The 94,972-nt window shown below is 64.9% G+C and carries 86 protein-coding genes, 1 tRNA gene and 1 pseudogene (1 of these 88 only partly in view); 34 read left to right on the top strand and 54 right to left on the bottom strand.

Translation table 11 applies throughout. The features are described 5' to 3' along the window. The 20 genes and pseudogenes from ACGFZ3_RS05655 to ACGFZ3_RS05560 form a co-directional block, all read right to left on the bottom strand. On the bottom strand, positions 1–676 hold a 676-nt coding region (locus ACGFZ3_RS05655), incomplete at its 3' end, for a TolC family protein (protein WP_392917501.1). Between the two features lie 24 nt (positions 677–700). Further along, positions 701–1,090, bottom strand: a complete 390-nt coding sequence (locus ACGFZ3_RS05650; protein WP_224096875.1) for a hypothetical protein — start codon at positions 1,088–1,090, stop codon at positions 701–703. A gap of 605 nt (positions 1,091–1,695) precedes the next feature. Next, positions 1,696–1,798 (bottom strand) — tRNA-Ile (locus tag ACGFZ3_RS05645). A 92-nt stretch (positions 1,799–1,890) separates the two neighbouring features. Then, positions 1,891–2,442 carry a 3'-5' exoribonuclease gene (locus tag ACGFZ3_RS05640; protein WP_315387657.1) on the bottom strand — a complete coding sequence of 184 codons (552 nt, stop codon included), beginning with the start codon at positions 2,440–2,442 and terminating at the stop codon, positions 1,891–1,893. A 73-nt stretch (positions 2,443–2,515) separates the two neighbouring features. Then, on the bottom strand, positions 2,516–2,863 hold the full coding sequence (locus ACGFZ3_RS05635) for a hypothetical protein (protein WP_315387659.1): 348 nt from the start codon (positions 2,861–2,863) through the stop codon (positions 2,516–2,518). A 21-nt stretch (positions 2,864–2,884) separates the two neighbouring features. Further along, positions 2,885–3,136 (bottom strand): annotated as a pseudogene (locus ACGFZ3_RS05630) (transposase); the annotation flags it as partial. Between the two features lie 184 nt (positions 3,137–3,320). Beyond that, complete coding sequence (locus ACGFZ3_RS05625) at positions 3,321–4,016, bottom strand: hypothetical protein (protein ID WP_392917496.1); 696 nt, start codon at positions 4,014–4,016, stop codon at positions 3,321–3,323. A 20-nt stretch (positions 4,017–4,036) separates the two neighbouring features. Beyond that, positions 4,037–4,774 (bottom strand): response regulator transcription factor, encoded by a 738-nt coding sequence (locus ACGFZ3_RS05620; RefSeq protein ID WP_392917493.1) that lies wholly within the window; start codon positions 4,772–4,774, stop codon positions 4,037–4,039. Position 4,775: 1 nt separating this feature from the next. After that, the gene (locus ACGFZ3_RS05615; protein ID WP_102789636.1) at positions 4,776–7,235 is read right to left on the bottom strand and encodes a heavy metal translocating P-type ATPase; all 2,460 of its coding nucleotides are present in this window, start codon (positions 7,233–7,235) and stop codon (positions 4,776–4,778) included. A 78-nt stretch (positions 7,236–7,313) separates the two neighbouring features. Further along, on the bottom strand, positions 7,314–10,550 hold the full coding sequence (locus tag ACGFZ3_RS05610; protein ID WP_392917490.1) for an efflux RND transporter permease subunit: 3,237 nt from the start codon (positions 10,548–10,550) through the stop codon (positions 7,314–7,316). Between the two features lie 15 nt (positions 10,551–10,565). Beyond that, complete coding sequence (locus tag ACGFZ3_RS05605; RefSeq protein WP_217539111.1) at positions 10,566–11,819, bottom strand: efflux RND transporter periplasmic adaptor subunit; 1,254 nt, start codon at positions 11,817–11,819, stop codon at positions 10,566–10,568. Then, complete coding sequence (locus ACGFZ3_RS05600) at positions 11,816–13,069, bottom strand: TolC family protein (RefSeq protein ID WP_182338194.1); 1,254 nt, start codon at positions 13,067–13,069, stop codon at positions 11,816–11,818. Before ACGFZ3_RS05600 ends, ACGFZ3_RS05605 begins: the two co-directional genes overlap by 4 nt. A 56-nt stretch (positions 13,070–13,125) precedes the next feature. Further along, positions 13,126–13,473 (bottom strand): hypothetical protein, encoded by a 348-nt coding sequence (locus ACGFZ3_RS05595; RefSeq protein ID WP_046272799.1) that lies wholly within the window; start codon positions 13,471–13,473, stop codon positions 13,126–13,128. 108 nt (positions 13,474–13,581) lie between these two features. Next, positions 13,582–13,953 (bottom strand): diacylglycerol kinase, encoded by a 372-nt coding sequence (locus ACGFZ3_RS05590; protein ID WP_101098476.1) that lies wholly within the window; start codon positions 13,951–13,953, stop codon positions 13,582–13,584. A 73-nt stretch (positions 13,954–14,026) separates the two neighbouring features. Next, entirely contained in the window at positions 14,027–15,742 is a 1,716-nt protein-coding gene (locus ACGFZ3_RS05585) for a phosphoethanolamine transferase (protein ID WP_046272797.1), read from the bottom strand. Between the two features lie 163 nt (positions 15,743–15,905). Beyond that, positions 15,906–17,540: an ArnT family glycosyltransferase gene (locus ACGFZ3_RS05580; protein ID WP_392917482.1), complete on the bottom strand. Its 1,635-nt coding sequence runs from the start codon at positions 17,538–17,540 to the stop codon at positions 15,906–15,908. A 614-nt stretch (positions 17,541–18,154) separates the two neighbouring features. Then, positions 18,155–18,406: a zinc-binding dehydrogenase gene (locus ACGFZ3_RS05575; protein WP_350469485.1), complete on the bottom strand. Its 252-nt coding sequence runs from the start codon at positions 18,404–18,406 to the stop codon at positions 18,155–18,157. 12 nt (positions 18,407–18,418) lie between these two features. Next, entirely contained in the window at positions 18,419–18,823 is a 405-nt protein-coding gene (locus ACGFZ3_RS05570; RefSeq protein ID WP_392917622.1) for an alcohol dehydrogenase catalytic domain-containing protein, read from the bottom strand. Positions 18,824–18,965: 142 nt separating this feature from the next. Continuing rightward, entirely contained in the window at positions 18,966–19,643 is a 678-nt protein-coding gene (locus tag ACGFZ3_RS05565) for a DsbA family protein (protein WP_392917478.1), read from the bottom strand. A gap of 1,357 nt (positions 19,644–21,000) precedes the next feature. Continuing rightward, entirely contained in the window at positions 21,001–21,174 is a 174-nt protein-coding gene (locus ACGFZ3_RS05560) for a hypothetical protein (RefSeq protein WP_167390418.1), read from the bottom strand. A 1,052-nt stretch (positions 21,175–22,226) separates the two neighbouring features. Here ACGFZ3_RS05560 and ACGFZ3_RS05555 point away from each other — a divergent pair. Continuing rightward, complete coding sequence (locus ACGFZ3_RS05555; protein ID WP_392917474.1) at positions 22,227–22,982, top strand: hypothetical protein; 756 nt, start codon at positions 22,227–22,229, stop codon at positions 22,980–22,982. A gap of 21 nt (positions 22,983–23,003) precedes the next feature. Here ACGFZ3_RS05555 and ACGFZ3_RS05550 read toward each other — a convergent pair whose 3' ends face one another. From ACGFZ3_RS05550 to fusA, 8 genes are all read right to left on the bottom strand, one after another. Further along, on the bottom strand, positions 23,004–23,792 hold the full coding sequence (locus ACGFZ3_RS05550) for a CHAD domain-containing protein (protein WP_392917471.1): 789 nt from the start codon (positions 23,790–23,792) through the stop codon (positions 23,004–23,006). A 42-nt stretch (positions 23,793–23,834) separates the two neighbouring features. Then, positions 23,835–24,008, bottom strand: coding sequence for a hypothetical protein (locus ACGFZ3_RS05545; RefSeq protein ID WP_392917468.1), 174 nt, complete (start codon positions 24,006–24,008; stop codon positions 23,835–23,837). After that, positions 24,005–24,280 (bottom strand): hypothetical protein, encoded by a 276-nt coding sequence (locus ACGFZ3_RS05540; protein ID WP_392917466.1) that lies wholly within the window; start codon positions 24,278–24,280, stop codon positions 24,005–24,007. The genes ACGFZ3_RS05545 and ACGFZ3_RS05540 overlap by 4 nt, the downstream gene beginning before the upstream one ends. A gap of 60 nt (positions 24,281–24,340) precedes the next feature. After that, positions 24,341–25,009 carry a sulfate/molybdate ABC transporter ATP-binding protein gene (locus ACGFZ3_RS05535; protein ID WP_392917463.1) on the bottom strand — a complete coding sequence of 223 codons (669 nt, stop codon included), beginning with the start codon at positions 25,007–25,009 and terminating at the stop codon, positions 24,341–24,343. Further along, positions 24,999–25,682, bottom strand: a complete 684-nt coding sequence (gene modB / locus ACGFZ3_RS05530; protein WP_392917460.1) for a molybdate ABC transporter permease subunit — start codon at positions 25,680–25,682, stop codon at positions 24,999–25,001. The genes ACGFZ3_RS05535 and modB overlap by 11 nt, the downstream gene beginning before the upstream one ends. Before the next feature lie 3 nt (positions 25,683–25,685). Continuing rightward, the gene (gene modA, locus ACGFZ3_RS05525; RefSeq protein ID WP_392917457.1) at positions 25,686–26,426 is read right to left on the bottom strand and encodes a molybdate ABC transporter substrate-binding protein; all 741 of its coding nucleotides are present in this window, start codon (positions 26,424–26,426) and stop codon (positions 25,686–25,688) included. Between the two features lie 64 nt (positions 26,427–26,490). After that, positions 26,491–27,411, bottom strand: a complete 921-nt coding sequence (locus ACGFZ3_RS05520; RefSeq protein ID WP_392917455.1) for a M14 family metallocarboxypeptidase — start codon at positions 27,409–27,411, stop codon at positions 26,491–26,493. A gap of 169 nt (positions 27,412–27,580) precedes the next feature. Next, a complete protein-coding gene (fusA, locus tag ACGFZ3_RS05515) occupies positions 27,581–29,617 on the bottom strand; it encodes an elongation factor G (protein WP_392917452.1) in 2,037 nt (678 codons plus the stop codon). 519 nt (positions 29,618–30,136) lie between these two features. On the opposite strand from fusA, the gene ACGFZ3_RS05510 reads away from it, so the two are divergent. Continuing rightward, the gene (locus tag ACGFZ3_RS05510) at positions 30,137–32,335 is read left to right on the top strand and encodes a TonB-dependent siderophore receptor (RefSeq protein ID WP_392917449.1); all 2,199 of its coding nucleotides are present in this window, start codon (positions 30,137–30,139) and stop codon (positions 32,333–32,335) included. 78 nt (positions 32,336–32,413) lie between these two features. Here the strand turns inward: ACGFZ3_RS05510 and ACGFZ3_RS05505 are convergent, their stop codons facing one another. The 12 genes from ACGFZ3_RS05505 to ACGFZ3_RS05450 all read right to left on the bottom strand — a co-directional run bounded on the left by ACGFZ3_RS05505 (position 32,414) and on the right by ACGFZ3_RS05450 (position 45,914). Then, entirely contained in the window at positions 32,414–33,190 is a 777-nt protein-coding gene (locus ACGFZ3_RS05505; RefSeq protein WP_392917446.1) for a heme ABC transporter ATP-binding protein, read from the bottom strand. After that, positions 33,187–34,182 carry a FecCD family ABC transporter permease gene (locus tag ACGFZ3_RS05500; protein ID WP_392917443.1) on the bottom strand — a complete coding sequence of 332 codons (996 nt, stop codon included), beginning with the start codon at positions 34,180–34,182 and terminating at the stop codon, positions 33,187–33,189. Before ACGFZ3_RS05500 ends, ACGFZ3_RS05505 begins: the two co-directional genes overlap by 4 nt. Positions 34,183–34,240: 58 nt before the next feature. Next, on the bottom strand, positions 34,241–35,296 hold the full coding sequence (locus ACGFZ3_RS05495; protein ID WP_392917440.1) for a hemin ABC transporter substrate-binding protein: 1,056 nt from the start codon (positions 35,294–35,296) through the stop codon (positions 34,241–34,243). 52 nt (positions 35,297–35,348) lie between these two features. After that, positions 35,349–36,731 (bottom strand): YncE family protein, encoded by a 1,383-nt coding sequence (locus tag ACGFZ3_RS05490; RefSeq protein WP_392917437.1) that lies wholly within the window; start codon positions 36,729–36,731, stop codon positions 35,349–35,351. 107 nt (positions 36,732–36,838) lie between these two features. Continuing rightward, on the bottom strand, positions 36,839–37,729 hold the full coding sequence (locus ACGFZ3_RS05485) for an alpha/beta hydrolase (protein WP_392917616.1): 891 nt from the start codon (positions 37,727–37,729) through the stop codon (positions 36,839–36,841). 297 nt (positions 37,730–38,026) lie between these two features. Continuing rightward, on the bottom strand, positions 38,027–38,182 hold the full coding sequence (locus tag ACGFZ3_RS05480) for a hypothetical protein (protein ID WP_392917434.1): 156 nt from the start codon (positions 38,180–38,182) through the stop codon (positions 38,027–38,029). A gap of 172 nt (positions 38,183–38,354) precedes the next feature. Then, complete coding sequence (locus tag ACGFZ3_RS05475) at positions 38,355–39,560, bottom strand: hypothetical protein (RefSeq protein ID WP_392917430.1); 1,206 nt, start codon at positions 39,558–39,560, stop codon at positions 38,355–38,357. A gap of 23 nt (positions 39,561–39,583) precedes the next feature. Next, positions 39,584–42,130, bottom strand: coding sequence for a TcfC E-set like domain-containing protein (locus tag ACGFZ3_RS05470; protein ID WP_392917427.1), 2,547 nt, complete (start codon positions 42,128–42,130; stop codon positions 39,584–39,586). A gap of 90 nt (positions 42,131–42,220) precedes the next feature. Beyond that, the gene (locus ACGFZ3_RS05465; protein ID WP_392917424.1) at positions 42,221–42,718 is read right to left on the bottom strand and encodes a CS1 type fimbrial major subunit; all 498 of its coding nucleotides are present in this window, start codon (positions 42,716–42,718) and stop codon (positions 42,221–42,223) included. Between the two features lie 71 nt (positions 42,719–42,789). Then, positions 42,790–43,545 carry a CS1 fimbrial subunit B flags: Precursor gene (locus ACGFZ3_RS05460; protein ID WP_392917421.1) on the bottom strand — a complete coding sequence of 252 codons (756 nt, stop codon included), beginning with the start codon at positions 43,543–43,545 and terminating at the stop codon, positions 42,790–42,792. A gap of 211 nt (positions 43,546–43,756) precedes the next feature. Continuing rightward, positions 43,757–45,205, bottom strand: coding sequence for an amidohydrolase family protein (locus tag ACGFZ3_RS05455; protein ID WP_392917418.1), 1,449 nt, complete (start codon positions 45,203–45,205; stop codon positions 43,757–43,759). Positions 45,206–45,308: 103 nt separating this feature from the next. Continuing rightward, positions 45,309–45,914, bottom strand: a complete 606-nt coding sequence (locus ACGFZ3_RS05450) for a glutathione S-transferase family protein (protein WP_392917415.1) — start codon at positions 45,912–45,914, stop codon at positions 45,309–45,311. 121 nt (positions 45,915–46,035) lie between these two features. Here ACGFZ3_RS05450 and ACGFZ3_RS05445 point away from each other — a divergent pair, with 121 nt between their 5' ends. From ACGFZ3_RS05445 to ACGFZ3_RS05430, 4 genes are all read left to right on the top strand, one after another. Further along, the gene (locus ACGFZ3_RS05445; RefSeq protein ID WP_392917412.1) at positions 46,036–47,013 is read left to right on the top strand and encodes a helix-turn-helix transcriptional regulator; all 978 of its coding nucleotides are present in this window, start codon (positions 46,036–46,038) and stop codon (positions 47,011–47,013) included. Positions 47,014–47,079: 66 nt separating this feature from the next. Beyond that, the gene (locus ACGFZ3_RS05440; RefSeq protein WP_392917409.1) at positions 47,080–47,961 is read left to right on the top strand and encodes a LysR substrate-binding domain-containing protein; all 882 of its coding nucleotides are present in this window, start codon (positions 47,080–47,082) and stop codon (positions 47,959–47,961) included. A gap of 130 nt (positions 47,962–48,091) precedes the next feature. Then, entirely contained in the window at positions 48,092–48,742 is a 651-nt protein-coding gene (locus ACGFZ3_RS05435) for a response regulator (RefSeq protein WP_392917406.1), read from the top strand. Then, positions 48,739–51,093, top strand: coding sequence for an ATP-binding protein (locus ACGFZ3_RS05430; protein WP_392917403.1), 2,355 nt, complete (start codon positions 48,739–48,741; stop codon positions 51,091–51,093). Before ACGFZ3_RS05435 ends, ACGFZ3_RS05430 begins: the two co-directional genes overlap by 4 nt. Here the strand turns inward: ACGFZ3_RS05430 and ACGFZ3_RS05425 are convergent. From ACGFZ3_RS05425 to ACGFZ3_RS05400, 6 genes are all read right to left on the bottom strand, one after another. Next, the gene (locus tag ACGFZ3_RS05425; protein ID WP_145477679.1) at positions 51,038–51,310 is read right to left on the bottom strand and encodes a hypothetical protein; all 273 of its coding nucleotides are present in this window, start codon (positions 51,308–51,310) and stop codon (positions 51,038–51,040) included. The genes ACGFZ3_RS05430 and ACGFZ3_RS05425 overlap by 56 nt on opposite strands. A 78-nt stretch (positions 51,311–51,388) precedes the next feature. Further along, positions 51,389–51,793 carry a fluoride efflux transporter CrcB gene (gene crcB / locus ACGFZ3_RS05420; protein WP_392917399.1) on the bottom strand — a complete coding sequence of 135 codons (405 nt, stop codon included), beginning with the start codon at positions 51,791–51,793 and terminating at the stop codon, positions 51,389–51,391. Beyond that, positions 51,793–53,094 carry a replication-associated recombination protein A gene (locus ACGFZ3_RS05415; protein ID WP_392917396.1) on the bottom strand — a complete coding sequence of 434 codons (1,302 nt, stop codon included), beginning with the start codon at positions 53,092–53,094 and terminating at the stop codon, positions 51,793–51,795. The genes crcB and ACGFZ3_RS05415 overlap by 1 nt, the downstream gene beginning before the upstream one ends. A gap of 110 nt (positions 53,095–53,204) precedes the next feature. Then, positions 53,205–53,843 (bottom strand): outer membrane lipoprotein chaperone LolA, encoded by a 639-nt coding sequence (gene lolA, locus ACGFZ3_RS05410; protein ID WP_392917393.1) that lies wholly within the window; start codon positions 53,841–53,843, stop codon positions 53,205–53,207. A 64-nt stretch (positions 53,844–53,907) separates the two neighbouring features. Beyond that, positions 53,908–55,848, bottom strand: coding sequence for a DUF3857 domain-containing protein (locus ACGFZ3_RS05405; protein WP_392917613.1), 1,941 nt, complete (start codon positions 55,846–55,848; stop codon positions 53,908–53,910). Between the two features lie 84 nt (positions 55,849–55,932). Further along, on the bottom strand, positions 55,933–58,299 hold the full coding sequence (locus tag ACGFZ3_RS05400; RefSeq protein WP_392917390.1) for a DNA translocase FtsK: 2,367 nt from the start codon (positions 58,297–58,299) through the stop codon (positions 55,933–55,935). A 197-nt stretch (positions 58,300–58,496) separates the two neighbouring features. Between ACGFZ3_RS05400 and trxB the strand changes: the two genes are divergently transcribed. The 3 genes from trxB to ACGFZ3_RS05385 all read left to right on the top strand — a co-directional run bounded on the left by trxB (position 58,497) and on the right by ACGFZ3_RS05385 (position 60,229). Further along, on the top strand, positions 58,497–59,468 hold the full coding sequence (trxB, locus tag ACGFZ3_RS05395; protein ID WP_068851800.1) for a thioredoxin-disulfide reductase: 972 nt from the start codon (positions 58,497–58,499) through the stop codon (positions 59,466–59,468). Between the two features lie 115 nt (positions 59,469–59,583). Further along, on the top strand, positions 59,584–59,871 hold the full coding sequence (locus ACGFZ3_RS05390) for a type II toxin-antitoxin system RelE/ParE family toxin (RefSeq protein WP_282245254.1): 288 nt from the start codon (positions 59,584–59,586) through the stop codon (positions 59,869–59,871). 55 nt (positions 59,872–59,926) lie between these two features. Further along, entirely contained in the window at positions 59,927–60,229 is a 303-nt protein-coding gene (locus tag ACGFZ3_RS05385) for an addiction module antidote protein (RefSeq protein ID WP_282245163.1), read from the top strand. Between the two features lie 78 nt (positions 60,230–60,307). Here ACGFZ3_RS05385 and ACGFZ3_RS05380 read toward each other — a convergent pair whose 3' ends face one another. After that, positions 60,308–61,831 carry an N-acetylmuramoyl-L-alanine amidase gene (locus tag ACGFZ3_RS05380; protein ID WP_392917385.1) on the bottom strand — a complete coding sequence of 508 codons (1,524 nt, stop codon included), beginning with the start codon at positions 61,829–61,831 and terminating at the stop codon, positions 60,308–60,310. Between the two features lie 193 nt (positions 61,832–62,024). On the opposite strand from ACGFZ3_RS05380, the gene ACGFZ3_RS05375 reads away from it, so the two are divergent. The 4 genes from ACGFZ3_RS05375 to ACGFZ3_RS05360 all read left to right on the top strand — a co-directional run bounded on the left by ACGFZ3_RS05375 (position 62,025) and on the right by ACGFZ3_RS05360 (position 64,790). After that, positions 62,025–63,155: a GNAT family N-acetyltransferase gene (locus ACGFZ3_RS05375; RefSeq protein ID WP_392917382.1), complete on the top strand. Its 1,131-nt coding sequence runs from the start codon at positions 62,025–62,027 to the stop codon at positions 63,153–63,155. After that, positions 63,152–63,886 (top strand): leucyl/phenylalanyl-tRNA--protein transferase, encoded by a 735-nt coding sequence (gene aat, locus ACGFZ3_RS05370; protein WP_392917379.1) that lies wholly within the window; start codon positions 63,152–63,154, stop codon positions 63,884–63,886. Before ACGFZ3_RS05375 ends, aat begins: the two co-directional genes overlap by 4 nt. Positions 63,887–63,985: 99 nt before the next feature. After that, a complete protein-coding gene (gene infA, locus ACGFZ3_RS05365; RefSeq protein WP_005409596.1) occupies positions 63,986–64,204 on the top strand; it encodes a translation initiation factor IF-1 in 219 nt (72 codons plus the stop codon). A 217-nt stretch (positions 64,205–64,421) separates the two neighbouring features. Then, on the top strand, positions 64,422–64,790 hold the full coding sequence (locus tag ACGFZ3_RS05360; protein ID WP_392917377.1) for a hypothetical protein: 369 nt from the start codon (positions 64,422–64,424) through the stop codon (positions 64,788–64,790). A gap of 76 nt (positions 64,791–64,866) precedes the next feature. Here the strand turns inward: ACGFZ3_RS05360 and clpA are convergent, their stop codons facing one another. Together clpA and clpS are read right to left on the bottom strand one after the other, a co-directional pair. Next, on the bottom strand, positions 64,867–67,149 hold the full coding sequence (gene clpA, locus ACGFZ3_RS05355) for an ATP-dependent Clp protease ATP-binding subunit ClpA (protein WP_392917375.1): 2,283 nt from the start codon (positions 67,147–67,149) through the stop codon (positions 64,867–64,869). A gap of 285 nt (positions 67,150–67,434) precedes the next feature. Beyond that, positions 67,435–67,764: an ATP-dependent Clp protease adapter ClpS gene (clpS, locus tag ACGFZ3_RS05350; RefSeq protein WP_068851786.1), complete on the bottom strand. Its 330-nt coding sequence runs from the start codon at positions 67,762–67,764 to the stop codon at positions 67,435–67,437. 94 nt (positions 67,765–67,858) lie between these two features. Between clpS and ACGFZ3_RS05345 the strand changes: the two genes are divergently transcribed. The 6 genes from ACGFZ3_RS05345 (at position 67,859) to ACGFZ3_RS05320 (ending at position 72,242) form a co-directional block, all read left to right on the top strand. After that, positions 67,859–68,323: a hypothetical protein gene (locus ACGFZ3_RS05345; RefSeq protein WP_392917371.1), complete on the top strand. Its 465-nt coding sequence runs from the start codon at positions 67,859–67,861 to the stop codon at positions 68,321–68,323. Position 68,324: 1 nt separating this feature from the next. Beyond that, a complete protein-coding gene (locus ACGFZ3_RS05340; RefSeq protein ID WP_392917369.1) occupies positions 68,325–68,786 on the top strand; it encodes an NUDIX hydrolase in 462 nt (153 codons plus the stop codon). Next, the gene (mnmA, locus tag ACGFZ3_RS05335; protein WP_392917366.1) at positions 68,783–69,922 is read left to right on the top strand and encodes a tRNA 2-thiouridine(34) synthase MnmA; all 1,140 of its coding nucleotides are present in this window, start codon (positions 68,783–68,785) and stop codon (positions 69,920–69,922) included. The genes ACGFZ3_RS05340 and mnmA overlap by 4 nt, the downstream gene beginning before the upstream one ends. Next, positions 69,919–70,533: a high frequency lysogenization protein HflD gene (hflD, locus tag ACGFZ3_RS05330; RefSeq protein WP_392917364.1), complete on the top strand. Its 615-nt coding sequence runs from the start codon at positions 69,919–69,921 to the stop codon at positions 70,531–70,533. The genes mnmA and hflD overlap by 4 nt, the downstream gene beginning before the upstream one ends. A gap of 162 nt (positions 70,534–70,695) precedes the next feature. Beyond that, complete coding sequence (locus ACGFZ3_RS05325) at positions 70,696–71,886, top strand: methyl-accepting chemotaxis protein (RefSeq protein WP_392917361.1); 1,191 nt, start codon at positions 70,696–70,698, stop codon at positions 71,884–71,886. 98 nt (positions 71,887–71,984) lie between these two features. After that, positions 71,985–72,242 carry a hypothetical protein gene (locus tag ACGFZ3_RS05320; RefSeq protein ID WP_392917358.1) on the top strand — a complete coding sequence of 86 codons (258 nt, stop codon included), beginning with the start codon at positions 71,985–71,987 and terminating at the stop codon, positions 72,240–72,242. A gap of 118 nt (positions 72,243–72,360) precedes the next feature. On the opposite strand, the gene ACGFZ3_RS05315 is transcribed toward ACGFZ3_RS05320, so the two are convergent. Continuing rightward, on the bottom strand, positions 72,361–75,171 hold the full coding sequence (locus ACGFZ3_RS05315; RefSeq protein ID WP_392917355.1) for an EAL domain-containing protein: 2,811 nt from the start codon (positions 75,169–75,171) through the stop codon (positions 72,361–72,363). A 143-nt stretch (positions 75,172–75,314) separates the two neighbouring features. Here ACGFZ3_RS05315 and ACGFZ3_RS05310 point away from each other — a divergent pair, with 143 nt between their 5' ends. Both ACGFZ3_RS05310 and ACGFZ3_RS05305 read left to right on the top strand, forming a co-directional pair. After that, positions 75,315–77,417, top strand: coding sequence for a PAS domain S-box protein (locus tag ACGFZ3_RS05310; protein ID WP_392917352.1), 2,103 nt, complete (start codon positions 75,315–75,317; stop codon positions 77,415–77,417). A 3-nt stretch (positions 77,418–77,420) separates the two neighbouring features. Continuing rightward, positions 77,421–79,178 carry an EAL domain-containing protein gene (locus tag ACGFZ3_RS05305; protein WP_392917349.1) on the top strand — a complete coding sequence of 586 codons (1,758 nt, stop codon included), beginning with the start codon at positions 77,421–77,423 and terminating at the stop codon, positions 79,176–79,178. Between the two features lie 119 nt (positions 79,179–79,297). Here ACGFZ3_RS05305 and ACGFZ3_RS05300 read toward each other — a convergent pair whose 3' ends face one another. The 4 genes from ACGFZ3_RS05300 to flgA form a co-directional block, all read right to left on the bottom strand. After that, the gene (locus ACGFZ3_RS05300) at positions 79,298–80,527 is read right to left on the bottom strand and encodes an ATP-binding protein (protein ID WP_392917610.1); all 1,230 of its coding nucleotides are present in this window, start codon (positions 80,525–80,527) and stop codon (positions 79,298–79,300) included. A 61-nt stretch (positions 80,528–80,588) separates the two neighbouring features. Next, a complete protein-coding gene (locus ACGFZ3_RS05295; protein ID WP_093532818.1) occupies positions 80,589–80,927 on the bottom strand; it encodes a flagellar protein FlgN in 339 nt (112 codons plus the stop codon). Further along, a complete protein-coding gene (flgM, locus tag ACGFZ3_RS05290) occupies positions 80,924–81,226 on the bottom strand; it encodes a flagellar biosynthesis anti-sigma factor FlgM (RefSeq protein WP_217537463.1) in 303 nt (100 codons plus the stop codon). Before flgM ends, ACGFZ3_RS05295 begins: the two co-directional genes overlap by 4 nt. A gap of 81 nt (positions 81,227–81,307) precedes the next feature. Continuing rightward, positions 81,308–81,970 (bottom strand): flagellar basal body P-ring formation chaperone FlgA, encoded by a 663-nt coding sequence (gene flgA, locus ACGFZ3_RS05285; RefSeq protein ID WP_392917345.1) that lies wholly within the window; start codon positions 81,968–81,970, stop codon positions 81,308–81,310. Positions 81,971–82,076: 106 nt separating this feature from the next. Between flgA and ACGFZ3_RS05280 the strand changes: the two genes are divergently transcribed. The 13 genes from ACGFZ3_RS05280 to ACGFZ3_RS05220 form a co-directional block, all read left to right on the top strand. Then, positions 82,077–83,021, top strand: coding sequence for a chemotaxis protein (locus tag ACGFZ3_RS05280; protein ID WP_282245200.1), 945 nt, complete (start codon positions 82,077–82,079; stop codon positions 83,019–83,021). A gap of 439 nt (positions 83,022–83,460) precedes the next feature. Further along, positions 83,461–83,856: a flagellar basal body rod protein FlgB gene (flgB, locus tag ACGFZ3_RS05275; protein WP_392917341.1), complete on the top strand. Its 396-nt coding sequence runs from the start codon at positions 83,461–83,463 to the stop codon at positions 83,854–83,856. 3 nt (positions 83,857–83,859) lie between these two features. Beyond that, positions 83,860–84,267 (top strand): flagellar basal body rod protein FlgC, encoded by a 408-nt coding sequence (gene flgC / locus ACGFZ3_RS05270; protein ID WP_068851745.1) that lies wholly within the window; start codon positions 83,860–83,862, stop codon positions 84,265–84,267. A 26-nt stretch (positions 84,268–84,293) separates the two neighbouring features. Continuing rightward, entirely contained in the window at positions 84,294–84,974 is a 681-nt protein-coding gene (locus ACGFZ3_RS05265; RefSeq protein WP_392917337.1) for a flagellar hook capping FlgD N-terminal domain-containing protein, read from the top strand. A 31-nt stretch (positions 84,975–85,005) separates the two neighbouring features. Next, on the top strand, positions 85,006–86,229 hold the full coding sequence (gene flgE, locus ACGFZ3_RS05260) for a flagellar hook protein FlgE (protein ID WP_392917334.1): 1,224 nt from the start codon (positions 85,006–85,008) through the stop codon (positions 86,227–86,229). 35 nt (positions 86,230–86,264) lie between these two features. After that, on the top strand, positions 86,265–87,017 hold the full coding sequence (locus tag ACGFZ3_RS05255; protein WP_068851737.1) for a flagellar basal body rod protein FlgF: 753 nt from the start codon (positions 86,265–86,267) through the stop codon (positions 87,015–87,017). A 105-nt stretch (positions 87,018–87,122) separates the two neighbouring features. Beyond that, entirely contained in the window at positions 87,123–87,908 is a 786-nt protein-coding gene (gene flgG / locus ACGFZ3_RS05250) for a flagellar basal-body rod protein FlgG (protein ID WP_068851734.1), read from the top strand. Between the two features lie 22 nt (positions 87,909–87,930). Continuing rightward, positions 87,931–88,623, top strand: a complete 693-nt coding sequence (gene flgH / locus ACGFZ3_RS05245; RefSeq protein ID WP_392917331.1) for a flagellar basal body L-ring protein FlgH — start codon at positions 87,931–87,933, stop codon at positions 88,621–88,623. 85 nt (positions 88,624–88,708) lie between these two features. Beyond that, entirely contained in the window at positions 88,709–89,767 is a 1,059-nt protein-coding gene (locus ACGFZ3_RS05240; protein WP_392917328.1) for a flagellar basal body P-ring protein FlgI, read from the top strand. After that, entirely contained in the window at positions 89,767–90,990 is a 1,224-nt protein-coding gene (gene flgJ / locus ACGFZ3_RS05235; protein ID WP_392917324.1) for a flagellar assembly peptidoglycan hydrolase FlgJ, read from the top strand. The genes ACGFZ3_RS05240 and flgJ overlap by 1 nt, the downstream gene beginning before the upstream one ends. Positions 90,991–90,998: 8 nt before the next feature. Continuing rightward, positions 90,999–92,876, top strand: coding sequence for a flagellar hook-associated protein FlgK (flgK, locus tag ACGFZ3_RS05230; protein ID WP_392917321.1), 1,878 nt, complete (start codon positions 90,999–91,001; stop codon positions 92,874–92,876). Continuing rightward, entirely contained in the window at positions 92,873–94,078 is a 1,206-nt protein-coding gene (gene flgL / locus ACGFZ3_RS05225) for a flagellar hook-associated protein FlgL (RefSeq protein ID WP_392917318.1), read from the top strand. Before flgK ends, flgL begins: the two co-directional genes overlap by 4 nt. A gap of 246 nt (positions 94,079–94,324) precedes the next feature. Continuing rightward, positions 94,325–94,972, top strand: the 5' portion of a protein-coding gene (locus ACGFZ3_RS05220) for a flagellin (RefSeq protein ID WP_392917315.1). 525 nt of this gene lie beyond the right edge of the window; 648 of the gene's 1,173 nt are visible here — the first part of the coding sequence; the start codon lies at positions 94,325–94,327; the stop codon falls past the right edge of the window.

The following is a 94,972-nucleotide window of genomic DNA, read 5'->3' as shown; positions in this document are numbered from 1 at the left end:
GTACCTGCTCCAGGCGATTGTCCAACTGCAGTAGGACGGCCTGGGCGGCAAGCACGTCACTGGCCCCGGCCGTGCCACCTGCCAAGCGAGCACGCGCCGCACGCTCGGCTATGCGCGCCGGCTCGCGCAAACCTTCCAACGCATCTACGGCTTGCTGCGTACTCCACAGCTCGATCCAGGCCTGCGCGGCCGCTTGGACCACCATCTGCTGTTCGACCATCGACAGTGAGCGCGCTTGTGCCAGCGTCGCTTGAGCCAGCGCTTGCTCGGCACGTCGTTTCGCACGGGCAGGAAACTCCTGCATCAGCCCGACTTGCTGGGTGGTCATCTCGTCTGCCCGCAGACTGAAGGCATCGGGTCCGCTGACGGGCCAGTTCGCCAGCCCCACGATCAGACGTGGATCGGGCAACGCGCCGGCACGCGCGGCTTCTTCGGTACTTGCATCGATCTGGGATCGGCGCACCTGCAGGGTAGGGGCGTTAGCAAGCGCTTGTTGTAGTGCTTCGGGATAGCTGATCGGGATAGCGGGCGGTGCCGCCACCACAGGACCACTGAGCGCCAGGGCAAACAACACCCCGCACGCCATCCTGCGTCTTGCACGCAGAAAGAAGGACATCTCCATAAGACCTCCGGACAAACGACAACGAGCGTGCTGCAACACAAGCAGCACGAGCACGGGTCAATCCAGGAGGGGCTTAAATCAGCAGGCTACAGAAGCGCTGCAGGGGGGGCGGATCGGACACGCACACCGGAACATCCCGATAGAACGTGCGTGTACCGGTGGCAACAGAGCCTGCACGAGCGCGGAGGCGGCCAGCGCGGGCTGGTAAGGCACTTGAGGGGCCTTCGCATCGGCCGTGGCGATGTGATCGCGCTGGCAATGCTGGTCGCACAACGCCGGAGCATCGGGATCCGGCGCGGACATCTCTTCGCAACCGACCATCAGGGTCGCTTGTCCAGCATCCACCGATTCCAGCGGACAGGCGTAGGCCACCAGCGCCAGTTGTTGCAGCAGCAGCGCCCACAGTCCCAGCCATGCCAGTCGGGCACGAGGACGGGGTCGCCGCCATCGCCTCAGCAGCTTCACCATGACAGCTCCCGCACGCCCGAAGCAGCGCCTGCGGACGCTGGGCAGATCAGGGCAGGGGACGTGCGAGCTCTCATAATTGCCAGTCTAGCCCTCTTGGGGCCGACTGGCATTGATCACGATCAAGCCATCGCGCGGACTCAGCGGTGGCATCCGCCGCAGCAGGGGGATGCGGCCGGGGCGGCTGGCGTGTCGGCCTCAGAAGGGAGCACGGCGGCGATCACATACCGGAATTGACCGAGGAGGAGAAGGATCGGCAGACCCGCGAGGGTTTGGCCGACGTCGACGCTGGACGGACGATCCCGCACTAGGAACTACTGCAATGGGTCAGGCGACTGTCGGAGCCTTCTTGTTGAGGGTTTCCGTTGGGTCAGGAGCGTGGAAACTCTTGAATCCAATATTCAAGAAGGGCACGCGTGCCTGAGCAGTACTTCCGCAATGCCTCTGTCACGCGACTTCTGGTTCGATCAAGCCTAGCTCTGTAATCCACGAACTGTTGACGTCGAGGGGTGTTTCCTCGTTGAATCATGGCGATAGAGCCGATTCGGCTGTTTTTCTCACGAATCCCTGCCGACCCTCAAGTAGAAGCATTTTTCCGTCGTTGACGGTGGTGCCCCTGGTCGGAATCGAACCGACGTGTACGCGCTTATCTGGCGCGTGCTCTCACCGGGGTATAAGGCCGGCGCTCTGACCATCATGAGCAACAGGGGCGTGATCGATCGATGCGATCACGCCGGTATTCGAGGGTCGAGCTGGCTCAGGCGGTTCATGGGGCAAGCATACCGGGGATGGACGCTATGCCGCTATCCCCGGGCGCGGCGGTAGGAGTGGGCCCACGCCGGAGCAGAGATCCGGCCGGTCGCCACCAGCCAGGCCATCCGCAAGGCCTGCGCGTCCACCAACGCATGGTGGCGCCTGGCCCTATGTTCCGGATGGGCTGCGAACCAGTCCTCGACCAGCAACCCAGGAAGGCCTTCCTTCGACATGCATGTCATGACCGGGGCCGGCCGGGGTCCGCATGCAGCAACCTGATCATCGGGAAGCTCAAACCCATCCAGGGCATACCGCAGCAACTGAAGATCGTTCGGGAAATCTGCCATTACCGCCGGCGCGTCGGCCTCGCTGAGGAAGGCGCGCAGCTCGGTAGTCAGGGCGGCATCCGGCAGGGCTGCGTCGCCGCGGTCTAGCAGCGGGTAGACGCTTTGACGAACGAAATCGGTAGGGCTTTCGGGCAGATCGGCTCGCTCGGCGTAGAAAAGGCGGTCTCCACCTTCGTTCACCAGCGCCAGACTCACGAGCTCGCTGCCCGTTATATCGGCCCACTCGGTGTCCAAGAAGTAGTACGTGGTGGCCATGATTGAATGGTGCCACAGCTTCCCGGGGAGGGCCGAGCCTGGAAGTGCGCCGAGGGTAGAATTCACCGATCCATCAATCGGTTAGCGAAGATCTGGCCGTGTTCGTAACGATTCCCTGCCAACCCTCGGTATGTGTCACAAGCACCGCATCCACTCCCTTGAGCACCTGACCGGTGTCGAAGGGAAGTTCGACGGTCGGGTTGCGCAATTCATTGCGATACGTTTCCGGGAAGCCTGGATAGGCGCCTTTAGAGGCCAGCATAGGGTCCACCAGCAATACGGTTTCGCCATACGTAATCTTAGCCGTGGCATTGCGTATCTGCTGGAACGACGTCGTCGCGCCCGAGACGCCTGCAGCATCTGCGTTGCTCTGGAGGCCTAGCGCCGAAAGCGTGCCAAGTGTAAGGGACAGCATTTTCATATGTCTTCTCTAATTGGAGTGATCGCGCTCCTCAGTCAGACGTTTCACCTCGGCCTTCAACCGACGCACCTCGGCTAAGTCCTTGGGCGTGGGCAACATCGACCCCTCTGGTGTGCCCGCCAAGGCCTCGCTCTTGGCCTTGCGGAGCCATTGGTAAAGGCTGTGGGATGAGACCCCCAGCCGCTTCGCAACCTAGGCTACAGCAAAGCCCCTTTGGGTAACCTGCTTGACCGCTTCGGCATTGAACTCATCCGTGTACTGCTTGCTCGCCATAGACACCTCTCTGGCTTCCATTGCTTATGGCTCTGAGATGTCTACGAAATCTTGGCCGGTCCAATGAGAACCTTTGTGCCCATGATAATTGTTCGCAGTTGATGAAAGCAGAAAAAAGGCTCAGGCGGCTAAACGGCCCTCACGAGAGCCATCCGTTACGCCGTCAGATGAGACGTACGTCTGGCTACTTTTTGCGTTTTATGGTTCTGCATCGGCCTTTCGCTGCCTTCTGCTTCCTACCCCCTTTCACCACATGCCTTGTAATCCACTGGGCAGCAGACGGTTCCGCGCTGAAGGTCCTAATGATCCTTTCAACTACAGTTGAATACCCCACCGTCGCACCTCTGAGCAGGTTGGTCCAGAACCGAGCAATGAGAAAAGACAGCACGCCACTCATAAGGACGGAGCCAAAGAACCAGAAATGACTAATGGGCGAGGTAACCTTCAGCCCCTTGGTAAACATATACGTCGCAAACATGCCTGCACCGGAATGCGCCAGCATTATCAACGACGTCGGCGAAGTGCGAACCCTGAAGACAACCGAGGTGGAAAGCGTTTCTACAGCCGACAGAAGAATCAGTAAAAGGCTTGCCGTTAATGCGGGGCACAGAAGCTGGCAACCAGACTGCTGCGTGTAAAGAAGGAATGGAGCCGCCAACAAGACCAGTGCCTCAAGGCACACGCTGGGATATCTCCTCAGGAACTGCCCCCAACTTCTTCGGGCTAATGCAAACATGTCCTGAATAAGGCTAGCCACCGTCATTGCGGCCATGCTGGATAGCGTGATACAGGCTGGGATCCAGAGCATCCTCTCCTCCGGTCCCGGCGCGAAAGGCTCCATAGCCACCACGCCCCAGGTGGCCATCGCAAGGAACGACACGATAGGCCATACAGCTTGGCTTACTTTTCGCATAGAGCTGCTACATCCGACGTGCAGGCTCTTCTTGGCGAGCCCGAAACGATCATCTCGGCCCCCAATCGATAGCCAAAGCGTGGCAGCGTATGTATCAACCTCTCGTCGAACCCCCCATCAACGCTTCGTCTGAGGGCGTACATATGAGATCGGAGCAGGTCCCGATCTGGCGGATCGTCCCCCCATAAAGCGTGCTCCAGCTCTTGGCGACTCACAGCCGAAGGGCTCGCCCGCATCAGAACTTGTAGCAACTTTCGGGATCCAGGGTAGAGCCGCAGCTGCCTTCCTTCCCTGGTCGCTATCAACGTTGCCAGATCGAGAGTAAGGCCACCGACTGTCAGCCGTCTGGTGGCCGGACGCCCTTGGGCGCGGTTTACTATCGCCTGAAGCCGGACTTCCAATTCCGGGATGTCAAATGGCTTGGTTACATAGTCATCCGCCCCAGAACGGAAGGCACGAATTTTATCGGACAGCTCCCGCCTCTCAGTAAGCATCAGAACTGGTACCGATACACCATGCTCAGACCGCAGCTTGCTGATCAGATCAGGGCCTTCGATACGCGGCAACGTCCAATCCAAGACGACTGCGTCATAGGTATTAGACACTGCAAGGTGCAGCCCTGTGACGCCGTCTCCCGCAGCATCGAGCTGATGCCCCCTGCACTCGAAATACTCGAAAATCGCCTTGGCAACCCGGAGATCACGGTCAATGACAAGAAGGCGCATGTCAGGACTGACGGTAGCCGAGAAGCCGAAGGGCATTGAACACCACCAGCAACGTCGAGCCCTCGTGCACGGCTACGGCGGGACCAATGCCAAGACCCATGATTGTGGCTGGAACGAGCAGTGCGACAACGCCAAGGCTGACATAGACGTTCTGACGGATCACCCCTCGGGTGCGACGACTGAGCTCCACAGCGAAGGCAACCTGTTTCAGGTCCTCGGACATGAGGGCAACATCAGCAGTCTCCAGCGCGACATCGGAAGAGGCCGCTCCCATCGCAATACCCACACTTGCACTGGCCATTGCAGGTGCGTCATTTACGCCGTCGCCCACCATCGCCACCCGCTCCGTCTCTTTTAATTGACGGATCGCCTTTACCTTATCGTCGGGCATGAGATTGCCCCATGCCTCGTCCAAACCGACGTCCCTTGCTACAGCTTGGGCAACAGTCTGATGGTCACCGGAGATCATGATCATCCGCTGGATGCCCAAGCTCCGTAACTTTTCCAATGCCTCACGTGCCTCTGGGCGCGGCGTGTCCATCAGCCCGATGATGCCCAGGTCCCGGTCGCCCAGGCGAACCGCCATGGTCGTTCTCCCAGCTTCGCGCAGTACATCGATAGCAGACTGCGCGTCAGTGGTGAGAGCTCCAATGCTACCGTTACCGAACATCTCTGCTTTTCCGATCCAGGCGCTGATGCCGTTCACTTTTGCCTGAACGCCGCTCCCCGCAAAGTTCGTAAGATCCGTCGCGCCCGTCACCTGGATGTCGCCCAGTCGAGCGCTCCCGTCGCGAACGATGGCTGCAGCTAACGGGTGGTCACTGAGGGCCTCTACGGCCACCGCAATTTGGAGCAACTCTTTCTCCGTTGCCCCCTGCATGACCTTGATATCGGTGATGCGCGGCTTGCCTTGGGTGAGCGTTCCGGTCTTGTCAAACGCGATGGCGCGGATCATTCCTAACTCTTCGAGCGGCGCTCCACCTTTGATGAGTACACCACCACGTGCGGCTCTTGCGATCCCCGCCAGAACAGCACTTGGCGTGGCTATGGCCAGTGCGCAGGGGCTCGCTGCTACCAAAACTGCCATAGCACGATAGAAGCTGTCACGGAATGGCTCATCAACCACAACCCAGGAGAAGAGAAGGAGTGCAGCCAGAATCAATACCGCAGGAACGAACACTCTCTCGAACTTGTCCGTAAAGCGCTGCGTGGGCGACTTCCTCGTCTCAGCCTCACTTACCATCTTGACGACGCGAGCGAGGGCGGATTCCCCTGATCTACGCGTGACTTCAACCTCCAAGGCGCCAGAGCCATTGATAGTGCCGGCGAAAACACGTGACTCCATTGCCACCGAATCAGACCGAACCCGTGCCAGGGCAGGGTCACTGACTGCCAGCTTATCGACCGGGATGCTTTCCCCGGTGACAGGGGCTTGGTCAACGCTGCTAGCCCCTTTGATAACGAATCCGTCCGCCGGCATCCGGTCATTGGGACGTACGACCACGACGTCTCCAGGTATCAAGGCTTCAACCCGGACTTCAACCACCCGTCCATCCCTCAGTACCTTGGCGGTCTCGGGGGCAAGCTTGGCGAGAGCTTCGATCGCACGCTTCGCCCGGCCCATCGCGTAATGTTCAAGGGCGTGACCGAGACTGAAGAGGAACAGAAGCAAAGCGCCTTCGGCCCATGCGCCGAGCGCGGCTGCGCCTGCCGCTGCAACCAGCATCAGCGTATCGATCTCAAAGCGCTTTAGCTTGATATTCCCGATCGCCTCGCCAAGCGTGAACCAGCCGCCAAAGACGTAGGCTGCTACGTAAAACGCTGTGGGAATCCAGGGCGTTTGGGTCAACCCAAGCTTTTCAATCGCAAATCCCACGATCAGGAGCAGGCCGCAAGCAAGTGAGAAGATCAGCTCACTATTGCCACCCAGGAGGCCCCCGTGGGAATGACCGGGGTCCTGTCCGTCCTTGTGATCGTGTCCTTCGCGCTGATCCTTCAAATCTCCCCTCGGACTCGGTGGCTCTTGCGCTACACCCAGCGCGTCAAGCTTCGCTCTCAGCTCCGCCTCGCCTGTCTTGGCTCTCTCGTACTCGATACTTATGCCGCCAGCTGGGCTGGTGGTGGCTTCAATGACGCCTGGTACGGCCTGCACTTGCGCCGCAATTGTCCTTGCCTTTCGTGCGTGAACGGCCGAACCAAGCTCCAAGAAAAGGTGGCCATACCGATCACCCAACTCAACGCCCATGGATGCCGCCACCTCTCGCACTCGCTGAAGCGAGACGATCTCGGGGTTGTAATGAATGCAGAGCATTCCGAGAGCTCCCTCGCCACCCTCGCACGCGTGCACGCGCGATACTCCGTTCATTTCCTCAAGGCCATCGACCAGCCTCTGCACGCAGCTGTCGTCGCGAGCGACGCCTGGGAGTAGAAGCGGCAGTTCGATTTCTGTGGTCAGGTTCATGTGTTCCCTCCAACGTCATAAGAATGGATCGGGAAGTCCGGCAGGCAGATGCGCTGCCGGACCCAAACATTCCATCAATCAGTGGGCAGTTTCCGGTTGCCCTTTGGGATCTGGCTTGGACAAACGGCCCGCAAATGTCGGCAGCACAAGCAGTGTGAGCACTGTGGCGGTCAACAGGCCGCCAATGACCACCGTCGCGAGAGGCTTCTGCACCTCAGCGCCAGACCCACTGGCAATGGCCATAGGAATGAAGCCGACGATCGCCACCAGCGCGGTGGTCACGACAGCGCGAATTCGGCTGCCGGCGCCGTTCATTGCCGCAATCAGTGGACTGTCACCAGCATCAAGCCTCTCTCTGATGGCTTGCATGAGCACCAATCCGTTCAGCGTCGCAACACCCGATACAGCGATGAATCCGACAGCGGCCGATACCGAGAACGGCATACCACGCACCAGCAATGCGAGAATTCCGCCAACTAGGGCAAGCGGGACGCAGCTGAACACCAAACCCGCCTCCTTTGCACTGCCCAATGCCATGAACAGGAGGCTGCCGATCAGCAGGAAGACAATCGGAACAACTGTCATGAGTCGCTTTTCAGCCCGCTGCAAGTTCTCGAACTGACCGCCCCACGTCATGTGCGCGCCCGGTGGAAGCTGTACGTCCTTCACCGCCGCCTGGGCCTCTCCCACAAACCCGCCCAAGTCACGACCGCGAACATTTGCCTGCACCACGACACGGCGGCTTCCGTTGTTTCGACTGATCTGGTTCGGCCCCTCGCTGATCTCGATGCGTGCGACAGAGGAGAGCGGGACGATGCCCCCAGTAGGCGTTGCAATCGGCAGCGATGCGAGCTGATCGGGGTCATTGCGTGCGTCGTCGCTGAGGCGAACAACAACATCGAACCGGCGGTCACCCTCGAAGATCTTGCCTGCCGCGGCGCCGCCAATACCGGTTGAAAGCGCGTCGCTTACGTCCGCCGCCGTGAGGCCATACTGCGCTGCTGCAAGATGATCGATCGCCACATTGAGGGTGGGTAGGCCGGAAATCTGCTCAACACGGACATCTGCCGAGCCCTGAACGTTTCTTAGCTTCAGCGCGATCTGGTCGGCAACAGCTTGCAGTTGTTCGAAGTTGTCGCCGTAGATCATGACGGCCAAGTCCGTACGTACACCTGAGATCAGCTCATTGAAGCGCAGCTCGATGGGCTGGCTGAATTCAAAGCTGTTGCCTATCTGCGAGGCGGCGATCTTTTCAAACCTCGCAATCAGATCCTCCTTGCTCAGGGAAGAGTCTGGCCACTCCTTTCTTGGCTTAAGTACGATCACACTGTCGGAGATGTTGGTCGGCATGGGGTCGATAGCTGCTTCTGCGGTACCGGTCCGCGAGAAGACCGTCACGACCTCTGGTTCAGCAGCAATAGCCTTCTCCAGCGCCAACTGCATAGCCAACGATTGCTCAAGCGACGTCGATGGCACACGCAATGCCTGCATGGCGAGGTTTCCCTCATCAAGGGTTGGCATGAACTCTCGACCCAGCATCGTAAAGCCGACCACGCCCATCCCGAGCATCAAAAGGGCGCTAGCGAACACTGCCTTGGGCCTACGAATCGCCGCTTGGATCGCCGGTTCAATACGGCCGCGCAGGACGCGGATGATTGCTGTCTCATGTTCTTCGTCCTGGTCGCCCTCGTGTCCCTCCTTCTTCGCATGGAGCTTGGGTTCCCTGACCAGCAGGGCAGCCATCGCCGGTACGAAGGTAAAGGAGAAGATGAACGCGCCAACGAGGGCGAGCATGAAGGTGGCGGCCATCGGGTGGAAGGTCTTGCCTTCCACACCTTCCAACGTAAGGATCGGTGCGAAGACCAACAGGATGATCACCTGGCCGAACGCTGCAGGACGCGCCATCTTCCTCGCCGAGTCGGCGGCCACACGCAGTCGCTCCATTGCATTGAGGGGTCGGCCAAGTTCGGCACGCCGCTTCCCAAGCATCAGCAGGGTGGACTCGATCACAATTACCGCGCCATCTACAAGGATGCCGAAGTCCAGCGCTCCCAAGCTCATCAGGTTGCCGCTGATACCGAACTTGTTCATGCCGATAACAGCGAACAGGAACGACAGCGGAATAACCAAGGCGGTGATGGCTGCCGCACGCAGGTTGCCTAGCAGCAGGAACAGCACAACGACGACCAGCAGGGCACCTTCGGTTAGGTTCTTGGCGACAGTCTTGACAGTGGAGTTAACCAGCACACTACGGTCCAGCACTGGCTCTGCGAAGATCTCGGCGGGTAGGGATTCATTGACCTGTGCCAGACGCTCAGCAGCAGCTTGAGCGACGGTGCGGCTGTTGCCGCCAGCGATCATGAGTGCCGTGCCCAGTACTGCCTCATGACCGTTTCGGCTAGCTGCACCAAGCCGTGGGGCGCGCCCCATCCCGACCTCGGCAACATCGGCCACCCGGATCACCACGCCGTCCTTGGTGGCAACCGGCGACTGAGCCAGGTCGTCGGTCGTCAGGGCAAGGCCGTCGGCCCGAACGACCAGTCCTTCGCCCGCACGCTGGACGAAACCGGCACCAGCCTGGACGTTGGAGCGTTCCAGAGCTTGGACCAAATCGGCCAGACCCAGGTTGTATGCCGCCAGTCGAGCGCTGTCGGGGTAGATGCCGTATTCCTTGACGTAGCCACCTACGGTATCAACACCGGCCAGGCCGGGGCTGGAGCGCATCTGTGGTGCGATGATCCAGTCCTGGACAGTACGCAGGTACGTTGCGCGCTCCTGGGCGGTTCCAAGTCGATCGCCCTCTGGTGTCAGGTAAACCTCACCTTCTTGCCAGCCAGCCTGGCCGGGCTTGGCTAGCTTCTTGGGGTCAAATGGCTTGAAGTCCACCGTCCACATGAGAACCTCGCCCAGCCCGGTTGTAACCGGGGAGAGCATGGGGGACACGCCCTCGGGCAGATCTCCGGCAGCCTCCCGCATCCGCTCTGCCACCTGCTGGCGGGCGAAATAGATGTCGGTCTGATCAGTAAAGATCGCCGTGACCTGAGAGAAGCCATTGCGTGACAGGGAACGAGTGGTGTTCAGACCCGGGATTCCGGCCAAGGCCGTTTCCAGAGGATAGGTAACCTGGCGTTCAATCTGCTCCGGAGTAAGGGCAGGTGCGATGGTATTGATCTGAACTTGGCGGTTGGTGATATCTGGTACAGCATCGACTGGCAGCTTGCTCAGTTGGAACAAGCCAAAGCAGGCAATCAATGCAGCCAGAAACACCACGAGCCAGCGGAACTTGACCGCTGCTTCAATGATGATCTTGAACATGGTGTATGAGTTCCCTTAGTGGCCGTGCTCGGCTTCACCCTTGGCCAGTTCGGCCTTGAGCAGGAAGGCATTGGCGCCTACGAGGCGCTCACTACCCGTCAGGCCGCTAAGGATTTCGATTCGATTACCTGCACGACGGCCAGCGAGTACCGGCGTTGCCTTGAAACCACCCTCGACGGCAACGAAGACAACACTTCTGCCATCAACGCTTTGGACCGCATCTGCCGGCACGCTCATGCCTCCGGCGGCGCCATCGGCGATGATGACGGCCGAAACGGGGGAGCCGGCCGGTGGCAACTTCTCCGAAATTGGTTTGGCGCGAATGGTCGCGGTGCCGCCCTGCTGCATCACATTCGCAGCGGCGGCAATGACCTCAGCTTCGAAGCTTCCGCCCGGGCCAGTCACTTCCAGCTTCATTCCGGGCACCGCGAGAGTGGCCAGTGCTGGCGGCGCAGTGAATACGAGTTCATTCATGTCGGGATTGGAAACCTCCGCAACAAGCGTCCCAGCTGAGACGACGCCACCGGGCGTCACTTGGACGTTGCCAACCAAGCCAGCGACAGGACTCGAGATGGTCACCCGGCCGGAACTGTCCGGAGACCCGCTGGCCGCAACCTGCGCACGTGCAGCACTAGCGGCAGCATCCGCGGCCAAAGATCGCGCACGCGACGCCTCCAGCTCCTGGCGTGCCACTACGCCTTGCTCGACAAGGGATTTATCGCGGCCGTAGGCCAGGCGGATGGCTTCGGCCTCCGCCGCTGCGGCAGTAGCGGCGGCCTTGAACGTCGCGGCTTCTCCACTGACAACGATCACCAGGGGCTGGTTGCTCTTGACGGCCGTACCAGGTGCAACAAGCACGCGTTCAACGCGGCCGGTGACCGTTGATGCGATCGCAGCACGCCCCCCGATGGCCGGCTCGACGCGCCCAGCTAGGCGGGTCGATGCGCCACCGCCGCGCCCGACAGCCACCACGCCGATGCCAGAAGCCTTGATCTGGTCAGGGGTCAGCTTGACTACACCTTCCTCGGCCTCCTCTTCGCCGTGATCGCCATCGCCATCACCCTCACTGTGCGCCTCGGCGGAGCCCGGCTTAGCGTCAGCTGCGTGATCGTCGTGACCGTCATCCTTGCCAGCCGGCTTCTCTGCCTGGGCACCACTGGATTTAGCATCCTCCTGGGCACCGCCACTGCATGCGGTCAGCCCGCCGGTCATCAGCAAGGTAGCCAACAGCGTCGCTCCGATGAGCGTTTTGTTTCCGTACTTGTTCATTTTGCCTCCACAAACGGTGCGCGCCCTTCAAGGCGGGCGAGGTCGATTTCTGCTGCCACCCGGCTAAGACGGGCATCCACAGCACTGCCACGAGCAGCGATCAGGGTTGATCGCGTGCTACGCAGCTCCAATTGCGATATACGACCTGCCTCGAATCCGATGCGGGCCAGCCGATAGGCTTCGTCTGCAGCTTGTACGCTCTCATCTGCGGCCCGTGCGCGGCTGTTGGATGCTTTGAGACTCGCAACTGCCCCCAAGCGGGCTGCTTCACTGTCACTCTTCTGAGCAACCAGAACCGCTTCGGCAGCACGTTGTTCCGCGTAGGCGGCCTGGATCGCACCGCGGTTACGGTCAAATAGGGGGATCGAAAGGCTGATGCCCACGTTGTAGGCCTGGTCGCCTGCTTGGCGGAAGCGCGTCTGAGCCACGGACGCACTCAATTGTGGCAAGGCACGCTTGCGCTCGACATCTATAAGGCGACCGGAGGCCTCCGCTTCAGCCTGTGCAATGCGAACGGCAAGCGGGGGTGCCTCAATAGCGACTGGGTGAGAGGGCACGCGGTCAAGCAGGCTTTCACCGATGTCGGTCAGGGGACTGTCCACCAAGGACACCCCGGCCAGGCGCGCAAGCGCCGCATCCCGGTAGGCCTCGGCCTCATCCAGGCTTGCCTTCGCATTGGCGACCTCGCTCCGTGCCTGCACACCGCGCAGGTTGGGCTCACGGCCCTCGCTGACCATCGCAGCCACGGCCTTAGCGTCCTGTTCAATCAACGCCAATGCTTCGCTGGCCAGTTCATAACGGCGCAACGCAGCCTCTGCTTCGGCATATGTTGCCGCCAAGCGCCCGGCTGCGTCACTGCGCATCAGATCACCCCGTAAGCCTGCCGCGCCTGCCTCCGCACGCGCGGCGCGCACTCGGGCCCCTCGTTGACCCCAGATCTCCAATGGCTGGGAAAGCGTGACAATGCTGTCAGCGTTGGAAAAGCCTTTATAGGGTCCCGTGCCGTATGCATTTTCCGCTTCGATGGAGACCGTTGGATTGGGTAGTGCCCGAGCCTGTTGTACCCGCGCCTCGGCGGCCTCAGCCAGCGCGACGCCCTGGACGGTCGCAGGCATCTGGTCCAAGCGAGAAAGCAACGATTCGTAAGATGGTGCAGTTTGAGCAGCCACATGTCCGGTTGGCACCAACGCCAACAGAATAGCCACAGCCAACCCGGTCGCTGAAAGCGACCGGCCTGTCAAAATCGACATAAAAACTCCCGTAAATTATCTGAGCGAATGACCCGCAAGTGCGGGGCAGAGCCAGATCAGATACGGGGGGGGCGCATGGGACCGTCGAGTCGGAACGCGTAGACGTCCGCGTGCTTGGTACTGTGCAGCGAGATCCGGCCATCGGCGAAGAGATCATCGTGACCGGCAGTTGGCAGGCTTGCCGTTGAATGGTGGCAATGCCCATGGCCACAGGCATCGGCGCCAGACGAATCCTTGCCCTTGCCGGGGTCCTGGTCCGATTCGCCTGAGACGCCGTGCATGTCACCTACGGTGGCTGGAGCCTCCTGCGCGCATGCCAATGCCTCAGCCACGGGCACGACCACGAACACCGCCAGAAGCAGCAGCATCAGGTACATACGGATGGCGGGCAGAGAGCGACGCATGGGGGAAGGCTAGCAACCTCGTCTGGACGGATACAATTACATAGAAATACTACAGTTACGACACCGGACGCGCTGTCGGGTCCTGTTCAGGTTAGGGTGCCTAGAGGGTCAACCCAGCAGAACCAGGGCCCAAATGAGCGCCACGTTGCAAAGAGCCACGAACACAGCGCCCGAACCCATGTCTTTGGCGCGACCGGCCAGCTCATGGATCTCTGGGCCGTAGCGTTCGATAACCGCTTCGATGGCGGAGTTCAGCAGCTCCAAGGCCAGCACAGCCAGCACGCTCCCCATTAGAAGTGCTCGCTCTACCGCTGAGTGGCCCAGCAGAATCGCTGCCGGTAGTGCCACCACGGCCGCGACAACCTCGAGTCGAAACGAGGATTCATGCAGCCAAGCTGATCGTAGTCCTTGGAGGGACCAGCGGAGCGCCTTGAAGACGCGGGCAATGCTCCGCGGACGATGACCGTACATATCTGCCACTGCGTTGCTTCCTTAATTTAGGACCCCAAGAGCCGCTGCTGGGCGCTTCCAGCAGCGTGCTCGTTGTCGCCCGTTATGGGGTGGACCCGGAGTTGATGGAACAACCGGAGAAAAGATTCAGGCTTTCGTCCAACGACTTCGTCCGGACCTGCATGAGGCCGAGTACAGAATGGAAGAGGTTGTCGTGGCTGGCCGGCCGCTTTGATCGGTCCCGGACACATTGAAGGTCCAGGTTGTTGCTGCTCTTCATGCCCTCGGACATCCACATGACCATGGGCACTTTGATCTGAGTGTCGGGAGCAATGGCATAGGGGAGACCGTGGAGATAGACGTTCGCCTCGCCCAGTGACTCACCGTGGTCGGATACGTAGATCAATCCAGTGTCATGGCTTTGATCCTGCTCAAGCATGCGGATGGCCTTTCCTAAGAAGTCATCTGTTGCAAGAACTGCGTTGTCATACGCATTGACGATCTGCTGGCGTGTGCACTTGCCCAGATCTGCATTGCGGCAGTCAGGCGTGAACCTCCTCAGACCCTCGGGATATCGCTTGTAGTAGCTCGGCCCGTGGTTCCCCAGCTGATGCAGAACGACCACAACATCACCCGGATTGTCATCGATCGCGTCATGCAATCCCCGCAACATGATCTCATCGCGGCACGCTTGGTCATCGCACAACCCATCCTTGATAGGCACGCGGAAGGACTCAAACGCCAGGTCCGCGCAAACCCCCTTACAACCTGTCTGGTTGTCCCGCCATAACGTCTTGATGCCAGCTCGCTCAAGCACATGAAGCAGCGACTCTGAGCCCCTGATCTTGTCTCGATCGTAGTCTCGCCTTCCATACACCGAGAACATACAAGGCACGGAAACTTCAGTATTTGACCCGCAGGCAGTCACGTCCGAGAAGTTGACAACGTCCGATGCCGCCAGCTGTGGCGTTGTCTGCCGGCTATATCCATTCAGTCCCCAGTTCTGCGCGCGAACCGTCTCGCCTACGACTATGACCAGAAAGTGTGGCTTCGCACCTGGTGGATGGGGCTTCATTCTGGCGTCCGGACCGACCACCTGAATCGGACCCCGTTCGGCTCGCGTCTGTTCTCGGACAACCTTGGCAATGGAAGCAAGATAGTTTCCGGGTGTTGCCAAGTACCTGACTGGCTTGTGGTTACGCATGAGCGAGGACAGGTTGTCGAACGAGGCGAAGGCCGCGCCAGTTATGACCACGACAGAAACGCCGAGCAGAAGGACTCTAGCAAGTACGGCGCTCGCCAGACTGGAGGGACGCCGGATCCGAACCGTACATGCCACGACGGCTGGAAACACGCCTTTCATCAACACCGCAAGGAAGAATCCCCAGGTCAGCAGCTCGCCAGCCTCTGCGCTGTCAGTCTTCAGCACGTTTCGCACCATGCTTGCATCGAAGTAGACGCTGTAATTGTCTGAGTTGTAGGCGGCAGCAGCGGACACGACAAGAAGCAAGGAAACGACGGGCTTTACCGTCCATCGAGTGCACAACAACCCAAGAAAGAGTACGTTCAAGGAGGTAAGAATCGCTGCCGTTGACAAGAGAAGCAGCGCACGGGCCGCTCCATCAACACCACTCTTGGCGATGACCTCTGCAAAGAAGGCGTTGTTGAGGAACAACGTGAAGTACAACGCCACAACGATGATCAGAGTACTGATCCCCAGCTGAGGTCCCCTGACATGCCTGCCAAGCCGACCGAGTGGATCTGAGACAGCTCGGCCTTGCCGATCACTCCGGCTGAAGCATTTTTTCAAGTAGTCCATTTTTTTTTCCGTTTGATGGACCCGCAGACGCGCTCATGGCGAGTACGCCGGCGCTGTGCAAACCGAAGTCGCTGTGCTCGCGGGTCTACTTAAGGGGCGCTCAGAGGGGCAGTACAGGTGCAAAGGACCTGACGCCCTCGACACTCGGAAGCGGCGGCGAGGTCTAGCGAATTGAGGTTTCGCATGTCGATAGAGCTCCAGCCGGAATGAGCCACCAGGTTCTTCGATTGGCTACTCCAAACTGCAAGGATGGATCCGGCCTTCGATCACCGCAGTTCTCTAGCACCGACCCCTCAATGAGCAGCCAACGCACGTCCTGGCGCTCCTGCTGCCAACTCAATGCCGTGGCAAGCTGCTGCCTAGCAGGCCGATTGAAGCCGAACTCCACCGTGGCTGATTGCGACATGAGCAATTGCTGCTCGCGCCAACCGACCAGTCCCAGTTGCGCCGAAGGTCCGATGCGTGTGCTCACCTGTTCCATGAGCCCCCGGGATGAGCTTGCCTCGTTCAGGACGCTGGGACCCGCAAACCCGTAGACGACCCAAAAACCACTCATCCCCGTGAGCAGCCCCTTCCAGGCGCTGCCTGAAAGTGAGAGAGCCGCACCAACCAGCAAGGGCAACGAGGCGAGGAGGACCAGGATGGCGATCGAGTGCGAGTCCTCACTAGAGCCACGCTCAGTGAGAAGCTTCACTTCGAACCGAGGGTTGGAAGCGAGCATCCATATCCCCAAGGTCGCCGTTGCCGTACCCAGGAGCGAGACAAACGCGGTCGCCAATCTTCGTACTCCGACTCTTCCGACAATGTCTGGAAGAGACGCAGCGAGCGCCAAGCACAGCATCGGCAGGCCGGGGAGGATGTACATGTCTCGCTTTCCTGCAGGAACTGAAAAGAACAGTACGATCAGGGCGAGGCTGCCGACCGGAAGCCATAGACGTTCGTCAAAGCGACAAAGCCCTTTGTAGAGGCTTGGCCCCGCCCAGGGAAGAAGGGCGATCGTTGGCAACCACGACGTAGCTATAACTACGAGGAAGTACCACGGTGCCTGGAAGTGATGCCATGAGTTTCCGTAACGCTGGATCGTCTGGCGGAACAGGATGTTACGCGCGTACTCAAGGTTCTCTTGGGTGGGGTGGATCCATACAGCGATCAGCATCGGAATGAGCCAGATGCCAATCGCGACCAACAAGGCCAGGGGTCCCAGCCACGCGCGTCGATCACCTATCCAAGAAGCACTCATCTTCCTGGAAAACGTCAGCGCCAGGGCTGGAACCAGCATGAAGAGTGCAATCACTCCCACGCCCTTGGTGATCACTCCCAACCCGGCCGCAAACCACGCCACGGTCCACATCCGCCAATCCGGACCGCGAACAATGTGCCGAATGAGGCCGTAGTGGGCCAAGGTGACCCATGCAAGCAGCAGGGGATCGATCTGCGCGCGCTTCATCTGCAGAGTGAACTGCACGGCGAGGAGTAGCGCCCAACCTGCGTAGATCCCGGCCTGCTTGGACCACAAGCGCCGTCCTAGGTCGTAGGTCATCCACACACATGCGATACCTGACAGCACCGAGGGAAGCAGGAAGGCAATCCTGAGATTTCCGGTCAGCTGCAGCAGGGCAGCCTGGATCCACATGAAGAGCGGAGGCTTGTCTGCGTACAGCTCTCCACCGCGGCGTGGGAACAGCCAGTTTCCGCTGTCCACCATTTGGGAGGCAACCAAGGCGAATCTCGGCTCATCGGCAGGCCAAGGGTCGCGCAGGCCCAGGCCCGCACCGAGGACCACCGTAGCGGTTGCCATCAGCAGTGCCGCTTGACCGCGCGGAGTTCGGAGGTAGGTAGATATTGAGAGGGGCATTCAAGCCGCCTTCTTAGAGGCGGCACGGTGCCGTTCGGCGACTGCGCGAGCAGGCACGCGTCGGCCGGACGCACAAAGCGCCCAGAAACAAGATGTGATCATGGAAAGATCCGCTAAGGGTGATCGCAGAAGGACGAACAGGCGCCTAGCGCCTGGGTCGCGATCAAGCCCTGGGAGGTCTAATCAGCCTGTCGGGGGTGTGGGGCGCCACGGGCCGCTCGTAGAACACGTGCCCACCCTCATCCAGTGGGGCCTCGCCCGGCGCAAATCCGTTAGACGCCACGAATGCACTGCTGTGATGGCAATGACCATGACCACAGGCTGGGTGTGCCTTGTCGGAGTGCCTCTCGCCTGGCCCTGCTACTTCCTGATGGGACTGCTCTTCAGAGAAACAGACCGAAGCATCGACGACAGGCACTATTACCAGCACTGCAAGTAGCAGTGCCAAGGCGTAGCGCTTGGCGTGGATGGCAAGGGAAGTCACGTGCTGCTTCGACCCATACGGACGTGGCCGGGAAGATACCTTGCATCATAGTTCTCAGCAAGCTGAGGCTTGTTCATGTTCTGCCCGGGCCCGGGCGGGTGGAGCGGGAGCGGCCGAGCACCTTGCCACCAACTGGATCCAAGGCCAGGTCTGCACCTTTCCCGCCGGTGCCTCTCAGCACGCTTGCACGCAGATCATCTTCGGCCAGATCCACAACAACCTCAGCACCAGACCACTTCGCTCGTTCAACCTCGGCGGCCGAGGAAACGACGGCACTCGGCATGGCTCCCAGCGCTCTGCTCATCTGGATCAGTGCGTGTCCCACGGACCCGGACGCTCAAGAGATCAGCACTGTCTGCCCGTCCTTCACCTGTCCAATGCGGGTCAAAGCCTGGTAGGCGGTGACGTAGTTGATGGGAAAGGCGGCCCCCTGATCCAGGGTGATGGAATCAGGAAGGCGGATGATGCGCTTGTCCTGCACCAATGCCCACTGCTGCTGCAGGCCATCCTCAGTAATGCCGAGTGCGGCACCGCCGTAGATGGCCACGCGTGTTCCTGGCTCAAAAGCGCCGCTGTGTTCAACAATACCGGCACCGTCATTAGTCAGCACCAATGGTGCGCGTGCGTGCTCGACAATACCCGCGAGGACCTGGCTTGAAAGTGGGTTAACGGTAGCAGCGTGCATGCGAACCAACGTGTAGCCCTCACGTGGCGACGGTACTGGCCGTTGTTCAATGTGCATGGTGGGCGCAGGGCCGAATGAACTGGCTACGACTGATTTCATAAGTACTCCTGTTGGCGAATGCCGTGTAGACGGCGCCGCTGTGAGAGAGGGCTGGGCAGTGGAGACAGGGGCACCGAAGTGCTAGATATCAGCTATCGATCTATGCAGGCATTTGCCGCATCACGGCGATGGCTTCGAGAACGGCATCCGCTCCCTGATAGAGGACTTCAGAGCTCACCGGCTGCAGCTGGCCAGCAGTCTGGAGATACAGCTTTAGAACGCCCCGGACCTGTTCACTCTCCATCATGCGCTGAGTTTCATCGATGCGTTCGCAAGCCAAAAGGGCCAGCGCATCGTCAGCGTTGAGCTGCTCGGCAAACACCACTGGGTCAGAAGCGTATCCATGCCGCTCAAGGAAGCCGGACGTGATGGCCGCAGCGACCCTCCCGCTGCTGGTCTCCCGGCCGTCGATGTACCGCTGCCGCTGGAAGTGGTGGAGCAGCGGTAGCTCCAGGCGTCTGTCGAGGCCGCGCGCCAAGGTCAGTGCACGGGTCATCGGACCCGAATCGAAGCTGCCATGCGGACCGAGCAACACCTGCTGACGGTACGCCTCGCTGAATACCTGCCCGGTCAGTGCTTCAATCCTCTGATCGTTAGCCCACGCGTACTCTGCCCATTCCCGATTCTGCGGGCGAGCACCACGGCCTGTGAATAGACCGCTTGGCAATAACATCAGTTCGATAGAGGAGTCGTTAGTCAGCGCGTCGAGCGCCGGAGCGGCGGCGTAGCACAACCCGCACCACGGGTCGAATAGATAAAGCAGCGTTTTTTGCAGCATGAGAGAAAGGGGAGGGGAGGGATCAAGCCCTACCATATTGGATCTAAATCGGAACATATACCCCGCATTAACTACAGACTTTCAACCAGAACGAACATGTTTGCGTGTTTTACGACGTCCAAGGTACTCCCAGTCTCGCCCCCCCTTTGTTTTTGCTTCAGGCCGGCGAAGCGCCTAGACAGGACCGACCCGATGTAATTGGAAGAAGTCAAGGCATGGTGCACCGTGCAGGCATCGCACACCGGTATACGGCGGCCTGATTCTTCGCACGCAGGCAAAATAATCGCGCCATGAGAATCGTCTACGCCACCTCGCGGGATCTGATTGGCTCGCGGGAGCGGACCGGTGCTGTATATGCAGCCGCCACGCTGGCCGTTCCTGGGTGCAGCTGGTGATTGCGCCGGCGCGAATTAACTTGGGCTCGCTGCGGGTTGACCGCAGAAGGCCCAAATCTGGGCGTCATCTTCGGTGGCGGCGCTATCGCCAGAGAGCGGTTGATGGGCACCCGTGCCACCGCAGCCTTGAGGTGCAAACGTGGATCGTTGGGTGGCCAAGTTATGGGCACCGCATAAGCAGAGGTCTGATGGCGGCGGCCGTTAACATAAGCTACGTTATGCGAAGTAACGCATTGAACTTAAAAGCGTTTCCCTGCCTTGGCCGATCCTACTCCAGCAAAGAGACGTCATCAAGGCATCCGCGATGAAAGGTCTTCGCAGCCAGGCCTGAAGAAGCAGGGTTATCCTCGAACCCTCAGCTGCTTTCTCCATATGCATGGGGGAAACGTCGCGATTCCGGGTTAGCTGGCAGTTGAGTTCCCGCGAGCCTACCAGCGTGCGTCATCGCTCCAGGAGGAAAAATCTTGCTTCGCCGCCTCCAGCACGAGCGCTGGATGTAGGGCAAGAGCCTCTGCTGGACTGCCTCCGCACAATCGAGCATGCGGAGCGATCAGCCATTCGATTTCCTCCCAACCTGACGTCGGGCCGCCGGCTGAAACGCCATATGGGCCACGCAGTAGCGACAGTACCTCCGAGAGCACTGGCAAAGGCATCCCAGTAGAGTCCAGCTGCCATGGAGGAAAGAGAAACAGCTTCAGTTCCCCAATCCACACGCCCAGAACGCTCCCAGATTGCAGGCACTGCGTCAGGGTGCGGCCCTGGACGGCACTCGGGCTCAGTATCGCTTCGAACGCCGCCATATCGAGCCAATCCCGCGCGGCGTTCGATCTGGCCTGAGCGAAGGCAGATGTTTCCGAAGGTATATGCCCGCGCATAGAATGCCTGCCTGGTAAATGAACAGCTCCCACAAGGATGCCACACGCTCTACTAAGGCAACCTGTGGGGGAAACGTCGCTTGAACGTCAGGCATCCAGCGGTTTGCCGCAACAAGGGCATTTCCCTCCTGCCAGTTCTCGATCGTATGCTGCGTTTTGGCGGTTGGCCAGCCAGACTGCTGCCACGGTAATGGAAACAACAAGCGCCACCAAGACGCCTGCGACGATGCTCATCTGTTGCAAGGTAGACAGGGAATTCATTGCATTGCCCACTAGGAAGACCAAGACGATGTCGCACTACAATTTTAGCCCCCAAATCGGAAGAACTTGCAGGAAATTTATCCGGAAAGGCACCCGATCTAACGTAGGCTGAGGGCTCTATGGCTGAACTCTGCGGGCGATATGGCTGCATCTGAAAGCTGGCCCACAGCAAGGCAGCTACTTGGAGGTCCTGCGACCAACGAGCTCCAGAAGAATTCGGGGCAAGTAATGCGTAGTTCCGCCAAATTAGGGGCGGCTTGTCCGAAGACTCGCGGAAAGATGGGCGGGTTTCCGGAGCAGAATGGGGCAGTTTCAGCTGTGAAAGGGGCAACTTGTCCGCGTCAGACAGCTGCATTTGAACCCGGCGCACCCAGGCGATCAAAGGGCGGAACTTTGTTCATCCAGACAACTAACACCCAGAAATATCTGCGATGGCTTACGGCGGTCCAACAATGTCTGCCTCGCGAACCAGAATCTCTACCTCAACGGGGCAGAATTGTCTGATGACGAACAGGGGCGTCGCGAAGGTAGATCACACTGGAATCCGCGACGAAGGCCTTGCCTGCCGGAGACTTCGGCACGGGATGCATCCGGGACGCCTCTATCATCAGCCGCCACTCGCGGGGCAATAGGCTCAAACATAGCCAGCAGTAGCCAACAGATTCGGCGGTCCAGATACGCCGTTTCGCATAATGTATATTATGTAAAAGCCAGCCGTACCCACCGCCAACCGCCAAGGAACCAGTTCGCGCCGCCCAGCCAGCTCTGGGACCCTCCCAACGGCACCCTTGGCCTCAGCCCCAGCCAGCTCCATTTCTGACTCTGTCTGGCAGGCCTCCCCAGCCAGATCTGGTCACCGTCGCCGCAGACCCGAGGCTGCTCAACATACCGAAACGCAGCCCGATCAATCCCGTGTGGCCGGATGCAAAGACCCCTGATGCACGGCGGTAACACTGGCGCCGTGACGCGTCACACAAATACGCCGCCGACCACCGGCATCAGCCCCGCCACCCATCGCGTATTCTTTGAAATCTGCCTGCAAGGATGCCCGCATGAGCGACAGAATTCACTCTGACCAACGCACCCAGGACCCGCCTGAGCTGACCTTCGTCATGATGGATGACCTGATGGACGAGTTCTCCGCCAGGACCCGCGGCAAGCAAGCCGGAAAGATTGAGCGCATCGCCACGGCCACTGGCGTCGCTGGCGCATTGGCCGGCATCCTGCTGGGGTCGCTGCTCCAAGAGCCGTTCAATCTATACGCTGCAATCGTCGGACTGGGCGTTGAGTGCCTGGGGTTTGCCATCGGCATGGCCCTGTCGTTCAAACGTGATTGGCGCTGGATACGCCATGCACGCAAGGACACCGCCGAGTCCATGGACACGGACTTCCTCAAGTTCGAGGAGTACATTCACCAACTTCGCCAGTTCCCAGCCCGGGACCGCGCACGCCGACATCGCTACATCCGTGATCGCAGCACCCGCATGATCAGCCGTACGCGGCTCTTCACCGGCGGCATGGAGCGACTAGGCGTATTCCCGCTGTTGCTTGCGCTGTACATCCAGCTCAAAGACTGGAAGTTCGGTGATTGGGCTGCACTGAACAACGTCACCCTGATACAGGGCATGTTGATCTTCGCGCTGATGCTCGCTTACCTCATTTTCCTGCATCTGATGCACATCCATAGTCGTATCGAGGCCATTGAAGTACTTCTCAATGAGTCTGCAGAACGTGATCGTGAAGAAGCGTCTGCAGAGCCATTGCAAGTGCGCGCCGTAAAGACGCACCCAATTCCAATGACAGGTTGAGGGGCGCAACTTCCCTGCCGTTCAGAGCTTGACTGCCGCCAGCTCGGCGTCGATCTGCTCCAGCGCAGTCGCTTTGTGGATGTCCGCCGGCAGATTGCGCACCAGGTTGCGCAGCAACCGAAGATCCTGCATCCAGCCCAGCCTGTCGCTGACCTTGTGCAGTGCCTTCGCCTTGCGGGCAACAGCACCATCGCCATGTACATGCCCATGCAGGGTGCCGAGCACATGGGCGGCATCAAGCTGCATGCGCAGTCGCCGCGCGCGACGCCGCCAGCGATGCACGGCTTCATCGTCGCCGTCATCCGCTGCACGCGCGGCTGCCTTGACTACCCGGCGTTCGCTGCGCGCCAGCGCCGCCCGAACACCCGACCGACGCAGCCGCTCCCACGGCTGCTGCTGCATGTGTGGCATCACCTGTTCGACCACTGCGCGTCGACGGGCGAATTCCGGATCACCGCGCAGTGCACGTTGCAGAATACGTTCGCGGCGCGCCATCAGTGCAGCCAGGATCGCGCGCCATTCGACAGTGCCATCCAACGTCTGCAGCCGGGCCGCCGTTTCGACCACCACGTGGGCATCGCGCATGTACGACAACCCCTTGCCAAGGCGACGCAGCGCCAGGTCGTCGCGCGCGAGGCAGAAATCGTCTTCGTCCAGCAGCGCCAGCAGGGCGCGCATGCGTCGGATCGCTTTCCGCGCCGCGTGGATGGCATCGTGCCGGTCCAAGGTGGCGGCCAGCGCCTCGAGCACTGCCTGTCCATCCCGCCTCAGCAGCTCTCTGGCCGCCTCTCCCGGTGCATCTTTCGACATCGAACACCCCGTGCCAGGTCGATGGGCGGAGTGTATCGGATGTCACCCGCCCTGCTCCGCCTCGCCGTCCAGCAACCGCTCCACAAAGGCCAGGGCGTTGCTCAGGACCTGATCGAAGTCGGCCGCCTCGGCCACTTCGGGCTGGATCCAGTGACGATCCTTCAGTGCCACCACGAAGACAAAGGCCGGCTTTCCTTCCGGCTGCCAGGCAGTCACATGGAAGGTCTCCCGATGCCGAGGAACACGAATGCCGTGACCAGCATGGTCGCGCGGACCTGCTCGAAGATGCCGCCTTCGAGGTCGCCGCCGTAGAAGTTGAACTGGAACACGTGCATCTTCATGGCAAAGGCCATGATCACCAGGAACACCACGATCGGGATCACCTTGGCGATGGCGACGAACCTGTTGATCGCCGCGGCCTGCTGTACCCCGCGCAGGATCATGAAGTGGAACAGCCAGATGCCGGCCGAGGCCACCAGGATCGCCACCACGGTGTTGCCGTCGCCGAAGATCGGGAAGAACGTACCCAGGGGTGTTTTGTGCGGTATTCAGCGATGTTTTGCCTGTCCGTCGATCAGCTCCACCACCTGCTGCCCAAACATCGTCACGTCTACGGGGTCGTGGCTGATCAGCAGCAACGGAATGCCGGTGGCGTCCAGCACACCCTGCAGTTCCAGGCGCAGGTGATCGCGCAACGCATGGTCCAGCGCGGCGAACGGCTCGTCCAGCAACAGCGCCTGCGGGCGGGTCACCAGTGCCCGTGCCAAGGCCGTGCGCTGGCGCTGCCCGCCCGACAGCTGGGCCGGCAGCATCTGTGCCAGGTGCTCGATGCGTAGAGCCGCCATCCAGCGTTCCACCTCGGGGTCGGCCTCTGCGCGCCGGGGATTGAACCAGCCGCGACGCAGGCCGAACGCGATGTTCTGGCGTACGGTCAGGTGCGGGAACAGGGCGTAGTCCTGGAACACATAACCCAACCGGCGCTGCTGGGGTGGCAGGTGAATGCCCTGCGTGGCATCGAACAGCGTCGCACCGCCCAGCCGGACATGGCCATCGTGCGGTCGCAGCAGGCCGGCGATGGCCTTCAGGGTCAGGCTCTTGCCGGCGCCGGAGGGGCCGAACAGCACCACCTGCCGCTGGCTGCACTGCAGCTGCACGTCCAGCGTGAACTGCTGGCCGGGTGCCTGCATCGTGCGGCGGACATCCAGCTCAAGCCACATCGCGCATCTCCCGGCGGCGCCCGCCGACCAGCCGCGCGGCCACCAGCAGGATGAGGATGCACACCACCGAGGTGAGGATCACCAGAGCATTGGCGGTGTCGTCATGCCCGGCCTGCACCGCTTCGTAGATCGCGATGGACAATGTCTGGGTGCGCCCGGGAATGCTGCCGGCTACCATCAAGGTGGCACCGAACTCGCCCATCGACCGCGCGAACGCCAGCAGCAGCCCCGCCAGGATGCCGCGCCAGGCCAGCGGCAGGCTGACCCGCAGGAACAGTGCGAACTCGGAGACACCGAGCGTGCGCGCGGCCTGCTCCAGCTGCCCGTCCACGTCCTCGAACGCTGCGCGTGCCGGCTTGAACACCAGCGGCAGCGAGGCAACGGCAGCGGCGATGACCGCCGCCTGCCAGGTAAACACCAGGTTGATGCCGAAGCTGGACTGCAACCATGCGCCAAGCGGACCGTTGCGCCCGATCACCACCAGCAGGTAATAGCCCAGCACCGTCGGGGGCAGCACCATCGGCAGGGTCAGCAGCGTGTCCAGCAGCTCACGCCCGGGAAACCGGCGCCGCGCCAGCAGTGCCCCCAGCGCTACGCCCAGCACCAGGTTGATCGCCGTGGCCCAGCCGGCCACCTTCAGCGACAACCAGAGCGCGGACCAGTCCAGCGCCATCGATCAGGGCGCGCCGAAACCGTGCCGGCGAAGGATCGCCTGGCCCTGCGGCGACACCACGAACGCCACGAAGCGGCGCGCTTCCACCGAACGGGCACTGCCCTTGATCACCGACACCGGATAGGTGATCGGCGACCTCAACGGCACGTCGAAGGCACGCACTACCCGGCCGGGCATGGCCTGGTAATCACTGGCGTAGACGAAACCGGCATCCACTTCGCCGCGCGCCACGTAATCCAGCGACTGGCGCACGTTCTGGGTGGTGATGGTCCTGGCGGCTATCGCATCCCACATCCCGGCTTCCTGCAGTGCGGTGCGTGCGTAGCGGCCTACCGGCACACTGTCCGGATTGCCGATGGCCACCCGTTGCACGCCCTTCCCCGCCAGCGCCGCCAACGTGCTGGGGGCGTCCTTGCGGCCCGGCGGCACCACCACCACCAGCCGGTTGGTGGCGAAGGTCCGGCGCGAATCGGTTTCCAGCAGCCCGCCCTTCGCGGCCTGACCCATCGTAGCGGTGTCGGCCGTGGCCAGCACATCCACCGGCGCGCCGCGCGAGATCTGCTGCAGCAAAACCCCTGAAGCAGCGAAGTTAAGGTCGACCTTCGTGCCCGGATGCGCCGCTTCGTACGCACTGGCGATGTCACGGAAGCTCTCGGTCAGGCTGGATGCGGCCGACACGGTCAGTTCGGCGGCGGTGGCCGGCAACGCGGCCACCATCAGCAACAGGCAGAACAGTCGTTTCATCGATCAGGTCCCGAAAGGTTGCCTCGATGATAGCCACGGCGGGATGCCCGCCGCGCGAAGACCGTTACGCTGCCTGCAGGGCGAAGTCCAACCCGGCACGCACAGCGGCCACCTGGGCATCGTTGCACTGCGCCGGCGTGGTCCGAGGGCTGTCCGGGTAGACCTCGGTGGTGGTGGCGAAACGCGCGTTGGTGAAGCCAGCGCAGGCGCCGATCGAGCGCGATTCGCCCCAGACCACGCCGGGTGACTGCAGCGGCAGCCCGACCAGGTTGCCGTGTGCATCGGCGGGGGCGATGTGGGTGATCGGGGCGACAGCGGCGATCAGGGCACGCTGGAACGCCGGCTCCGGATTTTCGCTGTTGCCGATCACATAGAAGCCGTCCGGAATGGTTTCCGGGGTCCATGCCTTGCCATCGCGCGAGGCCAGCGCCGGGTCGAACTCATGCGCATCGCTGTCGGTGGTTTCGTGCAGGTCCAGGTGAACCAGCAGGTTGTCATGACGCGCGGCGATCCAGTTCATGAGCGAGGCCGATTCGACGATGCGGCCGCCGTCACGGAAGCTGCGGTTGGGATCGATGGCGTCGCGGTTCCAGCGCTGGATGCGCTCGTAGCCCCAGGGGCACACGCAAGGGGCGACGATCAGGTTGATGCGGCCGGCGTACTCATGCGCGTGGTCGCGCAGGAACTGCAGCGCACCGTGCACGCCACTGGTTTCGTAACCGTGCACGCCGCCGGTGACCAGCGCGGTGGGTAGCGCCGGGTCCCAGTTGCGGGTCTTGGCCAGCAGCAGCGGGTAGGTGTCGGTGATGGCGTCGAGCTGGCCGTACTGCACGACGTCCAGAGTATCGGGCAGCGCGTTCAAGGCGGAGACCACGTCGCCGGCGTAGTGGCGTTGCACGACCTGGCGCGCGCGCCATGCTGCGCGTTCGGTGTCGCCCCAGGGTTGGCCGGGGGTGCCGACGGGGTAGAAATGGGGGGTGGTCATGGGGAGTTCCTGGTAGCAGATGCGGCCATTGTAGATGAGGGCAAATGCACATCTCCGTTCGGGGCCGATGCGCTGAAGAACCCGTCAGCCCTATCGGCGGTCGTTTGGGAACCGACCCTACCGAGCCGCATGGGGCCGGAAATTTCCGGCCCCCTTCTCCTTTCAACGTTCAGGCGGCTTGTACTTCTTCGTAGCCGTTGAAGCGCATGTCGCTGGAGGCGCGGCCCTGGGTGAGCGAGCGCAGCGAGGTGGTGTAGCCGGACAACTGCGCCAGCGGCGCGTAGCCCACCACTTCCGCACGCCCGCCCTGGTCCTCGATGGAGGCGATGCGACCGCTGCGGCGGTTGAGGTCGCCCACCACATCACCGACATTCACCGACGGCACGTGGATGGCCACTTCCATCACCGGCTCCAGCAGCGTGGTTCCGGCCTGCAGCAGCGCAGCCTTCACCGCTTCAGCGCCGGCCCGATGGAACGCCATGTCCGACGAATCCTTGGCATGGGTCTGCCCGTCGACCAGCGCCACCTCGATGCCCACCACCGGGTGGCCACGTGGCCCTTCCGACAGCGCGCCCCGCACGCCCTTTTCCACCGCCGCCACGAAGCCGCGCGGGATCACGCCACCGACGGTGCGGTCAACGAAATGCACCTCGCCGTCCTCGCGCGGGCTCACATCCAGCACCACCCGGGCGTACTGGCCCTGGCCGCCGGTCTGCTTGACCACCTTGCCTTCCACGCCTCGCAGCGCCTGCTTCAGCGTTTCCTGGTAGGCCACGCGCGGCGCACCGGTGCGGACGTTGACATTCCACTCGGTGCGCAGCCGTTCCACCATTACCTCCAGGTGCAGCTCGCCCATGCCCCACACCAGGGTTTCACCGCTGTCCGCCTCGGTTTCGACGCGGAACGACGGGTCTTCCTGTGCCAGGCTGGACAGCCCCTGGGCAATGCGGATCAGGTCGGCCGCCTTTTCCGCGGTCAACCGCCATGCAAGCACCGCGTGCTGCGCCTGGATGGTGTCCAGCAGCAGCGGGCGCGAAGGGGCACTGAGCGTTTCACCACTCACCGCATCCTTCCAGCCCAGCACCGCCACGATGTCACCGGCCACGGCCTGCTTGATGTCGTGGGTCTGGTCAGCCTGCACCCGCACCAGCCGGCTGACCCGGCGTCCCTGCGCATGCTGCGAACTGGCCAACGCATCGCCCACCTTCAGCGTGCCCGAATACACCCGCACGAAGCTCAGCGCACCGTGGTGCTGGTGCGTGATCTTGAACAGCAGCGCCGCCAGCGGACCGTTCGGATCCGGCGGCAGGCTTACCTCACCCGCCTCCTCCGTGGCCACCACCGCCGGCCGGTCTTCCGGCGCGGGCAGGTAATCCACGATGGCATCGAGCAGGGTTTCAATGCCCTTGCTCTTGAACGCCGCACCCGCCAGCACCGGTACACCGGCACCGGCCAGCGTGGCCCGGCGCAGCGCAGCGCGCAGCGCCTCGGGTTCAACCGCACTGCCGTCCAGCCAGGCTTCGGCCAGCAGCTCGTCGTGGTCGGCCACCGCTTCCACCAGCTCCGCTCGTCGCGGCTCCCATTCGCTGTGCTCAGCGATGGTCCACCCGGTGCGGGTCGGCGTGCCGGCGTCATCCCACTGCACGGTACTGCGGTCAACCAGGTCGACCCAGCCGTGGAAGGCGTTTTCCGCGCCCAACGGCCAACCAAGTGCCCACGGCCGCGCCTGCAGCTTGTCCTGCAGCTGCACCAGCACGCGGTCGAACGAGGCACCGATGCGGTCCATCTTGTTGACGAACGCGATCAGCGGCACGCCATGGCGACGGGCCTGGTGCCATACCGTTTCCGATTGCGGCTGCACGCCATCCACGGCGGAGAACACCGCCACCGCGCCGTCCAGCACGCGCAGCGAACGTTCAACTTCAATGGCGAAGTCGATATGCCCGGGTGTGTCGATCAGGGTCAGGTGGTGGGTGGGTTCGCCACGCGGCGCCCAATGCGCCTGCACGGCGGCCGCGCCGATGGTGATGCCGCGCTCGCGCTCGATCGCCGAGAAATCGGTGGTGGCCGCGCCATCGTGGACTTCGCCGACGCGGTGGATCTCGCCGGTTTTCCACAGCAGGCGTTCGGTGAGCGTGGTTTTGCCGGCGTCGATGTGGGCAATGATGCCGAGGTTGCGCCGGAGGTTATGGGTCTGGGTGTTCATGAGAAGGGTCTCGCTGCTGCCAACATCAGGGAGCCGCACGCCGCCGTTGGCTAACGGGCGTGCGGCCAGGTTTGGGGCTCGGCGATCTGGTGCATGGCACGTTCTCCTTTGATGCGTGGGTGTTACGAAACACTGAAACGAAAAAAGCGCCCAATGGGCGCTCTGTCTGGGGTCCTGCGGTGATCGAATCCGATCAGCCGCCAAAGGAGCCGCGAGGCAGACGCGCCCGTCCCGCGGAAGCGCGGGTGCGAGTGAAAAACGTCAGGAGCGGCATCGAGTTCATGGCGGTGGTTGAGAGGATCTGCGGCGAATTCTAGACCTCTGGTTGCGGCTTGCAAGCAATTTTTATAACCACGCGTAGAACACTGATGGCTGTTCGGCGCGCAGGCGCGCGCGCTTGGGACGACCGTGACCTGCCTGATGCTCCCATATGCGAATAGGTCGCAATTGCATTCAACGCAAAAGTCTTTAAAATGGCGAGTCAACGTCGCTCTGCGACGACCCCGACACGGGCAGTACATGACCTCCTCCCCCGCTTCCTTCCGCAGGTTGCATCCCAACCTGCTGGCCATCGCCTGCTGCATCGCCAGCGCCGCCGCACCTGCCGCCTTCGCACAGACGCCCACCGCCCTGGATGCAGTCCAGGTCAACGCCTACCGCGCAGCCAACAGCACCAGCGGCGCCACCAGGACCAGTACCAGCATTGCCGAAACGCCGCAGTCGGTGGCGGTGATCGAACGCGCCGAACTGGATGCGCGCGGCGTGCAGTCGCTCAACGATGCGATGCGCTATGTGGCGGGCGTGAGCCTGGAAAGCAGCGGCATCGACAACCGCGTGGACGACTTCCGCATCCGCGGCTTCGATGCCGGCAGCTGGGCCAACAACGTAACCCTGGATGGCATGCGCGCGCCGCAGGGCAGCCAGTGGAACCGCAGCATGTTCGACAGCTGGAACCTGGAGCGGGTGGAAGTCCTGAAGGGTCCGTCCGCCGTGATGTACGGCCAGGTCGCGCCTGGCGGCATGGTCAACCAGGTCAGCAAGACCCCCACCCCGGACCAGCAGCAGCTGCTGCGCCTGGGCGTGGATGCCAACGGCCAGTACAACGCGGCTTTCGATGTTGGCACCGGCCGCGGCGACAACACGCACCTGCTGCGTCTGGTCGGCCTTTACCGCGATGGCGACACCCAGATCAAGCACACGGCGCAGGAACACTGGTTCCTCGCGCCCAGCTACACCTGGCAGATCGCCGAACGCACCCGTCTCACCCTGCTGGGCATGTACCAGAAGGACGACGGCGGCTCCACCTACCAGTTCCTGCCGATGGCCGGCACGCTCGACGCCACGCCCCATGGCCATATGAAGAACAGCACGTTCATCGGACAGCCCGACTGGAACACCTTCGACCGCACGCTGTGGACGGCCGGCTGGATGTTCGAACACCGGTTCAACGACCACCTCACACTGACCCAGAACGCACGCCGCACCCATGTGGATTCGCTGTACCGCGGCGTGGTCACCTTCGGCGCGCTCAATGCCGACGGCCGCACCCAGAACCGGCGTGGCGTGCAGGGCACCGGCGATTCGGACGGCGATACCTTCGACACGCGCCTGCAGGCGCGTTTCAGCACCGGCGCGGTAGACCACACCGTGCTGCTGGGCTGGGATTGGCAACGCGCGGACTGGCAAGGCGTGCGCAGCGCGATGAGCAATCCGCGCGCGATCGACATCTTCGACCCGGTCTACTACCCGTACCAGCCCGCCGTGACCACCGAAACGCCCACCGCCGGTATCAACCGGCAGAGCGGCGTGTACCTGCAGGATCAGCTGGCCGCCGGCAACTGGCGCCTGACCCTGGGTGGTCGGTACGACTGGACCAAGGACGACACGCTGAGCGCCACGCGCAACATCGCCACCGGCATCTCGCAGCCGGGTGCGCACAACGTGATCAAGAACGAAGCGTTCACCGGCCGTGCCGGCGTGCTGTATGTGTTCGACAGCGGCCTGACCCCGTATGTCAGCTATGCCGAATCCTTCCAGCCCTCCACCAGGTCGCCATTGGACAGCTTCACCCGGACCGCGTTCGACCCGGTGACCGGGTCGCAGTGGGAAGCGGGCCTGAAATACCAGCCGGCCAGCGCGGATGGACTGATAACCCTGGCCGTATACGACCTGCGCCAGCAGAACATGATTGTCGATGACCCTGTAGCCAGCCACCGCAACTGTGGTGCAACGGGTACCGCGATCTGCTCGATCCAGGGCGACGAAGGCCGCGTACGCGGCATCGAGCTGGAAGGGCGCATCACCCCCATCGAGGGGCTGAGCCTGATCGGTGCGGCCTCACGCATGGACTCGGAAATGCTGGTGTCGTCGGCTTACAAGGGCAAACAGCTGGCCATGGTGCCCGACTACACTGCCTCGTTCTGGGCCGACTACACCTTCCAGGCCGGTGCGCTACGTGGCGTGAGCCTGGCGGCTGGCGCGCGCTACAACGGCGTGAGCTACGGCGACAGCGCCAACCTGTACCGCATTCCGTCGTACACGCTGTTTGACGCGGCCATCCGCTACGACGTGGGTCAGTTCGGCAACACGTCAGTGAAGCTCGCGCTCAACGCCAGCAACCTGGCGGACAAGCGGTATGTGTCAACGTGTACGGGTGTGTCGTCGTGCTATTACGGCAGCGGCCGCACGGTGACAGCGACCGCAACCTTCGGCTGGTAGCGTCGGTTCCCGCACGAGGGCCCGTAACGAACATCGGCGCGGTAACGCATGACCCCGGCCGGAGAAGGCCTTACCGCATCACCGGTCGACGTCCGCCACCACCACCAGCGGAACATCCCGCTGCGGATGCCGCAGCACCAGAACGGGCTGCTGGTACACCCGCTCGATGTGCTCGCGGGTCAGCACCTGGTCCGGCGTGCCATCGGCAGCCACCCTGCCCTGCTCCAGCAGCACGATGCGGTCGGCGTACCCCGCCGCCAGGTTCAGATCGTGCAACACCACGATCACGCACGCGCCGCTATCGGCCAGCTGCCGCACCGCACGCAGCGTGCGCTCCTGGTGGCGCAGGTCCAGCGCCGCAGTCGGCTCATCGAGCAGCAACAATGGCGTGTCCTGGGTGAGCACCCGCGCGAACGTCGCCCGCGCCGCCTCACCGCCGGACAACGTCTGCACCTCGCGCCGCCGCAGCCCCACCATTTCGGCTTGGCCCAGCGACTGTTCCACCCGCGCCGCATCGCGCAACGCATCGGCCGGGTGCGGCAACCGCCCCATCGCCACCACCTCGTCCACCGTGAACGCAAAGCGCACGGCATGGTCCTGCGGCATCACCGCCCGCTCGCGCGCCAGCGCCATCGCCTTCCAGTGGGCGATCGGCCTGTCGTGAAGGATCACCTGGCCGGAATCGGCCTCGACGTCGCCACTGGCCACCGCCAGCAAGGTCGACTTGCCCGCCCCGTTCGGCCCGACCAGCGCCGTCACCGTGCCCGGCACAAACCCCAGGTGGATGTCGTGCAGGATAGACCGCTCACCGAAACGAACGCCCACGCCATCCAGTTGCAGGAACGGTGCGCTCATACTCCGCCGCTCCGGCGCTGGTGCAGCACCAGCCACAGGAAGAACGGTGCACCCAATGCGGCCGAGAACAAGCCCAGCGGAATCTCCGCGGGCGGGTCCAGCGTACGTGCGGCGGTATCGGCGACCACGATCAACAGCGCACCGGTGACCGCCGAGACCGGCAGCAACCAGCGGTGCCCGGGGCCCACCAGCATCCGCACCACGTGCGGCACCACCAGCCCCACGAACCCGATGGAACCGGCGAACGCCACGGCCGCGCCCACCAGCAGCGCGCTGAACGCAATCAGCTTCAACCGCGTGCGCTTCACGTCCAGCCCCAGGTGCTGCGCCTGGCGCTCCCCCAGCGCCAGCATGTCCAGCGGCGTGGCCAACCGCAGCAGCGCGAACGTACCCAGCACGAACACCGGCAACGCCGCTGCCAGATCGGGCCAGTCGGCCTGCGCCAACGAGCCCATCTGCCAGAACACCAGCGACTGCAGCTCGCTTTCGCTGGCGATGTAGGTCAGGAAGCCGATTGCCGCCGAGCAGAAGGCCGCCATCGCGATGCCCACCAGCAGCAGCGTCGCCGTGCCCGTGTTGCGCCCGGGCCGCGCCAGCGCATAGGTCAGGCTGATCGCCGCCGTACCGCCGGCGAACGCCGCCAGTGGCAGCGTCCAGCCGCCCACGCTACCCGCACCCAGCACGATGGCCGCCACTGCGCCGAGCGCCGCGCCCTGGGTCACGCCCACAATGCCCGGGTCGGCCAGCGGATTGCCGAACAGACCCTGCAGGCTCGCCCCGGCCATCGCCAGCGATGCGCCCACCAGCGCGCCCAAGAGCGCACGTGGAATGCGCAGGTTCCAGACCACCGCCATGTCGCGCTGGCTGACCTGCGCGGGGTCGAGCATGCCCAGCTTGACCGCCACAGCCTGCACCACCTCCAGCGGTGGAAGGCGCAGCGGCCCGACCGCGAACGAGGCGAGGATCGCACCCAGCAGGGCGAGCGCCATCATCGCCAGCACCCATCCGCCTGCCCGTCTGCGCGTAATGCCGACCATCACAGCGTCCTGCTCACGGCGACGGCAGTGCCGCCAGCGCCTTGGCCAAGGCCACCGCACCACTGCCCGAGCCCACGCTGGCCGCCTTCAACTGCACGTCCGGCATCACCCACACCCGGTTGGCCGCACCGGCCGGGGTCTGTTTCAACGTCGGGTAGGCCTTCCACAGGCCCGCCTCACCACCGAACAACTGCAGATCGTTTTCGGTCACCAGGATGACCTCGGGCGCTGCGGCCACCACGCCTTCATTGCTCAGCGCGGAATAGTTGGCCACGCCCGCTTCGGTGCCGATGTTCACGCCACCGGCCAACCCGATCAGCTTGCCCGAGGCACTGTCGGCGCCCGCCACGGTCGGCGCGCCGCCAGCGCCGGTCGCGGAAAGATGGATCACCCGCGGGTGCACCTTGCTGCTCGATGCGATCACGGCGGCTTCCTCCAATTGCGCCTGCACCTGCGTTGCCAGCGCGTTACCGGCCTCGGCCACGCCCAGCGCGGCCGCCACCTTGCGCACCTTGTCCGGTGCCGGCTGCAGGTCATCGATCACCACGGCCGCCTCACCCGCACCGCGCAGTTTCTTCGCCAGCTCGGTGTGCCGGCGCAGGCTGTTGCCCAGGAACAGCGTCCCTTCCAGGCTCAGCACGCCCTCCACGCCGGTGGTGCGGTTGAACAGGAACTGCTTCGGCGCCTTGCGCCCGGCGTCGGTCGCCGAACGCAGCGGCGCGGCATACACCTGCCCGCCCATGCCCAGCGCTTCGATCACCGCGATGACATCGTCGCCTCCGGCCACGATGCGCGAGGCGTCTTCCACCGTCACCAGTTCACCGTCATCGGAGGTCACCGTTGCCGGCAGCACGGGGGTGAGGTTGGCGCTGGACGGCACATCCGTGCCCGCCAACCGCAGCCAGCCCTGGGGCAGCGCGGCAAGCGTTGAAGCATCGGCTGCGCCGGCCGCCTGTGGCGCCGCATCGGGCTGCGCCGCCGTCTGCGCAGGTTTGCCGCCGCAGGCAGTGAGCGCGGCAGCCAGCCCAAGCACGAGTACGCCGTGGCGTGCGGTCAAGGATCTCGACATGTAGTTCTCCAATCAGGTGCGCGCAGGGCCGCTGCCCCGCGCGCGAGGTGCATCAACGGCGGGTCGGGGTGATGCGGGTGATGCGGTCGCCCTTCGGGTCTTCCGCGCCGCGCGACTTGTTGACCGCGAACACGTTGCCCTTGCCGTCTTCGCGCACATGGTTCGGGAAGGTGCCGCCGTCCAGGTTGCCCACCACCTTGCCGTCGCCATCCACCACGGTCACCGTGCCGGCGCCGCGATTGGTGACATAGGCCAGGCCGGACACCGGTTCGAACGCCACGTTCAGGGCACCGGCACCCACTGGTACATCGTGCAGCACGTTGCCAGTGGCGACATCGACGATGAGCAGGTTGTCGGTGCCCTGCGAGGCCACGTACAGGCGGTTGCGCCTGCCGTCGAAGGCTACCCCGGAGGCGCTGATCGAATTGCCGAGGTCGATGACCTTCTCGACCTTGCCGCTGGCAACATCGATCACCGCCGCCTCGGGCGTGCCGATGCTCACCGTGAACAGCTTGCCGCTGGCTTCATCAAGCGCCAGGCTCATCGGGACGAACTTCCCATCATCCACGCCCGAGGCCAGCGTGATCGGCGCCAGTGCCTTGAAGCTTTTCGCATCGAACACCGACAGATGGTCTTCGCCGGCGGCCGACGCGAACACCTTGCCGCGCTTGGCATCCACCACCACGTCGCGCGCATGCGGCACCGCGCCGGCCGGGAACTGATGCACCAGCGACAGATCCGACTGGCGGTACACCGCCACGGTGTCCTGGCGGGTATTGCTGACCCACACCGTGCCATTGGCATCATCCACGCCCACGCCGTAAACGGCGAACACGCTGCCGCCCTTGGCACCGGGTACCTGCGCCGGGGTGATCGCCTTGACCACCTTCAGCGTCGCCGGGTCCACCTTGAGCAGCTGCGACTGGGTCACTGGCGGGCGACCCACCGCCGAGGTCACGAACAGCGCGTTGCTGCCGGCGCTGTAAGCGCTCTGGTACAGCCCCTGCACCAGCTTGCCCGCGCCCTGCTGGAACGCCTGCTGGCCGCTCAGCGGCAGGTTCGGCGACACCCGCAGGGCAACCACGGTGGCCGCAGCCGGCTGGCTGGCGCGCACCACGACCGGGTGCTGGCCGGGCACCGCATCGACCGGGACCTTGACGCTGGCCTTGAAGTTACCCTGTGCGTCGACCACCACCGGGGTGGCATTGAGCACGGTCTCACCGCGCAGCAGGGTGACCTGTTGGCCCGGCACGAACGCGCGGCCGGCAACTTCCGCAGTGCTGCCGGGAATCACATTCTCATTGCGGGCGCTGACCTTGCCGCGGAAGCCGCTGGCGGGTGCATCGAATACCGGCTGTGCGGACAGGGCGCCGGTAACCAGCGACAAGGCCACGGCCAATGCAACAACGCGGGTGAGGGAAACCAATCGGGACATGGCAGACTCCGTCTGTAGGGGCGCGCAGAACGCGCGCGTCACAAGGGTTGCCTTGGCATGGCCGCATCGCTGCGGCGGCACGGGGCCTTGCCTGGGTGTGGGAAAGATCACTCGGTCACGCCGTAGAGCGCGGCAAGGGTCGCCTTCAACGATGCCGGCAGCATCGGACCGTGGCCGAGGCCAGGAAACTCGCGATACGTCACCTCCAGGCCCGGAACCTTCGCCAGCCGTGTGCTGAGCGCGTGCGCCGCATCCGGGGTGGCCGCGCCAATGCGGCGCAGGTGGGCGACCACGCGCGGGTTGCTCATGTCGCGCACGCCGCGGTTGCCACTGCGCTCATCACCGCCCAGCATCAACCACACCTTTGCCGGTGCGGGATGCGCAATGAAGGCCTGCTCCATCGCGCCCTGCGGCGCGCCCTGGCTCCACCACAACGAGGGACTGGCGCTCACGTACTGCTGGAACGCGGTTGGCTGCGTGTACAGCGTGCTGAGCACGAAGAGCCCGCCCAGCGAATGGCCCCAGAGTGATTGCTGCTGCGTGTCCACCCGGGCACGGCGCTCTACCTCGGGCTTGATCCGCTGCTGGATCACATCGAGGAACGCGCTGGCGCCGCCGCCACTGGACTGCGGGGTGCCGTTCCCATCATCGGCCGTATCCACCCAGGCGGTGTAGTCGAGCGTGCGCGCCGGTGAATCGATGCGCAGGTCGTTGTCGTAGCCGATGAATACCAACACCGGCGCAGCATGCGCGGCCAGGTCGCTCAACAAGGCCTGGTCGAACACCATGGCCGCCGCATTGCCATCCAGCATGTACAGCACCGGCGCTGGAGCGGAGGCCGTCCGCACAGGCACGCCGACATTGACGCGCCAGCGCCGGGCGGGCTCGCCGCTCTCAATCACGAAACGTTCGAATCGATAGCTCTGCGCCGGCTGGTCAAGCACGGTTTGGCCGACCTTCTGCAACGGATTGCGTTGCTGGGCGGCAACCGGCGCCATCCCGACCACGCCCAGTACTGCGGCAACGCCAGCGCTGCGCAACCAATGAGAGAAAACAGGTATCAGGCTGGAAAGCACGTCAGGCAGCGCTCAGAGCAAGGCAACCGCCCCAGCATACCTCAAATGCGAATGGGTATCACTTGCCTCCCAGCCACCCACAGCGGTAGGTCACGACCGTTGGTCGTGACGAGCACACGGCCGCTGGTCGTGACGGGCACACGGCCGGTGGTCGTGACCCCACAAACGAAAAGTCCGGCCACAAGGCCGGACGGTGGATCATTCCGTTCGGACAGCAGCTTATTCTTCTTCTTCCTGCTGGCCGCCCTGCTGGTTGCGCTCGCCTTTCTGGTTCTGGTCCTGCTGTTGCTGCTGGCCCTGGCGCTGCTGATCTTTCTGGTTCTGCTGGTTCTGCTGGTTCTGCTGGCCCTGCTGCGGATTCTGCTGGTTACCCATGACGTTTCTCCGATGCTCGGCGTCGAAAGTGATGCCGGTAAAGCAACACTAGGGTTCAATGCGTTACCTCCGCGTGCGCCCAACGCCGCCTGCATAGACGGAACGGGCACCTACGTAAACAGTTCAGAACAACGCCCTGCCGTCGTCACGCTGTGGTCGCATCGCCGTTACGTCACGGGTCCGCATCGAAGATCACGGTCACGTCACCGCGGTAGTGGCTACCCGGACGCTGGAGCATCCGGGCCAGCGCGTCTCCCTTTAGGGCGAAGTGCAACCGGGACGGCCGCCGTACAGCCAGCGAGTCGGTGGTGAAGATCGGCGGCGACATCGTCGTGGTCAGCGGCAAGCCCACCGCGTCCGTGCCGGATGCCGCAACGCGGAACCCCGGCAGCGTCAGCTGGATGTCGAGGGGCGCCTGCTCTGCTTCGTCAGAGAGGCTGCGGATGGCGCAGCGTCCATCGGGAAGCGGATACTGGCACTGCAGCGACACGCTGAACTGGCCGGAACTGCTGACCGTGAACGGCAGTTCGCGCTCCAACGCGCGGGGCGCAATGCCATGGTCGCTCCATTGCGTCCACCCGTCTCTGGGCGCGAGCACCGCACGGTCGCTCCCTGGCGGAAGCTCCAGCTCGAACGGATGGTGCACCGTCAGCTCGAAGTGCACGTTGACGATGTTGTCGTCCAGCGCCACACCGTTTCCAAGATCAAAATCCGCTCCCTCACCGGTGCCACCCACCCGGAACGTGGTGACGCCACGGTACAGCCCGCTGGGCATTCCCAGCGGCTGCGGTGTCGTGAGCTTGTAGGTGAAATCGAACTCGGTCATCAGGTAGTTGTTGGTTTCCTGCCAGTGCAGCGAACACGCCACCACGCCTTCGCCCCCGTCCCGCCGGAGGAGCATCCGCATGGTGCTGCGATTCTGCGCACTCGCGTTTGACAGCCCTCTGTCGCAGTTCCTTGGATTGCCCACCGACGCCGGCTCGGACGGCCCATCCCGATCCTCGTCCACCAGCCGCATGGCGGCACCGATGATGTTGAACCCGAGGTCGAACGTATGCGCTCTGTCGTCGGACGTTACCCGCACGGTGCGTGCAGCCGGCATGCCGATATAGAACCCGTTGGGCCCGTAGTTGTGCTCGCGGATGGCCTGCTTGGTGCCTCGGATCCTGGTGTCGATACTCCACCAGTTGTTGTTGATGCAGGCCTGCAGGTGGGTGCCTACGCACACCCCGGACCACGGCGTGGTGTTCACGAACTCGCGCTTGTCAGGATTGATGATGCTGGGCTTGAACTCCGCCGTGATGAGGATGTCGGCCGCTTGGGCACCAGCTGCCAGCAGCCACAGCGCGCACAGAACCAGCAGGCGCCGGCGCGGCACGGCAATGAATCGGATGAGGGAGGTCATGGCATGGCTCCGGCAATCGACGCTGCCGCTTCGGACTGCGCGTGGGTGAGACTGGATGGCGGGCACTGCAGGATGCCGGCCAACCATGTGTCGCCGTCCGGGCGGGTGGTGGTGCCGTCGAGCGCGAAGCTGCAGCCAGCCACCTTCGGGTGGCGCACTTCCAGGTTGGGTGCCGTTGCGCTCATTTCCAGCGCGAAGAACCCATCGGCCTCGGCCACGCTGCGTCCGGCGTGGTTGATCACGTGCGCGCCGGCCAGCGGCTCGCCGGCGGCATCCCTGAGGTGGCCCATCACGGTAAAGGTACTGAGTACTGCCACCTTGCCGTAGGCCACCCCACCCCTGTTGAGGTGGTAGCCCAGGCTGGCTGGCTGGATGCTCGCGGCCGGCGCGGCGCGGCCGTCGAAATCGATCTGCAGGGTGCCCGTGCGGTAGGCGGTGACGGGCAGGAAATTGCGGCCCGGGTACAGCACGTACGAACCGCCTCGGCTGTCGTGCGCGCGCAGCGCTACATCGGGCAGCTCCGAGCTCACGTCCACGATCATGCCGGTATCGGTGCTGATTACCTGCCCTGCACCGGCGATCGCCAGCTTGCCGCCCCCGATGGCCATGGTGCTTTCCAGATTCAGGCCACCGCCGAGGGTGCCGCCCAGCGATGAACGCTGCGCGTGCACGTCACCGCGCAGCGCCGGATGTTCGAACAGCGCGTTGCTGCTCAGGCCCAGCCCGTCGCCGTCCACCGTGGCGTGGCCGGCCACGGTGCGCAGCAGGCCCTGCTCGAAGCGTTGTTGTACACCCGCACTGGCATACAGGCTGCGCCCGCCGTCGGTGGCGGTGCGGCTGCCCACGCTGCCGCTGTAGCGGCGGTCATCACGGCCAAGCGCGATGTTCAGCGTGAGATCAACACCGCGATTGCGGCGCATGCCGCTGCTCACATTGGCCGGGCGGTCGAAGACGGCCGCGCGCCAGGTGGCACCACTGCCGGACAGGGCCTGGCGCCGGCTGAACGACAGGTCCACGCCGACGCCATTACTGACGCCGGAGTGATGCGACACACGCGCGGCAATGTGGCTGCTGTCGCCCAGGCGATGGTTCACGCTCAGCGCGCTGGTCTGCAGCCAACCCGAACGCGTCTGCGGCACCTCGGCGCCCGGCCGCAACGGCGGAAAGGCATCATCAGCGGGGCGGCGTCGTTCCTGCCAGCTGCGGTTGTGCGAGGCAATCACCGTGCCGTGGCGGTAGCGCCACAGGCCCTGCAGGTCCACGCCATTGCCGTGCTCGCCGGCATAGGCGTTGGTGTAGAGATTTGCACGGTCGTCGATCTGCCAGTCAAGCGAGCCGGCAAAGGTGTTCTCGCCGCCCAGGTGCTGGGCCGACAGGCCGACAATCGCACGCGGATGGGCCAGGTAGTTGACGATGCCGCCTGCGGCAAATGCACCGGCCTTCGGGTCCTCCACGCTGTCCAGCAGGCTGTGCTGGACACCGGCGAACACACTGTAGCGCCAGCGGCGGCTCGGATCGCGCCAGTTGCCCGGCTTGTGGATCACGGTGGTTTCGCGCGAGGTATCGCGCCCGTCCTCTACCACCCGCAGTTCAACCTCGTAAATGCCGCCCGGCAGCCGCCGGGTATCGAGCTCCTGCAGGCCCGGCTGCAGCGGCTGGGTCAGGATCAGGCTGCCGTCGCGGAACACTTCCACCGTGCCCTCGCGGTTGGCGGTGACGTAGACCGGGTACAGGCTCGGCGCGCGCGAATCGATGGCCAGGCTGTCGGACGAGCCGGCCATCATGCCCACTGTGGTGTGGCTGAGCGAGCCGGGCGCGCGCGGCTGGCGGGTAACACCCTGGAAGTTGGGCAGGAAGTAGCCCATGCGAAGGAAGGTGTCGCGTAGTTCGCGCTGCGCGTACAGGCTCTGCACCGAGTGGCGAAGCTCGCCCTCTTCATTGCCACCGCGATCCACCTGGTAGTTTCCCATCAGGCTCCACTGTCCCAGGCTGCCCCGCGCGTCGAGCGCGTAGCGGCCGGCCGCATCGATGCCCTGCCCCGCGTAAGCGTTGAGCTGGTGGCGCAGGATCAAGCCACGGCTGCCGTCTTCGGGAAGCGCAAGGTACCGCGGTTGCATGCCCGCGCGCCCACCGTTTTCGGTTGCAATGGACAGCAGCGAGCTCTCCAGGCTGTAGTGAAGGCGCACCAGCCCGTGCGTGCAGGCCTGCGTGCAGGCGCCCATCGGGCGCGGCGCAGCGAGCGCTTTCAACCAGCGCTCGCGTTCGGCGGCCGGTTCGGTGCTGTCGTGGCTGTCGGTGAATTCCAGCAGCGACAGGGTATTTTCACGGGTCAGCACCGCACGGGCATCGCCCAGATGCTGGCCATCGCGTTCGACCCGTACCACCAGGGGTACGTCGAAAAAATGGTCACGGAAGTCATCGGGCAGCCCCCCCGCCTGGTCCAGCAGGGTGAGGCTTTCCAGGGCGGCCGGCGCAGCCTGTGCCATTGCACTGCTGCAATAGAACATGACGGCGGTGGCGATGGGAAGCAGACGTGGGGACATTGCTGTTCCTGTGCAGGAAGGAGGGGCGCGGGAGCGCCCCTCCTGCAGCAGCCGGAGCTGCCCGGGTGACACATGGGCGAACGCGCGGGATTACGGGGTGCCGCTTTCGAACATCATGAAAACGTTGCCCTGGTAGGTGCCATGCACGTAGCTTTCGCCCGCGGGTGCAGCTGCGGTGATGGCAACCGCTGCACGCTTGCTGGCCGCAGCTTCGGTCGGGCTGGCAACTTCGAGCGCATTGGCGGCGCCGACCTGAAGGTCCTGGCCGGCAACCGCTACGGTCAGGTCGATGGTGTTACCCGCACTGGTCAGCACCGCGTCGGTGGTCAGATAGGCCTGGATCGCGCCCAGGCCGCTCTTCATGTCGATCTGCTGCTGGATCGGATCCAGACGCTGCGTGGCGATGTTCCAACGCATGTTCTGCGTCTGGCCCGCCCAGTCGCCCACCGGCGAGATCTGCAGGCCGTTGGCCGACGGCACAACCGCCTCAACGGTGACCTGGACCGGGAACTGTTCGGTGGCCGCCATCGCGGCCGGGGTGAGGATCAGCGCAGCCGCAGCGGTCAGGACGTTGCTCTTGAAGCTCATGTCATTACATCTCCGTGAGTGGAAAGGTGTCGCCTGGAGTCCGGCGACGGGACGGTGGTTCCAAGCGGAACCTAGGGGCTGAGCAGGACATCCCTGCGGTTGTCCCCCTCAACGATCTGAAAGCGGTGCACATGCCCGGCACTGCGGGTGAAGCGTTCGGTGCGCGCTGGCAGCAGGTGCACCTTTCGCGACGGCGAGCATTCGGCCGCCTTGTCCTGTGCGCTGCACTGACGGATGTCGTCGAGTACGACGGTGGTGTTGCCGGCATTACGCAGCTTCACGTGGGAGTCGCTGGTCTCGGTCCGCACGTCGTAGCGCGCCTGGTCGGGATGCACGATCACGAACACGCCAAAGCCCGTGAGCACGTTGACGCCGGCCGACAGCTCCCTGCGATAGTCACCACGCTGCGCATCGGTCAGCGCGAACTCATCTTCGGACTGCGGCAGCACCGGCACGAAGCGGACGCGGTAGTAGCGCTCGGTACTGCGATCACCCTGCACCAACAGGCGCGTGGCCTGCTGGCCCTGGGCGGGCACGATCAATCGCGACGGGCTGGCCACCAGCCCGGGCGATGCCCCGCCGGCCGATGTTTCCACCGGCAGTTCCTCATGCGTACCGTCAGGCCGGTAGCGGACTTCACTGATCTGCACCCGCACGAACGCCGTAGCATCACCGGTGTTCCGCACCCGCTTGAGCAGCGCCGCCTTGCCTGGCTCGACATACTCATACATGGCACCGACGTGGATGCTGGGTGCTGCGGCGTTGGTCGGCGCGACGGCCGCCACCACCAACAGGGATGTCGCCAGCGTACTCATCAGACGCTTCATCCAAACCACTCCTATGATCGACAGGGTGATGACCGGGGACGATCGTCATATCCGTCCCGAATCGAGTGCGCAGCTTGGGCGCGCCTCTCACGTCGTCATATGCAACTTTCTTCAATCGGTCCGGCGATCCGTTCTGCTGTTACGCACATGAAAACGCCCCGCACAAAGGCGGGGCGTTCAAAGTCCATCTGCCATCCTCGCAGGACAACCGCTATTGGCTGGCGCCCGCGTTCCACGCCGCCACCTTGGCGCGTGTCTGTGCCAGCAACGCATCGAGTCTCCTGCGGTCATAGACATTTCCGCGCAGCACCACGGCATGGATCGCGCGCGTGGCCCGGATATCTTCGAGCGGATTGGCGTCCAGCAGCACCAGGTCCGCCGCCTTGCCCTCGGCAATGCCACCATAGCGGTCCAGAGTGCCGAACCACGACGGGCCTGCGCGGGTTGCCGAAGACAGCGCCTGTGCGGGCGTCAGGCCTTCCTGCACGAACAGGCTGAGCTCGTCATGCAGGCCGATGCCCGGGTAGTTGAAGGAATTGAGGAAGCCGGCGTCGGTACCGGCCATGATGGTCACGCCTGCTTCCTGCAGCATCGGCAGCACGGCCGCCACCTGGTGGTACTGCTGGTGGCGTTCGGCGACCTGCGCCGGGCTCGCCTTGGCCGCGCGCTCCACGCGCCACCGGTAGGTGGCCTGCAGCTTTGGCCCAATGTAGGCCAGGTAAGCGTCGTTGGCATGGTTGTCCTGGTCGAGGAAATCCAGGATGCGGCCCCCATTGAGCGTAGGCGTGACATACACCCCCTTCGCCGCAAATCCGCGATAGGCCGCCATGGCGGTCTCATGATCAAAGCCGGCATCGAGGCGCCGATTGGCCTCGGCGCGGTCGATGCGCTTGGCGGCGAAATCAGCGGCAATGGCGGCCTCGTCCCTGACTCCGGCCTTGTACGCATAGTCCAGGTGTTCGATCGAGCTGATCCCGGCATCTACGGCCTGCTGCACGGTCAGCGCCATCGGAATGTGCCCGGACGCACGCAGCCCGATGGCCCGCGCGCCGGTCACTGCGGCCAGGAACAACGGCGGGGTCAGGGTGCTGTCGGTGATCTTGACGAAGTCGACGCGGTCGCGTTTGAGCTGCGCCAGCGCGGCATCCAGGTCGGCCCGGCTGCCCACCTCCAACGTGCCTTTCCAGACCGGCTTGATGCCTTCGATCTTGGCGCCGGAGCTGAACAGCTGCGGCCCTTCCAGGCGGCCGTCGGCGATTTCACCGCGCCATTGCAGCACCAGCCCGGGCAGGTCCCCGGAGCAGTCGCGGATGGTGGTGATGCCGTGGGCGATGTAAAGCGGCAGCAGTGCCTTGTTCTCTTCCACAAGTTCCGGCCCGCCGCCGAAGTGCACATGCATGTCCCACAGGCCGGGAATCAGGAAGCGTCCCTTGCCATCAACGCGCTGCGGCGCCTTCCAATCCCTGGCGATCACGCGGTCGTCGCCCACCGCGACGATGTCCTTGCCGCGGACGACCACGGCCTGGTCGGCACGGATGGTGGCATGTTCGACATCAACCACGGTGGCATGGCGGATGATCAGGTCGGCCTCCGCGGCGGCGACGGCGCCGGGAGCCAGCGCAAGCAGCAACGGGAATGCAGACAGCGTAATCGGTTTCATTGCGGGCACGTTGCAGGAAAGACCTCCGCACCATACGGCGCGGAGGCGGGCATTCACCAGTTAACTTTTCACATGCCTTGCATTCATTTTCCGAATGCAGGACTCAGGCCTCTCCCTGCATGGCCGGGCGCAACTGCAGCTGCGCCAGCCACGCGGCGACCGCAGGATGGCCGGCCACCCCTGCCCCGACATAAGTGCCGTACCCCACCACCTGCCCGACCACCAGGTCGACCAGCGAATAGTCCGCGCCCAACATCCACTCGCGCTCCTTGAGGCGCGCCTCGAGGATGTCCAGCAGCTGGTCGGCATCCGCCGCGGCCGCCGCAGCATGGCGCGGATCACGCAGCGCATCGTCACTGGAGGCCAACCGGAGGCGGCCAATCACCGCCATGTAGGTCACATAGGCCCACGCGCACCACGACATCGCCTGCAGCCGCTCGGGCGTATCGGCCGCCGGCCACAAACCACGCGCAACGCCGAAGCGCTCGCCGAGCCATAGGTGGATGGCCAGACCTTCAAAGATCGGCGTGCCGTCCACGACCAGGCAGGGCACCTTTCCGTTGGGGTTTATCGCGAGGTACTCCGGAGTGCGCTGTTCGCCGTTGCGGATGTCGATCCGCACCCGGTCGTGGTCAACCCCGAGCTCGGCCAGGGCGCAGGCAATCGGGGTGGCACTGCTCATCGGGTGCCAATAGAAGACGAGGGACATGTGGAACTCCTTGTGGTGGTCGAGGTGAAAAGGTGCGCTGCCAAAAGGCCTTGCACCATGGCCACAGGCTAGCCACCATTGCGGACAGATCCTGTCCTCGACAGGCGCGATGCTGACGCCCATGCTCACCACCTCCGCTCGACTGCTGCGCCTGCTCTCGCTGCTGCAATCCCGGCCGCACTGGCCGGGCAATACCCTCGCTGCGGACATCGGCGTGCACCCGCGCACGCTGCGCCGCGACATCGAACGCCTGCGCGAACTGGGCTACCCGATCCAGGCCAGCAGTGGTGTCGCAGGCGGCTATGCATTCCGCGCCGGGCGCGCACTCCCCCCGTTGCTGCTTGACGATGAAGAAGCGCTGGCCGCCGCACTGGCCCTGCGCACTGCAGTGACCGGCACCATCAGCGGCATTGAGCAGACCGCCGTCACCGCGCTGGTAAAACTGGAACAGGTGATGCCGGCCCGCCTGCGACGCCGGCTGGATGCATTGCGCACCGCGATCCTGCCCATTGACCAGGTCGGGCCGATGGTCGATGCCGGGTTGCTGGCCACGCTGGCGGGCGCGTGCCGCGACCAGCTGCAGCTGCGCTTCGACTATGCTGACCGCCAGGGCCAACCCAGCCAGCGGCTGGTGGAGCCGCAGGGCGTGGTGCATGCCGAACGGCGCTGGTACCTGGTCGCGTGGGACACGCTGCGCGTGGACTGGCGCACGTTCCGCATCGACCGCATGACCAGTGCGGCAGAGGTGGGGGCGCACTTCCGCCCGCGCCCCTCGCCTGCCAATGGCGACCTGCGCGCATTCGTGAGCCAGTCACTGTCGCTGGGGCCTTACGGGGATGAGGCGCGGGTGATCCTGCATGCCCCGATCGACGCCGTCCGCGAGCGCATGCCTGCGTCGGCCGGCATGCTTGAACAGGTGGACGCGCAACGCTGCCTGCTGCGCTGTGGCGCGCACCCGCAGGGCGCGGTGGTGTACTGGCTGCTCGCGCTGGAGCTGGAGTTCGAGGTATTGGGGCCACCCGCCCTGCACGCAATGATGCGCGACGCGGGCGCGCGGGTGGCCCGCAGCCTTGCACGCACTGCGGCCGCCGCCGGTTGATCGTACTTGTTGGCGCGGCGCTGGAGCGCATGCTAGAACAGGTCCATTCGTTTTCTGGATACCCGCATGCCGCCCAGTGCAAAACCGCATCGAACCCTGTTCGAACTGGACCTGCTGCGGGCCATGGTGATGGTGGCCGACTGCGGCAGCTTCACTACCGCTGCCACCCGCCTGCACTCCACCCAGTCCACCATCAGCCAGAAGATCCGCCGGCTGGAGCAGCTTGCCGGGCACCCGCTGCTGGTGCGCGGCAACCGCGATGTGCACCCTACCGATGCCGGGCAGACGCTGCTCGGCATCGCGCGTCAGATGCTGGCGCTGAATGACCAGATGGGTGAAGCACTGGCGGGTGCCACGGTTGCGGTAACGGTCCGCCTGGGCGTACCCGAAGACTTCGTCAGCGCCCGTACCACCGCCCTGCTCGGTCGCTTCACCCGGCGCCACCGGCAGGTGAAGCTGGAAGTCACCAGCGGCCTGAGCCGCGACCTGGCCAACGCCTACGACCACGGCGAACTCGACCTGGTGCTGGTCAAACAGCGCCGCAACAGCCGCCAGGGCGTGGCCTGCTGGCCTGAACCGATGCGCTGGGTGGACAGTATGCGCAGTTCCTGCATCGGCCTGGACCCGATTCCGCTGGTCACCTTTCCCCCGCGCGGCCTGTACCGCGATGAGCTGATTGCTGCCGTGGAAGGCATGGGCAGACGCTGGCGGATCGGCTTCACCAGCTCCAGCCTCAGTGGCATCCAGGGCGCCGTGGCCGACGGCATGGGCATCAGCCTGCTGCCGGCGCGCGCCGTGACCCGCGAACACCGCACGCTGACCGCGCGGCACGGCCTGCCGCCGATGGACGGAATCGAAATCGCACTGCTGCACCGGGACAACGCCGATCCGCTGGTATTGGACCTGGCATCGCAGTTCTCGCGACTGCTCGATCGCGAAAAACATTGAAATGGATGCGCGCAGAGAGTGACGCATCTCTCGTCCCGCGCATAGGAATAGTCCTAATCTGACATCAGACTATCTCCACTGCGCGTTGAAGCGGTAAGAATGGCGCAAATCCCACGATTGCGTGCCTCCTTTGTCCCGACGCCATCCAGGCCCCACCTATGGACCGCTGCCGCCGTCCGTACTGAACATCGCCCTGCTTGATGACCACGATGTCGTCCGGCATGGCAGCTATGTGCACCTGTCCACCGACCCGCGCTTCCACGTCGTCGGCAACCATGCGCACACCCGATCATTGATCAACACGCTGCAGCGCCACATGGTGGATGTGGTGATCGTGGACTACACGCTGGCCGAAGGTGACCTGCAGGGCATGGAGCTGCTGCGCATGCTTCGGCGCCGGTTCCCGCGCGTGCGGGTGCTGATGTTCTCGGCCAACGTGCATCACGTCATGATCTCCAACACCATGGCCGCAGGCGCGGCAGGCGTGGTGTCCAAGGGCGAAACGCTGGAGGCGCTGGCGCGCGCTGTCACCCGGGTGGCGGCAGGGCATACCCACGTACCGGTCAACTACCGCGACGAACATGCCGAACACCGGCTGTCACCGAGCGAGCGCGAAGTGCTGCAGCTGTGTCTGAGCGGGATGACCGTGACCGACATTGCCCTGCAGCGGAACCGCAGCATCAAGACCATCAGCACCCAGAAGCACGCCGCGTTCCGCAAGCTGGGCCTGCGCACCGACCGCGACCTGTTCACCCTCCGCCACCAGTTGGCGGTGTGGTGAGCGGCGAATGGACCTGGACCAGTGCCTTGACCGGGATGCTGGTCTGCCTGCTGTTGCTGGCCTCCCAAGGCAGCAGCGCAGAACCGCGGCTGGTGCGGGTCGCCGCGGACCCGTCCCAGCATGGCCTGCTGTCGAATGACAGCCGCGCGGCACGCGACACCAACCTGATTACCGGCTACGCCCAGTTGGTAGCGGAACAGGCTGGCCTCAGGTTCCGCGAACAGCCCGTAGAGTCGGCCAGCGCCGCGCTGCAGGCACTCTGCGATGGACGCGCCGACCTCATGCTGCTGCTCGGCCCGTTGGACAACGCGCCTTGCACGTCACTGGCCGCGTCACCGGCGTACTACCGCGGCCAGGCACTGTTGGCCAGTCGCCACACCCAGGCGCATGCGCCGGAATTTGCCCATCTGCGCCGGGTGGCCGTGGTCCGCGGCACACGCCTGGCCGAGTGGCTGGACGCCTACCATCCACACCTGCAGGTGGTGGGCCTGCCAAGCCTGCGCGAAGCACTGTCCGCGGTGGAAGCAGGCGTGGCAGACGCCGCACTGGACCTGGATGTAGCCATGCGCCCGATGGTGCGCCGCGAGTTTGGCAACAGCCTGCTCCTGCATGGCGGACCGTCCACCCTGCCGGGCAGCCTGCACCTGGTGGTACGCCACCGCGACCGTGCCCTGCTGGACCAGATCCATCAGGCGATGCGCTCGATCAGCCCGCAGGAACACGCGATGCTGATGCAGCGCTGGACCAAGGCCACCTACCTGAGTGGGCCTTCGCTGCAGGTGATGTCGCAACACTTCCGTTCGGAACTGCTGGCCGGCGCGCTGACCCTGTTGGTTCTGCTTACCGCCGGGGTGTGGATGCGGGTTGCGCAGCAGTCGGCGCGGCGCAGCGAACGCCAGCAGGCCCGCTTCATCGCCGTGATGAGCCACGAGGTACGCAACGCGGCGCAGGCACTGGTCACATCGGTTGATCTGCTGCACCAGTCAGGCCTGGACCAGGGCCAACGACAGCTGGTCAACGCTGCGCGCAACGCCGGGGCCGGCCTGCGCCATCTGCTGGGCCACGCACTGGACTATTCCCGACTGGCGACCGGTGAGTACCACCCCACCCCGGGCTGGCAGGACGTACGCCAGCTGGCCCGCGACTGCCTGGCCGTGGCCCGCCCTGCGGCCGAGGCCAAGGGCCTGGCCATCACCCTCCTGCAGGACACGGACCCGCTGCCGCGGATGTGGCTGGACGGCGACGCGCTGCGCCAGGTGCTGAGCAACCTGCTCGGCAACGCCGTCAAGTTCACCGATCTGGGGCATGTGGACGTGACCCTGTCGTTGCACATGGACGAGGACAGCGCCCACCTTGGGCTGTCGGTGCGCGATACCGGAATCGGCATCCCGGCGGCCCAGCACGACACCATATTCAAGCCCTTCGCGCAGGCGCATGACAGCCATTCGCGGCAGATGGGGGGTGCCGGGCTTGGCCTCTCCATCTGCCAGGACCTGGTGCGCGGAATGGGCGGCACCGTGCAGCTGCGCAGCGCGCCCGGCGAAGGCAGCTGCTTCGATGTGCGCCTGCCGGTGGTGATCGAAGGCGCCGGCCCGTGCCCGGCCGAACGACCGCTGGCCGGGCGCACGCTGCTCCTGGTTGAAGACCATGCACTGAACCGCACGGTGGTCTGTCGCCAGCTGGAAACACTTGGCGCCTCGGTAAGCAGTTGCGCCGATGGAGCCGGTGCCCTGCACTGCCAGATTACCGAACCCTGCGGCATCGTGCTGCTGGACTGCGTGCTCGGCGACATGAGTGGCTACGAACTGGCTGTGCAGCTCCGCCAGCTGGAACGCCGTCACGGGCGCACACCGGCCGTGCTGGTGGCGGTATCGGCCAATGATTCACCGGCTCACATTGAACGCTGCCTGGCCTGCGGCATGGATGCGGTGCTGTGCAAACCCCTGGACATTTCAAAGCTGTTGCGGGCACTTCAGGTGGAGTCCGATGGCAGCGCGCTGCCGCTGGCCGCCGGCACGCACGGCGCAACCGACCCGATCTGGATCGACATTCTGCAATCGGTGCAGGAAGAGCAGCTCGCGCTGCACGACGCCCTGCGCGGTCGGGCCGGCAGTTCCCTGCGACACCACGCGCATCGGCTGGCCGGCGTACTGCAGATGCTGGGACAACCGGACCTGGCCGCGATCGCCGGCGACCTGCACGAGCTGGACCTGGACGAACCTGGCGATTGGCGGGAGGCCGAACGGCTGCTGGGCTACCTGCGCCCGGCCGTCGCCGCACTGGCTGGCGGGCCGGTTACTTCAACTGCAGCGGATAGCGCTGCCACAGCACGTGCACCAGAAACCCGGTGAGCTCGGCATCCTTGGCAGTGATCGCCGCACGGATCTTGTCCAGCAGCACCATGTCGCTGCAGGTGCGCACATCCGCGTGGTCGGCCTGCCCCGCACGGCGGGCCCGGTAGCGTGCCGCGCGCTGGGCATCGGTCATGGCGTAACCGAACGTGGGCGGGCGACCGCGCTTGCGCGGCAGCATCAGCTCCAGGGTGCCGGGGTCTTCTTCATCACGCATGACGGGCGGGGAACGCAGACGGGGCGCGAACAATATCGTGAGATGTAACGGAAATCCAGCAGAAAAACCCGAAACCGCTCACCGCGCGACCGTGGACTCCGCCAACCGCGAGCCCAGCCACACCAGCGCACATCCCGCCACCAGACTGATGCCCAGATAGGTCGGCATGACCCAGCCACGCCCGTTCCGGACCAGCAGCACCGCTTCAAGCATCATCGACGAGAACGTGGTGAGCCCGCCGATGACGCCGACGATGGCGAAGGCGCGCCAATACAGCGCTGCGCTGCCGCGGGTCTGCAACCAGACCACCACGTATCCGACGGCGAAGGCGCCCACCAGGTTCACCGTCAGCGTGCCCCAGGGGAAGGTGTTGCCGAACTGACGCAGCATGGCGTCGCCAATGATGAAACGCAGCGCCGCGCCCAGCGCACCGCCGGCCATCACCAGCCCCAACTGCTGCCACCACGGCACAAAGCCACCCATCAGTCGGTCCCCCTGCGCGCGCGCGCCTGTTCGCGCTCGGCGCGCAGGCGATCGAGCTTTTCCTTGAGCTTGATTTCCAACCCACGGGCGACCGGCTGGTAATACACCCGCTCGCCCATTGCATCCGGGAATCCGGTCTGGTCCAGCGCAATGCCGCCTTCAGCGTCGTGGTCATACTGATAGGTTTTGCCGTAGCCCAACTCTTTCATCAGCTTGGTCGGCGCGTTGCGCAGGTGAAGCGGCACCTCCTGGGTCCCGGTTTCGCGCACTTCCTGCCGGGCCAGGTTGAAGGCGGCATAGCCGGCGTTGGATTTGGCGGTGCTGGCCAGGTACAGCACCAGCTGAGCGAAAGCCAGCTCGCCCTCCGGGCTGCCCAGCCGTTCGTAGATGTCCCAGGCTTCCAATGCCATCGACTGCGCGCGCGGATCGGCCAGGCCGATGTCCTCGATCGCCATGCGGGTCAGGCGCCGGGCCAGGTAGGACGGATCGCAGCCGCCATCGAGCATGCGCGTCAGCCAGTACAGCGCCGCATCCGGATTGGAACTGCGCACCGACTTGTGCAGGGCCGAGATCTGGTCATAGAACTGCTCGCCACCCTTGTCGAAGCGACGCGTGCGATCGGCCAGTACCTGCACCAGCATTTCCGGGCTGATCCGCCCGCCTTCGCCGCCGGCCAGTTCGGCGGCGATTTCCAGCAGGGTCAGCCCGCGCCGCACATCGCCGTCGGCGGCGGTCGCGATCTCCAGCAGGGCTTCCGGCGCGACCTGCAGTGCTTCGGCACCGAGCCCGCGCTCCTTGTCCTGCAGCGCCCGCTCCAGCGCCTCGACGATGTCCGCTGGCGAGACCGCCTCCAGCACGTGCACGCGGCAGCGCGACAGCAGTGCCGAATTCAGCTCGAAAGAAGGGTTTTCCGTGGTGGCACCCACGAATACGATGGTGCCGCGCTCGATGTGCGGCAGGAACGCATCCTGCTGCGCCTTGTTGAAACGGTGCACTTCGTCCACGAACAGCACCGTGCGGCGACCTTCAGCGAAGCGCTGGGCTGCCTCGGCCAGCACCACCCGCACCTCCGGCAAGCCGGACAGCACCGCGGAGATCGCACGGAATTCGGCGTCGGCGTAATGGGCCAGCAGCAGCGACAGCGTGGTCTTGCCGCACCCTGGCGGCCCCCAGAGGATCATCGAGTGCACATGGCCGGACTCGACCGCGCGGCGCAGCGCGCTGCCCGGCGCCAGCAGGCGTTTCTGCCCCACCATCTCATCGAGGGTCTGCGGACGCATGCGCTCGGCGAGCGGGCGCATGCTGTCCCGATCCACCGTCAGCAGATCGGGTTCGTTGAATGTCGTTCGGTTTCTGGCCACGCCACTATTGTATGACCGAATGAAGCAGCGCCGGGCCTTGCCCGGTTGCGTCAGTTGCCGATGACGTCGGTGCCCTTCGGCGGGGTGAAGCTGAAGGTGCCCTTGGCGAACGCCGGATTGCGCTTCCAGTTCGAGAAGGTGATCACCGTGCGCTGGTTTACCGCGTCGGTCACTTCCATGCGGGCCAGGCCCTGCGCGTTGAAGCCCAGCGCGGCGTACTGGAACGAAGTCTCGGTTTCACGCTTCGGGGTCAGCGACAGCCATTGCAGGCCATCGCGGGGCGCAGCTTCTTCACTGACGTCGTACTGCTTGTCCAGAAGCGCCGGATTGATCAGTGCGGTCAGCGGGCTGTTCTGCTCTTCGGCGCCCTGTGCGCGCTTGGTCACCTGCTCGAGGTCGGGCTCATACACCCAGACGAACCTGCCATCGGCCACGATCTGCTGGACGTGGGGCTTCTGGTACTCCCAGCGGAACAGTCGCGGAGCGTTCAGCGCCAGCGTGCCGCTGGTGTTTTCCTTTACCTTGCCCTTGCTGTCCAGCACCTGCTGGTTGAACGCCCCGCTCAGGCCCTTGAGGTCCTTGGTGAAACGGTTCAGCTCATCCCGGGCGCCGGCCCAGGCAGACACCGACCCGACACTGGCGCAGACCAGCGTGGCGGCGACAAGACAGCGGCGGAAGGTGCTCTGCATACGGGTATCCAATGAACGTAGGAAGGATGGCCGGCAGTGTGCCGAGGTCATCCTGAATGGGGGATCAGGGAACGGCCTGCACCGTGCGCAGGTCGCCGTAGACCACCTGCCCGCGGAAGCCGCGCCGCACCTGCTGGTAAAGCTCGCGGAAGGCAGCATAGTCGCCCGGCTGGCACAGCGCATCCGCGCCGCGCACGGCGTTCTGGTGGAGACGGTGGCGGGCGACGATGGCCTGGCCCTCCCGGCTCCATTGCAGGGAGTACTCGCCCGCGGCATTGCGGAACTGCAGGTTGCGCGGCACCGCCACGATCGGTACCCCGGGCGGGAATGCCAGCCGGTAGGTTTCCTCGCGCAGGCTGTCGTTGCAGTAGAACGGGGTGGCGTTGTCCGGGGCCGAGGTGGTGGTGTAGATGTCACGGAACGATTCACCCCCGGGCGGGTCCGGAAGCACCATGCCGCCGACCACGCTGAAGTCAACGTAATCGCGCGCGTGGAAGTCGTAGCGGTAGTTGAACGGCCGGGTCAGGTCCTGCGGGTCACCCAGCAGGGTCAACGTGCCGCTGCCATCAAAGCCTGACGAGGCCATGATCGACTCCTCCACCCGCGCCCGGTTCTGCGCGTTGAGCCGGGCGAACGAGCCGCGCAGGCCGATCTCGCCCACCTCGCGTGGCTGCGGGGTGGTCTGTCCCAGCAGGTTGCCGTTCGGGTCGAAACGGAAGGTCACCTCGAACCCGCTGCCGTTGCGCGCGGCATCGTTGGCCGGCGTGCGCGCCACCCTGGCCTGGCGGGTATGCAGCACCGGCGCGCCAAGGTCGCCTTCTGGCAACTGACCGAAGCGCGCGTACGCGCTGGTCGAATCCAGGTACAGGTCGAACTCTGGAATGTAGGTGATGGCGTGATTGAAACGACCCAGCAGCGGAATATCCGGCAGGGTCGGGCCGCCACCGGCGCCGATCAGCACCGGGGTGCTGTCGATGCCGCGCGCCGCCAACAGCGCCTCCAGGATCACCACATGGTCCTTGCAGTCGCCATAGTGGTTATCGAGGATGCTCTGCGCCGGGTTGGGCTCCAGCCCGCCGTTACCCAGGTACACCGCCACATAGCGGATGTTCTGGGATACCCAGCGGTACAGCGCGGCCGCCTGCTCACGGCGATCGACGATGCCGCGGGTGACCTCGTCGGCCAGCGCCTGGATGCCCGGGGTGACCCGGGCCGCCTCGCTACCCTTGAGCTGGTAGGCCTGTGCCACCTGCGCCCAATCGCGGTAGGTGCTGGCCATGATGGTCGGGCTGAACTCCCAGGGCGCTGCGGTCCAGTTCTGCACCGGCATGGGATCGGTCCGCCGGTAGCGCCAGGTCCACGTCGCCTGCCCGTTTCGGACCACCGGGGTCTGGCTGCCCTGCACGCCCCGCTGCTGCACATGCATGGGCAGGGAGGCCGGGGCGCTGAGGGTGACCTGCGCATCGTCATACTGGGAGAAACCGCTGAAGGTCTCCCACAGGCTGAAGTAGCCCGGGAAGTACGGCATGGTCTGGGTGCGGCGGGTCTGGTAGACCACCCGGGTACCCGGCGCCAGGTTGGGAAACACCACCACCCGCACTTTGCGGTCGGCGTACATCGCCGCCGCAGCGCTGGAATAGCTTTCCTGGGTGTAGATGCGGTCGACCGGCACGTCGCGGCGCTGGCCGTCGGCGGTCAGCGTGTAGGCCGACAGCACCTCCAGGGTTTCCATTTTTTCGCTGTAGCTCAGTCGCACCTGGCTGAACTGCTCCACCGCTGCCTTGGTCTTGAGCAGGATGTCGTAGGACTCGGTCTGCACGCTGCCCGCATCGGGACGCACCACATAATCGGCGCGGTAGCTGACGAAGCTGAAGTTGTTGCTGGCCTGGGTGTCACTGGCGACGGGCTGCGCCGGTGCCATCGCAGGCACCGGAGCCGGCTGGGCGGCCTGGGACCAGGCATGCACGGGCGACACTGCCAGGGCGCACGCGGCCATCCATGTCATGCGGGTCATTCTGGAATCCTTCTGGAGTGCGCAGCCACGCGGGGCGTGGCTCTACCTGTCGCTGCAGCCACGCAGGGCGTGGCGTTATTTCGGCGGCGGAGGGGCCAGCACGCTGCGGTCGCCGTTGTGTTCGGGTGGACTGACCACGCCCGCCATTTCCATGGCTTCGATCAGGCGCGCGGCGCGGTTGTAGCCGATCTTCAGCCGGCGCTGCACGCCGGAAATCGAGGCACGGCGGGTTTCGGTCACGATCCGCACCGCTTCGTCGTACAACGGGTCCGATTCGTCGCCTGCCCCGCCGCTGGACTCGGGAAGGCCGCCGGCACCCACCACCACGCCATCGCCCATCATCTGCACTTCGTCGAGCACGCCGCTGATGTAGTCGGCCGGTCCGCTGGCCTTGAGGTGCTCGACCACGCGGTGCACCTCTTCATCGGATACGAACGCGCCGTGTACCCGGTCAGGCAGCGCGGTGCCCGGCGGCAGGTACAGCATGTCGCCGTGGCCCAGCAGCGTCTCGGCACCGGACTGGTCCAGGATGGTGCGTGAATCGATCTTGGAGCTGACCTGGAAGCCGATGCGGGTCGGGATGTTGGCCTTGATCAGGCCGGTGATCACATCCACCGACGGTCGCTGGGTGGCCAGGATCAGGTGGATGCCGGCCGCGCGCGCCTTCTGCGCCAGGCGCGCGATCAGCTCTTCGACCTTCTTGCCGACGATCATCATCATGTCGGCGAATTCGTCGATGAAGATGACGATGAACGGCAGCGTTTCCAGCGGACGCGGGGCTTCGCCCAGCTCCGGGTTCGGCTTGAACAGCGGGTCCATCAGCGGCTGCCCGGCGTCTTCGGCGTCCTTGACCTTCTTGTTGAAGCCGGCCAGGTTGCGCACGCCCACCGCGCTCATCAGCTTGTAGCGCCGCTCCATTTCGGCCACGCACCAGCGCAGGCCGTTGGCGGCCTCCTTCATGTCGGTGACCACCGGCGCCAGCAGGTGCGGAATGCCCTGGTAGACGCTCAGTTCGAGCATCTTCGGGTCGATCATCAACATCCGCAGGTCTTTCGGCGAGGCTTTGTAGAGGAGGCTCAACACCATGGCGTTGACCGCCACCGACTTGCCCGAACCGGTGGTACCGGCCACCAGCAGATGTGGCATGCGCGCCAGGTCGGCCACGGTGGGGCGGCCGGCGATGTCCTTGCCCAACGCAAGCGTGAGCGGGCTGGCCGACTTGTCGTACTCCTTGGAGCGCAGCAGTTCGGACAGGTAGATCATTTCGCGGGTGACGTTGGGGATTTCCAGGCCCACCACCGACTTGCCCGGAATCACATCGACCACGCGCACCGACTTGACGGACAGGCCGCGGGCGATGTCCTTGTCCAGTGAGCTGATCTGGCTGACCTTGATGCCCGGCGCCGGCTCGATCTCGAAACGGGTGATGACCGGGCCCGGATACGCGCCGACGACCTGCGCGTCGATGCGGAAATCCTTGAGCTTGAACTCGATCTGGCGCGACAGTGTTTCCAGCGTGTCTTCGTCGTAACCCTTGGGCTGCGGCTTGGGGTCATCCAACAGCGCCAGCGGCGGCAGGTCCGAGCCGTCGCCATTGACGCCACGGAACATCGGAATCTGGGTTTCGCGCTTGGCCCGGTCGCTCTTTTCCAGTACCGGCTCGGGGCGTGGCTCGATCTTGACCGGCTCGCGCTTGGCGCGTACTTCAGCGTCGACCTTGCGCACTTCCTGGCGTTCCTCGCGCATGGCGCGGGTCTGCTGCCATTCGGTAGCCTGCTCCTTCTTCCTGCTCAGCAGCGGCGGCAGCGCCAGCACCGCGCGGCCGATCTTCTCCATGACCACGAACCACGAAATGCCGGTGGCCAGGGTGATCGAGGCCAGCAGCAGGACCAGCACGAACAGGTTCGCACCCAGTGCACCGAACCCCGCGCTGAGCGAGTTGCCGACCAGCCGGCCGAGGATGCCGCCGGCGTGGCCCACATCGCCACTGAACAGGCGCAGATGCAGGAAGCCGGTGCCGGCGATCAGGAAGCCGACCAGCCCCACCAGCCGCAGCGCCGGGTCCAGGTCGTGCTCGCCCTTGCTTTCGCGCTTCAGCCCGAACATGGCAAACCAGGCCAGCGCACCGAGCACGATCGGCAGCAGGAAGGCCATGTAACCGAACAGTTGCAGCAGCACATCGGCCACCCATGCCCCTACCCGCCCACCCATGTTGTGAATGGGTGCCACCACGCTGCCGGTATGCGACCAGCCCGGGTCGCTGGCCGAGTAGGTCAAGAGGCTGGCGATCAGATACAGCAGCGCTGGCGCGATCGCGATCAGCCCGAGGTCGCGCCACAGCCGCTGCCGACGGGGATTTTCGACCGGCGCCGCAGCCGCAGCGCGGCGCGACGCCGCTTTGCCGTCGGGAGACTTGGATCGTTCCGGGACCTGTTTCGCCACCTTAGACCAGACCTTGGGAATGCACTGTTAGTGCTTGATAATAAACGACTGACGGCACGCCAACCACCTCCGGCTGGGTTGCGCCGTTCCATCGCTCGCCTTGAATAGGGCGACCCCTGCCGCCACTCTATGACCTGTCTTGGACGCCGGGCAATCTTCCGCCAGCGCCCCGCCCCATCATCTCTTTGCGAGTCTACATGAGCAATTCCAAGCCTTCCCGCCACCAGAAGCTCGTCATCCTCGGTTCCGGCCCGGCCGGCTGGACAGCGGCTGTCTACGCTGCCCGCGCCAACCTGAACCCGGTGGTGATCACCGGCCTGCAGCAGGGCGGCCAGCTCATGACCACCACCGAAGTGGACAACTGGCCGGGCGATGCCCACGGCCTGATGGGCCCGGACCTGATGGCGCGCATGCAGGCCCACGCCGAGCGCTTCGAGACCGAGGTGATCTTCGACCACATCCACACCGCCGATGTGACCCAGCGCCCGTTCAAGCTGATCGGTGACAGCGCCGAATACACCTGCGACGCGCTGATCATCGCCACCGGCGCCACCGCCAAATACCTGGGCATTCCGACCGAAGAGGCCTTCAAGGGCCGCGGCGTGTCGGCCTGCGCCACCTGCGACGGCTTCTTCTACCGTGACCAGGACGTGGTCGTGGTCGGCGGCGGCAACACCGCCGTGGAAGAAGCGCTGTACCTGTCCAACATCGCCCGCAAGGTCTACCTGGTCCACCGCCGCGACACCCTCAAGGCGGAAAAGATCATGCAGGACAAGCTGTTCGCCAAGGTCGCCTCGGGCAAGATCGAAACCGTGTGGCACCACCAGGTGGACGAAGTGCTGGGCAATGAAGCCGGCGTAACCGGCGTGCGCGTGAAGTCCACCCTGGACGGCAGCACCCGCGACATCGACGCCCACGGCTTCTTCGTGGCCATCGGCCACCACCCCAACACCAGCCTGTTCGAGGGCCAGCTGACCATGAACAACGGTTACCTGGACATCCGCTCGGGCCTGGGCGGCAACGCCACCCAGACCTCGGTGGAAGGCGTGTTCGCCGCAGGCGACGTGGCCGACCAGCACTACCGCCAGGCCATCACCTCTGCCGGCTTCGGCTGCATGGCCGCGCTGGACGCCGAGCGCTACCTGGACGCAAAGGGCGAGCTGAGCTGATCCGCAGCGCCTGGGACATTCCAGAAGGCCGGCACCCTGCGCCGGCCTTCTTCGTTTTGAGATCGCAGGACGTGGGGAGATAGACATAATGTAGCCTGTGGGCTACACTTGTTCGATGGAGCTACAGCGAACCGACCAATTCGCAGCATGGATGGATGACCTGAAGGACGTCGCAGGTCGGGCAAGGATCCTCGCCCGCATTCGCCGGCTTGCCCATGGCAATCCCGGGGACCACCGCAATCTAAGCGGCGGGATAGCTGAGCTTCGCGTAGATGCAGGCCCCGGCTATCGTGTCTACTACACACAGCGAGGCAACCGGCTCATTATTCTTCTGGTAGGCGGCGATAAGGGCTCCCAGCAGCAAGACATTGAAAAGGCGAAGGAGCTGGCTCGCAATTTATGACGCCATACGAAAGAAGAAGAGCACCGCGCAACGAAACTACCGGAGCTACAGCGACATGACAGCCAAGAAGAAGACAAAGGTAGAAAAGTTCGACGTTGCGGAGCACCTGCGCACCCCGGAGGAAATGGCCGCGTACCTGGATGCCTGCATCATGGAAAGTGACGGCGACTCTGCATTCATCGCCAAGGCGCTCGGTGATATTGCCCGCGCCCAAGGCATGAGCAAGGTCGCGCGCGACGCGGGCGTTTCACGTGAGAGCCTGTACCGCGCCCTCTCCGGCGAGCGCAGCCCGGATTTCGCCACAATCCTGAAGGTGACCCGCGCCCTCGGCGTGCAGTTGCACGCCACCGCCGCCTGAACTTCATTCTGTTTCCAAAGGCCGGCGCAATGCGCCGGCCTTTACCTTTGCCCCCAACCTTCCTGATGCGCCGGCGTATCAACCACCGCCCTGGCATGTCATCCAGTGCTCGACGGGGCCGGATGTGACGCCATCGGCATCGCGCATGACGGTGCTCCAGTTGACCATGCCATAACCGCTGCCTTCACAGGTCATCCGCGCCTTGATGGGCGACGCGGAGGCCTCCGTGACCGTCTTTACTTCTGCCCTGCAGGCGCCCGGCTGGGTGCAGTACACCGGCGTGAAACTGAGCGTCACCGGGAACTGCGGGTTACCGTCGAAGTGAACGTCGGTCTCCGCCGCGCCGTCCGCAGGAACGGTAACGCGATCAATCTTCCTCAGCACCAACGGCGTGCAGTCCTTGCCCTCACGAAACAGCCGGTAGCCCTTCTCCACACCTTTCATTGAAGCCTCCCGAAACACGGGATCTTGTAGCGCCGCCGAGTCTTCTGGGTTCGAGTGGTAGGCGATCTCCACAAGCACCGCCGGCATTGTGGCAATCCTGTTTTCGCCGTGTCGGCCCGCGTTGGCTCGATCTCGAATGGGAAAGTCTTCGTAGCCCGGCTGTGATCGGATCTGCTCGCGCATCCCGCACAGCACGCTCTCCGCAAGAGGCCGATCGTTCGGCTTATCGCCGTGATAGAAGACCTCCAAGCCCCGGGTCGTCGCCATTGGGTGACCATTGGTGTGAAGGCTGATCATTGCCCCTACCCCAAGGTGATTCGCGTAGAGAGGGCGTGTGCGGATGTCTTCATTGACCTCCCGATCATTCGTGGTCGCGTTCGGTAGCGAGTTCCAGATATCCGTCCGCGCGGGCATCACAGCCTTTACGTGGTACCTCGAAGACATCTGCTCCCAAGGACGCTCCGACTCCTCGTGCATATCCTGCACCCTGCTTCGCGCACGATAGACGCTCAAGCCACTTCGCTCCACAAGAAGCGACTGCAATACATCTCCGTACGCTGGCGTGATCATGTCCTCCCTGAAACCGAACGCATCCGGGCGCTGAAACTCCCAACTCCTGGATGGAAACACCCGAACGAGTCCGTGACTGGCGGAAACCAAGGCAGTGGCGTTCCGTGGATTCATACGTGCTTGCGGAGGCACGGCAAGATCATCGGGGAAGTAGTCCTTGAGCGGCTTTCCCTGAAACCGGAAGTCAACATCAACGATGGGAAGCCCGGCCTTCTCTGCGTATACACGAAGCGTCACGGCAAGCTCGTGCAGGAACGTCTCCGCATAACCTTCGGCGGCTCCCGGAAGAAAGCCCCTGCCAAAGTCTGCCAGCACCGTCTTCTTGTTCATGTCGATGGTGACCTTCACATCAACCGTGCGCAGCACATCCCTGCTCTGCAGGTAGCTCGAAACGCCTCTGGAGGCTTCTTTCTCCAGCAGGTGGATCAGCTCGGCATCGACGTACCAGGTCGTCTGCGTAGCCTCATCTTTCGATTCGATGGGGTGGCCATTGCCGCCCGGCACGGGCGCGGCCTGTGAATCAACGACACCAGCAGCAAGCAGGATCCCGCAACCCACGGCGAACAACTGTAGGCCTTTACTTACCATTTCCGTTTCTCCTTGGAGGTAGTTGACGCATCTCCGGATGCGCCAGCGAAATCTCCTCCCTTCATGGCCGCACGAACGCGCGCCAACGCACGCTTCCCGGCCGCGACTGAACGACTTTCCTATCGGTTACCGCAAGCCGATCAACGCCGGCTAAAACACCCCGTTTTCCATCGGCCTGCCCTATCCTTCAGCCATGCCCGATATACGCTTCCTACATCGCCTTACAGACCTGCCCGCCGCCGACTGGGATGCGCTGCACGACGGCCGCAACCCGTTCGTCAGCCATGCGTTCCTGCAGGGGCTCGAAGAACACGGCTGCCTGCGTGCGGAATGGGGTTGGCGGTCGCGCCACTTCACCCTGTGGGAAGGCGACCACTTGATCGGGGCGGTACCGGGCTACCTGAAGGACAACTCGCATGGCGAGTTCGTGTTCGATCACGCCTGGGCCAATGCCTATGCCCGCCACGGTCTGGCCTACTTCCCGAAGTGGCTGGGCGCTGTACCGTATTCGCCGGTGAGCGGGCCGCGGCTGCTGGCGAAGGAGGCAGAAACCACGCGCATGCTGGTAGAGACCCTGCGCACGGAGGTGGCCCGCATGGGCTGGTCGTCGGCGCACGTGAACTTCCACCTGGCCGATGACGACGCCGCGTTCGGCCCCGACTGGCTGCTGCGCGAGGACATCCAGTTCCAGTGGCACAACCCGGGCGACTGGACGGACTTCAGCAGCTTCCTGGCCGCCATGGACCACAAGCACCGCAAGAACATCCGCCAGGAGCGCGCCAAGCTGGCCCGCACCGGGGTGACCTACCGGATCGTGCACGGCGATGAAGCCTCCGACGCCGACCTGCAGGCCATGCATGACTTCTACCTGCAGACCTTCAGCGAATACGGCAATTCGCCGGCGCTGACCCTGCCGTTCCTGCAGCACCTGGCCACGACAATGCCACGCCAGCTGGTGATCTTCCTGGCCCTGCTGGAGGGCCAGCCGGTTGCCGGCGCACTGTGCCTGCGCGGTGGTGACACCCTGTACGGGCGGTACTGGGGGGGCGCCACCCTGCCCGGCCTGCACTTTGAAACCTGTTACTACCAGGGCATCGAATACTGCCTGCGGGAAGGTCTCACCCGCTTCGAGCCCGGTGCGCAGGGCGAGCACAAGCTGGCGCGTGGCTTCCTGCCGCACCGGGTGCGCAGCCGGCACTGGCTGGCCGAGCCGGCGTTCGCCGGTGCGCTGGCCGGCTGGTGCGAACAGGAGCGCGAAGAAGTGCAGCGCTATGCGCAGCTGCTGGCGGAGCACACCCCCTTCAAGTCGATTGAATCCACATGACGCGGCACCTGCCCTGGCGGCTGGACGATCGGCCGGATACGCCCTTCCCCCCTGCCGAAACCGCGCTGCAGGACCCGGATGGCCTGCTGGCGCTCGGTGGCGACCTCTCGCCGGTGCGCCTGCTCAATGCCTACGCCGGCGGAATCTTCCCGTGGTTCTCGGAGGGCCAGCCGCTGCTGTGGTGGTCACCGGACCCGCGCATGGTGTTCCGCACCGATGGGGTGCACCTGTCCTCGCGCTTCCGCCGCAGCCTGCGCGCCAGCGGCTGGGTCGTGCGTGCCGACACCCGTTTTCGAGAGGTGATCGAAGCCTGCGCAGCCAGCCCGCGCCCCGGGCAGGACGGCACCTGGATCACCCGGGACATGGTCGAGGCCTATGTGGCGTTGCATGCCCTGGGCTTCGCCCATTCGGTCGAGGTGCTGGACGGCGACCGGCTGGTGGGCGGGATCTACGGGGTGGCCATCGGCCGCATGTTCTTTGGCGAGAGCATGTTCAGCGCGGCCAGCGGCGGCTCGAAGGTGGCACTGGCCGGGTTGGCCCACTGGCTGTCGTCGTGGGGCTGGCCGCTGATCGACGCGCAGGTCGAGAACGACCATCTGCTGCGGATGGGGGCCGAGCATTGGCCGCGGGAGCGGTTCCTGGGGGTGGTGCGAGAGTCGGTCAAGGCCGCCGAGCCGCCTGGGAGTTGGGTCCAGCGGTTTGGGGAGTTTCCCGCCGCATTGTTGGCGTAACGCGGACGGTTAACGCAATCTTTGCATCCCGGGGGAGATGCGCGTAAAATGCCCGCTCTTAAGGCCAGCTCGGCCGTTTATAGAACTGCACAGGACTACATGTCGAAAGACGACTCCATCGAGTTCGAAGGCACCGTCAGCGAGACGCTGCCGAACACCACTTTCCGCGTTCGACTGGAAAATGGGCATGAAATCATCGCCCACATCTCCGGCCGCATGCGCAAGAACTACATCCGCATCCTGACGGGCGACCGTGTCAAGGTTGAAATGACGCCCTACGACCTGACCAAGGGTCGCATTACCTACCGCATGAAGTAAGCGGAAGGGCGGCTTCTCCGGAAGACGCGATCAAAGGCCGGCCCTGCGCTGGCCTTTTTGCGTGGGCGCCATTCAGCTGCGCCCACCGTGCCGGCAGTCACCCTGCCCCACGGCACCCTGACATCAGTCAGCCTGCCTTGATGCAGATTCGCCAGCAGCCGACCGCAGGCACTGTGGTCTACGGTCCACTCCGGATCGTGACCCACTGGCCCCCGCCATGAAGACCCTGATTGCGCTTTGCCTGTTGGTTGTTTCCAGCGTAGCCGCTACGGCGTCTGCGCAGAGCGCGCCCGCTGCCGCGGCCGGCTCCGATTGCATCACCCTGTCCAGCGACCAGCAGCTGGTTCGCAAGGGCGCCGACCGCAGCATCCTGCTGCGCAACGGCACCGATCATTACATCGTCCATTTCCAGAGCAGCTGCAGCCAGGCCGGCTTCTCGCGGAAGCTCGAGTTTGCCACCCCCGGCAATGAGGGCCAGCTGTGCGGGGCACGCGCCAGCAAGCTGCGCACCGACACCGGCAGCTGCGATGTCGCACGTCTTGAGCCGATCAGCGCAGAGGCGTTCGCATCCCGCGCCAAGCGCTGAGCGATGCCCAACAAAAACGCCCCGTGAGGGGCGTTTTTGTTGGAATGCGGTCACGACCAACGGCCGCGACCATGGGTCACTCGACCGTCGCCGGCAGCAGTCGCTCCGGTTCGGCCTGCGTTTCGACAAACAGCTCGTCGTCGCGCACGTCGATGCTGACCCTTCCGCCATTGACCAGCTTGCCGAACAACAGCTCGTCGGCCAGCGGGCGCTTGACCTTGTCCTGGATCACCCGGGCCATCGGGCGGGCACCCATCAGCGGGTCGAAGCCATGGCGGGCCAGCCAGTCGCGCGCGGTCGGCGTGGCCGACAGGCTGACGTGCTTTTCCTGCAGCAGCATTTCCAGCTCGATCAGGAACTTGTCCACCACACGCAGGATGTGCTCGAAGCCCAGCGGCTGGAACTGCACCACCGCATCGAGGCGGTTGCGGAATTCCGGCGTGAAGCTCTTGCGGATGATCTCCATCGCGTCGGTGGCATGGTCCTGGCGGGTAAAGCCGATCGAACGCCGCGAGGCCTGTGCCGCACCGGCATTGGTGGTCATCACCAGCACCACGTTCTTGAAGTTGGCTTCGCGCCCGTTGGTGTCGGTGAGCACGCCACGGTCCATGACCTGCAGCAGGATGTTGAAGATGTCCGGGTGGGCCTTTTCCACCTCGTCCAGCAGCAGCACGCAGTGCGGGGTCTTGACGATCTTTTCGGTAAGCAGGCCGCCCTGGTCGAAGCCGACATAGCCCGGGGGCGCACCGATCAGGCGGCTGATCGAATGCGGCTCCATGTACTCGCTCATGTCAAAGCGCACCAGCTCGATGCCCAGCTGCAGCGCCAGCTGCTTGGTCACCTCGGTCTTGCCCACGCCGGTGGGGCCCGCGAACAGGAAGTTGCCGATCGGCTTTTCCGGGTTGGCCAGGCCCGAACGGGCCAGCTTGATCGCCGAGGACAGCGTCTCGATGGCCGGGTCCTGGCCGAAGATCACCATCTTCAGGTTGCGCTCCAGGTGCTGCAGCACGTCCTTGTCGGTCGCGCTGACCTGCTTGGCCGGAATGCGCGCCATCTTGGCCACGATCGTTTCGATTTCCTCGATGTCGATCAGCTCCTTGCGCTCGCCCTCGGGCAGCAGGCGCTGGCGGGCGCCGGCCTCGTCGATCACGTCGATGGCCTTGTCAGGCAGCAGCCGGTCACCGATGTGCTTCACCGACAGGTCCACCGCCGCCTGCAGTGCGTCATCGGCATAGGTCACGCCGTGGTGCGCTTCATACTTGGGCTTGAGGCCCTGCAGGATTTCGTAGGTTTCGCCCACGGTGGGCTCGACGATGTCGATCTTCTGGAAGCGGCGTGCCAGCGCACGGTCCTTCTCGAAGATGCCGCGGTACTCCTGGAAGGTGGTGGAGCCGATGCAGCGCAGCTCACCGGAGGCCAGCGCCGGCTTGATGAGGTTGGAGGCGTCCATGGTGCCGCCCGACGCCGACCCGGCACCGATGATGGTGTGGATCTCGTCGATGAACAGCACCGCGTTGGGCATCTTCTTCAGCGCGGTGAGCACGCCCTTGAGGCGCTTCTCGAAATCGCCGCGGTACTTGGTGCCGGCCACCAGTGCGCCCAGGTCGAGCGAGTAGATCACTGCATCGGCCAGTACATCGGGCACCGTACCTTCCACGATACGCTTGGCCAGGCCCTCGGCGATGGCGGTCTTGCCCACGCCGGCCTCGCCCACGTAGAGCGGGTTGTTCTTGCGGCGGCGGCACAACACCTGGATGGTGCGCTCGATTTCATCGCGGCGGCCCACCAGGGGATCGATGCGGCCGTTGCGGGCCGCCTCGTTGAGGTTGCTGGCGAACTCGGCCAGGGCATCGCCCTTGCCTTCGCCATCGCCCCCCTCGGCGCGCCCTTCGGCATCCGAGGACGGCGGCACTTCGCCCTCCTCGCCCAGTTTGGCGATGCCATGGGAGAGGTAGTTGACGATATCCAGCCGGGTGACGTCCTGCTGGTTGAGGTAATAGACCGCATGGGAGTCCTTTTCGCCGAAGATGGCCACCAGTACGTTGGCACCGGTAACCTCCTTCTTGCCCGAGGACTGCACGTGGTACACGGCCCGCTGCAGCACGCGCTGGAAGCCAAGCGTAGGCTGGGTGTCGCGGCCATCATCCTCGGCGAGGCGCGAGACAGAGGCCTCGATGGCCTGCTCCAGCTCCTGGCGCAGGCGGTCGGCGTCGGCCCCGCATGCCTTGAGCACGGCCTGGGCGGACGGATTGTCGAGCAGTGCCAGCAGCAGGTGTTCCACCGTCATGAACTCATGGCGGGCCTCACGGGCGCGCTTGTAGCACTGACCGATGGTGTGTTCGAGGTCTTTACTGAACATGTTCTACTCCGGCGGCAGTTGAGAACAATATGCGGCCTACCTGCACAATTTCCATCACCCTACTGGATCGGTGCGTTCAGATGGCGTTATCACTTGCGCGATCCTGCCCCCGGACCCCAGCATTGGCTGGCCACCCGTGATGGCAACGTCATCGACCGATTGCGGCGCTCCGCCCCCTGGCGGTCCCCTGCGCTCTTTCGATGAAGGACGGACATGGGGGCCGGGAACGGCCACCGGCCGGCTTAGGTGGGCATCCAAACAACCGGGGGCGCCGGGAACCCCGTGTTATCCGGCTTTTTCCATCGTGCACAGCAGCGGATGCTGGTTCATGCGCGAGAACTCGTTGACCTGGGCGACCTTCGATTCGGCCACCTCGCGGGTAAACACCCCGCACACGCCACGCCCACGGGTGTGCACGTTGAGCATCACCTGGGTGGCTTTTTCCAGATCCATCGAGAAGAAGTGCTGCAGCACGGTCACCACGAAATCCATCGGGGTGTAGTCGTCATTCAGCAGCATCACCTGGTAGAACGGCGGCGGGGCGACCTCCGGCCGGGCCGGTTCCAGCGCTACGCCGTGGTCGTGGTGGGGTTCTTGGGAGGGCTCGCGAGGCATCGGGACATTATAGACGCCGCACCGCCCGGATTGGACGTTGGCCCCCTGCGCCCGTCACAATCCACTCATGGACACACACTTTCACAGGGATTTCATGAAAAGGATCGCCACCGCGCTGCTGCTGGCCGCCTCCGTCTTCGGCGCCCACGCCGCAACGCCCGACAAGGCCGTCGGCCGCGTGCTCGACACGCTGAAGTACCCCTACGAGATCGACGAGGACGGCGACTACAAGCTGGTGTTCGATGTCGAAGGCGACCGCACCCAGCTGGTGTTCGTACGCTCGGCCGTGGAAGAGTACGGCAAGCACCGCATCCGCGAGATCTGGTCGCCAGGTTACAACGCGCCGGGCAAGCAGTTCTCCGCCGCGGTGGCCAACCGTCTGCTGGAGGACTCCCAGGACGCCAAACTGGGCGCGTGGGTGAAGCAGGAACAGCTGGCCATGTTCGTGGTGAAAGTGGACGCCAACGCCAGCGCTGACGCGCTGGGCGACGCCATTGATGCGGCGATGAACACCGCCGATGCGATGGAACTCGAACTGACTGGAACGGACGAATACTGACGTGAACGAAGTGCAGGACCTGCGCTGGGCGCCGCATGTGACCGTGGCCACCGTGGTGGTGCGCGACGGGCGCCTGTTGCTGGTGGAAGAAGCCATCGACGGCCGCGCGGTGCTGAACCAGCCAGCCGGGCACCTGGAGCCGGGCGAAAGCCTGGCCGCCGCCGCCGTGCGCGAGACCCTGGAAGAGTCAGGCTGGACCGTTCGCCTGACGGCCTTCATCGGCACCTACCAGTGGACCGCCCCCGACGGCACGCCCTTCCTGCGCTTCGCCTACGCGGCCGAGCCGATCGCCCATGACCCTGCGCGCCCCCTGGACACCGGTATCCTGCGCGCACTGTGGCTGGACCCGGCCGAACTGCAGGCCGAGCCCTCGCGGCTGCGCAGCCCGCTTGTCTGGGAGGTCGTTGCCGACTTCCTGGCCGGCCAGCGCCATCCGCTGTCGATCGTGAAGGAGGTTGCATGAGCACCCCGCGCGTCATGGTCGGCGTATCCGGTGGCGTGGATTCGTCCGTCGCCGCCTGGCGGCTGGTCCAGCAGGGCGAGCCGGTGGCCGGGCTGTTCATGCAGAACTGGGCCGACGACGGCAGCGGCGATTGCCGTGCCGAAGACGACCGTCGCGATGCGGTAGCCGTGTGCGGCCTGCTCGACATCCCGTTCCACTTCCGCGACTTCTCCAGCGAGTACTGGCAGGGCGTGTTCGAACATTTCCTGGCCGAGTACGCGGCCGGGCGCACCCCCAATCCGGACGTACTGTGCAACCGCGAAGTGAAGTTCAAGCACTTCCTGGATGCGGCCCGCGAGCTGGGCGCCGAACGCATCGCCACCGGCCACTACGCCCGCGTGGCGCAGGTGGGCGGACGCTGGGCGTTGCTGCGCGGCGCCGACCGCAGCAAGGACCAGAGCTACTTCCTTCATCAGCTGGGACAGGCCCAGCTGGCCGCGACCCTGTTCCCGATCGGCGACCTGCAGAAGAACGACCTGCGCCGCATTGCCCGCGACGCGCGCCTGCCGACCCACGCCAAGAAGGATTCGACCGGGATCTGCTTCATCGGCGAGCGCGATTTCCGCGAGTTCCTGGGCCGTTACCTGCCGGCGCGTGCCGGCGAGATCCAGGACCCGGACGGCAACCGGATCGCCGAGCACCCCGGGGTGTTCTATTTCACGCTGGGCCAGCGCGAGGGCCTGAACATCGGCGGCGTGCGTGGACGCCCGGCGGCCCCGTGGTACGTAGTGGGCAAGGACGTGGCCAGCAACGTGCTGTACGTGGACCAGGACCGTGAAAGCCCCTGGCTGCAGTCGACCCGGCTGCATTCGGAGACTGCCCACTGGATCGCCGGGGCGCCGCCTGCCCGTCAGTTCGAATGCACCGCGCAGACCCGCTACCGCCAGCCGGACGAGCCGTGCACGGTGCGGGTGCGCGACGATGGCAGCGTGGACGTGCGTTTTGCGCGGCCGCAGCGTGCCGTCACCCCTGGGCAATCCCTGGTGTTGTATGACGACGAGGTCTGCCTGGGTGGCGCGGTGATCGCCGCCACTGACGCGCCGCTGGAGCAGCGCCTGCGCACCGCCCCTTCCCCCTTCGAGGTATCTGCTGCATGAGTTTTTCCATCGACGACCGCGTCCTTGCCCTGGCTGGCATCGCCCAGGCGCTGCAGCAGGTGCGCCGCATCGCCGAAACCGGCCATTCCGAGGCCAGCGTGGTCCGCACCGCGATCGACAGCGTGTTCCGGATCGACGCCGACAGCCCGCAGGCCATCTACGGCAGCGCCGCCAACCTGGCCCCGGGCCTGCGCCTGCTGCACAACTATTTCCGCAACCAGGGCCAGGACGAGATCCTGCCGCGGCTGGCACTGGCCGTGCTGCAGCTTGAGCGCCGCTTCGTGCGCGAGCACGCGGTGGTCGAACAGGTCAGCCAGGGCATCGCGCGCGCCCAGCGCCAGGCCTTGGAGCTGAACGACAGCGCCCACCCGGACGTGCTCTCCAGCCTGGGCGGGCTGTATGCCGACACCATCAGCCACCTCAAGCCGCGGGTGATGGTCCAGGGTAACCCGCACTACCTGGGCCAGGCCGGGGTGGTGGCCGAGATCCGCGCGCTGCTGCTGGCGGCGGTGCGTTCGGCGGTCCTGTGGCGCCAGACCGGCGGCCAGTACTGGGATTTCCTGATCTCGCGCAAGGCGATGATTGAAGCGGTGGATCGTCAGCTTCGCTGACGAAAAGGAGTGACGACCAACGGTCGTCACCTACCGGCGCTGACGTGTAGAGCCACGCCCTGCGTGGCTGCAATGCATCCGAAGCACGAAATCCACACACACCGACTAAAGCTCCCGGGGGTGCGGCCGATACATTCTCCGTGCACCTCCCCGAGAACGTCCATGTACTCACGCATTTTCACTAGTCTGGCCGCCCCCCTGGTCCTGACCCTGCTGCTTCCCTTCGCCATCGGCTTCGAATGGCCGGCTGCCCTGCGCTGGGCGATTCTGACCACGATGACGCTCAGCTGGCTGGGGTTCGCCTGGTGGACTGCCCGCGCCCAGAGCCAGCGCTCGCCCGAGCATGCCCGCATGATGCGGGAACAGGATCAGCTGCTGACCGAGCTGCGCTCGTTCGTCGGCAACGAAATCGATGGTTCGCGCGCCGAGATCGAACGGGCCCGCGACCTGATCCGCCAGGCCGTGGCCGGGCTGGGCGGCAGCTTTGATGCCATGAACCGCAAGTCCCGCCAGCAGAGCCAGGCCCTGGCCCGCATCGTCGACCGCGCCGGTGAAGATGGGGGTGCTGGCGTCGACGTGGCCCGTTTCGCCCAGCACGCCAGCCATCGCATGGAGCAGCTGGTGGAAGCGCTGGAGCAGGTCAGCGGCCAGAGCAGCACTACGGTGCAGCACATCGACCAGATGGCGCAGCACCTGGATGGCATCTTCGCGTTGCTGGAAGACGTCAAATCCATTGCCGACCAGACCAACCTGCTGGCGCTGAACGCGGCCATCGAGGCGGCCCGTGCCGGTGAAGCCGGTCGCGGCTTTGCGGTGGTGGCCGACGAGGTGCGCAACCTCTCCGAACGTTCCACCACGTTCAACGAGCAGATCCGCAAGCTGGCCCACAGCTCCAAGGACGCCATCGCCAAGGTCCGCGAGACGGTCTCCAACATGGCCTCGCGCGACATGGACCGCTCCCGCGAAGCGCGTCACGAAGCAGCCGCCATGCTCGACAACGTGGCCCAGATCAATGCTTCGCTGGGCGAAGGCATGCGCGAGATTTCCGAGTGCGGCCGTGCGATCGACAGCAGCGTGGCCGAAGCCGTGCGTGCCCTCCAGTTCGAAGACATCGCCACCCAGGCCCTGGGCGGCGTGCACACCCACCTCGATCGCCTGACCTCGATCAACCGCGAAGCGGTGGGCCTGCAGGAACTGCTGCACCGTAACGGCGGCGTGTTCGACGCCGAAGTGGCCACCGCGCTGCAGCGTACCGGCAACCGCCTGCGTGAAATGCGCAGCGAGTGGGAACGCCCGCCGCACAAGCCGGTAAGCCAGCAGAGCATGGCGGCCGGTGCGGTTGAGCTGTTCTGATCCGTGATAGGTGCCGGCAACGGCATTCCACGAGGGCCCCGGCATTGCCGGGGCTTTCGTGCGTGTGGCCCCCTGCCCCATCTGTTGAAGATTTCCGCATGCTGTTGAACGCCACCCCCAGCCCCTTGATTCCTGCCGGTAGCGGCGCGTCGCCCGACGCAGTGGGCGACGTCATTCACCCTGCCCAGGCGCCCGCGGCGCCGAAAAGCGGGCGCGCGCTGTTGGCGGCGCTGGAACAGCAGGCGCAGCGGGAACTGGCGGAAATGATGGCGACCGCAGCGGCGGCAGCGCCGCTGGATCCCGCGCTGGCGGGATTGGCATGGGACCTGGGCCTGAGCGGAGACATGGTCGATTGATCCGGATCCCGATGGGCCTGTAACGGTTGCTGGCCCATGGTTGATGGATCCGGATGCCAATGGGCCCCTAACAATTCGTCCGTGGATCGGGATCAATCAACTACGGGCCCGCCAACAGTTACGGGCCCGACGGCACCGGAATCCGCAACGCGTCGCCGGCACCCGCGGGAATCGCCATCACCTGCCCCCCGCCCTGCTTCAGCCACTGCGCCAGATCGCGCGGGGTCAGCGGCCTGGAATACAGGTAACCCTGGATCTCGTCGCAACCCTGCCGGCGCAGCATCGCCTCTTCCTGCTCGGTTTCGACGCCTTCGGCCACCACCTTCATGCCCAGAGCGTGACCCAGGTGCACGATCGCCTGGGTGACTTCGGCGGTGCCGGCGTCGTGAAGCATGCCCTGCACGAAGCTGCGATCGATCTTCAGCCGGCCCACCGGGAAGCGGTTGAGGTAATGCAGGTTGGAGAAGCCGGTTCCGAAGTCGTCCACCGCCAACGGCACGCCGTGCCGCTCCAACACATCGAAGCAGTGGCGCAGCACGTCGGTGTCGCGGATCAGGGCCGATTCGGTCAGCTCCAGTTCCAGCCGCTGCGGTGCCCAGCCATGGGCGTGGCAGATATCGATCACGCGCTCGGCAAAGCCACGGTCGCGCAGCTGCACCGCTGACACGTTCACCGCGATCCGGTCGAACTTCAGTCCGGCCCTGTCCCAGGCGGCCGCCTGGCGGCAGGCCTCGGCCAGCACCCAGTCGCCGATGCGGACAATCTCACCGCACTTCTCGGCGATGGGAATGAACTCGGCTGGACTGCAGTAACCGATCCCCGGGCGGTGCCAGCGCAACAGTGCCTCGATGGCCGGCGGCTGATCCTGGGCAGCGTGCAGCAGCGGCTGGTAGGCCAGGCTGAACTCTTCGCGCTCGATGGCGCCCAGCAGGGCGTGCTCGATTTCCAGTTTGCGCTGGATGCGCAGCAGCGCATCCTGGCTGTAATACTGATAGGTGTTGCGCCCGGCTTCCTTGGCAGCGTACATCGCCGCATCGGCCGCGCGCAGCAGCGAATCGAAATCCGCGCGCCCTTCGTCGAGCATCGCGATGCCCACGCTGGCGCCCACCTTCAAGGTCGTGTCACCGCGCTGCAGCGGCTCGGCCAGCGAGGCGATCAGCTTGCGCGCCACGTGCCCGGCATCCTCCGGGTCGGCAAGGTCGCGCAGCACCACGATGAATTCATCGCCGCTGAAGCGCCCGAACAGGTCGGCGTTGCGCAGGTTCTGATGCAACCGTGCCGCCGCTGCCTTCAGCAGCGCATCGCCGGTGGCATGACCGAAGGTGTCGTTGATGGTCTTGAAACCATCCAGGTCGATGAACAGCATCGCCAATGGTGCGCCACGATCAAGCGCTTCCTCGATGGCATCTGCAGTCTGCTCGCGCAGCAGCATGCGGTTGGGCAGGCCGGTGAGCAGGTCGTAATGGGCGAGCAGTTCGATCCGCTCGTTGGCCTCGCGTTCGCGGGTGATGTCACGGAACAGCACCACGAAACGGGTCGGCAGGCCATCGCGGTGGTCCAGTTCGATCAGCACCTGCACCCAGATGCGCAGTCCGGACTGGCGGTAAAAGCACAGATCCAGCTGCTCAGGCAGGCCGCCTGCGGCAATGCGCGCCAGTGCTGCCTCGAAGGCGTCGCGCGAATCCTGCGTGTACAGCGCCAGCGCCTGGTCCAGGGTGATCGGTTCCTTGCGCAGGCCATGGATGCGGTAGCACTCCTCGGTCCACTGCATGTGGCGGGTGCTCACTTCGATCTCGCACCCCCCGATACGGCCCAGCGCCGAGACCCGGTTGAGCAGCTCGGTCCGCCAGCGGATGAGCGCATCGGTCTGGTGCTGTTCGGTAATGTTCTGCACCTGGCCGAGCAGGCGCTGGATGCGCCCATCCGGACCCAGCAGCGGTTGCATCCACAGCCGCAGGTGCAGCGCGCCGTTGCCCTCCCGCGGCAGCTCCAGCGCCAGCATGCTGGGCTTGCCATCGCGCAGCATGCGCCGCCAGGCCTGGCGCAGCAGGCTGCGCGAACGCGGCTCCAGCAGGCGCAACCAGTGTCGACGGCTGTTCAACGGGCCATCGCCCACACCGAGCAACGCCCGGAACTCTGGCGACCACCAGAACTGGCGGGTGCCCGGATCCCACGACCAGCTGCCCATGCTGGCGATGCGCTGCGCTTCCCGCAGGTGCACCTGCTGCTCCAGCAGCAGCGCTTCCATCTGCTTCTGCGCCTGGATGTCGGTGTGCGTGCCCACCATGCGCAGCGGCTGACCGTCGACCGTACGGGCCACCACGCGCCCGCGGTCGAGCACCCAGCGCCAGTCGCCTGCGGGATGACGCAGGCGGTACTGGGCGGTGTATGCCTCCCCATCGCCGCGCAGGTGCGCGTCCAGCGCCGCACGCACAGCGGCCTGGTCATCGGGGTGAACGGGGGCCAGCAAGGCCTGCCCCGCCTCCGCCACCGCATGTTCTTCAGGGCCGGTCGGCAGGTCGTGCCAGCGCTGGGAACGGGTGACCGCGTCGCTGGGCAGGTCCCAATCCCACAATCCGTGGCCGGCGTGCTCCAGCGCCACTTCCCAGCGGCTGCCCGCGTAGGGCGCCGCTGGCTCCGGGATGCTCAGGGTGAAGGCCAGCAGATGGCCGTCGGCATCATGCACGGCCCGCATCCATCCATCAAAGCGACCACGCGGCCCGCCCGGCAGCTGGCAGGGCACCAGGCCCCCATCGGCCGCCAGCAGCCGCAGGTCTTCCAGCAGCTCGCCGCAGGCCGCCACGGTCGCCGGCAACCCATGGTCACGCGCGGCCGGATTGGCGGCCAGCGGGCGCCCGGCCCGGTCCAGGATGACCAGGGCCGAGGCCAAAGGGTGCTGCAGCAGACTCGCGATGATGCCTTGGTCCACGCGGTATGACTCCGATAACGCACCCGACAGCCGGGAACGCAATCGTTAGCGGCTGTTCCGCTCGATAGTTGAGCGTCGCGTGCGCCCAAGGCGTCCCAACCACTACTATGGAGCGTCCGCCCAACCGCCTCCCGTCGCGCCCCATGCCTGTCGTCCCGCCCGGCCCGCCCGTCCCCCACCGTCGTGACCACCCGCTCGCACAGGCCCTGCGCCGCGATCGCTGGCGGGTGGTGATCGGCTATCTGGTGCTGGCCCTGTTCTGGATTCTGTGCAGCGACGCGGCCGTACAGGTGCTTACCGCCGACCTGGCCACGGCCGCGCGGTGGCAGACCGCGAAAGGCGCGTTCTTCGTCATCCTCAGTGGCGCGCTGATCTACCTGCTGCTGCGCCCGCTGGCCATGCACGTACTGCAGACCCATGAGCGCCTTGAGCACTCCGAACAGCGCCATCGCCAACTGTTCGAAGGCAACCCGGGCCCGATCCTGGTCTACGACCTGGACACGCTGGAGATCCTGGACGTCAACCCGGCTGCCAGCAGCCTGTTCGGCTGGAGCCGCGACGAATTCATCATGATGTCGATGACCGCGCTGTGGCCGCCCGGGGACGAAGCGGCGCTGGCCGCCAAACTCGAGGAGATCCGCGCGCAACCGGAACAGCTGTGCGTGATGACCGCCGACCTGGTGCTCAAGGACGGCACGCGCCGGCGCATGGAGATGCGCAGCAATTACCTGGATTACGCCGGGCGGCCGGCGCGGTTGCTGATCGCCATCGACCGCACCGGCGAAGACCAGGCGCTGCGACGCCGCGACCAGGCGCTGGCCCGGGTCGAGGAAGCGCACGAAATGGCGCGGATCGGGGCCTGGGAGGTCGATCCCTCCACTGGACTGGGTCGCTACTCCAACCAGGTCTACCACCTGCTGGGCCGGCGCCCGCCCGAAGCGCGGCGTTGGCACCGCTTCGAGGAACTGCTGGTGCCTGCCGACCCAGCCACCGCCGCGCTGAGCGAACAGCTGCTGCAGGACATGCGCGGCGACGCGGTGCAGATCGACCTGCTGCTGCCGCTGCTGGCCATGGACGGGCGTGCACTGATGGTTCACCTGCGCGCCGAGAGCGGCACCGATGATGCCGGCCGGCTCCGCGTACTGGGCACCCTGCAGGACGTGACCGAGCGCGAGCAGTCGCGGCGCCTGCTGCGCGAGCGCGAAGAACAGTTCCGCGAGCTGGTGCGGGTGCTGCCCGACGGCGTGGTGATCCTGTCCGACGAACATGTGCTGTATGCCAACGCCTGTGCTGCCGCGCAGTTTGGCTACGGGCAGCACACCCTGCTCGGCGAACCGCTCTCGGCGCTGGTCGTTGCCAGCGACCTGCCCAGGGTGCGCGCCCAGTTGTTCGCCAGTATCCCGCTGCCCACCAGCGGCAGCGAAGTGATCGGCATGCGGCGGCAGAATGGCGAGCGCTTCCAGGCCGGCCTTGCGGTCGGCGAGGTGCGCTATGGCGGGCGGAACTGCAAGCTGCTCATCGTGCGCGATCTGAGCGAGCCGGAACGTATCCGCCAGGCGCTGGAAACCAGCAACCGCGAGCTGCAGGCCATGGCCGGGCGCCTGTTCTCGCTGCAGGAAGACGAGCGCCGCGCGATTTCGCGCGACCTGCACGATGACATCGGCCAGGCCATCACCGCCATGAAGCTGTCGGCCTATGCGGCGCAGGATGAGGCCGATCCGCAGCGGCGCGGCGAGGACCTGGAGCAGATCATCCACCTGGCCGACGCCACCGTCGGCAAGCTGCGCGACATCTCCACCCTGCTGCGCCCGCCGCAGCTGGATGCACTGGGCCTGGAAGCGGCGTTGCGCTGGCAGGCCGGAGTGCTGTTCCGTTCCTCGCCGATCGAACTGCTGGCCGACATCGCGTCGTTGCCGCGGCGCCCACAGGGTGAGATCGAGCAGGCCTGTTTCCGCATCGCCCAGGAAAGCCTGACCAACGTGCTGCGCCATGCGCGCGCCAGCCAGGTGCAGCTCACCCTTCATGATGTGCAGGATCATGGCCTGCACCTGCAGGTGCGCGATGACGGCGAAGGTTTCGACCCCGACGGCCCCCGCGGGCTGGGCCTGATCGTCATGCGCGAACGCGCGCAGAGCGCCGGCGGCACCCTCAAGATCGAGTCGGCCCATGGCGCCGGCACCCTGGTCGACCTGTTCCTGCCTTACCGCAGCGATGGCGTGGCCACCCCCGATACAATGGAATACTGAGTCATGTGGAACCCTTCCCTGCCCCTGGTCAGCATCGAGGACGCGCCGCCCCGGCTTGGCGCCGGTAATCCCGCGCTGCAGGCCATGGTGGCCGAGGCCGCCTCAGGTGGCACGCCGTTGATGCTGATGCACGTGGATATCGACCACTTTGCGTCGGTCAACGAGAACATGAGCGCCGAGGTCGGGGACCAGGCGCTGGTGTTGGTAGCACAGCGCCTGCAGCATCATCTGCGCGGACGCGGCCAGCTGTGGCGGCATGGCAGCGATGAGTTCCTGATCGCGGTACCACGCACCGCCGACCTCCCGCTGCCCGACGACCTGGCCGAGGAAATCCGCCAGCAGCTGGAGCTGCCGCTCTCCGTCCTGCCGTATACGCTGTTCATGACCGGCAAGCTCGGCGTCAGCCTGTGCCCGGAACATGCGACCGAAACCTCGCGCCTGCTCGACCATGCCGAAGACGCGCTGTACCAGGCGGCCCGCGAGGGCGGCAATGCGGTGCGCATCCACGCGGTCAACACGCCGTCAAGCGCGCACAGCGAGAGCATCATCGCGCGCCAGATCGTGGATGCCATTCCCAATGGCGAACTGAAGCTGCGCTACCAGCCGCTGGTCAGCGCCCGCGATGGCCACGTGGTCGGCATGGAGGCGCTGCTGCGCTGGCAGTCCCCGACGCTGGGCATGCTGGTACCGGAGCGCTTCATGCGCACCGCTGAACGCCTGGGCATCATCGTGCAGATCGGCACCTGGGTGCTGGAGGGCGCGCTCAAGCAGGCCAGACTCTGGCGCGACCTGGGGTTCGACGATTTCACCATCGCGGTGAACGTGTCCACGCTGCAGCTGCTTCGCCCGAACTTCTTTGCGGAGGTTATGGCGCTGATGCAGACCGCCGGGGTGCCGGCGCACATGCTCACGTTGGAGATCAACGAAAGCGCGTTGACCAACAACGTCAACTTCGTGCACGAAACCCTGGTGAACCTGCGCAACGAAGGCATCAGCCTGAGCCTGGACAATTTCGGCACCGGTGATTCCAGCCTGAGCGCGCTGGTGCGCTATCCGGTGGACAAGCTGAAGATCGACCGCAGCTTCATCAAGAGCGCGCCCGCCGGCAACCGCGAGGCCGCCATCGCGCGCGCGATCATTGCCATGGGCCACCAGCTGGGCATGACGGTGATCGCAAACGGGGTGGAGTCGCAGGCCCAGCTGGGCTTCCTGCGCCGCAACGACTGCGACGTGTTCCAGGGCTACCTGTTCGGCGAGCCGATGTCGGCCGACGCGGCGGGCATGACGCTGCGCCGGCGCTACCTGCGCCCGGAAGCGTTCGCCGAAACCCGCCCGGACCGCACGCTGCTGCTGCTGGACGACGAAGAGAACGTGCTGCGTTCACTGGTGCGCCTGTTCCGCCGAGATGGCTACCGCATCCTGGCGGCGGGCAACGTGCGCGATGCGTTCGACCTGCTGGCGATCAACGATGTGCAGGTGATTTTGTCGGACCAGCGCATGAGCGACATGAGCGGTACCGAGTTCCTGGGCCGGGTGAAGATGCTGTACCCGGACACGATCCGGCTGGTCCTTTCGGGCTACACCGACCTCAACACGGTCACCGACGCGATCAACCGCGGCGCGATCTACCGCTTCCTTACCAAGCCATGGAACGACGACGAGCTGCGCAAGCACATCCACCAGGCGTTCCGCACGCACGAAGAGCAACGCCGCGCCAACACCTCACAACCGGTTGCTATACCGGCGCCTGAAGGCGATTAGGAGCAGCGTTTCCGTTGCTACGTGCTGGGGAGGGCGGCGCAACGGTAGAGTCGGTTCCCAAAGGACTGCCGTGAACCCAACAACGTCCGGTAACGCATGAAAACGATCGGCACTTCGCTTTACCGCGGTTGCTTGATCGGCAACACCAACCGGAATCGCGAACCCACGCCCGGGGTGCTGTCGAGATCAATCCGCCCGTGGTGCTTGTTGATGATGCTGTAGGAAATCGACAGCCCCAACCCGGTGCCACTGCCCACCGGCTTGGTGGTGAAGAACGGATCGAAGATGCGCTGGCGCAGGTCCGGCGAAATGCCGCCGCCGGTGTCTTCGAACTCCACCCACACGTTCTCACCTTCCACGCCGGTACGCACGGTGATGGTGCCGCGTTCGGCGATGGCGTGGCCGGCGTTGAGCAGCAGGTTCATGTAGACCTGGTTGAGCTCGGACGGCAGGCACTCCACCAGCGGCAGCTGCCCGAATTCGCGATGCAGGGTGACCTTGTACTTGAGCTCGTTCCAGATGATGTTGATGGTCGATTCCAGCCCCGAGTGCAGGTCGACCAGCTTCCACGACTCGTCGCGGCCGGAATAGGAGAAGTCCTTGAGGTCACGCACGATCCGGGTGACCCGCTCGATGCCTTCGCGGGATTCGGCCATCAACTGCGGCAGGTCGCGGCTGATGAAGTCGATGTCGAAGCGGTTGCGGATATCGTCGATTTCGGGAATCAGGGCCTTCGGGTCCGGCGCGCGCAGTGCGCGCTCATAGGCCTCGATCACCGTGAACAGGCTGCGCAGGTATTCCTGCAGGCTGCCCAGGTTGGAGTGCACGTAGCCGATCGGGTTGTTGATTTCGTGGGCCACGCCGGCGGCGAGCTGGCCGATGGACGCCATCTTTTCCGACTGCAGCAGTTTTTCCTGCGTGCCGTTGAGGCGCAGGTAGGCCTGGCGCAGCTCGGCATGGCGCTGCTGCAGCTCGCGTTCGTAGTCTTCCTGGCCTTCGATGCGGCGGAACAGGGCCAGATAATGACGCCGGCCGGCGTCTTCCTGCTGGTAGACGTGCGCGATGACCATGCGCTCGCCCACCGGCAGGCTGCCGTTCCAGTGGCCGTGCAGTCGCGCATGCTCGAGTGCATCGGGTGGCAGCAGCTGGCGCAGCCACTGCGCGGGATCCACGCCGGCGTCGATCTCGCCCTGGCCGAGCATGCCGCGCACGGCGGCATTGGCCACGGCCACGCTGCCGTCATCACGGAACAGGAGCACGCCTTCGTTGATGCGCTCGAACAGCGCAAGCAGAACCTGCTGCGGCGGCAGCGGTGCGGTGACAAAAGTGGTGGGCACGGTCACGGTCACATCGGGGCAGTTGAAACAGGTGCCCACTATATCCGTGTTGGAGCGCGATCCGTATTGGAGCTCAGGCGACGGCGAGCGGCCGGCGTGTGTGCAGGGTGTTGGCCTGGCCCTTGGCGTCGTAGGCCGACGAGGCTTCGCTGCGGCCGAGCTGGCGCAGCGCCCAGTTGACCTCGCGACGACGACGCGCCAGCAGTACGCCATTGGCGCGGTTGCGCTCGGCCAGCTCCTGCAGGCGTTCGTTCTGCCCCACCGGCAATACCTGCTCCAGCGCACGCAACGCATCGAGCTTGGCGCTGGTGGCGCGGATCAACGACTGGACGTCATGCTCCACCAGCGCCTGGCGCTCGACGTCCAGGGCATCGCTGAGGCGCTGCAATGGCTCGCTCATGGCCAGCTTCATTTCTGCAGCTGCTGGTCCAGCTCAAGCATGCGCGAGGCGATCGCGTCCGGATTGATCTTGTAGGTGCCGTTCTGCAGCGACTCGCGCACGGCCTGCACGCGGCCGGCATCAATCGCCGGGGCGCTGCTGAGTTCGCGCTGCAGGGCCTGCAGGCTGGTGGCCTCGCCGGTCAGCTTCAAGCTGTCGGCCGCTTCCACCGGCCGCGCCGGGGCATCGGTGCTCACGCTGGGCTTGTTGCCCGGCGCAATGCTGCGCAGATGGGCGGTCGCCTGCAGGTTGCCGTCGATTTTCTGGCTCATGGGTTGTCCTGGGAGTTACGGTTCACAAGGGATAACGGCACGGGTACCGGCATCTTTAGGAGATTTTGCGTGCTGTAATGGTCAGCGCGTCACAAAAACGTCGCCACTGGCCGCCACTGTGCCTTGGACTACCTTGCGTGAAGACAGATTTTCCACGGATACGCGTTCATTTTCACCTGCATCGGCCATCGCCTTGCCCGCCACCCGGACCTCGACCCCGCCAAAACGGGAGACAAGGGCCACACTGTCGCCGCGGCGAATGAGACGCTGGGCGACCAGGTCGTTGGCCGAGAGCAGGCTGCCAGCGCTCAGGGTTCGCCGCGCCACCCGCCCCACCGCCACGGCCGGGTCGGCCAAGGCAGCGCCGGCAATGCGGGCCACATCACGCTGCGCAGTGGTGATATCGGCCAGCGCCAGCGTTTCTCCAGCGGCAATGCCCCGGTTGAGGATCAGGACGGTCTGGTTGCGGCGCACTTTCACCGGCACGAACAGGCGCCAGCCGCCCGCATCGGGGCAGCTGACCTCCACGGTGCTGGTTCCAGTCGGCTGGGCGCGCAGGTCCTGGCCGCAGGCCGGCAGGCGCAGCGCCGAATCCAGGGTGGTATCGCCTTCGCTGCCCGCCGGCAACGTGGACAGCGCGGCGGCGCGGATGCTGTCCACCGGCTGCCAGCCGCCTGCGGCCCGGGCGTGCGGGGACGCGCCTGCCAAGGCGATAAGCGTGACAACTATAATAAGGATACGCATGGCGGCTCCGGGGGCATGGCACATGCGCAGCACCATGCAAGCGCCGTGCCGTTCACGGGCTCATCTGCCCGCTCAAGTGAACGCGGTTGGCGCCGATACCACTCCCATGTCACATGACCTGCTCAACCGCATCGACCAGCGCACGCGCTTGGCGGGCCACAACCGCCTGGCCCTGCTGCTGTTCCGCCTTGGCGGACGTCAGCTTTTTGGCGTCAACGTGTTCAAGGTGCAGGAAGTCCTGCGCCGGCCGGACCTGTTCCAGGTGCCCGGGCTGCCCAGCCAGTTCGCCGGCGTGGCCGACGTGCGCGGCCGCTCGGTGCCGGTGCTGGACCTGGGCCTGGCCATCGGCCACCCCGAGCGCGAGCCCGACGCCGACAAGGCGCCGGGCTACCTGGTGGTGACCGAATTCAACCGTTCGATCCAGGGATTCCTGGTCAGCGGCGTGGAGCGCATCGTCAACATCGCGGTCGAAGACATCCACCCGCCGCCGGAGCTGGGCGCCGAATCGAGCTATCTGACCGCCGTCACGCGCTTCCAGGGTGAGCTGATCCAGGTGATCGACGTGGAAAGCGTGCTGGCCGACATCGCCCAGGTGCGTGGCGAGGCCGTGCTGGACCCCTCGATGGCGCTGCCGGCCGACGCCCCGCAGCTGCAGGTGCTGGTGGTGGACGACTCGCGCGTGGCCCGCCAGCAGATCCGCAGCGTGCTGGACCAGCTCGGCGTGGGTGCCACCCTGCTGTCGGACGGCAAGCAGGCGCTGGACCACCTGCTGCAGATCCACGCCGCCGGTGAAAACCCGGCCGAGCGTTATGCCATGGTCATTTCGGACATCGAAATGCCGGCCATGGACGGCTACACCCTGACGACGGAAATCCGTCGCCACCCGGGCCTGGCCGGCCTGTACGTGCTGCTGCACACCTCCCTCTCCGGCGTCTTCAACAACGCCATGGTCGAACGGGTCGGCGCCAACGCGTTCGTGGCCAAGTATTCCCCGCATGAACTGGCCGATTTCGTGCTGGATCGCCTCCGGAAGGTCGCCCTGGCGGCTTGAGGCGTTAAAAGCAGCGGCACGTTATCGCTTGAAGGGCCGGGGCGGAGGGGGTTGCGGGACACGCCGTGAACCCATCCATGGGGGCTCGTTCGCGCCATCCATGGCGCTCCACGGTCCCGCAACCCCCTCCGCCCCGACCCTCGACACATGGCTGGCGCCTGCCTATCCCGGGCAACCATGAAGAATGCAGCCGGGCGAAGCCCGGCTCTACCCCTCCGACAGTTCAAGGCTTGCCCTGCGGCGAGGCGATTTCGGTTGGCGGGGGTCGGCAGGGCCTGACGGGACTGTCAAAAACAGGGATGTTTTTGACAAGCCCCCATGGATGGGTTCACGGCGTGTCCCGGCAGGCCCTGCCGATCCCCGCCCTCCCACGCAATGAATCGCTGCTTTTTGGCATGCCGCTTGCACCACTCCCCACATCGTCCCGTGGGAGAGCGCCATGCCCAACCTGATTTCCGACTATCTGGGTGTCCATGCCCAGGCCATGCCGTTGCGCGAGCAGCGGATGAAGCTGATTGCCAGCAACCTGAGCAATGCCGATACCCCCGGGTACAAGGCCCAGGACCTGGACTTCGATGCCGCCCTGCGCAACGCCCAGGGTGCCGACAGCAACGGGCTCATGCGGACCACCAACGAGCAGCACTTCACCATCGGTGGTGGGCTGAACCCGTTCCAGGTCACCAAGGAAGGCGTGCAGCCGAGCATCGACGGCAACACCGTCGATCCCGATGCCGAGCGCGCCGCCTATGGCCGCGCCGCGCTGGAATACCGCGCCTCGCTGAGCTTCGTCGAATCCAAGGTGCGCTCCATGCTCACCGCGATCACGGGGCAATAAGCGATGAGCAACCTGCCCATTTTCGATATCGCCGGCTCCGCGCTGCAGGCCCAGTCCGTGCGCATGAGCACGCTGGCTTCCAACCTGTCCAACGCCGACACCGTCGCCGGCTCGGCCGATGCCGTCTACAAGCCGCTGGAGCCGATCTTCCAGTCGGTGACCAGCCGTACCGACCCGAACATCACCACCGTCCAGGTCAAGGAAATCAGCCAGAGCAACGCCGCGCCAATCAAGCGCTACGAGCCCGGCCACCCGCTGGCCGATGGTGATGGCTACATCTACCAGCCCGATGTCGACCCCGTCGCCCAGATGGTCAATCTGATATCGACCTCGCGCAACTACCAGGCCGGCGTGGAGATGCTCACCACCGCCAAGGAACTGGCGCTGGCCACCCTGACCATGGGTCGCTGACCCTTCTCATCGCAGGACATACCGTCATGAGCACCACCAGCGGCGTCGGCAACACCGACATCTACAGCGCCTTGGGCCTGAACGCACCCAACAGCAGCACCACCAAGAAGAAGGACACCCTGGACCAGGCCGACTTCCTGCGTCTGATGACCGAGCAGCTGCAGCACCAGGACCCGCTCAAGCCGATGGACAACACCCAGATGGTGGCGCAGATGGCGCAGCTGTCCCAGGTGCAGGGCATCAATGACCTCAACAGCACGGTCAAGGGCTTCCAGGAATCGATGGCCGGCGACCAGGTGCTGCGGGGCGCGGCGCTGGTCGGCCATGACGTGCTTGTGCCGTCCACCAAGTGGCAGCTGGATGCCGAAGGCGATGCCAGCGGCATGGTCGCCGCACCCGGCGCCGGCTACGTGACCGTGGACATCACCGATGCCAACGGCGTGAAGGTGACCCAGCTCAGCGTGGAAGCCAAGGAAGCCGGGGAAGTGACCTTTGACTGGGATGGAAAGGATGCCAACGGCAACCGCATGGCTGCCGGCAGCTACACCATCGCGGCCACCCACACCGACAGCGCCGGCACCCAGACCAAGATCAACACCTACGTCGAAGCACCGGTGGAGAGCGTCACCGTCGGCTCGGACGGCCTGTACCTCAACCTCAAGGGCCTGGGCACGGCCCCGATCGACTACGTGCTGCGCGTCAGCTGAGTCCCTTCGTCACGCATCCAAGGAGAATCCCATGGGCTTCAACATTTCGCTGTCCGGCATCAATGCCGCCAATGCCGACCTGAACGTCACCGCCAACAACATCGCCAACGTCAACACCACCGGCTTCAAGGAATCGCGCGCCGAGTTCGCCGACCTGTTCTCAGCCACCAGCTATGGCCTGTCCAAGAACGCAGTGGGTTCGGGCGTGCGCCTGACCAACGTGGCCCAGCAGTTCTCGCAGGGCAACAACGAGCAGACCGGACGCAGCCTGGACATGGCGATCTCCGGCGAAGGCTTCTTCACCATGAGCATGAACGGCGCCCGCGTGTACTCGCGCGCCGGCAATTTCCAGACCGACCAGGCCGGCTATGTCACCAATCCCCAGGGCGCCCGCCTCCAGGTGTTCGCGCCCAACGCCGATGGCACCAGCTTCGACAGTGGCCGCCTGACCGACCTGCAGCTGCTCACCACCGACAGCCCGCCCAAGCAGACCGGCAAGGTCAACGTTGCTTTCACCCTGCCGGCCAACGCGAAGCAGCCGACCCTGGCCACCTTCGACCCGACCGATTCCAACAGCTACAACCAGTCCACCGGCGGCATCACCGTGTACGACTCACTGGGCGTGAGCCACACCCAGACCTCGTACTTCGTCAAGACCGCAACGGCCAACGAATGGCAGGTCTACAACTACGTCGACGGACAGGCAGTGGGTACTCCCACTACCCTGACCTTCAACGGTGCCGGCGCGCTGACCAACCCGGCCAATGGCCAGATCGTGATGGATCCGTTCACCCCGACCACCGGCGCCGGCACCCTGGCAATGACCCTGGATGTGACCGGTTCGACCCAGTACGGCGAGAAGTTCGCGCTGCGCAACACCCAGCAGGACGGCTACGCGGCCGGCAAGCTCAACGAGATCACGGTGTCCGAAGAAGGCGTGGTATACGCCCGCTATACCAACGGCGACGACAAGCCGCTGGGCCAGGTCGCACTGACCACCTTCAACAACTCGCAGGGTCTGGAAGCCAAGGGCAACAACCTGTGGGTGGAAACCTTCAGCTCCGGTACCCCGCGTACCGGCGCGCCGGACAGCTCGAACCTGGGCAAGGTCCAGGCCGGTTCGCTGGAAGCCTCCACGGTCGACCTGACCGAGCAGCTGGTGAACATGATCACCGCCCAGCGCAACTTCCAGGCCAACTCGCAGATGGTCTCCACCATGGACCAGATCACCCAGACCATCATCAACATCCGTTGATGAGCCACTGATCGCAGCAGCACGGGAACACATCCATGGACAAGGCTCTCTACGTAGCGATGACCGGTGCACGCGCATCCCTGCAGGCGCAGGGCACGCTGTCGCACAACCTGGCCAACACCGATACCCCCGGATTCAAGGAAGCCCTCGCCAATACCGAGGCCTTCCCGATCAAGGGTGCCGGCTACGCGTCGCGCGTGGACGCCCTGCACGTCGATGCTGGCTTCAACCGGCGGCAGGGTGCGCAGCACATCACCGGCAACGCGCTGGACCTGTCGCTGGACGCGGGCAACTGGCTGGCGGTGCAGGCGCCGACGGGGGGCGGTGAAGCCTATACCCGCGGTGCCTCGCTGTCGATCACGCCCAACGGCCAGCTGGTCACCGCCGGTGGCCACCCGGTGCTCGACGAGAACGGCGCCCCGATCGCGATTCCGCCGCACCAGGCAATGGACATCGGCAACGACGGCACCATTTCGATCATCCCGCAGGGCGAAGGCCCGCAGACCATGGCGGTGATCGGCCGCCTGCGGGTGGTCGCCGCCGAGGACGCGCGGCTGGAGCGCGGGCTGGACGGGTTGATGCGCAACACCGACCCGCAGCAGCCATTCGTGCAGGCCCAGGGCAAGTCGCTGGACAGCGGCCAGCTGGAAGGCAGCAACGTGGATGCCGCCGGGGCGCTGGTCCAGATGATCCAGCTGCAGCGGCAGTACGAAATGCAGGTGAAGGTGATCAAGCACGGCGATGAAAACGCCCGCAGCGCCAACTCCCTGCTGCGTCTGGGCAGCTGACCGGCGGCGCCGACGTAATTCCGGCGCGATTGTGGCACGCGCCATGCATCACCCAGGACAACGGCTGCACCACGTGGCCACCCGCATCAACACAGGAACAACGCCATGAACCAGGCATTGTGGATCGCCAAGACCGGACTGGATGCGCAGCAGACGCGCATGTCGGTGGTTTCCAACAACCTCGCCAACACCAACACCACCGGCTTCAAGCAGGACCGTGCCAGCTTCGAAGACCTGCTGTACCAGCAGGTGCGCCAGCCTGGCGGTTCTTCGTCGGCACAGACGCAGCTGCCCACCGGCCTGCAGCTGGGTACCGGCGTCCGCGTAGTGGCCACCTCGAAGAACTTCGAACAGGGCAGCCAGCAGCAGACCGGCCGCGCGCTGGACGTGATGGTCAATGGCCGTGGCTTCTTCGAAGTGCAGATGCCCGATGGTTCCTCGGCATACACCCGTGATGGCTCGTTCCAGCGCAACCAGCAGGGCGAACTGGTCACCAACAGCGGCTACCCGGTTCAGCCGGGCATCCAGATTCCCGAAGGCGCGCAGTCCCTCACCATCGGCACCGACGGCACCATCAGCGTGAAGATGGCCGACGACGCCGCCTCGGTGGAAATCGGCGCGCTGACCCTCACCGACTTCGTCAATCCGGCCGGCCTGCAGGCACGCGGTGAAAACCTGTTCCTGGAGACCACCGCCTCCGGCCCGGCACAGAACGGCAACCCGGGCCTGAACGGCCTGGGCAGCGTGGTGCAGGGTGCGCTGGAAGGCAGCAACGTCAACGTGGTCGAAGAGCTGGTATCGATGATCGAAACCCAGCGCGCCTACGAAATGAACGCCAAGGCGATCTCCACCACCGACTCCATGCTCGGCTACCTCAACAACAACGTCTGATCGGTTGAACCGGGAACCTGCCATGTCGACTCTGCGCCCCACCCTTCGCCTGCTGCTCGCCAGCGCCGTGACCACCCTGCTCGGCGGCTGCGTCATTGCAGGCGACGTGCGCCCCTACCCGGCAATGGCCCCGGTCGTGCCCGTGGTCGCGCCGAGCGCACCGGCCACCGCCGGGGCGATCTACGCATCCGGCCCGGGGCTGCAGCTGTATTCGGACCGACGTGCGCGTGATGTCGGCGACCTGCTGACCATCACCCTGACCGAGAGCACCACCGCGCAGACCACCGCCAACACCAGCACCGACAAGGAGTCCAACCTGGCGCTGGGCACGCCCACCCTGTTCGGTGCGCCGGTGACCCTGGGTGGCAAGGACATCCTGGGCGCCAGCGCGACCGGCTCGCGCGACTTCACCGGCAAGGGCACCAGCGCGCAGAGCAACCGCCTGCAGGGCAGCGTGACGGTGACCGTGATGCAGCGCCTGCCCAACGGCAACCTGGTCGTGCAGGGTGCCAAGAACCTGCGACTGAACCAGGGCGATGAGCTGGTACAGGTGCAGGGCATTGTGCGCGCGGCGGACATCTTCCCGGACAACACCATTCCCTCCAGCCGCGTGGCCGATGCGCGCATCGTCTACGGCGGCCGCGGCCCGGTTGCCCAGTCCAATGCGATGGGCTGGCTGAGCCGCTTCTTCAACTCGGCGCTGGTGCCGTTCTGAGGCTGATATGAAGAGCATTTTTTCGATCATTTCCGCGAATCCACGCAGGGCGTGGATCTACGTCGTCGCCGTCTCGGTTCTGTGCATGTCTTCGGCCTCGGCCGAACGGATCAAGGACCTGGCGCAGGTTGGTGGCGTGCGCGGCAATGCGCTGGTGGGTTACGGTCTGGTGGTTGGGCTGGATGGCAGCGGTGACCGCACCAGCCAGGCACCCTTCACCGTGCAGAGCCTCAAGAACCTGCTGGGCGAGCTGGGCGTGAACGTGCCGGCCAACGTCAACCCGCAGTTGAAGAATGTGGCCGCCGTAGCGATCCACGCCGAACTGCCGCCATTCGCCAAGCCGGGCCAGCCGATCGATATCACCGTCTCCTCCATCGGCAACGCGGTGTCGCTGCGCGGTGGTTCGCTGTTGATGGCGCCGCTGCGCGGTGCCGATGGCCAGGTCTACGCCATCGCGCAGGGAAACCTGGTCGTGGGCGGCTTCGGCGCGCAGGGCAAGGATGGCTCGCGGGTGTCGGTCAATGTGCCCAGCGTCGGCCGCATTCCAAACGGCGCCACGGTCGAACGCGCGCTGCCCGACGTGTTCAGCGCCGGCGGCGAGATTACGTTGAACCTGCACAAGAACGACTTCACCACCGTGTCGCGCATGGTCGCCGCGTTGAACAATGCGTTCGGCGATGGCGCCGCGCGCGCCGTGGACGGCGTCACCGTGGCGGTGCAGTCGCCCAACGACCCGGGCGCACGCATCGGCCTGCTGGCCCGCATTGAAAACCTGGAACTTACCCCCGGCACCGCGCCGGCCAAGGTGGTGGTCAACTCGCGTACCGGCACCGTGGTGATCGGATCGCAGGTCCGGGTCGGCGCAGCCGCCATCTCGCATGGTTCGCTGACCGTGACGATCAACGAAAACACCAACGTCAGCCAGCCCAATGCCTTCGCTGGCGGCCAGACCGTGGCCACGCCGCAGTCGACCATCACCGCCACCAACGATGGCAGCCGCATGTTCAAGTTCGACGGCGGCAGCACCCTCGATGAGATCGTGCATGCAGTCAATGCCGTGGGCGCCGCCCCGGGCGACCTGATAGCGATCCTCGAGGCACTCAAGCAGGCCGGCGCGCTGAGTGCCGAACTCGAGGTGATCTGATGCGTATCCAACCGTCACTGGAGCTCAACCCGACCCAGGCCAACAGCCCGGCCAAGGTGGACAAGGTCGCGCGCCAGCTGGAAGGCCAGTTCGCGCAGATGCTGGTCAAGAGCATGCGCGATGCCAGTTTCGGCGATTCGCTGCTGCCCGGCGAAAACCAGATGTTCCGCGACATGTACGACCAGAAGATCGCCGAAGCGATGACCAAGGGCCGTGGCCTGGGGTTGTCGGCGATGATTTCGCGCCAGCTTGGCGGTAGCGAGACCGAAGCTGCCAGGCCCACCGACACCGGCCTGAATCCCGCCGCAGCGCTGCGCGCCTACCGGCTCAACGCGCCGGCCGCCGCGCCGATGGCCCTGCCCGCTTCGGGTGCAGCGCCTTCCGCGCCCAGCGAAGTGGATCTGCTGCAGCAGCTCGGCGGGCGGGCACCGTCGGCGGTGCTGCAGCCCATGGAGCGCGCGCTGGACCTGATTGCCGGGCGTGAAAGCAGCCAGATGCATGAAGCGATCGGCCGCAGCGATCCGTACGGCGCCGCGCCCGCCGCCGATACGTCCAGCGAAAACTGGGCAATGGCCGACGACCGGTGGCGCGACGTCGGCACCACCGCCGCCAGCGCCGGTCCCAGCGCCGTGGACACGCTGGCCGGCAGCACCGCTGCCGCCCAGCTGGGCGCACATACCCCCGAAGGCTTCGTGGCCAGCATCTGGGGCCACGCGCAGCAGGCCGCGCGCGAACTGGGCGTGGACGCCAAGGCGCTGGTCGCCCAGGCCGCGCTGGAAACCGGCTGGGGCCGCAAGCTGGTGCAGCGCAATGGCGGCGGCAGCTCGCACAACCTGTTCGGGATCAAGGCCAGCGGCTGGAGTGGCGAGCGCGCCACCAGCGGCACCCACGAGTACGTCGATGGCGTGCGCCGCAATGAAACCGCCAGCTTCCGCGCCTACAGCTCGGTCGGCGACAGCTTTGCCGATTACGTGAAACTGCTCAAGAACAGCCCGCGCTACCAGAACGCGCTGCAGGCCGGCGGCGATGTCCGCGGCTTCGCCCAGGGCCTGCAGAAGGCCGGCTACGCCACCGACCCCAGCTACGCGGCCAAGATCGCCGCGATCGCCGGCGGCCCGACCATCGAGCGTGCCATCGCCGCCGTGGGCGATGCCAGCCAGCGCCTGGGTCGCACTTTTGCCAGCACCGCCAGCCCCGCCGGGCTGGGTGCCATCCGTCGTTGAGGTAAGCCATGTCCGTACTTTCCACCGGCACCAGCGCCCTGCTCGCCTTCCAGCGCGCACTGGCCACCACCAGCCATAACGTCGCCAACATCAACACGCCCGGCTACAGCCGGCAGAAGGTGGATTTCGCCACCGCCAGCCCGCAGAACCTGGGCTATGGCGATATCGGCAACGGCACCCGCATCACCGACGTGCGCCGCGTCGCCGACCAGCTGGCGATCTCGCGGCTGCTCGACAGCAGCGGCGAACTGGCGCGGCTGAAGCAGCTGTCCACCCTGGCCGACCGTGTGGATTCGCTGTTCTCGGACACCGCCACCAATGTCTCAGGCGTGTGGTCGAACTTCTTCGATACGGTCAGCGGGCTGTCCTCGAATGCTTCGGGTACCGCCGACCGCCAGAACGTCCTCGACAACGCCGGCACCCTGGCCAGCCGCTTCAAGCAGCTCAACGAAAGCCTCAACACGCTCAATGGCGAGGTCAACAACGGCCTGATCGCCGGCGCTTCCGAGGTGAACCGGCTGGCCGCCGAAATCGCCCAGCTCAACGGCGCGATCGGCAGCAACGCCAACACCGCCGCACCAGACCTGCTCGACCGCCGCGACCAGCTGGTGGCCAACCTGATCGGCTACACCGGCGGCACTGCGGTGATCCAGGACGGCGGCTTCATGAACGTGTACACCGCCGGCGGCCAAGCCGTGGTGGTGGGCACCACCGCCAGCAAGGTCACCACCGTCACCGACCCGTACCAGCCCGAGCGCCTGCAGCTGGCGATGGAAACCCAGGGCCAGAAGATCACCCTGGACCCGAAGAGCCTGGGCGGCCAGATCGGCGGCCTGCTCGAATTCCGCGATTCGGTGCTCACCCCTACCCAGGCCGAACTGGGCAAGCTCGCCGTGGGACTGGCCAGCAACTTCAACGACACCCATCACCAGGGCGTCGACCTGTACGGCAACATGGGCGGCGACTTCTTCAACTACGGCAGCCCGCGCGTTACCGGCAACACCGGCAACACCGGCACCGCCAGCTTCAGTGCCAGCTTCGGCGACCTGTCCAGGCTGGACGGCCAGAACATCGTGCTGAAGTTCGACGGGGGCGCCTGGCAGGCTACCCGCGCCGACACCGGTGCGGCCGTGCCGATGACCGGCACCGGCACCGCGGCCGACCCGCTGGTGCTGAATGGCGTGGAAATGGTGATGTCCGGTACTCCGGCACAGAACGATCGATTCCTGTTGCAGCCCACCGCTGGCGTGGCCGGCACCCTGTCGGTGGCGATCACCGATACCTCGCGCATTGCCGCCGCCGCACCGGTCAAGGCGGCCGCCAGCCTGGGCAATACCGGCACCGGCAAGGTCAGTGGTGTGGCTGTGAGCGATTACACCAACACGAACCTGCGCAATCCGGCTGCGATCGTGTTCACCAGCGCCACCGAATACACCCTTGATGGCGCCGGCCCGTTCACCTACACGGCAGGCCAGACGATCAGCGCCAACGGCTGGAGCTTCGTCCTGGACGGTGCACCCAAGGTGGGCGACAGCTTCACTATCAGCCCCACCCCGGCCGGGTCCAGCGACAACACCAATGCGCTGCTGCTGGCCAAGGTAGAAGATGCCAAGACCTTCAATGCCGGCACGGTCACGCTCAACGGCGCGCTTGGCGGCCTGACCACTCTGGTCGGCTCGGCCGCGCGCGCGGCCGATTACTCGCTGCAGGCCCAGCAGGTCATCACCGACCAGGCGCAGGCCTCGCGCGACTCGGTGTCCGGCGTCAACCTGGATGAAGAAGCCGCCGACATGCTCCGGCTGCAGCAGGCCTACCAGGCCGCCTCGCAGCTGATTTCCACTGCCGACACCATGTTCCAGACCATCCTGGGAGCCGTTTCGCGATGAACAACCGAATCTCCACCGGGATGATGTTCAACCAGTCCATCTCGATGATGATGGCCAAGCAGAGCAAGATGAACCACCTCGAACAGCAGCTGGCCACCGGCAAGAAGCTGGTCAGCGCCAAGGACGACCCGGTCGCCGCCGGCACCGCGGTCGGCCTGGACCGCGCCGTGGCCGAACTGGACCGCTTCGCCCGCAATGGCGACGTGGTGGAAAACCGCCTGGGCCTGCAGGAAAACGCGCTGGCCCAGGCAGGCGAGATGATGGCCCACATCACCGAGCTGACCATCCAGGCCAACAATCCCGCGCTGTCGGCGGCCGACCTGAAGTCGATCGCCTCGGAACTGAAGAGCGTGCGTGACGGTCTGCTGTCGCTGGCCAACTCCACCGACGGCACTGGCCGCTACCTGTTCGGCGGGACCGACGACGCCGACGCGCCATTCAAACTCAGCAACGGCGTGGTCACCTACAACGGCGACCAGACCCAGCGACAGGTGGAAGTTGCGCCGGACACCTTCGTCAAGGACGCCCTGCCCGGAAGCGAGATCTTCCTGCGCATCCGCACCGGCGATGGCACTCTGGACGGCAGCGCGGCCGCCACCAACACCGGCACCGGCGTGCTGACCACCTTCGGCCGCGATCCGGCCTCCGGCAACTGGGATGGCGCCAGCTATACCCTGCGCTTCACCGGCCCGGACGCCTATGAAGTGGTCGATGCGACCAATACCGTGGTCAAGACCGGAGCCTTCAAGGCCGGCGAAGACATCACGTTCGAGGGTGTTTCAATGCGGATCGAAGGCGAACCCAAGGCGGGCGACAGCTTCGGGATCGGAGCGGCCGATGCCCGCGACATCTTCTCCACCCTCGACGGGATGATCAACGCGCTGGACAACGCTGCCGACGATCCGACCGCCGTGGCCCGCCAGCAGAACATCCTGCAGGCCGGCATCCGCGATGTGGCCCGTGCCTCGGAGAAATTCATCGACGCCCGCGCCGCCGGTGGTGCGCAGCTGAAGGTCATCGACGATGCCGGCGCGCTGCGCGACGCCAACGGGGTGACCCTGAAGACCACCCTGTCGGCCATGCGCGACCTGGATTACGCCGAAGCCATCGGCCAGTACCAGCTGGAACAGATTTCCCTGCAGGCCGCGCAGACGATTTTCACCCAGATGCAGCAGATGTCGCTGTTCAACGCGATCCGCTGACATAGCGCGCACGCCGGGCGCCAAACGCCCCGCGCTGCAGGCTTTCGCGCGTGTTCCGGCGCTGCCGGACGCGCCCGACGACCGACCATCACCCCGCCCGGGTGATGTTTTCCGCGTATTTTTGCTCAAGCCTCCGGGCAAACCGCCGTTATCTCTCCTGCAACAGCTGCATCCGGCACGGGTGCGGACTCTGCGTCAACTCCGGGTGCACGCCGCGGCCGGAACTTGCCCACAGGAATGAGATAAATGGCACAAGTAATCAATACCAACGTGATGTCGCTGAATGCTCAGCGCAATCTGTCGACCAGCGGTTCCAGCCTGGCCACCACCATCCAGCGCCTGTCGTCGGGCCTGCGCATCAACAGCGCCAAGGACGACGCCGCCGGCCTGGCCATCTCCGAGCGCTTCAGCACCCAGATCCGCGGCCTGGACGTGGCCGTGCGCAATGCCAACGACGGCATCTCGCTGGCCCAGACCGCCGAAGGCGCGATGGTCGAAATCGGCAACAACCTGCAGCGTATCCGTGAGCTGTCGGTGCAGTCGGCCAACGCCACCAACTCCGACAGCGACCGTGAAGCGCTGAATGCCGAAGTCAACCAGCTGGTCTCGGAAATCGACCGCGTTTCCCGCCAGACCAACTTCAACGGCACCAAGCTGCTGGACGGTTCGTTCTCCGGCGCGCTGTTCCAGATCGGTGCCGATTCGGGCCAGACCATCGGCATCAACAGCATCGTCAACTCCAGCACCTCCGAGCTGGGCAACGGCCTGTACGCGGCCAAGCAGACCTCGACCGCTGCCGCCATGACCGGTACCGCCACTGCTGCCGGCACCGTCACCGACATGGTCGTCAACGGCGTCACCATCAGCGACGTGTCCGTGGCCGTGGGCGACAAG

The sequence above is a fragment of the Stenotrophomonas sp. NPDC047960 genome (assembly GCF_043204395.1).
GTDB lineage: Bacteria > Pseudomonadota > Gammaproteobacteria > Xanthomonadales > Xanthomonadaceae > Stenotrophomonas.
Note: the sequence above shows the minus strand (reverse complement) of the source record. Positions and strands in the feature narration are given on the sequence as shown.

What these genes read in the sequence shown, in the direction of transcription:
- ACGFZ3_RS05565 (WP_392917478.1), bottom strand. Translation starts at nt 19,643, where the DNA reads ATGCTGCAAAAAACGCTGCTTTATCTATTCGACCCGTGGTGCGGGTTG.
- flgH (WP_392917331.1), top strand. Translation starts at nt 87,931, where the DNA reads ATGTCGACTCTGCGCCCCACCCTTCGCCTGCTGCTCGCCAGCGCCGTG.
- ACGFZ3_RS05500 (WP_392917443.1), bottom strand. Translation starts at nt 34,182, where the DNA reads ATGATGGCGCTCGCCCTGCTGGGTGCGATCCTCGCCTCGTTCGCGGTC.
- clpS (WP_068851786.1), bottom strand. Translation starts at nt 67,764, where the DNA reads ATGCCTCGCGAGCCCTCCCAAGAACCCCACCACGACCACGGCGTAGCG.
- hflD (WP_392917364.1), top strand. Translation starts at nt 69,919, where the DNA reads ATGAGTTTTTCCATCGACGACCGCGTCCTTGCCCTGGCTGGCATCGCC.
- ACGFZ3_RS05620 (WP_392917493.1), bottom strand. Translation starts at nt 4,774, where the DNA reads ATGCGCCTTCTTGTCATTGACCGTGATCTCCGGGTTGCCAAGGCGATT.
- ACGFZ3_RS05455 (WP_392917418.1), bottom strand. Translation starts at nt 45,205, where the DNA reads ATGAAACCGATTACGCTGTCTGCATTCCCGTTGCTGCTTGCGCTGGCT.
- ACGFZ3_RS05255 (WP_068851737.1), top strand. Translation starts at nt 86,265, where the DNA reads ATGGACAAGGCTCTCTACGTAGCGATGACCGGTGCACGCGCATCCCTG.
- ACGFZ3_RS05555 (WP_392917474.1), top strand. Translation starts at nt 22,227, where the DNA reads ATGAGCGACAGAATTCACTCTGACCAACGCACCCAGGACCCGCCTGAG.
- ACGFZ3_RS05450 (WP_392917415.1), bottom strand. Translation starts at nt 45,914, where the DNA reads ATGTCCCTCGTCTTCTATTGGCACCCGATGAGCAGTGCCACCCCGATT.
- infA (WP_005409596.1), top strand. Translation starts at nt 63,986, where the DNA reads ATGTCGAAAGACGACTCCATCGAGTTCGAAGGCACCGTCAGCGAGACG.
- ACGFZ3_RS05470 (WP_392917427.1), bottom strand. Translation starts at nt 42,130, where the DNA reads ATGTCCCCACGTCTGCTTCCCATCGCCACCGCCGTCATGTTCTATTGC.
- ACGFZ3_RS05495 (WP_392917440.1), bottom strand. Translation starts at nt 35,296, where the DNA reads ATGTCGAGATCCTTGACCGCACGCCACGGCGTACTCGTGCTTGGGCTG.
- ACGFZ3_RS05535 (WP_392917463.1), bottom strand. Translation starts at nt 25,009, where the DNA reads ATGTGGCTTGAGCTGGATGTCCGCCGCACGATGCAGGCACCCGGCCAG.
- ACGFZ3_RS05310 (WP_392917352.1), top strand. Translation starts at nt 75,315, where the DNA reads ATGCCTGTCGTCCCGCCCGGCCCGCCCGTCCCCCACCGTCGTGACCAC.
- crcB (WP_392917399.1), bottom strand. Translation starts at nt 51,793, where the DNA reads ATGGGTGGCTTTGTGCCGTGGTGGCAGCAGTTGGGGCTGGTGATGGCC.
- flgG (WP_068851734.1), top strand. Translation starts at nt 87,123, where the DNA reads ATGAACCAGGCATTGTGGATCGCCAAGACCGGACTGGATGCGCAGCAG.
- ACGFZ3_RS05490 (WP_392917437.1), bottom strand. Translation starts at nt 36,731, where the DNA reads ATGTCCCGATTGGTTTCCCTCACCCGCGTTGTTGCATTGGCCGTGGCC.
- ACGFZ3_RS05460 (WP_392917421.1), bottom strand. Translation starts at nt 43,545, where the DNA reads ATGAAGCGTCTGATGAGTACGCTGGCGACATCCCTGTTGGTGGTGGCG.
- ACGFZ3_RS05265 (WP_392917337.1), top strand. Translation starts at nt 84,294, where the DNA reads ATGAGCACCACCAGCGGCGTCGGCAACACCGACATCTACAGCGCCTTG.
- ACGFZ3_RS05375 (WP_392917382.1), top strand. Translation starts at nt 62,025, where the DNA reads ATGCCCGATATACGCTTCCTACATCGCCTTACAGACCTGCCCGCCGCC.
- ACGFZ3_RS05380 (WP_392917385.1), bottom strand. Translation starts at nt 61,831, where the DNA reads ATGGTAAGTAAAGGCCTACAGTTGTTCGCCGTGGGTTGCGGGATCCTG.
- flgK (WP_392917321.1), top strand. Translation starts at nt 90,999, where the DNA reads ATGTCCGTACTTTCCACCGGCACCAGCGCCCTGCTCGCCTTCCAGCGC.
- ACGFZ3_RS05465 (WP_392917424.1), bottom strand. Translation starts at nt 42,718, where the DNA reads ATGAGCTTCAAGAGCAACGTCCTGACCGCTGCGGCTGCGCTGATCCTC.
- ACGFZ3_RS05510 (WP_392917449.1), top strand. Translation starts at nt 30,137, where the DNA reads ATGACCTCCTCCCCCGCTTCCTTCCGCAGGTTGCATCCCAACCTGCTG.
- ACGFZ3_RS05580 (WP_392917482.1), bottom strand. Translation starts at nt 17,540, where the DNA reads ATGGCAACCGCTACGGTGGTCCTCGGTGCGGGCCTGGGCCTGCGCGAC.
- ACGFZ3_RS05445 (WP_392917412.1), top strand. Translation starts at nt 46,036, where the DNA reads ATGCTCACCACCTCCGCTCGACTGCTGCGCCTGCTCTCGCTGCTGCAA.
- ACGFZ3_RS05560 (WP_167390418.1), bottom strand. Translation starts at nt 21,174, where the DNA reads ATGAATTCCCTGTCTACCTTGCAACAGATGAGCATCGTCGCAGGCGTC.
- ACGFZ3_RS05570 (WP_392917622.1), bottom strand. Translation starts at nt 18,823, where the DNA reads ATGCACATTGAACAACGGCCAGTACCGTCGCCACGTGAGGGCTACACG.
- ACGFZ3_RS05550 (WP_392917471.1), bottom strand. Translation starts at nt 23,792, where the DNA reads ATGTCGAAAGATGCACCGGGAGAGGCGGCCAGAGAGCTGCTGAGGCGG.
- ACGFZ3_RS05325 (WP_392917361.1), top strand. Translation starts at nt 70,696, where the DNA reads ATGTACTCACGCATTTTCACTAGTCTGGCCGCCCCCCTGGTCCTGACC.
- flgA (WP_392917345.1), bottom strand. Translation starts at nt 81,970, where the DNA reads ATGCGTATCCTTATTATAGTTGTCACGCTTATCGCCTTGGCAGGCGCG.
- ACGFZ3_RS05635 (WP_315387659.1), bottom strand. Translation starts at nt 2,863, where the DNA reads ATGAAAATGCTGTCCCTTACACTTGGCACGCTTTCGGCGCTAGGCCTC.
- ACGFZ3_RS05605 (WP_217539111.1), bottom strand. Translation starts at nt 11,819, where the DNA reads ATGAACAAGTACGGAAACAAAACGCTCATCGGAGCGACGCTGTTGGCT.
- ACGFZ3_RS05390 (WP_282245254.1), top strand. Translation starts at nt 59,584, where the DNA reads ATGGAGCTACAGCGAACCGACCAATTCGCAGCATGGATGGATGACCTG.
- clpA (WP_392917375.1), bottom strand. Translation starts at nt 67,149, where the DNA reads ATGTTCAGTAAAGACCTCGAACACACCATCGGTCAGTGCTACAAGCGC.
- ACGFZ3_RS05615 (WP_102789636.1), bottom strand. Translation starts at nt 7,235, where the DNA reads ATGAACCTGACCACAGAAATCGAACTGCCGCTTCTACTCCCAGGCGTC.
- modB (WP_392917460.1), bottom strand. Translation starts at nt 25,682, where the DNA reads ATGGCGCTGGACTGGTCCGCGCTCTGGTTGTCGCTGAAGGTGGCCGGC.
- mnmA (WP_392917366.1), top strand. Translation starts at nt 68,783, where the DNA reads ATGAGCACCCCGCGCGTCATGGTCGGCGTATCCGGTGGCGTGGATTCG.
- ACGFZ3_RS05295 (WP_093532818.1), bottom strand. Translation starts at nt 80,927, where the DNA reads ATGAAGCTGGCCATGAGCGAGCCATTGCAGCGCCTCAGCGATGCCCTG.
- ACGFZ3_RS05345 (WP_392917371.1), top strand. Translation starts at nt 67,859, where the DNA reads ATGAAAAGGATCGCCACCGCGCTGCTGCTGGCCGCCTCCGTCTTCGGC.
- ACGFZ3_RS05520 (WP_392917455.1), bottom strand. Translation starts at nt 27,411, where the DNA reads ATGACCACCCCCCATTTCTACCCCGTCGGCACCCCCGGCCAACCCTGG.
- ACGFZ3_RS05305 (WP_392917349.1), top strand. Translation starts at nt 77,421, where the DNA reads ATGTGGAACCCTTCCCTGCCCCTGGTCAGCATCGAGGACGCGCCGCCC.
- ACGFZ3_RS05505 (WP_392917446.1), bottom strand. Translation starts at nt 33,190, where the DNA reads ATGAGCGCACCGTTCCTGCAACTGGATGGCGTGGGCGTTCGTTTCGGT.
- ACGFZ3_RS05485 (WP_392917616.1), bottom strand. Translation starts at nt 37,729, where the DNA reads ATGGCGCCGGTTGCCGCCCAGCAACGCAATCCGTTGCAGAAGGTCGGC.
- ACGFZ3_RS05385 (WP_282245163.1), top strand. Translation starts at nt 59,927, where the DNA reads ATGACAGCCAAGAAGAAGACAAAGGTAGAAAAGTTCGACGTTGCGGAG.
- lolA (WP_392917393.1), bottom strand. Translation starts at nt 53,843, where the DNA reads ATGCAGAGCACCTTCCGCCGCTGTCTTGTCGCCGCCACGCTGGTCTGC.
- fusA (WP_392917452.1), bottom strand. Translation starts at nt 29,617, where the DNA reads ATGAACACCCAGACCCATAACCTCCGGCGCAACCTCGGCATCATTGCC.
- ACGFZ3_RS05280 (WP_282245200.1), top strand. Translation starts at nt 82,077, where the DNA reads ATGTCACATGACCTGCTCAACCGCATCGACCAGCGCACGCGCTTGGCG.
- ACGFZ3_RS05415 (WP_392917396.1), bottom strand. Translation starts at nt 53,094, where the DNA reads ATGCGCCCGCTCGCCGAGCGCATGCGTCCGCAGACCCTCGATGAGATG.
- aat (WP_392917379.1), top strand. Translation starts at nt 63,152, where the DNA reads ATGACGCGGCACCTGCCCTGGCGGCTGGACGATCGGCCGGATACGCCC.
- ACGFZ3_RS05595 (WP_046272799.1), bottom strand. Translation starts at nt 13,473, where the DNA reads ATGCGTCGCTCTCTGCCCGCCATCCGTATGTACCTGATGCTGCTGCTT.
- ACGFZ3_RS05440 (WP_392917409.1), top strand. Translation starts at nt 47,080, where the DNA reads ATGCCGCCCAGTGCAAAACCGCATCGAACCCTGTTCGAACTGGACCTG.
- trxB (WP_068851800.1), top strand. Translation starts at nt 58,497, where the DNA reads ATGAGCAATTCCAAGCCTTCCCGCCACCAGAAGCTCGTCATCCTCGGT.
- ACGFZ3_RS05405 (WP_392917613.1), bottom strand. Translation starts at nt 55,848, where the DNA reads ATGACATGGATGGCCGCGTGCGCCCTGGCAGTGTCGCCCGTGCATGCC.
- flgC (WP_068851745.1), top strand. Translation starts at nt 83,860, where the DNA reads ATGAGCAACCTGCCCATTTTCGATATCGCCGGCTCCGCGCTGCAGGCC.
- ACGFZ3_RS05320 (WP_392917358.1), top strand. Translation starts at nt 71,985, where the DNA reads ATGCTGTTGAACGCCACCCCCAGCCCCTTGATTCCTGCCGGTAGCGGC.
- flgL (WP_392917318.1), top strand. Translation starts at nt 92,873, where the DNA reads ATGAACAACCGAATCTCCACCGGGATGATGTTCAACCAGTCCATCTCG.
- flgM (WP_217537463.1), bottom strand. Translation starts at nt 81,226, where the DNA reads ATGAGCCAGAAAATCGACGGCAACCTGCAGGCGACCGCCCATCTGCGC.
- ACGFZ3_RS05425 (WP_145477679.1), bottom strand. Translation starts at nt 51,310, where the DNA reads ATGCGTGATGAAGAAGACCCCGGCACCCTGGAGCTGATGCTGCCGCGC.
- ACGFZ3_RS05240 (WP_392917328.1), top strand. Translation starts at nt 88,709, where the DNA reads ATGTCTTCGGCCTCGGCCGAACGGATCAAGGACCTGGCGCAGGTTGGT.
- modA (WP_392917457.1), bottom strand. Translation starts at nt 26,426, where the DNA reads ATGAAACGACTGTTCTGCCTGTTGCTGATGGTGGCCGCGTTGCCGGCC.
- ACGFZ3_RS05600 (WP_182338194.1), bottom strand. Translation starts at nt 13,069, where the DNA reads ATGTCGATTTTGACAGGCCGGTCGCTTTCAGCGACCGGGTTGGCTGTG.
- ACGFZ3_RS05610 (WP_392917490.1), bottom strand. Translation starts at nt 10,550, where the DNA reads ATGTTCAAGATCATCATTGAAGCAGCGGTCAAGTTCCGCTGGCTCGTG.
- ACGFZ3_RS05640 (WP_315387657.1), bottom strand. Translation starts at nt 2,442, where the DNA reads ATGGCCACCACGTACTACTTCTTGGACACCGAGTGGGCCGATATAACG.
- ACGFZ3_RS05650 (WP_224096875.1), bottom strand. Translation starts at nt 1,090, where the DNA reads ATGGTGAAGCTGCTGAGGCGATGGCGGCGACCCCGTCCTCGTGCCCGA.
- flgJ (WP_392917324.1), top strand. Translation starts at nt 89,767, where the DNA reads ATGCGTATCCAACCGTCACTGGAGCTCAACCCGACCCAGGCCAACAGC.
- ACGFZ3_RS05480 (WP_392917434.1), bottom strand. Translation starts at nt 38,182, where the DNA reads ATGGGTAACCAGCAGAATCCGCAGCAGGGCCAGCAGAACCAGCAGAAC.
- flgE (WP_392917334.1), top strand. Translation starts at nt 85,006, where the DNA reads ATGGGCTTCAACATTTCGCTGTCCGGCATCAATGCCGCCAATGCCGAC.
- flgB (WP_392917341.1), top strand. Translation starts at nt 83,461, where the DNA reads ATGCCCAACCTGATTTCCGACTATCTGGGTGTCCATGCCCAGGCCATG.
- ACGFZ3_RS05585 (WP_046272797.1), bottom strand. Translation starts at nt 15,742, where the DNA reads ATGGACTACTTGAAAAAATGCTTCAGCCGGAGTGATCGGCAAGGCCGA.
- ACGFZ3_RS05360 (WP_392917377.1), top strand. Translation starts at nt 64,422, where the DNA reads ATGAAGACCCTGATTGCGCTTTGCCTGTTGGTTGTTTCCAGCGTAGCC.